The following is a 115,343-nucleotide window of genomic DNA, read 5'->3' on the forward strand; positions in this document are numbered from 1 at the left end:
GGATTTCCTCGGTGACGCATAATCGCGCCGCGGTGTGAATTTCGGGCATGCCGAAATTCGTCCCGGTGAGGAGCCGTGCGGTAGTGGTGTGCCGCTGAAGCGGCGGATGGCCGCCGCGGGGCCTGTCGGCTCCGTGGCAACCCGAACAACTTACATGACCCGGTGGGTGCGGCACGAATTGGGGTGCGGGTGTCGCTCACCTGGAGGGGTGCCTGACGGCCCTACGTACGCGGGAGCCCTGCCTGTCCTTGCCGGGTGGCAGGGCTCCCGTAGGTGTGAGCAGGGCTCCCGTAGGTAAGGAGGCGGTCGGGTGGCCGGTCAGGGGGTCAGATCCTGGTGGCGAGCGGAATGGAGATCTGCTTCAGCCAGCTGCCGGTCGCGAAGTCGCGCGCCTTGATGACGACGCGGTCGCGGTACACGTCCACCTGGAGTCCCTGGTTGAAGCGGCCGGGGACGGTGACCTCGCCGCCCTGGCCGTTGTCGGCGAAACCGGTCTGGACCGCACCGGTGTTGATCACCGAGAAGCCGTCGAGATTGGCGGTGCCCGGCACGACCCGGCGTACGTACCAGTCGGACAGGGTCAGGTCCCAGTGGGTGTGGCCGCTGAAGAGGAACACGTCGCGGTGGCGCCCGAGGAGGGCAAGGAGGCGGTCGGGCTGGAGGTAGTCGCTCATGTAGAGCTTGCTGCGGGTGCCGGAGACGGTGTTGGGCAGCGGGTGGTGGCTGATGACCATGACCGGCTTGCTCCGCCGGGACCAGTACCGAAGGCGGTCCTCCAGCCACTGGAACTGCGCCTCGCTGATCCACACCTCGTCCCACAGGGAGTTGTCGTGGTACTTCATGTAGCGCTCGGTGCCGAGGGTCAGGACCGGGATGCCGCCGAATGTCGTCTCCGCGAACGTCTTGGACCGCTTGGCGAAGCGGTAGAAGCTGCGGAAGAGGGAGTCCTCGGTGGTGCCGTTGGGCCAGGTGTCCTGGGCGAGGGTGTCCGGGTCGGCCCATTTGGGGACGTAGAACTCGTGGTTGCCGATGGCCCAGGCGATCTCACGCGGCTTCGGGCCCTGGTCGAGCGCCTTCTGCACCTCGGCGTATTCGAAGTCGTAGCCGCGCGGGGTGATGTCCCCGGCGACGGCCATGCCCGAGGAGTGCGGGTTGACGGCCTTGATGTCCTTGAGCGCCTGGGTGAAATCCGCGAGGTCGCCCTGGATGTCGCTGATGACGTTGAACGTGGTGACAAGCCGGCCGCCGCTGCCGCCGGTGGCCGGTGCGGCCGCGGCGGGTGCCTGGGCGAGGCCTCCGAGGGCCAGGGCTCCGGCGGTCGCACTGAGCAGGGATCTGCGTTCCACGGTCATTCCTTCCGGATGTCGCGCGGGAAGGGGAGGGGAGGGGACGGCCGCCCGCGCGTTGGACTAGACCCGTTACCAATAAGCGATCAAGCGGGCAGGCAGATGAACGCGCCTCGACATTTCGGCCGTGGGCCGATCACCGCTCCGGTCGGCGGTCCGGTCGGCGGTCCGGTCGGCGGTCCTTGCCCGGTGGCTGCGGTGAAGGGCCGTGTCTGCCCGGCGAGTTGGGTCGTGCGGGCGGGTGCCGGCCGAGAGGAGATCAGCCGGAGCGCTCGACCGCGCGCAGGAACGCCTCGGTGAAGAGTTCGCAGCTCTCGTCCACGGTGGGGAGGTCGGGGCCCAGCGCGGGTTCGAGGACGGGGCGCAGGAGGATGCGGGTGATGATCGGGCCGAGCAGCAGCTGGACCAGGGTCGGGAGGGGCAGCCGGCGCACCCGGCCCGCCTCCACGTGCGGCAGCAGCAGCCGGGAGAGGCTGTCGAGCAGGCGCGGCACATAGGCCCGCATCGCCCGTGCGGCAGGTCCGTCGGGGCGGCTGAAGAGGTCGGCGAAGATCGCCGGGAGCACCTGCGGTTCGCGGTGGAACGCGGTGACCACGGTCCGGTAGAGCGCCCGTACGGTGTCCTCCAGGCGCTCCGGCGGATCGGCGGCGAGCGCCTCCAGGTCGGGCAGCGGGCCGTGGAGTTCGTAGACGGCGCCGAGCAGGCCGTCCCGGCCGTCGAAGACCGTGTGCAGGCTGGGCAGCGAGCAGTCGGCGCGCTCCGCGACGGCGTCCAGGGTCACCGCGCCGAGGCCGCGCTCGGCGACGAGCCGCGCCGCCGCCTCGATGGCGCGCTCGCGGACCGGCGGCCGGCCTCCGGGGTCGACGCCGGCGCGCCGGACCGCCTCGTCCAGCGCGCCCCGGGAGCCGCCCAGTCGGCGCAGCAGCGTACTGCGGGAGACGCCGGCTCCCGCCGCGATCGCCGTCAGCGGGACATCCGCGACGTCCCGCCCCCGCTCCCTGGCCGCCGCCAGGGCCACCGCCACCAGATCCGACAGCGGTTCCTGCCGCCGTTCCGCGTCCTGTACGTCCTGCACATCCCGTTCCCGCATGTGAAACATGATACTACTTGACATCTGGGACCGTTCCAAAGACTCTGTATGGGAGAGTTCCATCCGGGGCGAGGGGAGAGCGTCATGAGCGTCGTCATCTCCGGGGGCGGACCGGCCGGCATGATGCTGGGCCTGCTGCTGGCGCGGGCCGGCATCGAGGTGAGCGTGCTGGAGAAGCACGGCGACTTCCTGCGCGACTTCCGCGGCGACACCGTCCACGCCTCCACCGTGCGGCTCATGGACGAGCTGGGCCTGGGCCGCAAGCTCGCCGCGCTGCCGCAGAGCAAGCTGGGCAACATGGAGCTGCCCGCGCCGGACGGCGGCCGGGTGCGGCTGACCGACTTCGGGAGCCTGCCCGCGCCGTACAACTACATCGCGATGATCCCGCAGTGGGACCTGCTCAACCTGCTCGCCCAGGAGGCCTTGCGGGAGCCGACGTTCAGACTGCGGATGCACACCGAGGCGACCGGGACGATCCGGGAGGGCGGCAAGGTCGTCGGCGTCCGCTACCGCACGCGGGACGGCGAGGAGGGCGAGATCCGCGCCGACCTCACCGTTGCGGCCGACGGCCGCAACTCCGTGCTGCGCCGGCAGGCCGGTCTGGAGCCGCGGGAGTTCCCGGTTCCGTTCGACACCTGGTGGCTCCGGCTGCCCCGGCACGTCGAGGAGCAGACCCAGGAACCACGGCTGGTCCCGGCGTTCCGGGCCGGCGAGTTCGCGCTGAGCCTCACCAGGAACGACTACTTCCAGATCGCCTACTTCGCCGCGAAGGGCTCCGACGCCCGGCTGCGGGAGGAAGGCATCGAACGGTTCCGGGCGCGGATCGCCGGTCTGCTGCCGCAGTACGCGGACCGGGTCGACCGGCTGCCGAGCATGGACGACGTCCATCTGCTCGACGTCCGGCTGAACCGGCTTCCGCGCTGGTACACCGACGGCCTGCTGTTCATCGGTGACGCCGCCCATGCGATGTCCCCGGCGGGCGGGGTGGGGATCAATCTCGCCGTCCAGGACGCGGTCGCGGCGGCCACGCTGCTCGCCGAGCCGCTGCGCGGGGGCCGGCTGACCACCGCCGATCTGGCGAAGGTCCAGCGGCGGCGGTGGCGCCCCACGGTGATCATGCAGCGGGTGCAGCTGATGTTGCACAACGGCTTCTTCGCCCCGGTGCTCGCCGGTAGCCGGGTCGGCCCGCCCGCCTCGGTGGTCCTGGCCGCCCGGCATCTCCCCTGGTCCCGCCGGCTCCCGTCCCGGCTGGTCGCCTGGGGCCCGCGGCCGGAGCACGCCCCGGCGTTCGCGCGGCGGTGAGCCGCGGGCGCGCCTCACGCCTGGTGGGACACCGTTTCCCGCGGCACACGGTGGCGCTCGCGCAGGGTGAAGTCGGCGCTCACGATCTCGCCGGAGCGGAGCACCTTCCGGTGGACGACGGGCTGCCGGCCCGGGGAGGTCGCGACGATGCTGACGCAGTCCTCCGGCAGGCCGGTGACGGCGAACTCGCCGCGTGCGTTCGTCGTCGTGGACACCAGGTGGCGGCCGCTGGGATCCAGGACGGTCAGCACCGCGTGGCGCAGGGGCCGCTGCTCGGCGTCGCGGACGGTGCCCACCAGATCGGGCACGGGGTCACCGAAGTGGTGGCGGTGGACCGGCAGCGCGACGGGGGTCGGCGTTTCCAGGGAGGGGTCCGTAACGGGCGGTTCCTCGACGTCCTCGATGCCCTCGACGTCCTCGACGTTCTCGGCGTCCTCCCCGTCCGCTCCGTCCTCCTTCGCCGCCGCCCGCAGAGCGGATGCCCGGCGGCGGTGCAGCCGGGCATCCAGCGCCAGTAGTGCGGCACCGGCCCCGATCCATGCGCACAGCACGAGCAGGGGCCTCAGGGCGCCGGCGCCGTCGAAGTACAGCAGGGAGCGCAGGGCGTCGACGGCGTTGCCGAGCGGCATCACGGCGTGGACGTACTGGAAGAACGCCGGCAGCAGGGGTGCGGGCGCCGGGCCGCCGCTGGTGGGGATGGACAGGACGATGAAGAGCGTCATGCCCACGGCGGGGAAGAACTGCCGGGTGAAGGGCGCCAGCCCGGACGAGAAGGTGGCCACCGCCGTGGTGAGCAGGAAGGCCACGAGCAGCGCCGCGGCGTCGAAGGGGAGGTAGCCCAGGCCCGCGCCGGCGAGGAAGCCGACGGCGCCGAACAGCGCGGAGACGACCAGGATGGCGAGGAACTTCTTGCGCCGGTCGAAGGCCGTCGCCCGCAGCAGCGTGGTGGCGAGGATGTAGCCGGGCACGCTCCAGGCGATGCCGAAGTAGACCAGGGTGCTGCCCGTCAGGTCCTGGTGCACGGTGGGCGCCACGTCCCGCACCGTGAGCGGATGGCCGCCGTGCTCCTCGGCGACCGGGGTGAACGCCTTGGTCAGCGCCTGCTTGAGGGAGGCGCCGTTGGCCCCGGCCACGTAGAGCACGGGACGGGAGCCGCCGGCGTAACCGGCGACGGCGTCCCGGTCGAGCACCGCGCGGCGCGCCTGCTCGGCGCCGGGGACGGCGGAGACGTCGAACCCGGCCGGGTACCGCCGCTCCAGGCCCGTCCCCACCGCGTGCGCCACGACGGGGTCGGCCACCGCGACGTGCGCATGGTGCGGCACCGGTGCGTGCAGCGCCGGGGCGAAGCAGAGCAGGAAGCCGAGAAAGAGGGCGGCGGGAAACCATGCGGCTTCCGCGAGCGTCCTGGCCGCTCGGAGCCGGGCGGGACGCCCTGTCCGGTGGCTCTCCTGCTGCCCGCCGCTGTTGTCCACGCCCTCGTTCCCGATCTTCTCGCTCCCGATGTGCTGTTCCCGGTCTTTCGCTGCGGTTCCCGATGGATGGCGGGCGGCGGACGGAAACAATTTACCTGCACAGTACATGTATGGTGCGGGGCTCTCGCCCGTCGGACGGACCGCTCCGGGCGTCCGGTCGCGAGCACGGTGTCGGCGATCGCTCCCGTGGCCGCCCGCCAGGCCGCGCCGACCGGGTCCGGCAGGGCGGAGAAGCGACGAGCGACCCCCGCGCCGCGGCCGGCCGGGCGTCATTGCCGCGCCAAGGCCTCACCCGCCGCCGTCGGCTCCCGGGACGGCGGGGCCGTTGCGAAGGTCCGGGCCGCCCACACGCCTCCCAGGGCGAACACGGTCATGACGGCCGCGAGGGTGGCGAAGCCCCGGTGCAGAGAAGCGTCGGCGGCACCGCCGACCACGGGCATCAGCCCCGCGGTACCGAGCCCGATGGCGAGCAGCCGCAGCGAGGCCATCTTGGCCTTGTCTCCCTCCTCCGCCCGCTGCTGGAGCGAGGTCAGCAGCCAGGTGAGGCTGTTGAGGTTGGCGAAGCCGGCCAGGAAGAAGGCGGCGAAAGCCACCGCGACGGGTCCGTTCCGGGTCAGCGAGACCGCGGCCACGGCCTGGCAGATCAGCCACACCGGCAGGAGCCGCTGCGAGGCCAGCCGGCCGGAGAACAGCGAGGCGCCGATCATCCCGATCGCGAAGGTGCCCTCCAGCGCGGCGAGGTACCAGCCGTGACCACCCGGCATCCGGTCGACCAGCGGAACGACCAGCGTGCTGAGCCCCTGGGCGAAGACGAAGTCCCCGGCACACAGCGCGATCATGAGGAAGACCACCTTGTCCTGCCGGTGTCCGCTCAGCGCGCGCCGCCATGCGCCCACCGTGCCGGCCACCGCGGTTGCCACCACGCGAGCGGAGAGCGGCGGGTTGTTCTCGTTCCCGGGAAGCTTGATCCTGCCGACCGCGAGGGCGCACGCCAGGGCCATCGCGACATCGACGAGCAGCGCCTGCTCGGGGCTCCCCCAGGTCAAGAAGGCGCCCAGCAGTGCCATACCGCTGAGCACCCCGGCCTGGAACGCGACACCGATCAAGCTGTTGAAGCGGGTGGCATGCGCCTCGGCGACATGGTGGGCGGTGAACTTGAACAGCGCCGACCGCTCGGCGTTGTCGAAAACCGCGAGCACCGCGGCCGCCCCCACCATCCAGGACACGGCGCCGGCGCCGGGCACGGCCGCCAGGCCCACGATCAGCAGCACGGTCACGGCGCGGCCCAGCTCGCACAGGACGTACACCGTTCTGGAGCTGACGGCGTCGACCAGCGGGCCGCACACCGGAAGCACGCAGAAGGCCACGAGCCCCTGGAGCGTGAGGATGAGCGCGAAGGCGGACGGGCTGCCGGTGCGGCTGTAGAGCAGCTGGCCCATCGCGAGGGTGTGGACGCCCACACCGATGCTGGAGAGTGAGATCGCACCGAGCATGGTGCGCGCCGCGGGGTCTTGTCGCAGCATCAGAGGGCCGCCTCCAGCCTGCGGTCGAGCACGGACTTGATCTTTCCGCTGACGGCGTTGCGCGGCAGCGCGCCCTCGGCGAGGCATTCCACCCGGAGTTCGTAGAGTTCGAGGGCCGCGTCGAAGTCCTGTACCTCGCCGAGGACGGGGAACTTCGCGGTCAGCAGCGCGCGCACCTGCCGGGTGTCCGGTGGCCGGGGCGCCTCGGTGCGGACCGTCAGCACCTCCTTGCCGTTCTCCGCGTGCACCTCGATCTGGAGCTGGGACACCTGGAAGGGGGCCAGGGCGTCGGACACCTCGCTGTGCAGGACGGTCTCCCCCTTGAAGCGGACGAGCCCGTCGGACCGTCCCAGGTACTCCAGGAGTTTCCCCGGTGCCCCGCAGGAGCAGCCGCGGTCGAGGAGCCGTCCCCTGTCTCCGATCCGGTAGCGCACCAGGGGGCCCTCGAACTTCTGCAGACAGGTGACGAGCAGTTCGCCGACGGCGCCGTCGGCGACCGGGGCGCCGCTCTCGTCCACGACCTCGATGAGGTTGTAGTCCTCGTTGATGTGGTGCAGCGAGCCGCCGAGGGCCGTGCACTGGTGGCCCAGCTGGGCGCCGTCGTTCGCGGCGAGGATGCTGGAGACCACGCGTGCGCCGAGCTCCTGGCGCAGCCAGTTCTTGTCGGTCTCGGTCATCGGCGTGCCGCCGTAGATCACCTTCTCGATGCGCAGGCCGGGCCGGCGCCGCTTGGCGTCGCGCAGCAGGGGGAGGATCAGGGCCGGCATGCCGAGGATCACGTTGGCGTGGAATTTGTCCGCCAGCATCAGCAGGTCGTCGACGGTGACGAACTGGCCCGTCGTGCAGCATTCCACGGGCATCCGCGAGAACTCGCTGAAGGACGTGGTCAGGCCGCCGTACATGCCGCCGCCGAAGAGGGTGTTGACGATGCGGTCGCCCGGCTCGACGCCGAGTCCGTACCAGACGGGGACGGCCTCGCGGACCATGTTCTCCCAGTCGGTGCGCGCGTACACGATGTAGCGGGGCGCACCGCCGCTCGCGCCGGAGCGCAGCACCTCGCCCGTGGCAGGTGCCCCGCTGCTGAGATTGCGGCTCGCGGGCAGGGAGTTCGCTTCGAGATCGGCCTTCTCCAGTACGGGAAGCCGGGCGAGGTCGGCCGGTTCGTTCACCGTGGGCAGCGCCGCGTAGTACGGGGTGCGCCGGGCCCGGGCGATGAGGTAGCGCAGCCTTGCCGCGAGGCGGCCCGGGTGTGCGGCCGCGTCCCGGCCACGCGCCCGGGCGAGTGACACGCCGGCCAGGTGGCGGCGGTCGAGCAGCTGATGGACCCAGGGTGCCTGGCAGTCAAGGGCCAGGGCGGAGTCGGCGGGCAGTTCGGGGATGCGCACCGGCACGCCGGGCACCTGCGCGCCGGGGCCCGTGGTCCGGCCGCCGGGAAGGGGCACATCCGCCTGACGCAGGGCGGCCATGAGCGAGTCCCACAGGGGGCTCCGTGTGGTGCGGACGACCACCTCGTTGCCGAGCGCCCAGGCGAGCAGCAGTCCCCGCAATGTCGCCTCGGCCGGGCCGTCGTCCACGACGACGGTGCCGACAGGGCGGGTCTCGACGACGTCGTCGCTGTCGGTGAGCGGCCGCCACGGGTGCTGGGGGACGCCCTCCAGCAGGCGGTCCAGGCCCTCGTAGAGCTGTGCGCTGTCGAAGTGGCGCAACGGGTCGGTGACGCCTGCGCGGTGCAAGTCCGTCCGGAGGCCGTCGAGCCGGCCGTCGCGGAAGGATCGTTCGACGTGTTCGACGGCGAGGAGCAGGTCGGTGGGGTAATACCGCATGAGTGTCCTTGGGGTGAAGGGGCCTGCTGACGGGGCCGCCGGGCTCGGAGCTGACGACACCCCCTAGGGGGTGTCTTTTCGGTCTTCGTGGGTCAGGTCGTGGCGTCTGGTGCCGTGCATCGCAAGGCGGAGCCCTGCCCGCGGACCGGGTGTCCGTGGGCGGGGCGACAACGCCGCGAGGTGCGGTGCCAGGCGTCACGGCCCCGCGAAGACCGGGAAGACACCCCCTAGGGCGCCGCGTTCGCGAGCAAGCCGGCCGCATAGGCGTACAAGGCCTGGTGGGGCAGGCTGTGCAGGAGGTTGACGCGCGTGCGGTGTGCGCCGCCCGAACCGGTGAGGACCGAGGTGGCGTACCACCGTGGTGCATAGGCCTCAAGGGCGCGGGGGCGGAAGGCACCGGGCGCGTCCGCGGCGAGCCGGGCCCACTCCCGGTGCCCCTGCCCGAGGGCCGCGTGGGACAGGTCGAGCAGGTCGGGGGCGCACAGCCCGGGGCGGAGGGCCAGGAACCGGATGCCGTCGGCGGAGGTGGCGAGATCCACACAGGCCGGTCCGTCACCGGAGCCGTGCCCCTCCAGCCCCTCAAGCGTCGTCTCGACGGCCCAGTCCTGCTCCGCTCCGGCACGGGGCAGCAGCAGAGCGACGGGAAAATCGCAGGGGTGCCGGGGTCCGGCGGGGCCGCTCACGCGCCAGATGGCGCAGACGCGGTGTGCGCTGCCGAGCGAGACGACGCTGAGGTGGATTCCGGCATGGCGGGGGGACATGGATCTGCATCCTTCGCCGGGTGGTGTCGTTCCGCTCAGCCGTGCGCGCCCAGGCGCACGACGGACTTTCCGGTGTTGCGACCGCTCAGCATCCCGATGAACGCCTCGACGATCCGGTCGAACCCGTCCGTCACGCTGAGGCGCTCTTGGACCGTCCCGGCACGCAGGTGCGGCACGAGGAAATCCTCCAACTCAGCCTGTACGGAGCGGTGGTTGGCGACGAGGAAGCCTTCGATGCGGATGCTCTTGGCGACCAGGTCGAACAGGTTGCGCGGCGCCGCGGGGAGTGCGTCCGTGTTGTACTGCGCGATGGCCCCGCACCAGGCGATGCGTCCGAACTCCCGCATCGAGCCGATGGCCGCCTCCAGGTGCTCGCCGCCGACGTTGTCGAGGAAGACGTCGATACCGTCGGGCGCCGCCTTCTCCAGCTGGGCGGCGACCGAAGGACCCGCCCGGTGGTCGAAGGCGGCGTCGAAGCCGAGTTCCCCGGTGAGGGCCCGGACCTTGTCCGGCGAGCCGGCGCTGCCCACCACCCACCCGGCGCCGAGCAGGCGCGCGAGCTGACCCGCCGCGGTGCCCACGCCGCCCGCTGCGGCCGAGATGAACACGGTCTCGCCCCCGCGCAGCGGAGCGATCCGGGTGAGCGCCACGTATGCGGCGAGGCCGGTGCCGCCGAGCAGGCCCAGGAAGGACTCGGGCGCGACACCTTCGTACGCGGGAAGCACCCGGGCCTGTGCGGCGGAGAGCACCGTGTGGGTGCGCCAGCCGTCCCGGTGGAACACGAGGGAACCGACCGGGAGTTGCGCGCTCCGGGATTCCAGGACCCGGCCGATCGACCGCCCCTCCAGCGGAGCGCCGAGTTCCCACTCCTCGTCCATGCACTCGCGCATGTACGGATCGACGGCGAGCCACAGGTTCTCGACCAGAGCCCCGCCTTCCGGTACGGGCGGCAGGGGCAGCTCGACCTCCGCGAAGTCCTCGGGTACGGGCATGCCCTGCGGGCGCCGCCGCTGCTGCACGGCACGGGCCGTCCTGACGTTCACGCCGTCTCCTTCGCCGCCGGGGCCTGCCCGGACCGTGTCGTGACGCGGATCGCGTGCGCGCATTCCGTCAGGAAGCGGCGCAGCTCCGCCGGGTCGGTATGGGATGCCTCGATGAACACGGGTACCTCCCACTCCTGGTAGGTGATGTGCCGGGGCGTCGTCTGCTCCGGCGCGAGGATGTGCAGGTGGTCGACGTACGGGTGGGTGCGCAGCCACTCCGGCAGGTGGATGTCCCGTGTCTTCGCGGGCGCCAGGTGGTGGCCGGGGAAGGCGAGCCAGCCGTGGTAGCGGCCGGTGGGCGGCTGCGGCCGGGGCCGTTCCAGACCGAGGCGGACGGCGATCTCGTGCGTGGGCAGGTGCACGCCGGTGTGCCGCTCGTGGGTGGGGACGACCGCGGCTCCCCCGACCCGGTTGGCGACCTCCAGGAAGACGAGTTCGCCCTCAGGGGTCTCGAAGAACTCCAGGTGGAGGCAGCCCTCCTCGATGCCGAGCGCCTTCACCACCTGTTCGGCGAAGTGCCGCTGACCGGGCGAGCAGGCCTCCTGGTGGGAGCCGAGCGGCAGGCCGTCCGCGTACACGACGGGCTTGTTGACGTATCGGCTGACGGCGAGGTCCGTGATCCGGCCGCCGTCGACGAGGCCGTCGGCGTGCAGGATCTCCCCGTCGATGTGCTCCTCCAGCTGGAACTGCCCGGGGTCCGCCAGCTTGTGGTAGACGCTGAGCGCAGCGCGCGCCGTCTCGTGGACCGTGACGTCCTCGCTGGAGGCGCCCTGCCGGGGCTTGAGGACCGTGCGGCCGTCCCAGGGCAGGGGCCGGCAGGGGGCGGGGTCGGCCACGAACCGCGGGATGCGCAGTCCCGATCCGGCCAGCGCCTCCTTCATCCGCACCTTGTCCCGGACCTGCTCCAGGCGGTCGAGCGCCGGGCCGTCGAGGCCGAGATGGCGGCGCACGTGCCAGGCCTCGGTGATCCCGAACTCGGAGAGGGCGAGCACCTTCTCGTAGCCGTCGGCCGGTGAGGTCCGGGCGCGGATGCCGTCGACCAGATCCTCGTCGGCGTCCAGGGTGATGCGCTCGCAGGGCAGCGCGTCGGGCAGGTCGGCCATGCGGTGGGGGTGGCCGATGTACGTCACCTCGTGCCGCTCGTGGTCGATGCCCCGGTGGTAGTCGATCTTCCGGTAGGGCACCTGGTGAATGATGAGGATCTTCATCCTTGGTACTCCAATGTCGTGATGCCCCAGCTGAAACCCATGGCGCTGGTGGCGAGCATGATCAGCTCTCCGGGACGCAGCCGGCCCGCCGCATCGAGGGCACCGAGAGCGATGAGGGTGTCCGCCCCGCCCATGTGGGCCAGGCGGTCGTAGAGGAAGACGCTGCGGTCCCCGGGGACACCTATGGCGTCGAGGAGCCGCAGGTGCATGTCCCGGTCACCGTGGTTGATCAGAAAGTGCGCGATGTCGTCCCGGGACCGGTCGAGGACGTCGAGCGTCTCGTCGACGAGGGCGGTGAACTGCCGTACGTAGGCGTCCGCCAGACCCTTGCGGTGGGCGGCACGGCGGATGACGACCCGGTTGTCCGCCGGCTCACCCGCGTAGTAGTCGGCCCAGCTGCCGTCGGTGCGCATCGCGGAGTGCAGGACACGGAAACGGCCCGCACCGCCTTCCAGCAGCACCGCCGCAGCCGCATCACCGAAGTTGAACAGAGCCTTGGAATCCGGGTCACTGTAGTCGACCATCCTGCTCAGCCGGTCCGAGACGAGGACCAGCGCGTACTCGCCCTCACGCAGCGCTCCCGCCGTCGACAGCAGGCGGATCGCGGTCATTCCGCCGTTGCAGAAGTTCGTCACCTCGAAGCTGTGGGCGTGGTCGGCGCCGAGCGCGTGAGCCACCTTGGCGGCGGGCGACCAGAACGGGCGGTCCCACTCACCGGAGCCGGCGCAGACCACCTGGGCGATGCGGGATGGGTCGATGCCGGTCCGGTGCAGAACCGTTCGGGCCGCGGTGAGCGCCAGTTCCCATGCCTGCTCGCCGTCGGCGAGCACGGGGAAGCTCTCGCAGTGCGTGATGCTCGCCAGCTCCGCGAGGGCGACACCCGAGGCCGTGTGCATGGCCCGGATGTCGGCCCTCGCGGACGGGAAGCACACGTCGAAGTCGACTATGCCGCCCACGATCCGTCCCTGCCGATGCTCACCCGGTGCACCGTGCGGTCCACGCCGGGCTCGACCTCGGTCGCCGCGTGGTACGTCGTCGCCGTCTTCCACACCACCAGGTCGTTCGTCGTCCAGCGGTGGGTGTAGACGTGCTCCGGGTCCTGGATGAGCCGGTCGAGCAGTGCGAAGAACTCGGCGTTCTCGTTGGCGTCGAAACCGGTCACCGAGTCCAGGTACTCCGGGGCGCCGTAGAGGAAGGGACGGCCCGTGTACGGGTCCTCCTGGACCAGGGCGTGCTCGGTGGGCGGGTGTTCCTCGGCGACCAGGGCCTTGAACTCGGCGATGGACAGGCCGACGTGTTCCGCCGAAATACGCTGCCGCTTGGTCACCGTGTGCAGGGCCGTCCGGCCGGCGATCTTGTCCTTCCACTCCTGGGGCAACCGCTCGTACACATCGATCGCACTGGCGTACAGGGTGTGGCCGCTGGTGCTCGGTACCTGGACGCCATGGAGCATCGTGAAGGGCGCCGGGTCCTTCATGTACGAGGAGTCCTGGTGCCAGAAGTTGCCGACTCTGGCCACGCCGACGGGCCGGTTCGCCTTCCTCGCGTTGGAGGAGATCATGATCTCCGGCTGCTCGGGGTGGCGGTACTTGGCCATCAGGAACGGCACCGGTCTGCCGATCCTGGACGCCAGCTCCACCTGCTGCCCCGGTGTGATGTCCAGGCCGCGGACCACGGCCAGCTCGCGCCGGTGCACGAGGTCGAGCAGCTGCTCGACCACCTCGGGACGCCGGAAGTCCTCGTAGCCGACTCCGGTCATCTCGGAACCGATGAACGGGGTGATTTCCTTTATCTGCATGAACTGTCTCCCTTTGGAGCGGAAGTTTCTGCCGCGTGGCGCGGGATATCAGGCGCCGTCGAGGCAGGCGCGCAGGGAATCGGCGAATTCCCCGATCTCATCCAGGGTGCGGAAGGGGGCGATGGTCACCCGGAAGCGCTCGCCGCCCTTGGGCACGGACGGGTAGTTGATGGGCTGGACATAGATCCCGAACTCGTCGAGCAGCCGCCGTGAGATGTTCTTGACGCGCTGACCTCCGGGGATCAGCACCGGCACCAGGTGGCTCTCGGCGTTGATGAAGTCGATCCCCGCGCTCCTGAGCGCGGCACGCATCGCCCTCGCGTTCTCCCGCAACTGGCAACGGAGTTGGGCTCCCCGTTCACTCCGGATCACCTCAAGGCTCCGCCGCGTGGCGTCCAGAGCGGACCGGGGGATGGTGGTCGTGAAGATGAATCCGGGCGCTTTCGACCGCACGTAGTCGAGGGCGTCGTCAGGCCCCGCGACATAGCCGCCCGTGGTTCCCACGGCCTTTCCGAAGACGCCCTGCACAAAGGTCGCCCGACGCTCGCCGATCTCTTCGCAGATACCGGCTCCGGTGGGGCCGTTCACGCCAATGGCGTGCGTCTCGTCCAGATAGGTGAGGGCGTTGTAGCGCTCCGCCAGGTCGCAGATCTCCCGGATCGGTGCGATGTCTCCGTCCATCGAATAGACGGACTCGAAGACAATCAGCTTGGGCCGCTCGACGTCGTATCGGGAGAGGAGTTCTTCCAGCGCCGCGACATCGCTGTGCGGGAAGACATGCCTGCGGTTCTTCGAGGCGCGTATTCCTTCGATCAGCGAGCGATGATTGAGGGAATCGGAGAAGACCACCATGTCCGGTACGGCCGCAAGCAGCGTGGTCAGCGTCTCGAAGTTCGCGACATATCCGCTCGTGAAGACGAGGGCGCGGGGCTTGCGGTGCCATTCGGCGAGGTCCCGCTCCAGTTCCACATGCGCCTCGCTGGTGCCGGCGATATTGCGGGAGCCCCCGTTACCGGTGCCATGCCGCCGGATCGAGGCCATCTGCGCCTCCATGACCTGCGGGTTCTGGCTCATCCCCAGATAGTCGTTGGTGCACCAGACCTGGATGCGGCGCGCCTGGTGGATCGCGTACCCGGGTTCATCGGCCAGATAGGAACACGGCGTGAAATCCCGGTACAGACCTGATTCCTTCAGATCGGCGAGGCTCGCCCGCAACCCTTCGAAGACGGCGTCGGGTCTCAATTCAAACGGCAGGACGGACACGTTTCCCCTCCCATGGGAATTCTCTTCGGAAGACGCTGACCGGGGTGCGGTCACCCCCATTGCGAGTCGCCCAGTTCGAGGGGTGCGGCAGCAGAAGTGAGCAGCTCGGCCTTTACGTCCGCCCCGCCCCCCGCCGCCACACCGAGGGCCGCACCGACCACCAGCGCAAGTGCGGCGACGATTTTTCGTAAAGAATTCATCCTGAACATGTCCAGGCCCCCGTGTAGTTGGTCCGGCCGATCTGTTCGGCCGGTGACAAGAATCATGGGGTGCGGATCTCGCCTTCGGCAGAGGAATCCCTGAGCATGATCATGTAATTCCAGAACCTGAAGGACGAACAGATGTGCACCAATCCGGGCATTCCTGGCGCGTCGACGCCGGTAGGAATCTGCGAGGAGGGCTTGGCCTTCTACGCAGGCGTACTACAGGAGCGCCCGCCAAGCGGTGAATGTCCCGAATGCCTTGTGGCGCTGGGGCTGATTCAGCAGACCCGGGAGCAGTTGGTGGCCATCCCGCCCAGCCTGGCCGGTGAGGTCCTGACGCGCCCCATGGAGCAGGCCATCGACCGCGAGCGGAGCACGCTCGCCGCGGTGCGCGCGGCCATGCAGCGCGCGGAGGAGGTCTACCGCGACAGCCGGCGGGCCGACGGCGAGCAGGCGGTGCGGGTCATCAGCGACGCGGACGTCATCAGCACGACGCTCTCCGCGGCCGTGGGCTCCTGCCGGCAGGAACTCCTCACCGCCCAGCCCGGCGGCGGGCGCCCCCCGGAGCTTCTCGGCAAGGCGCTCACCAGCGATCTGGCCGCTCTCCGGCGCGGCGTACAGCAGCGCACGATCTACCAGCACACCATCCGCAGCCACGGCCCCACACTCGCCTACACGGGGCGGGTCTCGGCGGCCGGTGCCGAAGTGCGCACCCTGGACGAGGTGTTCGACCGGCTCATCGTGTGCGACCGGAAGATCGCCTTCGTCCCCGACCCCGCCGAGGAGCGGCAGCAGGTCGCCCTGGCCATCGAGCACCCCGGGCTGATCCGCTATCTCGTCGGCATCTTCGAGCACGCCTGGGAGCGCGCCACGCCGCTGCCGCACTCACCCGGTGAGCAACGGCCTCCCCTGCTCACCGACGACACACGCCGGGCCGTCCTGCACCTCATGGTGAACGGCTACACCGACGAGACCATCGCCGGCCGCCTCGGCATGAGCACCAGAAGCGTCGCCACCCACGTCCGTAAGACGGCAGAGGCCTTCGGCAGCCGCAGCCGTGCCCAACTCTCCTACCTCATCGCCAAGGCAGGGATCCTCGACGAGGATCCCCCGCCGCCCCCCTCACCGCTCCGCGTACCCACCCGCGCCGAGAGGGACGAGGGAGATTCCACGGCGCGCAGACCGTGACCCCGGGGGCCGGGGGCCAACGGCGTCGGCCCCCGGGGCAGGCTCGTTTCTCGGCCCGCTCCAGGATCGCCACGCACTCCTCATGGTGCGTCATCGGGAAGATCTCGACCTGAACGGGCCGGGAAAGGCGCCAGGTCAGAAGCGGTATTCCGGCCCATCCCCCGTCATGAAGGCGCCACGAGCGCCAGTGAAGGGCACGACCGGTGGTGGGAGGCCCGCGTCGTCTAGCCGCACGCCCTGCGGGGAGACGGGTCGGGCCTGGAGGGAACGAGTCGCTGAACCGGTCATCGAGCCGGTTGCGTACCGCCGCACGGCCCGCGCCCTCGCACGGCGGCCTCGCACAACCCTTGCAACCATCGGAAGCCCGTCGGTGTTTGGTGAGTGATGGACAAAACAGCCGAGCCACTCTGCGAACGCCTGGCGACGGATCTGGACGACGGTTTCACGGAACTGGTCCGGGTCCACGCCTCAGCGGTCCATGCCTTCTTGCTCCGGGTGACGGGAAACGCCGCGGAAGCAGACGACCTGGGCCAGGAGGCATTCCTGCGCGCCTACACGGCGCTGCAGGGGTACTCCGCGGAACGGCGCCGTGCGCTGCGTCCCCGTGCGTGGCTGATGACGATCGCCGCGAACGTGTGGCGCAACCATGTGCGCACTTGCGTCCGCAGGCCCGTCGCCGGCGCCCGCGTGGAGGATTCCTGCGAGAGCTGGCCGGCCGCCGGGCCGGGGCCGCAGGAGCGGGCGGACACGGCCGCCGACCGGGCCGTGCTGGTCGCGGCGCTCGCTCGATTACCCGAGCGGGCCAGAGTGGCGGTGGTCCTGCGCCATGTGGTCGGAATGAGCTACGCCGAGGTGGCCACGGTGCAGGGCTGCTCGGTCGGTACGGTCAAGGCTCAGGTGTCGAGAGGGCTCGGCACCCTGCGTGAACTGCTGGAACCAGAAGTCGCGTTGCTGAGGGAGGTGACGATGTGAACCGAGGTGGGGAATGGACCTCGCAGCCGGAGGGCCGGGTGGAGACCGCACTGGCGGGACTTGCGGGCCCCGCTCCCGGGGACTTCGCGGCCCGGGTGCTGCAGCGGGTGGGAGTCCCGAGGGACCGTTACGACACGTATCTGCACCTCGACGCGCCCGCCGGCGGGCTGTATGTCGCGTACGGGGTGGAGTCCGTGACGGGATCCGCGTTGGGGGGAACGCTGCCCGGCCCCCGGGCGTTCGAAGAGGCGCACCTCGCCCGCACGGGGCGGAGCGCGATTCCCACGACACGGCCCCTGCCGGGTCTGCGGACCGCGTTGCGCACCGGTCGGACCAAGAATTTACGGATCGATCTTCCGGAGCTCACCGAGGCGGAGCGGGCCGCGCTCGATGCGGTGCGCACCATTCCACGCGGGCAGCTGCGGCCGCTCGCCTGGGTCGCGCGGGAGGCCGGGCTCGCCGGCTCCGCCGCTGTCACCGAGGCACTGGTGGTCAATCCGGTGCCGCTACTGATCCCCTGCCACCGGGTCACGTTCGACGACGGCGGTCCCTGCGATCTGCGGTACGGGCCCATCGTGGGCGCGGCCCTGCGGGACGCCGAAGGGATCGACGATGATCTGGTGGGACTGGCCCGGTCGGGGACGGTGTTCCTCGGCAGCGACACCACACGGATCTACTGCCATCCCACCTGCGCCCATGCGCGCCGGATCGCCCGGTCCCATCAGGTGCCGTTCCGCTCGGCACGGGCCGCCCACGAAGCGGGCTACCGCGCCTGCAAGAGCTGCCGTCCGATAGCGGCGTAAGGCCCACGGCGGAGTGGGGTCCGCCGTGAAGTGAGGCCGGTCCCGGCGTGCGGTCCCGCGCGCCGGGCGGAGAACAGCCGCGTGCCGAACGCCGCGGGGTACGGGACCGCCATTCAAGTCACCCAGCGGGGAGGAAGACGTCATGCATGCCAGGAGCCGCAGCGCGGCGAGCGAGGTGGTGGGCTCCGTGGTCCTCGGGGAACACCTGACACCGATCGGCCGCCTGGCGCTGGCCGCCACCGATGAGGCCCTGCTCTACTGCGGTTTCTATCCGGTGGACGCCGTACGTCAGCGCCTTTCGACGGGTGTCCGGGAGTGCGGGGACGAGGCGGAAGCCGGTGCCGGGCAGCTGGCTGTGTTGCGGGAGACCCGTGAGCAGCTGGACGACTTCCTCGCGGGCAAGCGGCGCACGTTCTCCGTGCCGTTGGATCCGAGTCTGGCGACGCCGTTCAGCAAGGAGGTCGTACTGGCGGTGGCCGAGCAGGTGCCGTACGGCGGAACGGCGACCTATGGGGAGCTGGCCGCCTCGGTGCACCGGCCCGGCTCCGCGCGGGCGGTGGGCAAGGCACTGGGGGCGAACCCGTTGTGTGTGGTGCTGCCCTGCCACCGGATCGTCGGTGCCTCGGGCCGGCCGACGGGGTACGCGGGCGGCGTCCGGGCCAAGCGCTTTCTGCTCGACCTGGAATCCCGGGGCTGAGCCGGCGATGCGGCCGTTCACCCACCGACCCCCAGTCGTACGGCGAACCCGATGAACACCGCTCCCACCAGTGCCTCGACCACCCGGGCGGCACCGGCGTCCGCGTCCGGTCGGCGCGCCGTCGCCCGGCGGCGCAGCAGGAACACACCGCCGCTCAGCACGGCCGGCCAGAGTGCCGCCAGCGACAGATGGACGGCCGCCGGCACCGCCATCGTGCGCGCCGGGGGCTCCCCGGGCGTCACGAACTGCGGCAGAAACGCCAGCAGAGACAGTCCGACCTCGAGGTTGGCGCCGGTGCACAGCAGTCCCCGCAGCCAGCAACGGCGCAGGGACGGCGGCGGGCGGTCGGCTTCGGAGCCCGGCCGGCCCGGCGCGGGCGGTCGGCGAAACGCGGACGCAGGGCCCGTTGACCCCACAGCAGCATGGCGGCGGCCGGTGGGGCCAGGGATCGGGGTCCGTCAGGGCCGGCCGCGGCCGGGGTCGCGAAGGCCCCGGCCGCACCGCACGGTCAGCCCGCCAGGTCCGCCGACAGCGGCCGGTGTCCGAGGCCGACCTCGGTCTCGGGCAGGCCGGGGAAGACCGCGGTGACGGTGGTGCCACTGCGTACGGCGGGGATCTCCTGCCGCAGCCGGGTCAGCGACGTCTTGCGCTCGTGCCACGGGCACACCAGCCGGTTGCCCTCGGGTGCCAGGCCGGCCAGATGCAGCGGGCCGCCGCGATGCGGGCAGCGGGCCCGCATCACGAAGGAGCCCTCGTCGGTCCGCGCATACACATACGGTTCGCCGGCCACCACGGCGCAGTTGTCCCGGCCGGCCACGGAGAAGGTCACTACATGCACTTCTTGTAGTCCCCCACCGAGTGGATCTGGTAGACGCACTCCTCGGACTCGATGATCGCGCCGTGCAGCCGGTTGCGCTGGATGACGGTGCCCTCGCCCGCTTCGAGGATCTGGTGCGAGTCGAAGCCGGAGACGAACTTCATCGTCCCGGAGACGATGTGGCACAGCTCGTCACCGTCGTGACAGTGGGTGTTGGACAGCTCCCCGTACGGTTCGACGATGTCGGCGACGGGAGCGGTGACGCGGCCGCTGGAGAGGGCGTCCCACACCGGTGCGTGGAGCTTCTTGAACTCGGGGCCCTTGTCCATCCAGGCGATCTGGGTGGCGAAGTCCTCGTCGGCGATCTCCTGGATGCGGCGGTACTCCTCGATGCCGCGGACGATCTCCGGGATGATCTGCTCGCCGTGCTGGGCGACCAGCGGACGGATCAGCTTCTCCAGCGCCATCCGGCCGTGGTGCTGGTCGATATGCACGTGCTCGGTGAAGTACTGGGTGTCGGCGCGGTCACCGAAGACGTCCTTGAGCAGTGCCGTGGCCCGCCGGCAGAAGTCCACCAGGGTGGCCTCGGTGTAGTAGAGCGCGCCGACGTAGCGGAAGAACAGTTCGTGGTTCTTGCCCAGGTAGTGGAAGTAGTTGTTCATCAGCAGGCTGCTGTTGAGGTAGTACTGCCAGTACCGGTGGACGTCGGTCTCGAGTCCGACCGACTCCAGGGTGCGCTCGAAGAGCCGGCTGTGCTTGGTGTCGTGGACGCCGTAGCCGTACTCATCGATGACGATCTTGAACCACTCGGACTGGGCGGCGCCGTAGTAGCCGAGCACATTGCGGATCATCGGTGAGGCCTCGGAGAGGAAGTCCGGGGCGAACTGGATGAGCCACATGCGGGCCGCGCGCTCGCGGTCGGTGGAGTCGGCGATGGCCTTCTCGGAGAGGGAAGGGCCGGCCGGTTCGTGGGCGTTGAGAGACTCGAGGTAGGCCTCCAGGCTCTCGGCGGTCCACTTCCCGGACGTCTCGACCTCCTTGTCGAGGAAGCCGAAGGCGTACCGCTCCAGGGCGGGCCGGATCATCTCGCCGAGCACCCGGTTGGACGAGCTGTAGAAGCTCTTGAAGTCCTCCCACTTGCCCTCGCCGCCCAGACCGCCCTTGGGCAGGAAGACCAGGTCGGCCTCGTAGATGCTGGTGAGCAGGCGCTGCACGGCCAGGCTGCTGTAGTCGAGTATTTCGTCGCGGTCCGGGATCCGGTCGAGGTCCAGGTGCCGGAGCACCTGTGGTCGCAGCTGGCGCCGGTAGGGGTTGTCGCTGTTCTGCCACTCCTCGTTGTCGAGGTAGATGGGGTTGCTGGCATAACGGACGACCGCGTCGCGCAGTTCCTCGCCGTGCAGCTCGAACGGCTCGTAGGGGAACGGAGTGTGGCTCATCGGTTCAGGTCGGCCTTCCTGTGAGGTGGGTCCGGATGCTCAGGTCGCGGAGAGGCTGTGGTCCGTCCAGTGCAGTTCCACGTCCAGCAGGTCTCCGGCGCTGACCGGGGCCGGCTTCTCGAACGGGATCAGCGCCTGCATCCAGTGGGACCCGACGTTGTCGGGCGAGTTGCGCAGTACGACGCCGGAGCCGAGGTCGAGTTCGAACCAGGCGACCATCGCGGTGGCGTCCCCGGCGGCGGTGGCGGGTACCCGGACGACCCGGCTGCCGGCCTCCAGCGGATCGGTGAGCAGATCGAAATCGAGCAGCTCGACGGGGTCGGAGAGAATCTCGTGCGGCCAGGTGTGCAGCCGTACGGGGAAGTGCCCCCGGGTCGACGCCGCGTTCATCAGTGACACGTCGAAGCCGCCGGCGTTGCCGACGCGGTTGAGGCCGTTCGCCACCTCGCTGTGGATGAGCTGCCCGTACACCCGCGCGGCACCCGGGATCAGGACGCCGCCGGGGGCGAGGAGTTGGGTCCGGGCGTGGCGCATCGTGGGCAGCAGCCCTTCGCCGATCAGTCCGCAGTCGACGATCTCGGAGATGAGGACGTCGACCGGGCGCTCCAGATCGCTGCCCATGTCCAGATGGGTGGAGCGCTTGTTGACGACGGTGATGACGTCGGACATCCCGTGCTGGGCGATGATCTGCCGCGCGATCTCGGCGAGCAGCGGGTTCTCCTCGCAGGTGACAACCCGGCCGGCACCCGCCCGGGCGGCGGCCATGGCCAACAGGCCGGTGCCGGTGCCGATGTCCAGGACGTGGGAGCCGGCCGGGATGCGGCGCTCCAGCGCCACGATGAGGGCGTCGTTGCGTTCGGTGTCGTTGAGCATCGCGAAATGCCAGCGCGGGACCGTCCGGGCGGCGATCTCGGCGAAGGCCGCGGACTGCGGGGACAGGCTCTCGCGAGGCCGGGCCATGGCGTCGACGGTGGCGGTCGCCAGCCGGTTCAGCTCCTGCGCCTGGGTCTGCAACGAGGCGAGCGCGAGACGCAGTCCGGGGGATGCGTCGAGGTCGAGCGCAGTGAATTCCTCGTCCCGGAATTCTGCATTCCCGTTGGCCGGGGATTTGGCGGAAATACTCATGACAGTGTGTGCACGCTCCTCCGGAATGAATTTCCGAATTGACGGCCGCTGGGGATGAATTGCCCATGGGGGCGAAGCGGGTCGTTCTCATCCTCAGGACACCATCCGCTCCGGGGGCCGGGCAAGGAACCCATTCGGAGTGCGGTCCTACTGCGGTACTTGAAGATTTCATGAAGGATGGCGACCGATTTCTCGCGGAACTGCCCGCAGGCCCGTACGCACCCCTGGCAGTTCCTCGCCTGCTCACGGGCGATCCAGGCGCCGGGTACCACAAAGGAATTGCGGGCGTTTGCGGCACTCGGGCAGGCGTCATTCCGGTTCGGCGTCACGGGGCGCCGAACCGGGTTGACGGGCAGGGGAATTCGCCGGTGCGCGGCGGGGCCGGCCGGCCTCGTTCAGGCGGCCCGGCCCAGGGCCACGGTGTGGGCGGCCATCGCCAGCAGGGAGAGCGTGATGTGCCGGTACCAGGCCGTCCAGGTGCGGATCTCGTGCCGGTCGAGGCCGGTGTGCAGGCGTGCGGCCTCCAGGCAACGCCGCGCCTGGCAGCGGGCGACGGCCGCGGCCACCATGGCATGACCGCTGGTGCCACGGGGCGCGTGCACCAGATAGCACTCGGTCCGGGGCACCTCCGGCCGGCGGTGCAGCAGCAGCGAGCGGGTGAAGCCGTCACGGAGCGGCGCCGCGGAGCTCCCACGCAAGACGTCCGGCACCGCCAACCGGGCCCATCTGCCGGGTACGGTGCCGGGCTCTTCCCCGGCGGGGGACGGCCACCAGCGCTGCGGGGGAACGGCCGCGGCGGACGGGACGGCGCCGAGCCGTCTGGCCGGCGCGGCGAAGACATAGCCGATGCCGTTCTCCTCCAGCCAGCCGCGGAGCGCGTCGTCCTGGCCGTAGTCCTGCCCCCCGCACACCCATTGGAAGGGTACGGACGAGTCGATGGCGCGCTGGATCATCGTCCGCGCCAGCTCGGGTTTGGTCCGGTACGCGAGGCGTCCCTCGGGGACACCGGCCTTGACGCAGCGCTTCGGGTCGTCGGTCCAGGACTCCGGCAACAGCAGCTCGCGGTCCATCAGGGCGTGTCCGTGCGGGGAGATGTAGGCGGTCATGATCGCGGTCTGGCAGTTCTCGACGCGGCCGGTGAGCTCGGTGTACTGGCGTGCCGCGGCGACGGTCTTGGCGCCCTTCTTCAGGGCGTCGGTCTGGCCGAGGACCAGCATCGCCCCCGGATGGCCGAGATTTTCCGAGAGGTAGCCGCGGACGGTGCCCTGGACCGCGTCGGCATCCCAGCGGGCGCGGGTGAGCAGGCGCTGCATCCGCCAGGGCGACGAGTCCCCCACCCGCTGCGCAAGCTGCCAGGTGTTGCTGCGCCGGCCGTCGGCGAGCAGACCCAGGGCGTACTGCATCGCCTGTGCCCGCGGTTCGGGCCGGGCGAAGAGCGGTCCGATGCGCGCCCCCAGATCGGCGAGGACCGCGTTCAGCCGGCTGTCGTCCCCCCGGGGAGCCTGCTGCCCGGCGGCGGACGTCTCGCGGTCGGGGCCAGGGGTCAACGGGTGCGGCGCCGGCACCGGATCGGGCGCAGGCGAGTGGGCGGGCGCGGGCGCCGGGTCGGGTGCGGGCGCCGCGGCCGCCTGGGCGGTCATGGCTATTCGGACGGATTCCGGGGTCGGCAGGACGGTCGGTAACGCTGCATCCGCCGGTCTGGTGGCGCACTCGGTAACAGTCACTGGAGCTCCTCCGTCGGGCGCACGGCCACGGGGCCGCACGCCTGCTCTGGCGCGGTACGTGCTGATTCCAGGTGGGGTGAATAACGCTGTGATTGCAGCGAGAAAACGGACAGATGCCTTCCGGTATTCGCGGGCACGCACATGCAGCCACGCGAAGTCTGGCCGCTCAGGCCCGGTCCGTTGTGAACCCCCCGCTACGCCGAACGGCCCGGCCGCCGACGTGAACAAACTAAACGTCAGTTTGCTTCTTGATCGCCCGAACGATGCCCCCCGCATCCGTTTCGGACCTGCTCCAGCGAACCTCACGCCTCGAAGTCCCGACAACTAAAAGGTAGGCAAATAGAAATTCAAGCGTAGGTCACGACAGAAGACCTCCGAGGGGCTGGCGAAGGAACATACTTGCTGGTAGGGCGTGGTTTCGGCGCCCCGGCGGGCCGAGATCCACCGGCAGTGGAGAAAGATCGCGTAAGTCGGCTTGCCCCGAGTGCCGTTCCTGAGGCGCTCCCTCCGCAACCTTCTGGGGCGTCACGGTGTTCCCAAGGTGTAGGGCGGAGAATTGACAGCAAAGACCGACGGGGCGACACACCGGATCCCACCTCAGAAAACACCCCGGAATTCTCATTCCGCGAGAGAGCGGCAGCCCTCGGCGGCACACGATGATTCCAGCCATACTCCGCCGGGAAGGCCACGGCCCGACCGCGCGACAGATGAAGACGGCCCCCTGGAGGCCGAGGGCCTTCCAGGGGGCCGGAGTTCACACCGGGAGTCCGCACCGCGGTGAAGCACCCGGAGCGCGCGGACGAAGGATCGGGCGAGGGACGGGCCCGGGATTCAGGCCGGCCGATGGCTCGCCAGGGCGCTCTCGACGTCGTGGCCGTGGAGCCAGTCCTGACGCTCCGGTGCGGGGACGCTCATCGCCGCGTCACGCTCCCGCTGGGCCTCGCCGTCCGGCAGGTGGAACGCCGTGCTGTTGCCCCGGGAGCTCTCCTGCACCAGCGTCGTCCGTGGCCGGCGTAGCGATTCGTACCGCTGCAGGGCGGCGGGCAGCTCACCCGGGACGGCCTCCCGCAGACAGGCCGCGAGCGCCACGGCGTCCTCGATGGCCTGGTTGGCGCCCTGACCCAGAAACGGCAGCATGGGATGGGCCGAGTCGCCCAGCAGCGTGACCCGACCGGTGCTCCACCGCTCGATCGGATCCCTGTCGTGCAGTGCCCACAGGCTCACGTCGTCCGCCGCGCCGATGAGCGAGGTGACATCCGCGCACCATCCCTCGTACGCCGCGGCCACGTCCTCGACCCGGCCCCGGCGCGACCACGACTCGTCACCGGACCCGCTGGTGGGCACCGTCGCAACGAAGTTCACCAACCGCCCACCGGACACCGGGTAGCAGACGAAGTGCCGCCCCGGTCCCAGCCACAGCTGCACCCGGGGTTCCGCCACCAGGCCGGGTATCCGCCGGCTGTCGACCAGGCCGCGGTACACGGACTGGCCGGAGAACCGCGGCCGGTCGGCCACCAGGGCCCGCCGCAGCACGGAGTGGATGCCGTCGGCGCCGACCACGGCATGCGCCTCGGCGTGCGAGCCGTCCGCGAACCGCAGCACCGCGCCGTCCGGCCGCTCCTCGACCGCGGTGCACCGCGCGTCCAGCCGCACCACGCCCGGCGGTAGCGCCTCGACCAGCACGCGGTGCAGGTCGGCGCGGTGCAAGGCGTAGTACGGCGCGCCGTACCGCTCCTCACTGTGCTTCCCCAGCAGCCCGCGGCTGATCACCGAACCGTCCGCCCAGCGCCGGAACTCCATGGCCTCGGGCACCACGGCCACCGCCCGCAACGCGGGCTCCAGGCCGAGCCGGTGCAGCAGCCGGGTGGCGCTCGGGGAGAGCTGCACCCCCGCGCCCACCTCCGCCAGGCGGGGCGCCTGCTCGTACACCCGGCACCCCAGCCCTGCGCGGTGCAGTGCAAGTGCGAGCGTCAAGCCCGCCAGTCCTCCTCCGACCACGGCGATGCGCGGCGGTGCGTCCTTCTTCATCGGCCCCTCCTCCACAGGCGTGTGTCCCTTCGGACACGGTCACCCGCAGAACACCGCAGAGCCCAACTCAGTTGCGTTCTCGGGGAAATTCGCCTCCCCCGGACGGCGAAGTACCGCTGTAGCCGCCGACTTCTTCTCCATTCGGCGCCGAAGCCCCGAGGATGTTGCCCAAGCCGCCGCCGGGCCATAAGAATCTGGGTCCGGCGGGAACGTACACGGGCCGGGTCCGGAGCGCCTCATAAGTTCGCTCCGACGTACGCCGGCCCGATTCCGAAGAGTTCACCGTTCTCCGGGTATTCCTCAATCCGCAGTTGCGACTGACGGTTCCCGTATCACCCGTGCTTACGGAGGGTGCTGTGCCCCTACTACCTCTCAGCGGAAAATCGTTGCGCCTTGCCCGACTTTCAAGGCCCGGCGACGGAAAATTTCTGATCGTGCCCATGGACCATTCCGTGGCCGACGGCCCCATAGCCGACGCCGCCGGATTCAGCCGGATCGTCGGTGACGTGGTGACGGCCGGCGCCGACGCCCTCGTCGTACACAAGGGGCGCGCCCGCGCCATCGAACCGAGCCAGCTCAACGGCGCCGCCCTGATCGTCCATCTCAGCGCCAGCACACCGCACGCACCCGACGGCGACGCCAAGGTTCTCGTCGGCGGCGTCGAGGAAGCGGTGCGCGCCGGGGCGGATGCCGTCAGCGTGCACATCAACATCGGCTCGGACACCGAAAAACGTCAGCTCGCCGACCTCGGCGCGGTCGCGGCGGGTTGCGAACGCTGGGGCATGCCGCTGCTGGCGATGATGTACGCACGAGGTCCGCGCATCCAGGACCCCTGCGATCCCGCACTTCTCGCCCATGTGGTGAGCATCGCCGTCGACCTCGGCGCCGACCTGGTGAAGACCGTCGCGGCGGGCACGGCGGAGGACATGGCCGGCATCGTCGCCAAGACCCCGGTGCCCGTCGTGGTGGCCGGCGGCGCGGCCGACAGCCGCGACCTCACCGACTTCGCGCACTTCGCGATGGACGCCGGCTGCCGCGGACTCGCCGTCGGCCGGCGGGTGTTCCACAGCCCCGACCCGGCGGCAGCGGTCCGCGCTCTGGCCGCCGCCGTCCACGCACCACGATCGCAAGCCGCCCCGAATTCAACCTCCCTACCCGAATTGGCAGGTGCGATGTGAAGTTCGCCTGGATTGACATTCGTTCCGTTTCCGCCGATCAGCGCGAGGCGCTCGTCGAGGCGGCCGTGCACGCCCGTATCGACGGCATCGTCGACGACGGACCGGAGATCCTGGCCACCCTCCCCCCGACCGTCCGCAAGGTGCTGGTCGCCAAGGGCCCCGGCGACGGGGCCGCGGCGGACCGGGACGGCTACGACGTACTGCTCACCGATGTCACGGACACCGACGGGCTCGCGGTGCTGCAGGGCCGGGCCCTGGAGGGCCAGGACTCCGTGGCGGCCCATGTGCCGGTCCACGACGACGCCTCGCTCACCCTGGCGTGCTCGGCCGCACGGGCCCTGCCGTACACCGCGGTCACCTTCAAGGACCCCACCAAGATCCCGCTGGAGATCGTGATCGCCGCGGCCGACAAGGCCCCGGGGCAGCTGATCTGCCGGGCGGAGTCCCTGGAGGAAGCGAAGATCATCCTCGATGTGCTGGAGAAGGGGTCGGAGGGCCTCCTCCTCGCCCCGAAGACCGTCGCCGAGGTCCTGGAGCTCGCCGAGCTCCTCCGGACCGACACCCCGCCGCTGCAGCTCACCGAGCTGACCGTGGAGTCCATCGAGCACAGCGGGCTCGGCGACCGGGTGTGCGTCGACACCTGCAGCTACCTGCACAAGGACGAGGGCATCCTGGTCGGCTCGTACTCCCACGGGTTCATCCTGTGCTCCAGCGAGACCCACCCGCTGCCCTACATGCCGACCAGGCCGTTCCGTGTCAACGCCGGCGCCCTGCAGTCGTACGTCCTGGGCACCGACAACCGCACCAACTACCTGAGTGAGCTGGGCGCCGGCGACACCGTCCTGGCCGTCAGCACCACCGGGCGCACCCGCCGCGTCGTGGTCGGCCGCGTCAAGCTCGAATCGCGTCCGCTGCTGACCATCAAGACCCGCGCCGAGGACGGCACCCTGGTGAGCCTCGCCGTCCAGGACGACTGGCACGTGCGGGTCCTCGGCCCCGGGGACGCGGTGCGCAACGTCACCGAGCTCAAGAAGGGCGAGAAGCTCATGGGCTACCTGGCCACCGACCAGCGCCACGTGGGCTGGCCGGTCGGCGAGTTCTGCGTCGAGAAGTAGACCAGCGCGCCGGCCCGGGCGCCTCGGTACGGATCCGTCTGCGAGGGACCCGTACGGGGCGCCCGGGCCGGCAGTGCGCGAAGTGGAGGGAATTCGCACCATGGATGAACTCGCCTATCAGCCGGCCGCCCGCCTCGCCGGGATGATCCGCCGCCGTGAGCTGTCCCCGGTCGAGCTGGTCCGGTCCTGCCTCGACCGCATCGAGCGCCGGAACCCGGCCGTCAACGCCTTCGTCACCGTCTGCGCCGACGAGGCCCTGGACGCCGCCCGGCGCGCGGAGCGGGAAGTGCTCAGCGGCAACCCGCTGCCACCGCTGCACGGCCTGCCCGTGGGCATCAAAGACCTCGATCCGGTGGCCGGAATCCGCACCACCCAGGCGTCGTTCGCCTTCGAGCACGAGGTGCCCAAGGCGAACGGCGTCAGCGCCGAACGGCTCCAGAGGGCCGGCGCCATCGTCATCGGCAAGACCAACACCCCGGAGTTCGGCCACAAGGCCATCACCGACAACTTCCTGTTCGGTCCCACCAGCACGCCCTTCGACCTGAGCGCCAACGCGGGCGGGTCCTCGGGCGGCGCCGCCGCGGCCGTCGCCGAGGGGCTGGTGCCCATCGCCCAGGGGTCCGACGCCGGCGGCTCGCTGCGCGTTCCCGGGTCCCTGTGCGGGGTGTTCGCCCTGATGGGCACCTTCGGCCGGGTGCCCACCGTGGTGCGCCCCAACGCGTTCGGGCTGCTCAACCCGATGGTGTGCTACGGCCCCGTCACCCGCACCGTCGAGGACGGGGCGCTGATGTTCGAGGTGATGGCCGGCCCGCACGCCCGCGACCCGTACTCGCTGCCCGCCGCGCCCGAGCGCCTCTTTGAGGCACTGCACCGCCCGCTCACCGGGCTGCGCGTGGCCTACTCCCCCGATCTGGGAGGTTTCCCGGTCGAGGCCGATGTGGCGGCGGTGGTGCGGGAGTCGCTCGGGGCGCTCATCGACGACGGCGCCGAGGTCGTCGAGATCGACATCAAACTGCCGCGCCCGCACCAGGAGTTCACGGCGCTGTGGCGGCGCATGCAGGCTGTCCGCCAGGTGGAGTTCCTCACCCGGATGCGGCGGGCCGGGGTGGACGTCCTCGCCCACCGCGACCGCATGGCGCCCACCTACCTGGAACTCCTGGAGATGGGCGCGCAGCCCTCGGCCGTCGACTACCGGCTCGAGGACATCCTGCGCAGCGAGCTCCTCGACTGCCTGGAGGACGTCTTCGACGAGTACGACCTCATCGTCAGCCCGGTGACCTCGGTGGCGCGGATACCCAACGCCACCGACCGCACCACGGTGGGTCCCTCAAAGGTCGCGGGCCAGAGCGTCAACCCGCTGGTCGGCTGGTGCCTCACCGGCCTCTACAACTTCATCGGCAGCCCCGCCGCCACCGTGCCCGCCGGCTTCACACCGGCCGGGCTGCCGGTCGGCCTGCAGGTCGCCGCCCGGCGCTTCGACGAGCCGCGGGTCGTCTCCGCATGCGCCGCCGTCGAGCGCCGCCGCCCCTGGCACGAGGGCTACGAGCGCCTGGAGCTGCGGCGCGAGCGGGAAGGCTGAGACACGGTGTCCCTCACTTCCCGTCGGGAAACCGGCTGGTGGGGCGCCGGGCTGCTGGACCGCCGGCCGTCCGACGCCCCGTGGGCGATCGCCCGCAGCACCGTCACCTACGGTCAGCTGCGCGCCCAGGTGGACGCGTTGCGTCACACGCTCAGGTCGTACGGCATCGGGGCGGGCCACACCGTCGCTCTTCAGGGCGCCCGCAGCTTCACCCAGATGTGGGCGCTGCTCGCGCTGTGGTCGTGCGGCGCCCAGGTGATGCTGATGGGTCCCGCACTGCGCGGCCGCGAGCTGGACACCCTCCTGGACCGCTGCCGGCCCCAGTACCACCTCTCGTTCGACGCCCCCGGGTGGGCCGCCGGGACCTTCCACGACGAGTGCGAGGTCCTCGTGCGCCGCCTGATCGGCGGCCGCCCGGCCGAAACCCCGCACTGCCTGATCCAGTTCACCTCCGGCAGCACCCGGATCGCCAAGGCCATCGGCCGCACGTCCGAGTCCCTCACCACGGAACTCGGGCGCTTCCGTGCGATCGGCGGGATGCCGCGGGGCGGGGAGAAAGCGCTGCTGCTGGCGCCGCCGGAACACTCCTTCGGCCTCATCGGGGGCGTGCTGCACGCGATGAACGCCGGCGCGGTCCCGGTCTTCGCGCCGGACTCCGGCCCCCGTGCTGTGCTCGACGCCTGCCGGGCCCACGACGTCGCCGCCGTCCTCGGGGCGCCCAGCCACTTCGCGGCTCTGGCGGACCACGACGAGGCACCGCCGCCGCCCCGGCTGCGGGTGGCGATATCCGCCGGCGACGTCCTGGACCGGCAGGTGGCCACCCGCTTCGCCGAGCGCTTCGGGGTGCGGATCGGCCAGGCGTACGGCACGACCGAGACCGGCGTCATCGCGGTCGACGCCGTCGGCTCCCACGGGCCGGGGACGGTCGGCGTGCCGGTGCCCGGTGTCCGGGTCCGGCTGGTCTCCGGGGAGCTGCAGGTACGGCTTTCCGGGTCGCCGTACCTCGCGCCGGAGGAGCCGCCGGCGCGGTTCCTCGCGGACGGCGGACGCGATCCGGGCGGCTGGCTGTGCACCCGTGACCTCGTCGAGGTCGACCCGAGGGACGGGGCGCTGCGGCTGCTGGGGCGGCTCGATCCGCTGGCCGACCGGCGCGGCCTGACCGCCGGCGCGACCCGGCGCCAGGTCGCCGACCGTGCCGTCGTCAGGTTTCTCGGCCGCGACGGCACCCTCGCCCTCTGACCCCGAAAACGCGTCCCGGGCCGTCTGCCGGCCCGGGATGCAACCGTTCCTGAACCGGCGGTGTTTCCCCTGTGCGTGTCACTGAACCGGACGCTTCGCGTCGTACAGATCCCTGTCCCGTACCCACTCGAGCTGGAGGCCCCATGACCGAGGAAGTGCTGTCCGAAGCCAAGAAGGACGACGACGCAGAGCGCCTCCACCGCGTGCTCCACGTCCCTGCCGGGGACGGGCCGACGGTCTGGGTCGACGGAAACACGTACACCATCAAGGCGAGCCATGAGAACACCGGCGGCCGGCTGGCCTTCGTCGAGGCATCCGTGCCGCCCGGCTGCGGCCCCGACGCGCATATCCACCGCGGCGAGGACGAGGCGTACTACGTGCTCTCCGGTGAGCTCGAGGTGCTCGACGGGGAGCGGACGTTCACCATCCGGCAGGGGGACTTCGTCTTCATACCGCGCGGGGTGACCCACCGTTTCAAGAACCGCGGGCTGCACGCGGCCAAGATGGTGTTCCTGTTCACCCCCGCCGGCTTCGACAGGTTCTTCCTGGAGGCCGGCGACCCGGCCCGGCCCGGCGTACAGCCCCAGCCGTGGTCCGAGGAGCACTTCGTGCACATCGCGGAGATAGGTGCTCGCCACCGCTGGGAGCCGGGCGAAGAGCCCGCGAACTGACCCCACCGCGGCCCGCCGGAGCCGGCAGCCCCTCCGGCCGGCGACCGCACCCCGAACCCCACAGCCGCCGGTCCTCGCCCCCGCGAGCACCGCGCGGTACGGACGCAAAGACAGCACGGAAGGTATCGATGGAAGAGACCACGGCGGCAGTCCCGCCGGAAGTCGACAACGCCCCGCGCGCCGAGGCGCCCCCCGAGGGAGGCGAGCAGGGCGAGAAGCGCCTGCTGCCCATCGGCTCGACGCTGTCCCTGGGCGCGGTCATCGCCCTGCTCAGCACCACGATCGTGTCGGTCGGTATGGGCCGCCTCGCCGAGGTGTTCTCGGTGCCCCTGTCCACCGTGCAGTGGGTGAGCACCGCCTATCTGCTGGCGATCGCCGTCGCCATCCCGATCGCGGGCTGGGCGATGGACCGCTTCGGGGAGAAGGCACTCTGGCAGGCGGCCCTCGTCGTCTACCTCGTCGGCTGTGTACTGGCAGCCGTGGCCTCGACCGTCGGCACCCTGATCGGCGCACGTGTCGTCCAGGGCATCGGCGGGGCGATGTTCGAGCCGATCATGCTCACGATGCTGGCCCGCGCGGCCGGTCCGAAGCGCGCCACCACCGTGATGAGCATGGTCCAGATCCCGATCACGCTCGCCCCCGTCTTCGGCCCGATGGTCGGCGGCGTACTGATGGACAACCTGGACTGGCGCTGGCTGTTCTGGTTCAACGTCCCGCTCGGCCTGCTGTGTGCGCTGCTCGCCCAGCGCATCCTGCCCACCGACCCGCCCCGGGAGGAGCGCGGTGCCTCCCGGCTCGATGTGAAGGGCCTGGCCCTGCTGCCCCCCGCCCTGGCCGGACTGCTGCTCGGCTTCTCCCAGATGGCCGCCGGCGGTGGCATCGGCGCCCCGGTCGTCCTGATCTCCGTGGGCGTCGGCGCCGTGCTGCTGATCGCCTACGTGGTGCACGCGCTCCGGATGCGGGGCGTCCCCCTCATCGATGTGCGGCTGTTCGCCACCGGCCGGTTCACCGCCGCCGCCCTGGGCTCGTTCCTGTTCGGTGCCTCGGTCTACGGCGTGATGTTCCTGCTGCCGCTGTTCTTCCAGCAGGGCGGTGGCTTCGACGCCTGGACCTCCGGTCTGCTGCTCGCCCCGCAGGGTGTCGGCACGGTCTTGATCCTGCCCGCCGTGGGCCGCCTCGTCGCCCGGTTCGGCCCCCGCACCGTCGTGTTCTCCGGCATGGCCCTCGCGGCCGTCAGCACCCTCGCCTACACCCAGTTCGATCCGGCCGACGACACCGGGCTGCTGGTCTTCGCGCTGCTGATCCGTGGCGTCGGCCTGGGCACCACCCTCGCCCCTGCGCTGTCCACGGGCTTCACCAGCATCGCCCCGGAGAACACCGGCCGGGCCAGCAGCGCCCTGATCGCCTCCATCCAGCTCGGCGGCTCCGTCGGCACGGCCCTGCTCGCCGTCGTCGTGCAGCAGCAGCTGACCGGCCGTCTGGGCCCGTCCGGTTCCGCCGCCTCGGTCGTCACCTCGCCGCATCTGGCGGGGCCGATCACTGAGGCGTTCGGCGCGGCCTTCTGGTGGACGCTGGGCATCTGCGTGGCGGGCGCGATCGTCGCCCTGTTCCTGCCGGGTGCCGAGCGCGAAAGCGCACCGGCGGACGCCTGACCGGATCGCCCGGTCGCCGCCCGCCCCCTCAATCCATCACCCAAGAAATCACGCCACCTGCAAATCGCACCACCTGTGAGAGGACGCACCACGTGAAAGACATACTCAACGGCAAAGCAGCCCTGGTCACCGGGGCATCCCGGGGGATCGGGGCGGCGATCGCGCAGCGCCTGGCGGCCGACGGCGCCGCTGTGGCACTCACCTACTCGCACTCCAAGGACCGTGCCGAGAAGGTCGTCGCCGACATCCGCTCCGCGGGCGGGCGCGCCCATGCCATTCAGGCCGACAGCGCCAAGGACGAGGACATCGCCGCGGCCGTCGACGAGACCGTTCGGGTCCTGGGCGGCCTGGACATCCTCGTGAACAACGCCGGCGGCGGCGTCTTCGGTCCGGTGCAGGAACTCCCCCTGGACGCCATCGACACCATGATCGATGTGAACATCCGCGGCGTGGTCGTCGGGATCCGGGAGGCGCTGCGGCACCTCCCGGACGGGGGCCGCATCATCACGATCGGCAGTATCAACGCCGACCGCATCCCCTTCCCCGGCGGTTCCGTCTACGGCATGACCAAGTCGGCCGTGGCCGGTCTGACCCGCGGTCTCGCCCGTGAGCTGGGCCCGCGGAACATCACGGTCAACAACGTCCAGCCCGGACCGACCGACACGGACGCCAACCCGGCCGACGGACCCATGTCCGGCAACATGCTCGGCTGGATGGCACTGGACCGGTTCGGCCGGTCCGAGGAGATCGCGGCGATGGTCTCCTACCTCGCCGGCCCCGAGTCCGCGTTTGTCACCGGTGCGAGCCTGGACATCGACGGCGGCTTCGGCGCCTGAGCCACCGCACCGCGGGGCGGATGCCGTTCCGCCCGGGGCCAAGCGGCTCCGGGCGGAACGGCGTCACCCGCTCATCGTCACGGTGCGGACGAGTTGCCTACGGCAGGCGCACGGACTGCCCGTGGTTGAAGACGTTGCGCGGGTCCCATTTCGCCTTGACCTGCTGCATGCGGGGGTAGTTGGCACCGAAATACAGGGTGTGCCACGGCACTCCGGAGGTATTGCGCTGCGGATCGTTCAGGTCGATGTCGGCGTAGTTGATGTAACAGCCGTCGGTGGTGTCGTCGAGGACCGGCACCCCACCGGTTTTGCGGTACACGTCCTCGTAGAAGTTCCGCAGCCACGCGATGTTCGCATCGTCGTCGGCCGGGTCGTTCCAGTAGGTCTGGTAGAGCAGCTTGAATCGTGAATCGCGGTGCACGCTCGCGGTGTCTCCCGGCTTCACGCTGTTCACCGCGCCGCCGAAGGAACTGAACTGCACCATGGCCCGGGGGTTTCCGAGGTCCGTATGAGCCAGATGCTCATACATCGCGTCGATCTGGTCGTCGGTCACGTCCCCCTTGTTGTAGGCCGATTTGTAGTCCGCGCGCAGCGTCGGATCGACCAGCATGGTGGTGGTGGTACCGAAGTACCGGGTGGCCTGCAGCCAGGGCAGCCGCTGCGGCTGGTGGTACTCGGGCATCGGCTTGTGCTCGCCCATGGAATTCATGACCGGGCCGTGTTCGATATCGACGCCCTCGGTCACCGTGGTGACATAGGCCTCGAGCAGCTTCTCCGCATTCGGTGTGGTGGCATCGAACTGCGAGACCAGGCCGATCTGGCCGTTGGCCTTGTGGTTGAGCAGCAGCGAACTCATCAGTCCGCCGTAGGCGTTGCCCGGCGCGGAGTTCTCGTCCGCCACATGCCAGGCGGTGTAATTCCGTACGAGCCGGGTGAACGACTCCTTGGTCATGTCCTCCCAGGGCCAGGCGAGGGCGCTGACCAGCACCTCGTCGGGCGGCTTGATGAGCGCCTGCTCCGGCTGACTTCCCTTGGCCTGGGGGGAGCGGAACCAATAGCGGGTGACGACACCGAAGTTGCCGCCGCCCGCGCCGGTGTGGGCCCACCACAGGTCCCGGTTGGGATCGGTCTCCTCGCGGGTGGCGACCACCGTGCGGGCCTTGCCGTGGGCGTCGACCACGACGACCTCGACCGCATAGAGATGGTCGATGACCAGGCCGTCCCGGCGGGCGAGCATGCCCCATCCGCCGCCGCTGACATGGCCGCCCACACCCACGGAATAGCACATGCCACCGGGGATGGTGACGCCCCACACCTTGTACAGCCGCTCATAGACATCGAGCAGCGTCGCACCGGCTTCCACCGCGAAGGCGGAGAACCGGTCGTCGTAGGTGACCGAGGTCATCTCCGACATATCGATCACTATCCGGGTCTCGGCGTTGAAGACGAAGTTTTCGTAGCAGTGCCCACCGCCGCGGACCGTCAGCTTCTTGCCGTCCCGTACCGCCTCCTCCACGATGGACTGAATCTGCTGGGCGGAGTCCACCATCCGCACCGATTCCGGCCGTCCGACCCAGCGCTGGTTCATGCCGCGAACCAAGTCTCCGTAACGCGGATCGGCTGCCTTGACCGTCGTCGCGGAAAACTCCGGCGCAGGAGAATTCGCGGGCGTACGCCCCTTGGGTCCCCCACCCTGTGCCTGACCCTCGTGTTCGTTCGTCATGAGTGTTGCCGAGCCCTTCCTGAATGAATTACTCCGGACCTCATCGATCCCCGTACGGCGGGAATCGTGTGCCGCGTGCAAAACAGCAGCGGACGACGGGCGCATGCGCCCCCAGGACCGAAGGTTCGACCGTCGCGATCACGTGGCGCGTCGCCGACAGATAATGCGCATGGAGCGCCAATGAGCAGATCTCCCCCGGATCCCGGACTCCCTCCCCCACACCGGGCACGGGAACTCAATGCACCGGCCCCAAAAGGGAGTCACCGCGATAATGAGACGCGAGCCACGGGATTTCAAGGCAATCGGAGATTTTCGCACACAGTGTTTGCCAACCGGCAAGAGGCCGTGACACAACTGGCGCAAAGCGATGCCCGTTCCGACGGAATCGGAATTTCGCCCTCCGGCTCGCGCTCCTGGTGACGGCGGTTCGACCGGGCGAGTACGCCGGAATGTGCGTCCGACAGCGGGGCGCGGAACTGCGGAAGTCCGTGCCCAGTGGTCCCGAACTCCATGGGTGGATCGTGATCTTCATGCTGTGTGCGCGTTGCTCGCCCGCTTACCGGTCGGCGCGGGCGGGGACTTGGTGGTGCCGTCCGCTGCGGGGCTTCCTCCGCGGTGATGCCTGATGCCTGATGCCGTGCGGGCGATGCCCCTGTGGGACCTCGGCAACGGTGAGCACCAGCGGCGGCGGCCCCCCGCCCGTGCGTCGCCCGCACCCCGCCACGTGCCGCCCGCCTCACAGTGCCCCGCAGTGCCCCGAGCGGAACACGCGGGCCCTGCCGGGCGGGCGGGGCACGGGCCTCGGACGCGTTCGGTCAGCGGGTGCCGTGCTCGCCGGACGAGCCGCGCCGGTGGCATCCGACCAGGTGGGTGTCGACCATCCCGATGGCCTCCATGAGTGCGTAGCTCGTGGTCGGGCCGACGAACCGGAAGCCGTACGAGCGCAGTTCGGCGGCGAGGGCCTTCGACCCGGGGGTCTGGGTGGGCACCTCGGACACCGTGCGGGGCACCGGGGTGCTGCCGGGCTTGTGGGACCAGATCAGCCGGTCGAGCCCACCGTGCTCGCGCAGCCCCAGGACGGCCCGGGCGTTGGTGCGGGCCGCCTCGATCTTCCTGCGGTTGCGGACGATCCCGGCGTCGCCCATGAGCCGTTGGACGTCCTCGTCGGTGAACGCCGCGACGGCCTCCGGGGCGAAGCCGGCGAACGCCGTGCGGAAGGCCGGCCGCTTGGCGAGAATCGTCAGCCAGCTCAGCCCGGACTGGAATGCCTCAAGCGTGATCCGCTCGAACAGCGCCTGCTCACCGCGGACCGGAAGCCCCCATTCGGTGTCGTGGTACTCCCTGTTGAGGGGGTGCGTCACGGCCCACGGGCACCGTCCGAGCCCGTCCTCCCCCACGACGGCTTCCCGCTCCGCCGGATCCGTGGACGTCTCGCTGCCGGTTGTGCTGGTGGTCACGCGCTCACTCTCTTCCCTGGGGCACCCCGACCGGGCGCCCTCACGACGCGCCGTCCCCGGCCTTCCACCGCGCGTACTGCCGGGGCAGGCACACCGCGCACGGCCGGTACCCCGCGGCGACGGCGGTGGCTTCGTCGGCGAAGAAGACCCGGTGGCGTGCGTAGTGCCCGCGGGCGAGGGCACGCAACGCGGAGGGGCAGTCGAGCCGCCCGTACAGCTTTCCCGGCCGGTGGCCGCCCAGGGTGCCGGGTGTGGCGCTCACGTAGGGGCGGCCGTCACGCCCGATGAGCGTGTAGGCCGCGTCCCCCGTGAATCCGTCCATGACGAAGCCGAGTGTGCACCCCCGCGAGCCGATGGTCCGGCGGTATTCGGACATGGCGCACGACTCATTCCCCGAAACGGTCCGCCGGCTCGCCCGGTCGGGCGCCGAGATCGTCCTCCGGTCCGCCCTCACCCCACCCGCGACCGGGGACTGGAACTCGTCTGCGCCCGCGCCGACGCCTGGACCAACCAGGTCGACGTCGTCGACGTCAACGCCGCCGCCCCGGCCGGGGTCGGCCGGAGCACCGTCGTCGACCCCGAGGGCATCGTGCGCCAACAGGTCGGCCCCGGCGAGGAGATCCTCCCGATGGACGGCGGCAGTGGACGCCACACGCCGGACCGGCTCAAGGACGAGACCCCTGACAACTCCCCTGCGGGACCAGGCCAAGGCCGGTGAGGGCGGCCGCGAAGACGTGACCCGCCATCAATGAGCGTCAGGAGAGCGTCGAGTGCGTCGCGCTCCGCCACCACGGTGGGCACGGGTCCGTGCCCACCGGCTCCGCAGCTCTTGGAGAAGCCCAGGCCAGGGCCTTTCGAGCGCTGTGCGGTGAGCTACACGTCATCCGCCGGGGAAAACAGGTCGAGCAAACTCACCGGAACCGCGAACCCGCAGCTCACAGCCCCTTCCCGGCCTTCTCCAAAATCGCCACGCACTCCACATGGTGCGTCATCGGGAACAGGTCGAACGCCTGCAGCCGGCGCGGTACGTAGCCCGCCTCGCGGAAGTAGGCCAGGTCGCGGGCGAGGGCGGCGGGGTCGCAGGCGACGTAGGCGATGCGGCGGGGGGTGAGGGAGGCGAGGTGGGTGACGGTCTTGCGGCCGGCGCCGGCACGGGGCGGGTCGAGGACGATGAGGTCGGCGGAGGTGATGCCGGTGCGGGGCAGGATCTGCTCGACCTTGCCGTGCTCGATGCGGACGCGGTCGAGGTCGGCGAGGTTGTGGCGGGCGTCCTCGGCGGCGCGCTTGCCGGATTCGATGCCGAGGACCGCGCCCTTCTCGCCGACGCGTTCGGCGAGCGCGCCGGCGAAGAGGCCGACGCCGCAGTAGAGGTCGAGGGCGGTGTCGCCCTTCTTCGGCATCAGGCCCCGCATGACGGCCTCGACGAGGACGTCGGCGGCCATGGGGTGGACCTGCCAGAAGCCGCCGTTGCCAACGCGCCAGGTGCGGTCGGCGGCGCGCTCGCGGACGAAGGGGCGGCCGTGGACGCGGTGGACGCCGCCGTCCTTCTCGTTGACGCGCAGCACCGAGACCGGCTTGTCCAGCTCGACGATGGGCAGCCGGCCGCCGGGGCGCGGGGTGAGGACGACCTGGCGGTCGTTCGAGCCGGTGGCGGCGATGGCCTCGACGGTGGCGATCTGCGGCCAGTCGCGCTTCTCGATGCCGAGCTCGGTGACGCCGGGGGCGGCGATCAGGCAGCGGTCGACGGGCTGGACCTCGTGGGAGCGGTGCTTGCGCAGACCGGCGTGGCCGTCGGCGTCGATCGCGTACTGGACGCGGGTGCGCCACGCCGGGACCTCGCCCTTGGCGACCTTGTCACCGGGGGCCGGGGCGACGGTGCCGTCCCAGCGGGCCTCCTCGGGGGTGAGGCCGGCCAGCCGCTCCAGCTGTTCGGTGATGACGGCGCCCTTGAGGCGGCGCTGCGCGCCGGGGGCTGCGTGCTGCCAGTCGCAGCCGCCGCACTTGCCGGGGCCGGAGAACGGGCAGGGCGCCTCGACGCGGTCCTTGGAGGGGGTGTGGATCTGCACGGCGTCGGCGCGCAGGAAGCGGGCCCCCTCGGCGCCCTCCGTGACGCGGGCGGTGACGCGCTCGCCGGGCAGCGCGTGGCGCACGAAGAGGACCTGGCCCTCGTCGGTGCGGGCGATGCAGTGGCCGCCGTGGGCGACGGGGCCGACCTCGACCTCGTACTCCTCGCCGACCAGCGACTTCTCGGGTTCTGTCTGCATGGCGGGCGAAGCTCCAAAGGGTGGGACCGGCGCGGCGGGGCCGCGGCCGGGTACGGCGGACGACAGCCTTCGAGTCTACGTGGCGCCGCGCCGTGCCCGTGCCGGGCGCATCGCACGCGCCCGGCACGGCCCCGGTCACTTGCGAGGTGCGGCCTTGTCCTTCTTCGGCGGGCTGACCGGGCCGCGGCGGACGGCGCCCGGCGCGTTCCACTCGGCGCGGCGGCGGGCCCGCTTCTTGGCCGCCTCGGAGGAGTCCAGCTGCCAGGGGACGGAGGTGACCATGACGCCGGGGGTGAACAGCAGCCGGCCCTTGAGGCGCAGCGCGGACTGGTTGTGGAGCAGGTGCTCGTACCAGTGGCCGACGACGTACTCCGGGATGTAGACGGAGACGACGTCGCGCGGCGATTCGCGGCGCAGCGACTTGACGTGGTCGACGACGGGGCGGGTGATCTCGCGGTAGGGCGAGGCGAGGACCTTGAGGGGGACCTCGATGCCGCGGCGTTCCCACTCGGCGCGCAGCGCCTTCGTATCGGCCTGGTCGACGTCGACGCTGACCGCCTCCAGGGTGTCGGAGCGCATCAGCTTGGCGTAGTTCAGCGCCCGCAGGGTCGGCTTGTGGACCTTGGAGACGAGGACGAGGGAGTGCACCCGGGAGGGGCGGACGATGTCGTCGTCCGGGGTGTCCTCGGCGGCGATCTCCTCGGAGACCCGGTCGTAGTGGCGGCGGATCGCGGTCATCGTGACGAAGAAGATGACCATGCCGAGGAGGGCCACCCACGCGCCGTGGGTGAACTTCGTCAGCAGCACGACGACGAGGACCAGACCGGTGAGGCTGGCACCGAAGGCGTTGATCGCCCGGGAGCGGTGCATGCGGTTGCGGGCCAGCGGGGACTTCTCGGTGCGCAGATGGCGGTTCCAGTGCCGGACCATGCCGATCTGGCTGAGCGTGAAGGAGACGAAGACGCCGACGATGTACAGCTGGATCAGCCGGGTGGAGTCCGCGCCGTAGATGTAGACGAGGACGGCTGCGGCGCCGGCGAGCAGCACGATGCCGTTGGAGAACGCGAGGCGGTCACCGCGGGTGTGCAGCTGGCGGGGGAGGTAGCGGTCCTGGGCGAGGATCGAGCCGAGCAGCGGGAAGCCGTTGTAGGCGGTGTTCGCGGCCAGGAAGAGGACCAGTGCGGTGGCGGCCGCGAGGATCACGAAGAGGAACGATCCCTTGCCGAAGACCGCCTCGGCGACCTGCGAGATGACCGGGTTCTGGGTGTATCCGGAACCGACCGGGTGGCCGTGGTTCAGCAGGTCGGTGGCGGGCTTCTCCGCCATCTTGACGCCGGTGGTCATGGCCAGCGCGATGATGCCGCAGAACATGGTGACGGCCAGGCCGCCCATGAGGGCGAGGGTGGCGGCGGCGTTCTTCGACTTGGGCTTGCGGAACGCCGGGACGCCGTTGGAGATCGCCTCGACGCCGGTGAGCGCGGCGCAGCCGGAGGAGAAGGCGCGCAGCAGCAGGAAGATCAGCGCGAAGCCGGCCAGTCCGCCGTTCTCGGTGTGGATGGTGTAGTCGGCGGTGGGTGCCTTCATGTCGTGGCCGAGGATCAGGCCGCGGAAGGCACCCCAGAGGATCATGAGGAAGACGCCGGCGACGAAGACGTACGTCGGGATGGCGAAGAGCTTGCCGGATTCCTTGACGCCGCGCAGGTTCATCAAGGTCAGCAGGACGATGATGCCGATCGCGCAGAGCGTCTTGTGCTCCACGACGAAGGGGATCGCCGAGCCGAGGTTCTCGACGCCGGAGGAGATGGAGACGGCGACGGTCAGGACGTAGTCGACCAGCAGGGCGCTGGCGACGGTCAGGCCCGCCTTGGGGCCGAGGTTGGTGGTGGCGACCTCGTAGTCGCCGCCGCCGCTCGGGTAGGCGTGCACGTTCTGCCGGTACGACGCGACGACGGTGAACATCAGCACCACGACGGCGAGCGCGATCCACGGGCTGAAGTGGTAGGCGGACACGCCTGCCACGGACAGCACCAGCAGCACCTCGCCCGGGGCGTAGGCCACGGACGAGAGCGGGTCGGAGGCGAAGACGGGGAGGGCGATGCGCTTGGGGAGAAGGGTCTCACCGAGCTTGTCGCTGCGCAGTGCGCGCCCGATCAGGATGCGTTTGGGCACGTCGGTCAGTTTGGACACGCAGAGGATGCTAAGCCTTCATCCTGGGCGCGGCCCACCCGCCACCCGCCACGTGGGAGCGGCGGCGCGGCGCCCTTTCCGTGCCCTTCACCGGACGCGCACACCGCCCCCACGGGGTCCGCGGGGGCTCAGCCGGTGCGCCAGGTCCGCTTGATCTCGGCCCAACGGCGGGTCTGCTCAGGGGTGAGGCGGCCGCGCAGCTCGGCGAGCTTGAGGAGGTTGGCCTCCGCGCCGCCGGTGAGCGTCTGGGCCTCGGCGCGGTAGTGGTCGTCGAGCAGCGCCTCGGTCTCCGTGTCGTTCATCACGGGCACCAGCCGGGCGGCAATCTTGTTGGTGTTGCGGTACGAGCCCTGGAGCAGGAACGGCGGCTCGGTGCGGGTGGCGTCGGCCTGTGCGGCGGAGTCGATGTAGGCGCGGTTGACGGCGAGGACGGTCTCCGTCACGCGCAGCAGGGTGCGCAGCACGGCGAGGATCTGCTCCAGCTCGGCGGGGGCGTAGGGGTGGACGAGGCGGTCGGCGTGGGCGGTGGGGTCGCGGCGGGCGAGGCGGATCAGCAGTTCGGTGTCGGCGCGGTCGCGGGTGGCGAGCGGGGCGAGGTGCGGGTTGGCGGTGAGCGCGTTCTCGATGTGGGAGAGGGCGAACAGCTCCTCCTTCCCGGCGAGGACGTCACCCAGATTCCGTACGTCGGCGCGGTTGGCGAGCATGTCGGGCAGCCGGAAGCGGCGGCCGGACTCGGTGTACGGGTTGCCGGCCATGCAGACGGCGAACCGCTTGCCGCGCAGGTCGTAGCTGCGGGCCCGGCCGTTCCAGACGCCCTCCATGCGGCGCTGGGCGTCGCAGAGCGGGATGAACTTCTGGAGGAGTTCGGGCGAGGTGTGCTGGATGTCGTCGAGGTGGAGCAGGACGTTGCTGCCCATCTCCAGGGCGAAGGAGATCTTCTCCACCTCGCGGCGGGCGGCGGCGTCGGGGGCGGCGGCCGGGTCGAGGGAGGTGGTGTGCTGCCCGAGGGCGGGGCCGTCGACCTTGACGAGGACGAGTCCGAGGCGGGCGGCGACGTACTCCAGCAGGGTGGTCTTGCCGTAGCCGGGCGGGGAGAGCAGGAGCAGCAGGCCCTGGCTGTCGGTGCGGCGGTCGTCCCCCGCGGTGCCGAGCTGGGTGGCGAGGTTGTCGCCGATGAGCGGCAGGTAGACCTCGTCGATCAGGCGGTTGCGGACGAAGGCGGGCATGACCTGGGGGCGGTAGGAGTCCAGGCGCAGGCGGCGGCGTTCGGCGTCGAGGAGCGCGGTGCGGTGGCGGGTGTAGGCGCGGTGCGCGGGGACGCGGTGGGTGCGGAAGGTGCGGGTGCGGTCGAGGAGTTCGTCGAGGCGGAGCGGGAGGGCGCCGTCGGTGAGCGCCGGGTGGCTGCCGAGGAGGCCGTCGACGGTGCAGGTGACCGGGGCGTCGACGGGGCGGCGGGGCAGGTCGGGGCCGCACAGTTCGATGGCGGCGGCCTCGGGGAGGTCGGTGCGCGGGGCGCCGCGGTCGTCGGCGTAGCCGCCGAGCCAGGCGGTGACGAGCTGGTGGCGGGCGGCGAGGTCGTCGCCGAGGGCGGTGAGGTCCTCGGCGAACTCCTTGACGGCGGTGGAGCCGGGGCCGCCGAGGGCCTGGTGGAAGCCGGTGAGCAGGTCGCGGGCGGCGGCGCCGGTGGCGAAGCGGGGGCTGCCGCCGGCCAGCTCCTCGAAGAGGTAGGCGCCGAGGGGCGCCGCGTCGTCGGACGCGTCCGCGTCGGCGGAACCGCTCGGGCCGGGCACGCTCAGGCCGGACGCGGTCAGGAACGCGGTGGCGGCGCCGGTCAGCTCGGCGGCGAGGTCGGCGGGGCCGGTGGGGCCGGTGGCGCGGCCGAAGCGGGCGCGGGCCCGGGCCAGCGAATGGGCGCGGGTGGCCCAGGCGGTGCGGGCCGCGGGGTCGGTGCCGTGGTGCCAGAAGAGCTGGGCGGCGGCGCGCACGTGCGGGGTGAAGCGGAGCAGTCCGGCGTCGGCTCGCAGCCGCAGCAGGGCGTCGAGGACGGCGGTGGCGTCCAGGTCGTGGACGCCGCGGTCGTACCCCTCGTCGTACCGCGCCTGGGCGGCGGCGCGTACCAGGTCGGGCAGGGTGCCGTCGGCCCGCGCCGCGTACAGCGCGTCCAGGGTCAGGCCGTCGTGGCCGCGCTCGGCGTGGTCGAGGAGGAGGGCGGCGAGGTGTTCGGCGCGGTAGACGGCCGGGGACTCGGAGGCGAGCGGCTGGTCGCGGAACTCCCGGAAGGCGTCGGCGGCGAGGCGGGCGTCGTCGGCCGGGGCGCGGTAGTCGGTGCCGGTGACGGCGAAGGCGAGGCCGTCGCCGTGCGGGACGAGTGTGAGGTCGAGCGGCTGGGTGTTGACGGCGAAGCGGTGGCGGCCCAGCCGCAGGGTGCCCTCGGGGTCGTAGAGGTCGGCGCGGTCGCGGAGCGCGCGGACGGCCTCCTGGCGGGCGGCGGCGAGGCGGCCCTCCAGCTCTCCGGCGCGGACCGGGTCGGCGAGGGTGCGCAGTTCGGCGGCGGTGGCGCGGACCTTCGCGACCAGCGGGTCGGTGGCGAAGTAGGCGTGGATGTCGTCGGCGGCGGGCAGCGCGCGGGCGCGGCGGGTGACGGTGGAAAGGACGCGGGCGGCGGAGTCGGCGAGCCGGTCGGTGTGGCGGGCGCGGGCGTCGAGCTGGGCCTGCTTGCGGGCGGCGAACGCCTCGTGGATCTCGTCGCGCCGCTCGGCGATCCGGGCGAGGCGGGCGTCCTGGACGTCGTCGGCGCCGCCGTCGGGTCCGCCGAAGCGGGCTTCGAGGTCCTCGACCTGGAGGAGCAGCGCGGCGAGCTGGGTGTCGCACTCCTCGGGCGTGGCCGCGTCGGCGAGGGCGCCGGCGACGGACTGGCCGAGGAGGGCGAGGCGGGCGGCGAACTCCTCCTTGCCCTCGGCCTCGGCGAGGGTGCGGCGGCGGGCGTCGAGGGTGGCGCGGGCGCGGTTGACGGCGCCGAGGGCGTCGCCGATGCGGCCGAGGACGGCGGTGCGGACGGTGGTGTCGTCGAGGTCGAGGGTGGCGACGATGTCGGTGACGGTGCGCAGGCCCTCGGCGACCTCGTCGATCCGGGCGGTGAGGGCGGCGGCGTCGGCGACGGTGGCGAGCGCGGACGCCTCGTCGGTGAGCGCGGCGACGGCGGCGTGGGTGGTGGCGAAGGCGTCGTCGGCGGCGAGGAAGGCGACGGCGCGGCGGGCGGTGGCGGCGAGGTCGTCGGTGAGGCCGGCGGAGAGCGCGTCCAGCGCGGTGCGGTCGACGTAGCGGACCTCGCGCAGGGACTCCAGGCGGCCCTGGGCGCGGCGCAGCGCGGTGAGGTGGCCGACCCAGGCGGCGGCCTCGTCGGGCTGTTCCCCGCGGACCCGGCGGACCAGTGCGGTGGTCTCGGTGGTGGCGCGCGCCAGCTGATCCGCGGCGCTGTCGCGGAGCGCGGTGACCCGGGCGAACTCCTCGACGACCTGGCCGGCGGCCGCGCCGACGGCGGCGAGGGGTTCGGCGGGCGCGCCGAGGTCGGGGTCGGTGAGCCAGTGGTGGGTGTCGGCGGCGCGGGTGGCGGCCGCCGCGAGGGCGTCGTAGACGGCGGCGGACGGCTCGGTGGCGGTGGCCATCCGGGCGACGCCGAGCAGATCGGCGATGCCGGAGACCAGTTCGGCGTTGCCGATGCGGGCGAGCGGTCCGTCGCCCTGCGGGCGGGCGGCGGCGTGCGCGTCGGAGGTGAAGGGGGTGTGCCAGATCTGCAGCGGGTGGACGCGGGCCGCCTCGGTGCCGGTCTCCCGCAGCACGGCGAGGGTGCCGTCGTCGAAGAGGGCGTGGCCGCGGCCGGTGAGCGGGGCGGCGGCCTCCTCGCGGATGACGTTGTACGGCAGCAGCAGCGTGTGGCCGTCGGCGGGGCGCCGGAAGACGTAGAGGATGTCCTCGCCGTTGGGGGAGCGCACCGCGCGGGCGAACTCCAGGCCGCCGGCGGCGGTGCCGAAGAGTTTGGTGGCGCCGGTGGCGAGGTGGTAGCCGCCGGGGAAGACGAGGCCCTGTCCGTCGGGCAGGGTGCGGCAGGCCCGGCCCACGGCGTCGATGCGCCGGGCGGTGCGGGTGCGGGTGTTGTACACGAGGCAGCGGACGGTCTCCTCGTTGTACGGGCGGATGCGCAGCAGGATCAGCGGGCCGGTGCGGGCGTGCTCGACCTCGGCGTCGGCGAGCGACTGGAGCGGTTCGTCGACGGGCTCGCTGTGGATGCCGTCCGGCGTGGTGGTGTCGTTCTCGGCCTTGAGGGTGAGATGGCCGCCGGAGAGGGAGACGTAGACGGCGCCTTGGACGTCGATGTGCGGGTGGCGTCCGGCGACGTGGTCCTCGCGGGTGGCGGCGGTCCAGGTGACGTCGTGGGCGGGCGGGTCGGTGAGGTCGCGTTCGCCCTGGTCGTCGAGGTAGGCGGGGGTGCCGTCGGCGGCCAGGCGCCAGCGCAGCACGCGCAGGTCGCCGGGGCGTTCGCCGGTGCGGAAGACGGCGAGCAGCAGCGCGTCGGTGCGGCGCAGTTCCTGCAGCCGGGCCTGACGGTAGTAGCGGTGCAGCTCGGAGAGGTCGCGGCGGAAGCGCGGGTCCTCCAGGAGGCCGGGGAGCGCGCCGGGGGCGGCCGGGGCGAGCGTGTCGCCGTCGCGGCGGTACAGCGCGAAGACGTCGTCGGGTCCGGGCTCGGCGGTGGTGGCCGGCGGGTGGTGGCCGAAGAGCAGATGGCCGCCGACCTCGACGACGTCGCCGGGCAGGCAGGGCGCGGCGCTCTCCAGCCGCCCGGTGGCCCGCAGTTCCAGGCCCGCGCCGCCGAACTCCTCGGTGCGGCGGTCGTTGAGGGCGCGGGCCCGCTCGGACAGCTCCCCCGCGGCGGCCAGCAGCCGGTCGCGCAGCACCTCGTACGTGCCGTCGCCGGGCGAGGCGTCCGGCGTACGGCCGGCCGGGGCGTCCGGCGCGGTCGCCGCGTCCGGTGTGTGCTGCGCGCTGTCGGTGTTCACGTTCTGGCTCTCCCGGTTCTCTCCCGGTGGCCCGGCCGCTGCCGGGCCACCGGGCTGCTGACGTCGTACGGGGCGGACGGGGCGGCGCGCCCCGTCCCCCTGCTGCGTACGGGCTACGCGACCGGTGCCGCGGAGCCGTTGACGGCGGCGGGGCCGTCCGGGGCGGCGGCCGGTGCGGCGAGGCCGCCGAGGTCGCCGAGGTCGCCGAGGCGCAGACCGTCCAGGCCGTTGGCGCGGACCGCGTCCAGCAGGCCCTGGAGCGGCGCGGCCTGCGGGCCACCGCCCGCGATCAGCCGGCCGAGCGCCGCGGCGAGGGTGAGGTCGCGCAGCCCGGAGGCGCCGAGTCCGCCGAGCATCGCGCCGAGGTCGCCGGTGAACGTCGAGTGCTCCTTGTCGAGCCAGGGCGCCGCTACGGTGCGGACCGTCTCGGAACGGTCGACGAGGGCATCGAGGCCCTTGGCGGTGCCGATGGAGCCGACGACCTTGTCGAAGAAGGCGCTCTCGCCGCCGACGATGTCGATCCGGGCGTTCTCCAGTCCGGTGGCGAGCACCGTCGCCTGCGCCTCGGCGACCTGCCGCCGGACGTCGAGGTCGGCCATCCGGATCTCCTTCTCGGCGGCGAGCCGCAGCCGGTACTCCTCGTGCTCGCGGCTGGCGGCGTCCAGCGCGGCCATCGCCGCCGCCTTCTCGGTGAGGCCTGCGGCCTCCGCCTTCAGCTTCTCGCCGATGGCGACCGCGTCGGCGTGCGCCTGCGCGGTGGTGCCCTCGGCCTCGGCCAGCGCCTTGGCGCGGGCGCCGTCCGCCTCGGCCCGCAGCAGCGCCGCGGCGGCCTCGGCCTCGGCCCGCCCGGACCGCTCGATGACCTCGGCGTTCCGCTCGCGGACCTGGACCTCGGCGAGGCCGGCGGCCGCCGCCTCCGCCTGCACGCCCTCGGCCAGCCGGATCTTGGCCTGGGCGTCCAGCTCGGCGGTCTTGTGCCGGGTCTCGGCGAGGGTGATCTCCTCGGCGGCGCGGTGGGTGGCCGCGGCCTCCGCCGCCTCGGCCGCCTTGATGTCCTTGACCAGCCGCTCCTGCGCCTCGGCCTCGGCCCGGATGATCAGCGACTGCCGCTCGCGCTCCGCCTCCTCGACGGTGCGCAGCTTCTTGATCTCCTCCTCCTGCGCGGCGACGGTCTTCTCGACGGCGATGCGCTCGCGGATGACGTCGGCGATCTCCCGCTTCTCCGCCTCGACCTCCTTGTCGGCGGCGATGCGGGTCAGCTGCGTCTCCCGCTCCCGGGCGATGACCTCCAACAGGCGGTCCTTCTCGATGCGCTCGTTCTCGATGGCGACGATCCGCTCGCGGTTCTTGACCGCCACCACGATCTCCCGCTCGCGGTTCTCGTTCTGGATGCCGAGCGCCTCCTCGGTCTTGAGGTGCGCGGACTGCGCCCGCAGCCGCTCCTCGGCCTGCACCCGCGCCGTCTCGGCCTCCTCCCGCGCCCGGACGATCTCGATCTCCCGCTGCTGCTTGATCTCCGCGTCGGCCTGGCGCCGCTGGAGTTCGAGGACGGCCTCGCGGGCGTCGACGTTCTGCCGGGTGATCTCCTTCTCCTCGTTGCGCTGGAACTCGTTGGTGCGCACGTGCTCGATCGCGGTGAGTTCGGTGATCTTGCGGATGCCCTGCGCGTCGAGGATGTTGGCGGAGTCCAGCTGCGCCAGCGGCGTCTGCTCCAGGTAGTCGATGGCCGCGTCCTCCAGGCTGTAGCCGTTGAGGTCGGTGCCGATGACCGCGATGATCCGGTCCCGGAACTCGTCCCGCATCGTGTACAGGTCCTGGAAGTCCAGCTGCTTGCCGACGGTCTTGAGCGCCTCGGAGAACTTCGCGGCGAACAGCGCCTGGAGGGTGCTGTCGTGGCTGGCGCGCTCGGTGCCGATGGCCTGGGCGACCTTGACGACGTCCTCCTTCGTCTTGTTGACGCGGACGAAGAAGGCGATCCGGATGTCGGCGCGGATGTTGTCCTTGCAGATCAGGCCTTCGTGTCCGGTGCGGCCGATCTCGATGGTCTTCACCGAGATGTCCATCACCTCGGCCTTGTGCAGCACCGGCAGCACCACCGCGCCGGTGAACGTCACCTCCACCTTGCGGTACTTGGAGACGATCAGTGCCTGGCCCTGGTGGACCTTGCGGTAGAGGCGGGTCACGGCGAAGACCGCGACCAGCACGATGAGGACGGCTACGGCGACTGCTACGCCGATTCCTATGGTGAGGGCATCCATCGATTAATCCCTGTGTCGATTCGGGAGGGTGACGACGCACGGGGCCCGGCGCGCGGCATGCGGCGGCGCACCCAAGGGCGGGCGGGGAGCGGGTACGGCCGTGCGGCCGCGGCTCAGACGGCGGGTTTGTGCGGGTCCAGCGCGCCGTCGAAGGGCGCGACCCGGAAGAACTCGCCGTCGGCGTCGTAGGCGTAGATGAGGGCGGTGCTGCCGGCCACGAGGCCGCTCTCGTCGGTGCGGACCTGGACGACGGCGGTGGAGCCGTCGTCGGCGCGGACCTCCGCCTGACCGAAGTCGGCGGCGACCCGGCCGGTGCGTACGGTGCAGACGCGGCCGATGAAGTCGTCGCGGGAGGCCACCTTTTCGGGCGGCAGCAGACGGCGGGCGAGGCGCCCGGCGAGGCGGACCCCGGCCCAGGCCACCACGAGGGCGGCGGCCAGGGTGGCGGCGCGCACGGGCCCCTCGGGCGTCAGCGCCGCACCGGCCAGGCACACCAGCCAGGCCAGGATCAGTCCGAGCGACAGCGATACCGTCACGGGCAGTCCGGCGCCGGTCGGGTCGTCGGTGCCGGCGTGGCCACCCTCACCCCCGTCGAGGATGTGCACGCCGACGCCGCCGAGCAGGACCAGCAGCCAGTACACGGCGACCACCATCAGGGCGAAACTGAAGAGCGCCGCCGGAAAGGCCAGCGCGGCTCTCAGAAAATCGGCCATGATCGTGCCCCCGTTGTGCTGCCGATGGCGGTACCGCTGTCGATGTCCGCATCGTGGCAGCAGAAGGCCGCCGGGCACATTGCCGGTTTCCGGCAATCTTTATGCGTTCTTGATGGCCTGTTAACGCCATGCGACGTGCCGGGCGCGCCACGCGGCCCGGCACACCGTCACAGCGGGGCCCCGGGCCAGCCCAGCGCGCGGGCGCCCAGTGCCGCGGTCTCCAGGGTGAAGCGCTGCAGCCCGTCGGCGGGGTCGTAGCCGGTGAGGAACTTGATGCGCTCCAGGCGGTAGGAGAGGGTGCGCACGCTCACCGACAGCCGGCGGGCCGCCTCGGCGTTGACGTACCCGGACGCGGCGCACGCCGACAACGTCTCCAGCAGCGGTTCGGCGCCGCCGCGCGCCTCGGTCAGCGGGCCCAGGACGCTGCGGACGAGGTCGGCCATGGCGGCCCGGTCGCGCAGCAGCACCGGGAAGACCAGCAGGTCGGCGGCGCGCAACACCGGTGCGGACAGCTCCAGTTGCTCCCCCAGCTCCAGGGTGCCGAGCGCCTCCTCGTAGGAGCGCACCACGCCCTGGGCGCCGGAGTGCGGGCGGCCGATCGCGACCCGCCGGGCGCCCTCGCGTCCGGCCACCTCGCTGCGGGCGGTGACGGCGAAGGCTTCCAGCAGGGCCGGTTCGGCGCTCGCCGCGATGCAGATCAGCCGCCCGCCCTTGGTGGTGATCAGCGCGTCCCGGTCGCCGAAGCGGCCGATCAGCTCGCGCTCCACGCGCCCGGCGACGGGGTGGACGTCGTCGTACGGTCCGCTGCCCTCGGCGACGGCGACGGCGTGCGCGCGGGCCAGCCGCAGACCGAACCGCTCCGCGCGTTCGGCCAGCCGCCCCAGATCGCTGCGGCCGTAGAGCAGATCGTCGATGAACTCCCGGCGGGCGGCCTCCTCCTCCCGCACCGCCAGCCGCGTCGCCCGCTCGTGGCCCTCGCCGAGCGCGGAGACGGCCGCCTCCACGGCGCCGAGCAACGCATCGCCGGTACGGGCGCGTTCGGCGACCCCGGCCGCGCGGGCGACACCGGGCAGGGTGCTCCAGAGCCTGCGGGTCTCACCGAGATAGAGACCGACCAGCTCCCGCAGGCCGTACCCGGCCTCGGCGGCCCGCTCCCCCAGCTCGCGCAGGGCCTCCCGCTCGGGGCGGCCGAGCGCCCGGCCGGTGGCCGAGACCTCGCCGAGCAGCACGGCGTAGCCGTCGAGGAAGGAGTCGGGTATCGCGGCGGGCGTACGGCGGCTCACCGGGCGCCGCCGCGCCGCGCGCCGATGGCGCCGCCGCCCCGTCCGTACCGGCCCGCCGGCCGCTCTCCCCCGTACCGCTCCGTCACGTCGCGCACTCCCCGCACCTTCCTTGCCGGATCCCGGACATCTGAGTGCCCTCAATCCTGCCGGATCCCGGAAGCGGCCGGACGCCGGCCCAGCAGATCGCCGAGCCCCTCGCGGGTGGCGGCGAGGAGCACCCGGTCCTGCGGGCGCAGTCGGTAGGTGTCGCCGAGTTCGTGGACGAGGCGGGCGGGCTCCCGCTCCGTGCCGTCCGGTTCGGCCGGGGCGGCGTCCGGCGCGGCGTCGTCGGGCGCGGAGGTGTCCACCGCCAGCACCCGCAGCCGGCCGGGGCGCAGCACCTCGGCGACGGTGCGGCCGGAAAGCTCCGGATGGCCGCGCGCCTCGACCCGGGCCACCAGCAGGACCCGGCGCTCGACGGGGATGGCGCCGAGGATCTGACGGCCCATGAGCGCACCGGCGAAGGCGGGCGCCGCGAGGAAGGTGACGCTGCGGCTGCGGGTCAGCGCCCGCGGATGCGCGGCGCGCAGCGTGCGGTAGACCGCGGTGGCGAACCGGTCGTCGAACAGCCGCAGCGTCACCCGCAGCCGCGGGGTGAGCGAGCGGGCGTAGAGCGCCGCCTCCAGATTGGTGGAGTCCACGCTGGTCAGGGCCAGCAGCGTGCGGGCCCGTTCGATCTTGGCGGCCTCCAGGACGCCCTCGTCGGTGACGTCGCCCAGCACGACCGGCACCCGCAGCCGGCGGGCGAGCGGGATGCCGCGCGCCTCCGGGTCGGCCTCGACGCACACCACCGGGATGCCCAGTTCGTGCAGCCGGGCCAGGACGCGGGTGCCGACCTTGCCCAGGCCCAGCAGCACGACATGGCCGGAGAGGCCGCGCGGCGGGCGGCGCAGCGCGGCGGCGCTGCGGAACGTGCCGAGCGCCTCCAGCACCGCGGCGATCAGCACCGGCAGCAGCAGCAACCCGGTGAGTCCGGACAGCAGTTGGAGGATCTTGCGGGCGAGCGGTTCTTCGACGGCCGGGTCGTTGATGGCGAACAGGTCCAGGAGCGAGAGGTAGGCGGCGCGCAACGGCGGCTCGCCGGTGGTGAGCGTGGCAGCGACGGCCAGCGCCAGCACCGCGCCGACGATCCCCGCGATCGACCAGCGCAGCCGCGCCGAGAACAGCGAGCCGAGCGGGGCGCCGCGGCCCCGCAGCGCCCGGGGCCGCACCTGGCGGCCCCCGTAGGTGACGGTCTCCAGGACGACGCGGCTGCCGCCCGCCTCCCGCGCCACGGCGACGGCCCCCTCACCGGGCAGCATCACCGGCCCGTCGTCACCGCGGGAGGCGCCCCGGTGATGGCTCTCGGGGTGGCCGTCGCCCGGCTCGTCGGCGGAGGGGGACAGCAGGGCGAGGGTGCACAACTGGGCGCCGGTGACCCGGCCCGGCGCGTCCGGGCCGCGCTCCACGGCGCGCAGCAGCAGCCCGTCCGCCTCGATGACCTTGCTGGTACCGGCGACGGCGGTGGCCGCGAGGGCGGGCGCGACGGTGTCGGCGTCGGAGAGCACGGTGGTCGACGCGTCGATCCACTCCGCGTCCGCCGGATCGGTCTCCGCGGCGACCGCCGCCGCCTGGTCGAGCAGCGCCTCGACGTGCTGGCCGAGCTTGCGGTTGTAGAGCCGGATGACCAGCCGCAGCCGGGGGTTGAGGCGGCGGGCGCGCAGCGCGGCGTGGATGTTGGTCTCGTCGTCGTCATAGACGAGCGCCAGCGCCTCCGCGCCCGGAACGCCCGCCTCGATCAACGTCGCGTCGTCCGCCTCGGCCGACTCCAGGATCCGTACGGTCTCCTCGGGCGGCACGCCGTCGCCGGCGCCCGGTGCGTCGGACGGCAGCAGGGAGGTGCGGGCCACCGCGGCGGTGACCCGGCCCAGGAGCGCGGAGGCGCGGCCGAGACCGCGCAGCGACGGCGGGATACGGGGCCGGTGCGGCTCCCGGGCGGACGGCATGACGAGGGTGACGCGTTCGCGGTAGACGTCGCGGAGTTCGGCGGCGATGCGGTGCGCGAGGGCGTCGTCGCCGCAGACCACCATGGCGGGTGACGCCGGGGGTGGCGGGAACGCCGGTGCGGACGGGCTCTGGTGAGGCAGCTGGGGCACCCGCGTAGCGTGCCTCATGATCGCCGAACGGCGCACCCGGTCGCACGGGCTCCGGATCGGCCCCGTGCGGCGCGCCGTGGACGGCACGGGGCGCGCCGCACGGGGCGGAGCACCGGGCCGCACGGGCCGCCGGAGCGCCGGAGCGTCCGCGGCGGGCACCCCGGCCCGCACGGGGCGGGCGGCGGGCCGTAAGGTGCCGCACCGGCGTCCGTTCGCGATCGCCGCCGGGCTGCCGGAATCTTGTATCCCGCTTCGCTCGGTGGCCGTCGCCTCACCGACCGCGCACACCACTCTTCCGGGGCGCCGCGAGGCCCCGGGGATGCGGGCGGCACCGGCGTTGACGCTTAAGCTCGTCCCCGGGCGGCGCCGTACGCGGTGCGGCCCCTTGTTGCCCGGAAAGCGGAGAGAGAAGAGTGAGCAGGGTGTTCGTGCGGGTCGGCGGAGTGACCAGGACTGCGGGGTAGATGGACGTGCACATCGTCATCATGGGATGCGGGCGGGTCGGTTCCGCGCTCGCCCAGACCCTGGAGAGCCAGGGCCACACCATCGCCGTCGTCGACCAGGACCCGACCGCGTTCCGCCGTCTCGGCTCGTCGTTCGGCGGCCGCCGGGTGACCGGCGTCGGCTTCGACCAGGACACGCTGCGCGAGGCGGGCATCGAGGAGGCGGGCGCGTTCGCCGCGGTCTCCAGCGGCGACAACTCCAACATCATCGCCGCCCGGGTGGCCCGCGAGATGTTCGGCGTCGAGAACGTCGCGGCCCGGATCTACGACCCGCGCCGCGCCGAGGTCTACCAGCGCCTGGGCATCCCCACCGTCGCCACGGTCCGCTGGACCGCCGACCAGATGCTGCGGCGTCTGCTGCCGTCGGGCGCCGAGCCGCTGTGGCGCGATCCGAGCGGCGGGGTGCAGCTCGCCGAGGTGCACACCTCCCCGTCCTGGGTCGGCCACAAGATCAGCAAGCTCCAGGAGGAGACCGGCGTCCGCGTCGCCTTCCTCACCCGGCTGGGCGAGGCGATGCTGCCGACCTCCCAGACCGTGCTGCAGGAAGGCGATCTGGTGCACGTCATGATGCGCACCGACGACGTCGAAACCGTCGAGGCGGCATTCGCCGAAGGTCCCGAGGAGGCCCACGCATGAGGGTCGCGATTGCCGGAGCCGGCGCGGTGGGCCGTTCCATCGCGGGTGAGCTGCTGGAGAACGGTCACGAGATCCTGCTCATCGACAAGGCGCCTACCGCCATCTCCGTCGAGCGGGTGCCGCTCGCCGAATGGCTGCTGGCCGACGCCTGCGAGATCACCTCGCTCGACGAGGCGGCGCTGCAGCGCTGCAACGTCGTCATCGCGGCGACCGGCGACGACAAGGTCAACCTCGTCGTGTCGCTGCTCGCCAAGACGGAGTACGGCGTGCCGCGCGTCGTCGCCCGGGTCAACAACCCGAAGAACGAGTGGCTCTTCAACGAGGCATGGGGCGTGGACGTCGCCGTCTCCACGCCGCGCCTGATGTCCGCCCTGGTCGAGGAGGCGGTGAGCGTCGGCGACCTCGTACGGCTGCTGCGCTTCAGCCACGGCGACGCCAACCTCGTCGAGCTGACGCTGCCCCCGGAGGCGGCGCTGGCCGGCACCCGGGTCGGGGACGTCGAGTGGCCCGAGGACACCTCGCTGGTCACCATCATCCGCGGCACCCGCGTCCTGACGCCCAACAAGGAGGACGCGCTGGAGGCCGGTGACGAGCTGCTCTTCGTCGCGGCGCAGTCGCGTGAGGAGCAGCTGGAGGACCTGCTGTCGGTCCGCCGCAAGAACGCCTGACGAAGGCGTCCGCGCCGACGCCGAAGGGCCCGGGAACCGTGGTGGTTCCCGGGCCCTTCGGCATGACGGGGCGGCCGGTCGTGCGGCGCGCCCCTCGTCTCAGCGGCGGTGGCGGCCGCCGTCCGACGGCGCCCGCCGCCCGGTGGCCGCGCGCTCGGCCCGCTCCGCCTTCTCGGCCTCCTCGGCCGCCTCCATCTCCGCGAACACATCGATGGGCGGCGGCGCCTTCGCCAGGAAGACCCAGGTCAGATAGACCGCCAGCAGGAACGGCGGGATCTTCAGCGCGATCAGCACCCAGCCCAGCTGCGTGGTGTCCGCCCACCAGTACAGGGGGAAGAGGATCGCGCACTTGGCGAAGAGGATCAGCCCCCACGCCCAGCTGGCCTTGGCGTACGCGGCCTTGCGGCCGGGGTTACGGGTGCGCCAGGAGAGGTTCTCCTTGAACACCGGGCCCAGGATCAGCCCGATCAGCGGCACCCCCGCCACCGTCGTGACCATGTACGCCAGCGCCAGGCCGAGGGTGTAGACCATGCCCGGCAGGTAGAAGTCCTTGGCGTTGCCGGTCATCATCGCGAAGACGACGCCGAACGCGACGCCGAAGACGCCGCTGAGCGCGTGCTTGAGGGTGTCCTTGCGCGCCAGCCGCACCACGGCCAGCACCAGCGACACCGCCAGCGCCGCGAGCGCCGAAGACTTCAGGTCCTTGTTGACCGTGAAGATCGCGACGAACAGCAGGCCCGGCAGCACGGTCTCCACCATGCCCCGCACCCCGCCGAACGCCTCGAACAGCGCCGCCTCGGTGACGGCCCTGCTGTCCCCGTCCTGGCTCGCCTGCGCGCCGGGCGCCGGGCCGTCGGACGGCTCGGCGGTGCGCACCGCGGGCGGGTCGTTCGGGGATGCGTCAGTGGTCGGTCGGTCGGTCGACGTCACCGGCTACTCCTGTCCGAGCGGTCGGAGTTCGTACTTCGGATTGAAGAGCACCCGGCGCCCGTGACTCATCGAGACACGGCCCGAGGCGATGAGCTTGCGGCCCGGCTCTATGCCGACGATGGAGCGGCGGCCCAGCCACACCACGTCGAGGGCGGCCGAGCCGTCGAACAGCTCCGCCTCCAGCGCGGGCACCCCGGCGCGCGGCCGCAGCGTCACATGGCGCAACGTGCCGGTGACCTTCACGATCTGCCGGTCGTCGCAGTCGGATATCCGGGTGCAGCCCGTCGCCTGCGTGTCCTCCCGCAGCTCGGCGGAGTGCAGCTCCTCCTCGGAGGACGACAGTCTGTCGAGCATCCGGCGGAACCGGCCGGCCGGCTTCTCGGATCGGGTCCCAGCACTCATGAACCCAGCGTACCGGTGCCCACCGACACCGCTCACGGCGCGCACACGGCCGCTCCCCCGCCGGTGCGCCCGGACCGCACCGCCCGCACGGGGCGGCGGGCACGGGGCGCACGGCGATCCCGGCCTACGGCTCGAAGCGGTATCCCATGCCCGGCTCCGTGACGAAGTGCCGCGGATGCGACGGGTCCGCCTCCAGCTTGCGGCGCAGCTGCGCCATGTAGACCCGCAGGTAGTTGGTCTCCTTGCCGTACGACGGCCCCCAGACCTCCTGCAGCAGCTGCTTCTGGCTCACCAGCCGGCCCGCGTTGCGCACCAGCACCTCCAGCAGATGCCACTCCGTGGGCGTCAGCCGGATGTCCCGGCCCCCGCGGTTGACCTTCTTCGCCGCGAGATCGACGGTGAAGCCCGGCGTCTCGACGATCACGTCCGCCTCCGCGGGCCCCGTCGGCTCCGCCCGGCGCACCGCGGCCCGCAGCCGCGCCAGCAGCTCGTCCATCCCGAACGGCTTGGTGACGTAGTCGTCGGCGCCCGCGTCCAGCGCCTCGACCTTCTCGTCCGACGTCTGGCGGGCGGACAGCACCAGGATCGGCACCCGCGTCCAGCCCCGCAGGCCCTTGATCACCTCGACGCCGTCCATGTCCGGCAGGCCCAGGTCCAGCACCACGACATCGGGATGGCGGGCCGCGGCCAGCTTGAGGGCCGTGGCCCCGTCGGGGGCCGCGTCGACCTCGTACTTGCGCGCCTTCAGGTTGATCACGAGGGCCCGCACGATCTGCGGCTCGTCATCCACCACGAGCACCCGGTTCACTGACGTTCTCCTCGCGATGTCGGGACCCCGGGCGACCGGCCCGGGGAACGGAAGGGGACTGGGGCGCGGCACGCGCCGTACGGGACGGGGCCGGCGCCCGCGGCGCCGGGGCCCGCGGGCAGCTCGCCCGGCCCGCTCATGTGAAGGCCCCGGCCGTCGACGACCGGGGCCCGGCCGAGGGCGGTCGGTCCTCCGCCGCCCGCAGGGTGAGCACCATCGTCATCCCGCCGCCCGGGGTGTCCTCCGCCGCGAGCGTGCCGCCCATCGCCTCGGTGAAACCGCGCGCCACGGCCAGCCCCAGGCCCACGCCCGCACCGCGCGGCGCGTCGCCGTACCGCTGGAACGGCTCGAAGATCCGGCCCTTCGCCTCGTCCGGCACGCCCGGCCCCCGGTCGACGATGCGCAGCTCCACCCGGTCGCCCAGCGCGCTCGCCGCCACCAGCGCCTGCGAGCCCTCGGGGCTGTACTTCACGGCGTTCTCCACCAGATTGGCGACCGCCCGCTCCAGCAGCCCCGGATCGACCGCCACGATCGGCAGCGCCTCCGGGATGTCCAGCGTCACGCTGCCGTCCGGCACCCCGCCCAGCGCCATCGGCACCACCTCGTCCAGGTCGATCTCCCGGATCAGCGGGGTGACGGTGCCGGTCTGCAGCCGCGACATGTCCAGCAGATTGCCCACCAGGTGATCCAGCCGGTCGGCGCCCGCCTCGATGCCCGCCAGCAGCTCCGCCTCGTCCTCCGGCGACCACGCCACGTCGTCGGAGCGCAGCGACGTCACCGACGCCTTGATCCCGGCCAGCGGGGTGCGCAGATCGTGGCTGACCGCGGCCAGCAGCGCCGTCCGGATGCGGTTGCCCTCCGCCAGCTCCCGGGCGCGCGCCGCCTCCCCCACCAGCCGCTGCCGGTCCAGCACGACGGCCGCCTGCGCGGCGAACGCCGCCAGCACCCGGCGGTCCTCGGCCGGCAGCACCCGGCCGCTCAGCGCCAGCGCCATGTGGTCACCGACCGGCATGTCGACATCCGCGTCCTCCGGGCGGCGCAGCGGCGCGCCCTTCGCCGGCTCGCCCACGCGCCCGGCGCACGTCCACGGATCGACGTCGCTGTGCCGCTCCAGCAGCGCCACCGCATCCATCCCGAACGTCTCCCGCACCCGTTCCAGCAGCGCGTCCAGACTGGTCTCGCCGCGCAACACGCTGCCGGCCAGGAACGAGAGGATCTCCGACTCCGCCCGCAGCCGCGCCGCCTGCTGGGTACGGCGCGCCGCCAGGTCCACCACCGACGCCACCGACACGGCCACCGCGAAGAAGATCACGATGGCGACGATGTTCTGCGGATCGCTGACCGTCAGCGTGTGCGTCGGCGGCGTGAAGTAGAAGTTCAGCAGCAGCGATCCGACCGCCGCCGACGCCAGCGCCGGCAGCCGCCCGCCCAGCAGCGCGGCCATCACCGTCAGGAAGAGGAACAGCAGCACGTCGTTGGCGAGCCCCGGCCCGTCGTGGGTGACGCCCGGCCCGTTGTCGACGCGGTACAGCAGCAGCGACAGCAGCATCGGCGCCACCACCCCGACCAGCCACCCGGCCACGATCCGCGCCCGCCCCAGCCGCGCACCACGCGCCACCGGCAGCCCGCGCCCCTTGGCGACCTCGTCGTGCGTGACGATGTGGACGTCGAGGTCCGGACCCGACTCCCGGGCGACCGTCGCCCCCACACCGGGCCCGAACACGTACTGCCAGCTCTTGCGGCGGCTGGAGCCCAACACGATCTGCGTGGCGTTCACCCCCCGCGCGAACTCCAGCAGCGCCGCCGGGATGTCGTCCCCGATGACGTGGTGGAACGTCCCCCCGAGGTCCTCCACCAGCGTGCGCTGCACGGCCAGTTCCTTCGGCGACGCGGACGTCAGGCCGTCACTGCGCGCGATGTAGACGGCGAGCACCTCGCTGCCCGACCCCTTGGCCGCCATCCGGGCGGCGCGGCGGATCAGCGTACGGCCCTCGGGGCCACCGGTGAGACCGACGACGATCCGCTCCCGCGCCTGCCACGTACTCCGGATGGAGTGCTCGGCGCGGTACTGCTGCAGATACTCGTCCACCCGGTCGGCGACCCACAGCAGCGCCAGCTCGCGCAGCGCCGTCAGGTTGCCGGGGCGGAAGTAGTTCGACAGCGCGGCATCGACCTTGTCCGGCTGGTAGATGTTGCCGTGCGCCATGCGGCGACGCAGCGCCTGTGGCGACATGTCGACAAGCTCCAGCTGTCCGGCGCGGCGCACCACCTCGTCCGGGACGGTCTCCTGCTGCCGGACGCCGGTTATCGACTCGACGACATCCCCGAGTGACTCCAGATGCTGGATGTTGACGGTCGAGATCACCTCGATGCCCGCCTCCAGCAACTCCTCGATGTCCTGCCAGCGCTTCTCGTTGCGCGAACCGGGCACGTTGGTGTGGGCCATCTCGTCGACCAGCGCGACCGCCGGACGCCGCGCCAGCACCGCGTCGACGTCCATCTCGGTGAAGGTCGCGCCGCGGTACTCCATCTCGCGCCGCGCCACCTGCTCCAGACCGTGCAGCATCACCTCGGTGCGCGGCCGGCCGTGCGCCTCGACGAACGCCACGACGACATCCGTACCGCGCTCCACACGCCGGTGTGCCTCGGACAACATGGCGTAGGTCTTGCCGACGCCCGGCGCCGCACCGAGATATATCCGTAGCTTGCCGCGTGCCATGGCCTCATTGTCTTACGTCAAGCCCGCCCCCACCGGGCTGGGCCTGCTCCCGACAGTACCCACCGCTGCCCCTCCCACGACCCCTGGGAACGGGCCCGGGCGCCGGTTTTGACGCGACCCTGATGGGTGAAGCAGGCGTGTCGCGGACGACGAGACCCCAGCACGGCGCACCGTCCGACCGGGCGAGAGAGCTGGGCGCGGGGCCCGACTCCGGAGCAGACCTCGGTGCGCGGCTGATACCCCGGGCCGGTCGGAAAATGCGATCTACCGAAGCCGGTACGTCCTGTAGGAAAGGGGGACCGGGTACGACGACGGGGCCGAGGCGACACGCCGATCGCGGCGGCACACGGAGCGGCAGCTGCCACGGAGCCGTAGGGCCGGGGCAGCAACGCCGTGCGAATAGCGACGGATGACGGATGACTGATGGCTGATGGCTGATGGCTGATGGCTGATGGCTGATGGCTGATGGGGAGGGTGGCATGAACGGAGCGACGGGCGGGACGGTTCGGGACGGCGGGAACCCGGTGCGGGGGCACGAGCCCGGTCAGGCACAGGGACGGGAGTCCGGTCGGGCCGGAGGCCCTGCGCCCTCCACCGCCATGGGGGACGGAGCGGTACCGGTGCCCGGGGACGGCGCCGCCCGGTTTGACGAACGGACGTCGGAGACCGGCTCCGTCCAGCCCGACGAACCGACGCCGCAGGCCGACGCCGCCCCGGACCGCCCCGCCGCCTCCCCCGGCGCTCCGGACACCGGACGAACCCGGCCCCCGAGCGACACCCACGGAACGGAGCACCCACCGGTGACCATCACCTCCGATAACGTTCCCACCATCCCCACCAGGAACGCCACCTTGTCCCTCGCTCACACCTCGGCCCTCTCCCCGGCCACCCGCCTCGCTGCCCGCGCACTCCTGGACGACGTCTTCGACGGCCTGGACGACACGGACTGGGACCACGCACTCGGCGGCGTCCACGCCCTCCTCCACGACGGCGACGAGCTGATCGGCCACGCCGCCGTCATCCCCCGCCGCCTCCTCCACGGCGGCCGGGCCCTGCGCTGCGGCTACGTGGAAGGCGTGGGCGTCCGCGCCGACCGACGCGGCCAGGGCCATGGCGCCACCCTGATGACAGCTCTGGAACACGTGGTCCGTCAGGCCTACGAACTGGGCGCCCTCTCCGCCTCCGACACCGCCACCGGCTTCTACGCCGCCCGCGACTGGCACCTGTGGCGCGGCCCCTCCTCGGCCCTCACCCCCGCCGGCATCCGCCCCACCCCGGACGAGGACGGCAGCCTCTACGTCCTGCCGGTATCCGCGTCGCTCGACCCAGACGCCCCGTTGACCTGCGACTGGCGCGACGGCGACGTGTGGTGACGAGACGCGTGGCGACAGGGGGCCTGGGCAGCGACGGCATGCAGCACGTAGTAGGCGAACAGTCCGGAGGCCGACGCGAGAGCGGGGCAACGTCCCGGCTCCCGCCCCGGCCTGCTCGCCCGCTCGCCGCCATGTTCACGCCGGAGCAAGCCTGGGGACGGCCGGACGTCCGACGCCCAGCCCCTGGCGAGCGATTCGAGGCGGTAACGACGCCTCACCGGCCGCACGGCAACACCCTCCTCCGCTATGCCCGGGAGCAAGGAAGCAATACGGCGCTCAGCGCAGCCAAAGCCCGGAGGCAGCCAACGCCCGAGGTCAGCCAACGCCCGAGAGGGACCAATGCCCAGGACGCACCAACGCCGACGGAATCCTGGTCGCGGCATCCCCCTTCGCCGCATTGAGCTGCGCCTGCGTGAGGAACAGACAGTCGGTGAGGTCCGCGCCACACACATCGGTGTCCCGGAAGTCCGCCCCGATCACATCCGCACTCCGCAGATCGGCGCCCGAAAGATCGGCGCCGATGAGATACGCCCCTCTGAGACTGGCCCCACGCAACCGCGCCCCGTGCATCCGTGCACCGATCAGGTCGGCACCACGATGATTCTTCTTCCGCCCGGGTATGTCGGCACGCACCAGCTCGCTGGTCCGCAGCAACAGGCCGTTGACCTGCTGCCGAATCACCGCCACATCGGCCCCGGTGATCTCCTCCGCGCTGCCCCGCGTGAGCCCGTCGAGATCGTCGTACGCCCGGCGCAACTCGCCCCGTATCGCGCGGGCCTGCGGCCACGCCAACGCCTCGGCCAGATATCGCAGCAGTTCATGGAGCTGTCGCATGGCAGGGAACACCTCGAACATCCGACGAGCCACCCCAGGGCTCTCCCGCCAGTGCCGCCCACCGAACGTCACTTGCGAGACCTTCTGCCCCGCACCGAAGCAGTCGAAGACCGTGCAGCCGGAAAAGCCACGCTCACGAAGCCGATGGTGAATGCCGCAGCGGAAGTCGTCCCGCAGATTGGTACAGGGCGTGCCCGCTGCCTTGCCGACCGCGAAGTCGGACGAGGCCTCGAACGGCAACGCGACGCAGCACAGCCCGAAACACTTTGAGCAATCCGACTCCAGGTCCGCGGCATCGGCTCCCAGCACGGGCAGTTCACGCTTCTCGGACACGGTCCGCCATCTCCCACCACAAGAAGGCGCCACCCATTGCCACGCCGAGGAGCGACCCATTGTTTCCGAAGTGACGGGCGACATGCTCGTTCTTTTCTTTGGGGCCCTCCCCCTCCCCCTCCCCACCCACCGCCACCGCCACCGCCACCGCCACCGCCACCGCCACCGCCACCGAGACAGTGCAAGCACAGCTCGCAGCATCAAGCGCGAAAGGTCACGGGCACCGCCCACGAGTCACAGCCCGCCCATAACCAATGCAGGCATCGCCGCCCCCGGCCCACCGCCTCACGCCCCACACCACGCGCACACCTCAACTCACGCCCGCTACAGCCCGCTCCCCCGTCCCCATCCCCCGACACCCCGTCGACGCACCCAACCCGGCTCCTCCCCCAGGCCCCCCTGGTCAGGCGCCACCTACCGCTCTCCCCCTCACTTGCCCGCCGTGATCGCCCCGTCGCTCAGCTCAAGGACACGATCCGCCAGGCCAACGAGGTGCGGGTCATGCGTGGCGACCAGCGCCGTGACACCTTCGCTGCGAACCACGGCCCGCAGCAGTTCCATCACCTCTCTTCCGGTCTCGGCGTCCAACTGACCGGTGGGTTCGTCCGCGATGAGGAGAGACGGCCTGTTGGCGAGCGCCCGGGCGATGGCGACGCGCTGCTGCTGTCCACCGGAGAGTTCACCGGGGCGCTGCTTCATGTGGTCGGCGAGCCCGACGAGGGACAACAGCAACGCCACCCGCTCCTCCCGCTCCCGCGACGGCATGCGGCGCAGTCGCAGCGGAACCCCGACGTTCTCGGCCGCGCTGAGGATCGGTATCAGCCCGAACGTCTGGAAGACGAAGCCGATTCGGTCGCGCCGCATCTCCAGCAGCCCGCTCTCGTCGAGGTCGGCCAGGGTCGTCCCGTCCACGGTGACCTGCCCCACATCGGGGGTGTCGAGCCCGCCGATGAGGTTGAGGAGCGTGGTCTTCCCCGAACCCGATCGGCCACGCAGGGCAACGAGTTCGCCTCTCGGTACTTCGCAGGACACCCCGCGCAGCGCATGCACCGCTCCCGCGCCCCGCCCATAACTCCGGTGCAGGTCCCGCACCACGACCATGGGCCGGTCCGACCCCTCGATCGCGCTTCCCACTCCGCCGGCCACCACCGTCCCGCCACCGGGCCCCGAACCACCTCGTCGCGCAAGGCCCTTGCGAACCTTCCCGCTACCGCTCTGCTCCCCGCTACCGCTCCCGACCGCCATGCCCACTCCCCCGTTCCCGCCGCGCGCTCCCCGCACGTGCGCCACTCGGTCCGTGCACCGCCGGGGCATCATCCCCATCAGGCTCCCGGCACCCGAACCCTCACCGCTGCAGACCGACCGACGACTCACGTCGCACGGCGTCGGCCCACCGACGGCGTCAGTATGCGTAGCGCCCGACGGACCGGGCAACGCCTGTGGATAACTCACACATCGGCCCGGCTCGTGCACCGCGCCGCAGGCTGCCCCATCCGCTCCTCAACAAGCAGAGCAGCTCCCGGAGACCACCCTGCCCCACCTGCCTTGAGATCTCGCTCGGCCCAGGTCACCACCCCGCGTCCTCTTAGCCTTGACCCTCACACCGTGTGAGGTCATGGACTGAGGAACGTCATGTTCACCATCGGAGACTTCGCCCGGCACGGCCGCGTGTCCGTCCGCATGTTGCGCCATTACGACGCACTCGGGCTGCTGCGCCCTGCTCATGTCGACCCCGTCAACGGCTACCGCTTCTACGAGGCGGCCCAACTCGCCCGCCTCAACCGCGTCCTCGCCCTGAAAGACCTCGGCTTCACGCTCCAGCAGGTCCAGGAAATCCTCGACGAGACAGTGGAGCCCGAGCAGTTGCGCGGGATGTTGCGGCTGCGGCAGGCAGAACTGGAGGCAGCCATGGCGGCGGCAGCGGCACAGCTGGTACGCGTCGAGACGAGGCTCCGGTCGATCGAAAGCGAAGGACATATGAGCCCCGACGAAGTAGTGGTCAAGCGCACTCCGCCGGTACGCGTAGCCGAACTCGGCGCCACCGCTGACAGCTTCGCGCCGGAAGCCATCGGTCCGGTCGTAGGCCCGCTCTTCGACGAGCTGTGCCGCAGGCTCGACCACGCAGCCGTGGCACCGGCCGGCCCGCCACTCGCGTACTACGAAGCGGCCCCCGGCTCCGGCGAGGCGGTACGCGTACACGCCGCGATCCCTGTCACGGCTGCACCCGGCGGTCCGCACGGGTTGACCGTCGTAGACCTGCCCGCGATCGAGAACGCAGCCACCATCGTGCACCGCGGCTCCATGGACGCCGTCCTCCCCACGGCCCAGACACTGGCCCGCTGGATCGACGCCAACGGCTACCGCTCCACCGGGTACGCCCGGGAGCTCTATCTCGCCTGCGACGACGACCCCGCGCACTGGGTCACCGAACTCCAGGAACCCATCACCCGCCGCTGACGGTGACAGTCACCTCACCGCCAACCGACACCAGAGCACCACCCACCGACAGCGACAGCGACGTGACGCAGTGACGCAGTGACGCAGTGACGCAGTGACGCAGTGACGCAGTGACGCAGTGACGCAGTGACGCCAAAGCAACAAATCGACTCTGCGCCCCGCAAGCCGCACTCACCCCGAACGCACGACGCACAGCACGGATGCCCGTGGCCACACCCTCCCGGGTACAGCCACGGGCATCCGTAACTCAACGCTCGACCGAACCCACCGCACCGCCGACGGCGCACGGCCGGCGAGCCGCGCGGCGCAGCCGCACGGTCAGCGGATCTCGGTGATCTCCGGTCCGCGCTCCAGGCGCTCCACGCCGCCGCCGAAGCGGGAGCCTTCGGCCGGCTCCTGCTGGACGCCGTCGGGCACCATCTGGGCATCGTCCGGAAGCTTCAGGACGATGGGGTCACGGGGCGCCATGGGAGCGTCACCGCGAATGACGACGGTGTCCCGGAAGATGTGCTCCAGCACGCTGGCGGCCTCCGGCTGGACCGCGCCCTGGCCGGAGATGACACCGCGCAGGAACCACCGCGGACCGTCGACCCCGACGAAGCGCACGACCTGCACACCGTTGGTGCCGTCGGGCAGCTGCACCGGCACCTGGGCGCGCAGTTCCCAGCCGAGGGGACCCTCGACCTCGTCGATGACGCCGCCCTGCTGCGTGATGCCGGAGGCGATCTCCTCGCGGACCTCGCCCCAGATGCCTTCGTTGCGGGGTGCGGCGAACGCCTGCACCTGCACGGCGCTGTCCTGGAGGACGACGGTCGCGGCGACGATCGCGTCACCCGCGACCTCCACCCGCAGCTCCATGCCGTCGACGCCGGGGACGAAGAGTCCTCCCAGGTCGACACGGCCCTCGCCGGGGTTCGTGACCTCGGAGACGTCCCAGGGGCCGTCGGGACGGGGCGCGGGCGGCAGGGCGACTCGCTCCTCCTCCACGTCCGCGTCGGTTGCGCTCACCGCGGTCTCGTCGGCGAGTTCCGTGTCCTCCGCCGGCTCGTGCGCGCTCTCGTTCTTCTTGCGACGTCCGAACACGTCACTGTCCTTCCCGGTCGGCACCGACCGATGCGTATTCATTCCCGCCCGTGGAGCCGCCCACCGCCGCGTGACCGCCGGTGGACCCGAATCCCCCCTCGGCCCGCGCCGAGCCGGGAAGTTCCGCCACCTCGTGGAAGCGCACCTTCTCGACCTGCTGGACGACCAATTGGGCGATCCGGTCGAACCTCTCGAACCGCACGCTCTCGCGCGGATCCAGATTGACCACGATCACCTTGATCTCTCCACGGTACCCGGCATCGACCGTCCCAGGGGCATTCACCAGCGCCAGTCCGCACCGGGCGGCGAGACCGGACCGCGGGTGCACGAAGGCGGCGTACCCGTCGGGCAGGGCGAGGGAGATCCCGGTGGGCAGCACGGCGCGCTCGCCCGGGGCGAGGTCGGCGGCCTCGGTGGTCACCAGGTCGAGACCCGCGTCGCCGGGATGCCCGTACGAGGGGACGGGCACCTCGGGGTCGAGACGGCGCAGCAGCACGTCGACCGGGTTGCGTCGTTCGCTCACGGGTTCACCTCGAAGGCGCGGGCGCGCCTGATCTGGTCCGGGTCCTCCATGGCGGCCCGGATCTCCTCGCTGCGGCCGTTGTCGATGAAGTGGTCGACCTTGACCTCGATGAAAACGGCGTCGGCGCGGACGGCGACGGGGCCGTCGGGGCCGCCTATCCGGCCGACGGCGGTGGAGTAGATCTTGCGGCCGTGGACGGCGGTGACGCGGGCGTCCAGGTGCAGGACGGTGCCCAGCGGGACGGGGCGCAGGAAGTCGGTCTCCAGGCGGCCGGTCACCGCGATCACGCGCAGCAGCCAGTTCAGCGAGCCCAGGGTCTCGTCGAGTGCGGTGGCCAGTACGCCGCCGTGGGCCAGGCCGGGAGCGCCCTGGTGGGCCTCCTTGACGGTGAATTCGGCGCGGACGCTCACGCCGTCGCCGGCGCGGGCCTCCAGGTGGAGGCCGTGCTGCTGCCCTTCGCCGCAGCCGAAGCAGCGGTCGTAATGGGCGCCGAGGAGTTCGCCGGGTGCCGGGGCGTCGGGGTGCCGGACCGGGGCGACGGCGCCTTCGGGGGGCGTCAGCCGCGTCCTGGGTTCGTCAGTTCCACTCACGAGGGGAGACCCTACCCGCGCGCGCCGAGGGCCTGCGCCGCCGTGCCAAGCTTGGGGCATGCAGTCGTACGAAGAACGTCTCACCGCGCCCCGTTCCTGGTGGCTTGTCGCCGCGCTGATCGGTGTGGCCTGCGCCCTGATGCTGCTCCCCGTGGGGACGCTGCCGATGCTCGGCGGGCTGATCGGCGGGGGCGCGCTGTCGGCCGTGGTGGTGAGCGCGTACGGGTCGGCGCGGATCCGGGTGGTAGGTGACGCGCTGATCGCGGGGGACGCGAAGATCCCGGTGGCGGCGCTGGGTGAGGCGCGGGCGCTGGACGCCGAGGAGACGGTGGCCTGGCGGACGTACAAGGCCGATGCGCGGGCGTTCATGATGCTGCGCAGCTACATCCGGACCGCGGTGCGGGTGGAGATCGTCGACCCGTCGGATCCGACGCCGTACGCGTATCTGTCGACGCGGGACCCGGAGCGCCTGGTGGCGGCGCTGGCGGCGGCGCGCGCCTGACGGGCGGCCGGGGTCAGGCGGTGTCCTGCGGCCCGGGGAGCGGGCCGGGGGACGCGGCACCGGGGAGGGCGTCCCAGGGGACCTGGTGGGCGCGGAGGTCCTTGCGGAGGGCGTCGGCGAGCTTGCCCGTCTCGCGGCGGTTGAGGAACGCACCGACTGCGGCGCCGACCATGAACGGCGTGAGGTTCGGCAGATTGCGCAGGGTGCGCTTCATGATCTGCTGGCGTAGTTCGCGCCTGGTCTGGCCGCCGAGCGCGAGAGTGAGCGTGGCGGGCCGGGCGACGTCGATGCCGCGCTCCTCGGTCCAGGAGGTCAGGTAGGCGAAGCCGCGCTGCCGGGTGGTGCCCTGGGGGCGCCGGCCGTAGACCTCGTGGAGTTCGGCGATGAGTTTGATCTCGATCGAGGCCACGCCGACGACTTCGGCGGCCAGCTGGGTCGGCATCGCCGGTGGTACGGGCAGCATGGCGGCTGCCCCGACACCGGCGCCGACGGCCGCGGTGGACCTGATGGCACCCGCGACGAGTTTGTCGGCGAGTTCCTCGGGGGTCAGGCCGGGGAACTGGGTGCGCAGGGTCGCGAGGTCGCGGACGGGGATCCGCGGGGCGATGGCGATGAGCCGGTCGGCGAGTGCGGCGAGCTGGGCCCGCGCGCTGCCGCCGCCGCGTACGGCGCCTTTGCCGATCGTGGCGGCGAGCGAGGCCACGCGGCCTCGCTCCTGCGGTGAGCCGGCCGTCCGCTCCGTGGGGAGGGCGGTGGGGTCGGCGGGCACGGGCGCGTTTTCTCCGCGTGATCGTGCGCCGGCCGCCGGGCCTTTCCCGCCCTTGATGCCCTTACGGAACGGGTTCACGCCTGCCACGGCGCCGACCGGTCTCAGGCCGCGCAGTCGCGGCAGATCGGGTTGCCGTTCTTGTCCTCCGCCGCGAGCTGGCTGCGGTGGTGGACCAGGAAGCAGCTCATGCACGTGAACTCGTCCTGCTGCTTGGGCAGGACCCGTACGGCGAGCTCCTCGTTGGACAGGTCGGCGCCGGGGAGTTCCAGGCCTTCGGCCTGCTCGAACTCGTCGACGTCGACAGCCGAGGCGGACTTGTCGTTCCGCCGCGACTTCAGTTCCTCGATGCTGTCCTCGTTGAGGTCGTCATCGGTCTTGCGTGGGGTGTCGTAATCCGTAGCCATGTCGCTCTCCCCCTCTGGGTGTCTGCGGTGTCTCAGCGCTCGTAACGCGTGAGAGGCCGGACTTGTGCCCGACCTGAGGCGGAGATTTTGCCTCACATCAAGGTCTGTTACTCAATCGACACCCAACCGCACCCGGAAGGGGTGATCGGTTTGGATGGCGAACTGGACCGTACACGGTCCGAATGCCGCATCGCGCGGATGCCAACCCGTGTACTTCCCGTGATCAGGGCTCCGGGAAACCCGGATTTTCCCGGCTTTTTGCCCGGCATTTCGATCACGGAGGGTGGAGGGGCGGAATGTGACCGCTGTGAGCGATCACACACGGAAAGGGCGGCGCGAAGGCCGTCCGAATTCCGCGCAAAGCGAACTCGGCGAAGGATGACCGCCGGGCCCCCGTTCCGTCAAACCGCGCATCGCCCTTATGGCGCTGTACGGCCGCCCAGCGGGCTTTCGTACACGCATACGCCCGATGACGTACGAAAGCCGCTGCCGGCGCTCCAGCGGGCCGCACAGGCCGCTCGCCGCCCCGCCGGGCGGCGAGCGCCTCACAGCGGGAGCACCACCCGCATCGTGAGGCCACCGCCTTCGCGCGGCTCCGCCGTGATGGTGCCGTCGTGAGCGCGGGCCACCGAGCGGACGATGGACAGCCCCAGGCCGACGCCCTTGTCACTGCCGGTCCGTTCGGTGCGCAGCCGCCGGAACGGCTCGAAGAGGTTCTCCACCTCGTAGGCGGGGACCACCGGGCCCGTGTTGGAGACGATCAGCACCGCGCAGCCCGGTTGCGGTTCGGTGGTGACCTCCACCCAGCCGCCCTCGGGAACGTTGTAGCGCACGGCGTTCTGCACGAGGTTGAGCGCGATCCGCTCCAGAAGGACGCCGTTGCCCTGGACGAACACCTGATGGCGCGCGCCCCGGAACTCGATGCCCTTCTCCTGCGCCTCGCTGCGGGCCTGGTCGACGGCCTGGGAGGCGACCTCGGCGAGGTCGACGGGCCTTTTGTCGACAATCTTGTTCTCGCTGCGGGCGAGCAGCAGCAGTCCCTCCACGAGCTGCTCACTGCGCTCGTTGGTGGCCAGCAGCGTCTTGCCGAGCTGTGTCAGCTCCGGTGACGCATCCGGGTCGGCGAGCTGCACCTCCAGAAGGGTGCGGTTGATCGCCAGCGGGGTGCGCAGCTCGTGCGAGGCATTGGCGACAAAGCGCCTTTGCGACTCGAAGGCCCGGTCGAGGCGGTCCAGCATCTCGTCGAAGGTGTCCGACAGCTCCTTCAGCTCGTCGTCGGGCCCGCCCAGCTCGATCCGGCGGTGCAGATCGGAACCGGCCACCCGCTGCGCGGTGCGGGTGATCCGCCCCAGGGGCGACAGGACCCGCCCGGCCATGGCGTATCCGAAGGCAAACGCGACGACCGTCAGGCCGAGCAGCGCCAGCAGCGAACGGTTGAGGAGGGTGTTGAGTGCGAAGGTGCGCTGCTGCTGGATGCAGTGGTCGACCGCGCGGTTGAGCTGCTCGACGTCGGCGACCGACGACAGGCCGCTGCAGGTGCTGCTGGAGATCCGCAGGCTCTGCGCGTCGATGATCTTGAACGGCAGTTGGTTCCCGGCGCCCAGGGCGTCGGCCGCGAGGATGTAGATGATCGTCAGCAGCACGACCCCGGCCATCAGGAACATGCCGCCGTACAGCAGCGTGAGCCGTATCCGGATCGTCGGGCGCAGCCAGGGGAAGGGCCGGACGTTGACCGGTTTCGGATCCCAGGTCGGCTTGGGCGGGGTGGGAGGAGGCGTGGGGGTCGCCTTGGAGAAGGGAGGCATCAGCTCAGATCCGGTATCCCGAACCGGGGACGGTGACGATCACGGCCGGCTCACCCAGCTTGCGGCGCAGCGTCATGACCGTGACACGGACGACGTTGGTGAACGGGTCGGTGTTCTCGTCCCACGCCTTCTCCAGCAGCTGCTCGGCCGAGACCACCGTGCCCTCGCTGCGCATCAGCACCTCCAGGACCGCGAACTCCTTGGGCGCGAGCTGCACCTCCCGGCCGTCCCGGAAGACCTCGCGGCGATTGGGGTCGAGCTTGATGCCGGCCCGCTCCAGGACGGGCGGCAGGGCGACGGTGGTACGGCGCCCCAGGGCGCGCACCCGGGCGGTCAGCTCGGTGAAGGCGAACGGCTTGGGGAGGTAGTCGTCGGCGCCGATCTCCAGGCCCTCCACCCGGTCGCTGACGTCCCCGGAGGCGGTGAGCATCAGGACGCGGGTGGCGATGCCCAGCTCCACGACGCGGCGGCAGACGTCGTCGCCGTGCACGAGCGGCAGGTCACGGTCGAGGACCACGACGTCGTAGTCGTTCAGCTCGATCCGCTCCAGCGCCGCTGCGCCGTCGTAGACCACGTCGACGGCCATGGCCTCCCGGCGCAGTCCGGTGGCCACCGCATCGGCGAGCAGTTGCTCGTCCTCGACGACGAGAACACGCACGTCGCAATTCCTTCCGCAGAGCCCCGCCAGGCAGGGCACATCAATGTCTCAGAGCCCTTCCATCCTGCCCCGAAGAGCCATAAACCGGCGGTAAGAGGGGCTCGCGGGGCGCGCGGACCCCGATTCGCCGGATTCGCGGGCGGGTTGAGGTTTCCGTGAGGTGACGCGGGGGGAGGACGACTGCACACCCTCGATCACGCCCCGCCGGGCGTCCCTTGACGACCCTCCGCAGGGATCATGCCGTGATCGACCCACCCGTCGGCACACCAGTGCCAACCCGGACCCACGACGAGGGGGCGCACCATGGACGCGTTCACCGCAGGCATTCTGCAGCGCATACGGAACACCGAAGCCGTTCTGGACCGGGCTCGTGCGTCGGGCGACGACTACCTCGTGGACGTCGAGCAGGCGGAGCTCGAGGACCTGCAGCGCCTGGCCAGCGAGTACGGAGTGGAGGTCGGCGCGGTCCGCGCCTGACGTCCACCGCACACCACCGCGCCCCGGTCACCACACAGGTACCGGGGCGCAGTCGTGCGCAGCGCCGTCAGTCGTGCCAGGCGCCCAGGTCCTCCAGCAGCGGCTGCAGCACGCCGAACACCTCGGGCGACGCGGCGACGGTCAGCTCCTGGGAGGCGGGTTCACCGGGGCGGCCACCGGTGAGCGCCCCGGCCTCGCGGGCGATGAGCACCCCGGCCGCCAGGTCCCACGGGTTCAGGCCGCGCTCGTAGTAGGCGTCGAGGCGGCCGCACGCCACATCGCACAGGTCGATGGCGGCCGATCCCCCGCGCCGGATGTCGCGGACCTGCGGCACCAGAGCGCGCACCACCTCGGCTTGTCCTATCCGGCGCTCGGTGAGATAGCCGAAGCCCGTGCCGACCAGGGCCTGGGAGAGCGGGGGCGCGGGCCGGTGGCGCACGCGCTCCCCGTTGTTGAACGCACCACCCCCCAGCACCGCGTGGTAGGTCTCTCCGCGCATCGGGGCGGCCACCACGCCGACGACGGTCTCGCCGTCCTTCTCCGCGGCGATGGACACGGCCCAGGAGGGCAGCCCGTAGAGGTAGTTGACGGTGCCGTCGACGGGGTCGATCACCCAGCGCACCCCGCTGGTGCCGGTGACGCTGGCGCCCTCCTCGCCGAGGAATCCGTCGTGCGGCCGGTGCTCGGTGAGGAAGCCGGTGATCAGCTTCTCGGAGGCGATGTCCATCTCGGTGACGACATCGATGGGGCTGGTCTTCGTGGCGGCCACGCCGAGGTCGGCGGGGCGGCCGTCGCGAAGCAGCCGGCCGGCCCGGTCGGCGGCCTCAAAGGCCAGCTGGAGAAGTTCGTCGTACAGCGGATCGGACACGGGGCTCCTTGCTCGGTCGAGCGGCGGGCGGGAGGGCGGATGACGGCGTGGGGCGCGCTCCTGCGAGGCGCCCCACGCCGTACGGAGAGGTGGCCCGGGGGCGTGGACTTTGCGGACCTGCCCTAGGGGGTAGCGGGGCCGGTCCAGTCGGCGCCGGCGGCCGCGGGGCGGGGGGCCCGGGCCGGGCAGCAGCCGACGGGGCACAGGTCGTGGGAGGCGCCCAGCGCGCCCAGGGCACAGCGCCGGGGGTCCAGACCGCGTTCGGCCGCGGCGCGCTCCAGGACGAGGTCGCGGACGGCGGCGGCGAAGCGGGGGTCGGCCCCGACCGTCGCCGACCGGGCGACGGGCAGGCCCAGCTCCGCGGCTTTGGCGGCGGCCTCGGTGTCGAGGTCGTATTTGACCTCCATGTGGTCGGAGACGAACCCGATGGGGGCCATCACGATGGCCGGAACGCCCTGCCGGTGCTGTTCCTCCAGGTGGTCGCAGATGTCGGGTTCCAGCCACGGGATGTGGGGAGCGCCGCTGCGCGACTGGTAGACGAGGCTCCAGGGGCGGTCGACGCCGGTCTCCTCACGCACCGCGTCGGCGATCACCCGGGCCACGTCCAGGTGCTGCGCGACGTACGCGCCGCCCGCCCCGTCGGTGGTGTGGTCGGCCGGGGTGCCCGAGGTGTCGGCGGCGGCGGTGGGGATGGAGTGGGTGGTGAACGCGAGGTGCGCGCCGTCGCGGACCTCCTCGGGCAGCGCCGCGAGGGAGGCGAGCACGCCGTCGATCATCGGGCGGACGAATCCGGGGTGGTTGAAGTAGTGCCGGAGCTTGTCGACCTGCGGGACGGCCAGCCCCTCGGCCTTCAGGGTGGCCAGTGCGTCGGCGAGGTTCTCGCGGTACTGGCGGCAGCCCGAGTACGAGGCGTACGCGCTGGTGGCGAGGACCGCGATACGGCGGTGGCCGTCGCGCACCATCGCGCGCAGGGTGTCGGTCAGATAAGGCGCCCAGTTGCGGTTGCCCCAGTAGACGGGCAGGTCCAGGCCGTGATCGGCGAAGTCCTTGCGCAGTGCGTCCAGCAGGCCGCGGTTCTGGGCGTTGATGGGACTGACGCCGTCGAACAGGAAGTAGTGCCGGCCCACCTCCTTGAGACGCTCGCGGGGGATGCCGCGGCCGCGGGTGACGTTTTCCAGGAACGGGACGACGTCGTCGGGGCCCTCGGGACCACCGAAGGAGAGCAGCAGCAGGGCGTCGTAAGGACGGGGATCGCACTGTTCGGGCATGTCCCGATCCTCCCACCCTTCGCCGCGATGCGACGGGCAGGTCCGGCGGCCGGTATGTGGCACGGGCCGCGTCGCCCCGTGGAGCGGGGCTGCGCCGGCGCGTGGCGCGTGGCTGTGTTGCCCCGTGCGGGACGCGTTGCGCTCTCCCTGTCGGGCGGACCGCCGCAGAGACGTGCCCGGGAGCGTCGCCCCAGGAATCGGCCCTCCTCTGGGCGGACGTAATCGGGGCCGCACCGGGCCGTGCCGATGGGGGGACGAAAGGGCCAGAAATTCGGCGGCGGTCGCGCTTCCGTCACCGTAAGCTGTATCGGCTACAGACGTCCCTTACCGATCTTTCGGTTCTCACCCGGCGGAGCACCCCCGTTGCCCAGTCCCTACCGCGCCATTTTCGGCCCGCCCGGCACCAAGTCCTTCTCCGCCGCCGGACTCCTGGGGCGGATGCCGCTGTCGATGCTGGGCATCGGCGTGGTGACCATGATCTCGCAGCTGACCGGCCGCTACGGCCTCGCCGGAGCGCTGTCGGCGACGCTCGCCCTGTCCGCGGCGCTCCTGGGGCCACAGATCTCCCGGCTGGTGGACCGCCACGGGCAACGCCGGGTGCTGCGCCCGGCGACGCTGGTGTCGGTGACCGCCGTCGCCGGTCTCCTGCTCAGCGCGCAGCAGCGCTGGGCCGACTGGACGCTGTTCGTCTTCGCGGCGTGCGCGGGGTGCGTGCCGAGCGTCGGCTCGATGGTGCGGGCACGGTGGGCGGCGCTCTACCGCGGTTCACCGCGCGAGCTGCACACCGCGTACTCGTGGGAGTCGATAGTCGACGAGTGCTGCTTCATCTTCGGTCCGATCCTGTCGATCGGACTGTGCACGACATGGTTCCCGGAGTCGGGGCCGCTGCTGGCAGCCGTCTTCCTGGTGGCCGGGGTGTTCTGGCTGACGGCACAACGCGCCACGGAGCCGGCGCCGCATCCGCGCGTCGCCCATACCGCGGGGTCGGCGCTGCGGTCACCGGGGTTGCGGGTGCTGGTGGTGACGTTCGTGGCGACGGGTGCGATCTTCGGCTCGGTCGACGTGGTGACCGTCGCCTTCGCCGAGGCGGACGGCCACAAGGGAGCGGCCAGCCTCGTCCTCGCCGTCTACGCGCTGGGCTCCTGCCTGGCGGGCGCCGTGTTCGGACTGCTGCACCTGAAGGGCCACGCATCCCGCCGGTGGGTGGTGGGCGTATGCGTCATGGCACTGAGCATGGTGCCGCTGCAACTGGCGGGAACGCTGCCGCTGCTGGGCGTCGCACTGTTCGTCGCGGGGCTGTCGGTCGCGCCCACGATGGTGACGACGATGGCACTGGTCGAGGAGCACGTCCCCCGGGAGAAGCTGACCGAAGGCATGACGTGGACGAGCACCGGCCTCGCGGTGGGCGTCGCGCTCGGCTCGTCCGCCGCCGGCTCGGTGGTGGACGCCATGGGCGCGCAGCGCGGCTACCTCGTACCGTGCGCCGCGGGACTCCTCGGCGCCGTGGTGGCCCTGCTCGGATACCGCCGCCTCCGCCCTGCGGCCCCGAAGGCCGCGCCTTCCGGGGTGGTACAGCAGGGCGGCCCAGCCGGCAACGCGGAGGAGTCCGATGGGGAGCGGGTGTCGTAGGCGGGGTGGGTGCTCGGGGTGGGGGGCTCACTTGGAGGTGTTGTGGGGGTGGCTGGGCGGACGGGGTGACCGTCGTTCGGTGACTGTGACTGCCACTTTCCCTTAAGTCGCTTTGTCGACAGTGCCGCGCAGCGACTTGAGCAGCGCACGGGGCAACGCCACGCCCCCACCGAGGCGCAGCGATGACAGCGACAGCGACAGCGACAGCGACAGCGACAGCGACAGCGACAGCGACAGCGACAGCGACAGCGACAGCGACAGCGACAGCGACAGCGACAAAAGGCAACGCCCATCAGGTGACGCCGGCAACCTTCTGACAATCGGACCGAAGGCGACAGTCACACCCCCCTGAAGGCGACCGGCAACGCCCCGTGCCGACGCACAGACGCACCCCACACGCCACCCAGCGACACACAAGTCGACGCAACATGTCCGGGAGGAGACACCTTCCCCCGCTTCCGCCTCATGTGATTCCCGTCACCTCCCGCGAACTGGCCAGTAACGGCTGGCATCATGCGCTCAACTCAGACCGACGGCAGCCCCGTCGAGGGGCCGCCCGCGCAGGGAGGGGACGTCACCATGGCAGTCAGCAACGCCGTCGGCAGCTCGGGAGGACAGGGCAGCGGAACGTCATGGCGGAACTGGGCGGGGAACGTCGCCACCCGGCCCGCCCGCACCGTGACCCCGGCGAGTACCCAGGAAGTCGCGGCCGCCGTCCGGTCCGCGGCCGAGGACGGATTGGCGGTCAAGGCCGTCGGCACCGGTCACTCCTTCACCTCGGTCGCCGCCACCGATGGGCTGCTGATATGCCCGGAACGCCTGTGCGGGGTGCGCGACATCGACCGGGAAGCCGGCACGGTCACCGTGGCGGCCGGTACGCCGCTGCACCATCTGAACCGCACGCTGGCCGCGCACGGGCTGTCGCTGACCAACATGGGCGACATCATGGAGCAGACCGTCTCCGGGGCGACCGCCACCGGTACGCACGGCACCGGCCGCGAGTCCGCCTCCCTCGCCGCGCAGGTCACCGCTCTGGAGCTGGTCACCGCCGACGGGTCGGCGCTGCGTTGCTCGGCCGGACGGAACCCGGACGTCTTCGCCGCGGCCCGGCTCGGTCTGGGGGCGCTCGGCGTCGTCACCGAGCTGACCTTCGCCGTGGAGCCGGAGTTCCTGCTGACCGCCCGCGAGGAACCCATGCCGTTCGACGAGGTGACCGACCGGTTCGAGGAGCTGGCCAACGAGAACGAGCACTTCGAGTTCTACTGGTTCCCGCACACCGGCAACTGCAACACGAAGCGCAACAACCGCAGCCAGGGACCGGCCGCACCGCCCGGGAAGGTCAGCGGCTGGATCGAGGACGAGTTGCTGTCCAACGGCGTCTTCCAGGCCGCATGCACCCTGGGCCGCGCCGCGCCGGCCACCATCCCTGCCGTCGCCAAGCTCGCCAGCCGCGCCCTGTCGGCGCGGACGTACACCGACATCCCCTACAAGGTGTTCACCTCACCGCGCCGGGTGCGGTTCGTGGAGATGGAGTACGCGCTGCCCCGTGCGGCTGCCATCGATGCGCTGCGTGAGCTCAAGGCTCTCGTGGACCGGTCGGACTTCAAGGTGTCGTTCCCGGTGGAGGTGCGGTGCGCACCGGGCGACGACATCGCTTTGTCGACTGCGTCCGGACGCGACACCGTGTACATCGCGGTGCACATGTACCGGGGCACCTCGCACGGCGCGTACTTCGCGGCCACCGAGCGGATCATGACGGCACACGGCGGTCGTCCGCACTGGGGCAAGCTGCACACCCGGGACGCGGCATATCTGTCCGGCGTCTATCCGCGGTTCGGTGAGTTCACCGCGGTGCGTGACCGTCTCGACCCGGAGCGGCTGTTCGGCAACGCCTATCTGCGGCGGGTGCTGGGCGAGTGACGACGCGGCCGTGGCCGGCTCCCCGGGGAAGGGGAACCGGCCACGGCCGCGTCGGGTGGGTGCCGTCAGGAGGGGTTCGGGTCGGGCTCCTGGGCGGCGGTCTTCCCTCCGGTGTCCTGACCGCCGGCGCCCGTGTCGCCGGTGCCGGTCTTGTCCCCCGCCGATCCCGTGGGCTCGGGCGTGGTGGGCTCGGACGAGGGGATGGCGCCGTCGGACGGTGTGGGCGCGGGGGTGGTCGCGGACGTTCCGCCGTTCGCGTCGCCACCCGGGCTCGGCGTGCTGCCGTTGCCGGGGCCGGTGGAGGAGTCCGGCGCACCGGTGGGAGTGCCGCTGTCGCGCTCCGTACCGTGGGAGTGATCCGGACGAGGTGACGCCGGGGCGTTGTCGGGAGCGGTGTCCCGCTGGCTGTCACCGGTGTGGGTGAGGCGGCCCAGGGTGGTACCGGAGTTGCCGCTCGCGGTCTCCCCCACCATCACTTCGACGCCGGTGACCACACCCATGGCGAGCACGAAGATGCCGACCGCCCCGAGAACCGGCCGACGCCAGCCGCGCAGCCGGGACCCGTACGTGGCGGTGACGGTCTCGTCTCCGGGAAACTGCCCCGCCTCCGCACCGCCGGGTGAGGTCGTCGTCCTCAGCGCGACGGTGTGCTCGTCGAGACGCGGCACCAACTGCGTACGGTCCGTGTCGCCGGCCGGGTGCACCGTGCGCAGGGCGCGGGTCGCCTCGTCGGGCGGCGTCACCACTCCGGGGCGGAGCAGACGGGTCGCCGCCTCGTCCCCGCTGGAGGGTGGGACATCCACCCGGGGCAGCAGCTGGGTGCGGGTGCTGTCCATCGGGGCGGCCGGTTGCGTGGAGACAGCGGTGACCGCGTCCGGCGCCCCGTCCCGGTCGAACGTCGGCAGCACCGTGGTGGCCGCGGCATGCGGGCTGCCCTTCCGGGGGGAGCGGGTACCACGGGGCCGGGGGCGAGTGGTGATCGACGCCTCCTTGATCTGCTCCCCCGTACGCCGGAACAGATGCTGGAAGATCGAGCCGCCGGTCGTGGCCACGACACTGACCACACCGGCACCGATGATCGTTCCGTAAACGCCGAGCTGTCCCGCGAGGAATGCGGCGACGGCCGCCGCGAGAGCACTGCCCGCGACCTGAGGAACGCTCAGGTCGATCCGTTTCTCCTTACCCTTCGGGTCGGTTTTGGTTTCTTCGTCCATCTCCAGCCCTTGATCGGCATTTCGATCCACCTTGCACACCAAAGATACTTTTGTGCGAAGTGAATGGTTCCGGATATGGCGATTCTGTGAACCTTGCCACCTGCCGATGTGGTAGAGAGGTCGACAAGGCGACTCAACTCCGTTGTCGCACCGCAACTTCAACGGCGCGGCGGTGCACTTCAGTGGCCCGAATGGAGTACTGTGGCGAACCCTGGCCCCGGGATCCCGTCCGGCTGCCCGGACTCACGGGGAGAGGGGCCCAACAGGTGGCACCCGCCCTGGAGCGCCGCCGCTCGGCACGGGTGATCGGTCCCAGGGCAGGCGATACGGACACCGGCGTTGCGAACAGGTAACCGTCTCGCTTCGGCGTTTACGGACTCCGGTCCGATCCGCCGGGCAACTCGACAATGTTGTGGCAGGCTGCACCCCGGGCAGGCCACACTCGACAAGCGGAAGCAGCGACGCACGTGACGTCGGCAGGCACCACCCGGGAGGTCCCCATGCCCGAACTGCGTGTCGTGGCCGTCTCCAACGACGGCACACGGCTGGTGCTCAAGGCTGCGGACAGCACCGAGTACACACTGCCGATCGACGAGCGGCTGCGCGCCGCGGTCCGTAACGACCGCGCGCGCCTGGGCCAGATCGAGATCGAGGTCGAGAGCCACCTGCGGCCACGGGACATCCAGGCGCGGATAAGGGCAGGCGCATCCGCCGAGGAGGTCGCCCAGCTCGCCGGGATCCCCGTCGAACGCGTGCGCCGCTTCGAGGGGCCGGTTCTCGCCGAGCGCGCCTTCATGGCCGAACGGGCCCGCAAGACGCCCGTGCGACGCCCCGGGGAGAACGCCGGGCCGCAGCTCGGCGAGGCGGTGGCGGAGCGGCTGCTGATGCGCGGCGCCGACAAGGACAGCGTGCAGTGGGACTCCTGGCGCCGCGACGACGGCACCTGGGAGGTGCTGCTGGTCTACCGCGTCGCCGGTGAGCCGTTCTCCGCGGCGTGGACGTACGACCCGCCCCGGCGGCTCGTCCAGGCCGTCGGCGAGGACGCGCGGGCGCTGATCGGCGAGGCCGATGACACACCCGAGCCCAGTTTCCCCTTCGTTCCCCGGATCGCGCGTCTGCCGCGTGACCGGCCGCTGGACCGCGCCCTGGACCGGCAGGCGCCGGACCGTATGGAGCGCGCCGCCGCCGAGGAGGAGGCCGAACCGCAAGCCGCCGAGGAGACCATCGGTGAGCGGGAGCGGGATTCGCTGACCAGCCTGCTGGAAGCGGTGCCGAGTTTCCGTGGTGACATGGTCGTACCGGACAGCGTCACGGCGCCGGTCGACGAGCCGATGGACGACGAGGTCGAGGAGCCGGCCGCGCCCGCGGCCAGCGCGGGCGCCGGGTCCGCGTACGCCGATGTGCTGATGCCGCGCGCGGTCGCCGGGCACCGTGACCGGCTGACCGGGACCACCGACCGGCAGGCCGAGGCCGACGGCGTCCGTCCCGGGCGCCGGGCCGCCGTGCCGAGCTGGGACGAGATCGTCTTCGGCACCCGGCGCAAGAAGCAGGAGTAGCACCTCCACGCCCCGTGATCCGCCCGCCCCGTACCCGCACGGGGCGGGCGGATCGCTGTGCGGCGACTCAGCCGGGCTGCGCGCCGGTGGCGACGGGGCGGGACGGGTCGGCGGTCCAGCCGCTCCATGAACCGATGTACAGCGCCGCCGGGACGCCGGCGAGGGACAGGGCCAGCACTTCCTGGGCGCCGGAGACGCCGGAACCGCAGTAGACGCCGACCTCCGCGTCGCTCTTGGCGCCGAGCGCCGCGAACCGCTCGGCCAGCGCCGAGGCCGGGCGGAAGGTGTGGTCCTCGGTGACGTTCTCCGTTGTCGGGGCGGAGACGGCGCCGGGGATGTGGCCGCCGACACGGTCGACGGAGGCGGCCTCGCCCCGGTAACGCTCGGCGGACCGGGCGTCCAGCAGGACGCCGCGGCGGGCCAGGGCGGCCGCCTCGTCCGCCGTCAGCTGCGGCAGGCCGCCGGGTTCTGGCGTGAAGTCGCCTTCCTGCGGCTGCGGGATCTCCGTTGTCACCGCCCCGCCGGACGCCGTCCAGGCCGCGAGTCCGCCGTCCAGCACCCGCACGTCACGGTGTCCGGCCCAGCGCAGCAGCCACCAGGCGCGCGCCGCGGCCCAGCCGAGCCCGGCGTCGTAGGTGACGACGGGGCGGTCGTCCCGCACCCCGGCGCGGCGCATGGCGGCGGTGAAGACGGTGATGTCCGGCAGGGGGTGGCGGCCCTCGTCACCGGCCGGGCCGGCGAGGTCGGCGTCGAGGTCGATGAAGACGGCGCCGGGCAGATGGCCCGCCTCGTAGTCGGGGCGGCCGTGCGGTCCCTGGAGCTGCCAGCGGACGTCCAGGAGGACGGGCGGGTTGGCGCCCGCCGACTCGCTCGCAAGTTCGGTAGCGGTGATGATGTCATTCATGGCACTCATCCTTGCGTAGGGACGGCTACGTACGGAAGGCGGACGCACACCCTCCGTATGACGGAGGTGCTCCGCCCGCTCCCGCCACGGTATCGGGGTAACACCGCCGAAAACGGGCGTTCTTCAGGACGGAACCGCCGGTCACGGCGCGGCCGGAGGCTCCCCCCGGGGCGCCTGGTGCGAGCATCTGCCTCGGGTCCCGCGCCCGTCCCATGGCCGCCACCGCGATGGTCCGAGGAGTGAGTGACGATGACGACCGAGGCAGCGAGCCGGCGGTTGACCGGTGCACCCTGCTGGGTGAGCCTGCTGACGCACCGCCTGGCCGCGACGCAGGAGTTCTACGGTGCACTGTTCGGCTGGGAGTTCCGCCCGGGACCGCAGCACCTCGGACCGTACTGCCGCGCCGTCCTGGACGGGCGAGAAGTGGCCGGGCTCGGGGAGTCCGCGGCCGGGCACCGGCTGCCTGCCACCTGGACCACCTATCTGGCCAGCGACGACGTGGACGCGACCGCGGAGCGGATCCGGTACTGCGGCGGGACGGTGGGCGTGGGGCCGCTGGACGCCGACGACGCCGGGCGGATGGCGCTCGCCTGCGACCCGCAGGGCGCGGTCTTCGGCATCTGGCAGGGCCGCGCGATGGCCGGCACCGCGGCCGCCGGAGAACCGGGCACCCCGGTGTGGAACGAGCTGATCACCCGCGAGACCCACTCCGCCGGACCGTTCTACGAGCACGTCTTCGGCTACGAGCCGCAGGCGGTGGTCTCGGCCGACTTCGACTATCTGACGTTGCGCCTGAAGGGACGCCCCGTGGCCGGTCTGCACGGGGTGGGCAATGCGCTGCCGCGCGGGGCGGGCCCGCGGTGGATGACGTACTTCGCCGTGCCTGACACCGACGCCGCGGTCCGCCGGGTCGAAGCACTCGGCGGCCAGGTGGTCCGGCCGCCGCGCGACTCACCCCACGGCCGGCTGGCCACGGTGACCGATCCCGCGGGCGCCGCCTTCACCGTCATCCGCCCCGCACCCGAGGGCATCGGGGTGGACGCCGGCGAGTGAGGCGTTGCGCTCCGAGGCCACTCGCGCTGCCCCCGGAGCCTGTGCACCGTCCGCCGAAGAGATGTCAGTCAGCGGTCGGCGGGGACCGCTGTGGCCGCAACTCCCCCGGGCGACGTCGTGGTGGCGCGCTCCTGGGTGCGCCGCATGCGGCGGGACGGCCACCAGGTGGCGTTGCCCAGGAGTGCCAGGGCCGACGGCAGGATCATGATCCGGATGATGAAGGCGTCGAGCAGGACGGCGACAGCGAGGCTGAAGCCGATCTGCTTCATCTCCGCGAGGTGCAGCAGCATGAAGCTGGCGAACACCGTGACCATCACCACCGCGGCGCTGGTGACCACCTTTGCCGATTTGTCGACCCCGTCGAGTACCGCCTGCCGGGTCGGCACCCCGTTCAGTGCCGCCTCTTTGATGCGGCTGACGACGAAGACCTGGTAGTCCATCGACAGTCCGAAGAGGATCACGAAGAGGAACAGCGGCACCCGGGAGCCGATCGCATGGGTGGCGTCCTCCTCGAAGCCGAACACCGTGGAGGCCCAGCCCCATTGGAAGAAGACGACCACCAGGCCGAACGAGGCAGCAACGGACAGCAGGTTGAGCACCACGCCCATCAGGGCGATGGCCGCCGAGCGGAAGACCAGCAGCGTCATGACGAACGTCAGCAGCAACAGGAAGCCGATGACGAGCGGCAGCTTCTCGTTCTGGTGGGCGAGGTAGTCGGCATCCTGCGCGACGGGGCCGGTGACCGCGTACTCGGCGCCCGGCACCTTCCCGAGCGTGGCCGGTAGGTAGGTCTCGCGCAGGTCCTTCAGTGAGCCGGACGCCTGCGGTGAGTTGAGACTGAAGGGGACGGACAGCGTCATCATGCTGATCCGGCCGTCGGGTGTCGACGTCAGCTCGGGCGGCTGGTCGGAGAACTTCGGGTCGGTCGCGGCACGGTGGGCAAGGTCTTTCAGCTCGGCGCGCACCCGGCCGACCTCACCGGCATCGCTCTTGACGACGACCCAGTGGGAGGCGAGCAGGTCGGGGAAGGCGGCGTTGAGGCGGTCGTAGACCCTCATCTCGGGGATGGACCGGGAGTGGGTGGCGGTGTTCAGCACGCGCAGATGCATCCCGAGCGTGGGGGCGGCGAGGCCGGCCATGACGAGCAGGGACACCACGAGGGTGGCCGCCGGGTGGTTCCTGGCGGGTCGCAGCAGCGCGTTCCACACCCGGCCGGTCCGCTCAGTCCCGCGCCGCACGCGCTTGCCGCGTGCCGCCTTGCGGTCCAGGCGGCGGCCGATGAGGACGAGGAGCGCGGGCAGCACCGTCATCGAGCTGAGCACCGCGACGAGCACCACGACGATGGTGCCGACGGCCAGCGAGGAGAAGATGACGTCGGTGGCGAGGAAGAGCGTGGCGGTGGTCAGGGCCACGGCCAGGCCGGAGACCGCGATGGCCCGGCCCGAGGTCGCGGCGGCGATCCCCACCAGCGCCTCCGGGGTGAGCCGGCCGCCGGCCCGGTCCCGCTCCTCCCGTTCCCGTTTGAGGTAGAAGAGCGTGTAGTCGACGCCGACCGCCATGCCGATCAGCAGGATGAGGCTGCTTCCGACACCCGCGTCGGGCAGCAGATGCGAGACCACCTGGCTCAGGCCCATGGCGGCGGCGATCGAGGAGACCGCCAGCAGCAGCGGCACGCCGACCATGATCAGCGAGCCGAAGGCGATGAGCAGGGTGATCAGGGTGATCGGGAAGGTGATCTTCTCCGAGGTGGCGAGGTCGTCGGCGCGTGAGGTGTCCAGCCCCTTGCTGACCGACGCCTCGCCGGTCTCCTCGACGCGCAGGTCCGGGTGGGCGCGCTGCACCTCGGCGGTCTGCTTCAGCAGCGGGTCGAGGTGGCGCCGGGCCTCCAGCCGGGGCCCCTTGACGGTCACCTCGACCATCAGCATCCGGCGGTTCTCCGAGCGCACCGGGTCGGCGACGCGGAGGACCTGCGGTAACGGCTTCATCCGGGCGACGACGTCCTGTGCGGCGTCGTGGGCCGCGCCGCCGACCGGACCGCCGGACCTGTTGGTGATCATGATGCGCTCGGCCGCCTTGTGCTGGAGGCCGCCCTCCGTCGCGATGGCCTCGGCGCGGCCGGCCTCCCCCACCCAGTAGTCGCGGTCGCCCGCCTGACGCGTACCGACCGCGCTGCCGAGCGCGAGGCACAGGGCGACGAACACGCACCAGCCGATGACGGCGCGCGCCGGATGCGCGGCGCTCCAGCTCGCCACTCTCACGGTCAGTGGCTGTTTTTTCACCGAACCCAGCTCCTTCACGGCACTGTCCCCCAGTTCGACGGACAACGCTCACTCATACCCGTCAGATGTCAGCGAGAACTTACACATGACGGCATGGGTGGTCAATCCGGAATGCGCGACGGCATCCGGGCGCGGGCGGAAGGGGAGTGTGGCGCCGTGCGCCCGTCGGCGACGGCCCCGTGGAGGCCACGAACCGGCAGGCTCCGGCGGGAGAGTCAGGCGGGGTCGACCGGCAGGACGTCCGGGGAGAGGGCGTCCGCGTGGGCGGAAGCGCTGGTCACCCGGCGCTGATGGTGGCGTCGGCACAGCACCTCGTAGCCGATGTCGCCCGCGTGCTGGTTCACGTCGCCGACGACGACCTGCTCGCCCTCGACGACCATCTCGCCGCCCACCGTGCGGGCGTTGTGGGTGGCGCGCGCGCCGCACCAGCACATCGCCTCGACCTGGAGCGCCTCGATCCGGTCGGCCAGCTCGATCAGGCGCTGGGAGCCAGGGAAGAGCCGGGTGCGGAAGTCGGTGGTGATGCCGAACGCGAAGACGTCCAGCCCCAGGTCGTCGACGACGCGGGCGAGCTGATCGATCTGCTCGGGGTGGAGGAACTGCGCCTCGTCGACGATCACGTAATCGACCTTGCCGCCCTTGGACATCTCACCGACGAGATGGGCGTAGAGATCCATGTCCGGGCCGGCCTCGACGGCGTCGGTCACCAGGCCGAGCCGTGAGGAGAGCTTGCCCGCGCCGGCCCGGTCGTCGCGGGTGAAGATCACGCCCTGCAGGCCGCGCGCCGAGCGGTTGTGGCCCATCTGGAGCGCCAGGGTGCTCTTCCCGCAATCCATGGTGCCGGAGAAGAAGACCAGTTCGGACATGGGGAGAGGGGGACCTTTCGAACGGACGGGGTGCGGTGGGCTCCATGCCGGACCAAGTCGCCGTGCCGGTCCGCCCGGAGCCCCGGGAGGGACACCGGCCCGGGCACGCCGATGCGGGCCTTTCGGCCCCATGGCGGCAGGACGGCACGGCGGAACAGTGCGGGTCGGGCAGGGCTTCGCAGGTCAGGTGCGGACTTCCAGCAGCGGAACGAGCTGCTCCACGGGGGTCATCGACCCGTGCATACCGACCATCTTCGACTCACCGGGCTCACGCTCGCTCGCGATGATCACCATGTCGGCATGGGCGGCGGCGACGACATCGCCGATCCGGCCGCGCACCCGGTCGTCGACGTGCGGCCCGAACCAGCCCGCCGCGATGGCCTCGTCGCGGCTCGCCACCCACATCTGCTCACCGACGACCTCCCGCCACACGGCGAGGACGTCGTCCGCCGCGCCCGGGTGGGCGTAGACATGGCGGGCGCGGCCCTCGCCGCCCAGCAGGCGGACGCCGGCGCGCAGTTCCCAGTCCTCGTCGAAGTCGATGCGCGACTCCGGGTCGAAGGGAATGTCGATCATGCCGTGGTCGGCGGTGACGTACAGGGCGCTGCGCGGCGGGAGTTGTTCGGCCAGGCGCTGCGCGAGCCGGTCGACGTACATCAGCTGGCCGCGCCAGGCGTCGGAGTCCACGCCGTAGCGGTGACCGTTGCCGTCGACCTCGGCGTAGTACGTGTAGACCAGCGAGCGGTCACCGGCGGCGAGTTGGGCGGCGGCGAGGTCCGTGCGTTCCTCGCCGCTGAGGCGGCCGTGGAAGGTGCCGCCGCTCAGCGCGATCTTGGTGAGCGGGGTCTGCGCGAAGTGCGGCGCGGAGACCTGGCAGGTGTGCACGCCCGCGGCGTCGGCCAGCTGGAACACCGTCGGATACGGCTGCCAGGCGTACGGGTCGGTCCACGGCTGCCAGCGCAGCTGGTTCATCAGCGCACCGGAGGAGGGGTCCTCGCAGGTGTAGCCGGGCAGGCCGTGGGCGCCCGGGGGCAGGCCGGTGCCGACGGAGGCGAGGGAGGTCGCGGTGGTGGAGGGGAAACCTGCGGTGAGCGGGCGGCCGGTGCCGTTGCAGGAGGTGTCCAGGAGGGACGTCAGGAACGGCGCCTCGTCGGGGTGGGCCCGCAGCAGCTCCCAGCCGAGGCCGTCGACGAGGAAGACACAGGCCCGGTCGGCGGGGGCCAGCTCCATCGTCGTAGGCGGGCCGGACACGCCCTGACCTGCGACGACGGCGGGCAGCAGATCGGCGAGCGAGCCGGTGCCGTAGCGGGGCAGCGGGGCGGTCAGCGGGTCGAGCGGCTCGGGCTCGGGCCAGGCGGGGGCGGTGTACCCCATCAGCGGGCGCTCGTGGTGGCCGCGGTGGCCTCGGAGAGCGCCTGGGCGAAGGTCAGCGTCTCGCGGACGGAGTCGGGGCCGTCACCGGCCTCGCTGACCCGCAGCGAGAGGTCGTCGGCGGTGGACGAGCCGGTGTAGCCGTGATCCGCCTCGCAGTTGGGGTCGCCGCAGGTGGCGGGCTCCAGGTCGAGGCGGGCGACGGCGCCCCAGCCGATGGTGAGCACGACCTCGCGGGGCAGCTGGCCCGGGGTGTACGACTCCGGGTTGGCGACCACGCGGCTGAGCACCACCGAGGAGATCCGCCCCAGCTTCACGGACTCGGTGGAGGTCGTGGCGTACGGGGACGGGGAGGTGGCGTCGGCGGCCTGCTCGTCGGTGTGGCTGACGATGAAGCGGGTGTCGGTGAGGACGAGGACGGTCACATGGCGGCGGACCTCGTTGGCGTCGAAGGTCGTCTCCTGGTGCACCAGGTACGCCGCGACCGGCTCACCGCCGACGGCGGCCTGCACCGCCTCGGCCACGAGGGCCGGGTAGTAGCCGCTGCGCTCGATCGCCGCGCGCAGCCCCTGGGTCGTCGTACCGGTCTTAGCCATGTCCTCCATCTTACGGGCCACCGAGGGGGTGGCAGGACGCCCTTGACGAGCCGGACCGTAGGTGCCAGGTGCGGCGGGGCACGGGGCGGGGCCCGGCTCCCGCCGCCCCGTGCGGGCGGTCAGTAGACGGGCAGGCGGCGGGGGCCGAGGTCGGTGGTGGCGGGCGGACGGGCGAGGCGGACGGACGCCCCGAGGACGGACAGTCCGTGCGGGGCGACGACGACCGGCTCCAGATCGACGCCCACCACCTCGGGGTGGTCGTCGACGAGCCGGGAGACCCGTAGCAGCACATCGGCGAGCGCGGCGGTGTCGACCGGCTGGGAGCCGCGCCAGCCGAAGAGGAGCGGGGCGGCGCGGATCGACCGGATCTGGGCGTCGACGTCGCGGTCGGTCGCGGGGATGAGGCGGTGCGCGATGTCGCCCAGCAGCTGGGAGGGGGCGCCCGCCAGGCCGAACGACAGGACGGCACCGGCCGCCGGGTCGATGGCGGCGCGGACCACGGTGTCGACACCGCGCGGCACCATCTTCTGCACGACGGGCGCCAGCTCCTCCGGGGTGCCGAGGGCGGCGGTCAGCTCGCCGTAGGTGCGGCGCAGGTCCTCCTCGTCGGCGATGTCCAGGCGGATGCCGCCCAGATCGCTGCGGTGACGCAGGTGGGGGGCGGTGGTCTTGAGGGCGACGGGGTAGCCGAGCCGGGCGGCGGCGCGGACGGCGGCGTCCGGGCCGGGGGCGGGCAGCGAGGGCTCGGTGGGGATGCCGTAGCGGGCGAGCAGAGCGGCGGCGTCCGCGGCGGGCAGCGGGACGGAACGGCCGGCGGGCGGGTCGAGGTGGTCGAGCAGCCGCGCGATGTCGGCGCCGGCCGCGGCCTCCTGGATGTCGTCGTACGCGGGCACCCGGCCCGGCTCGGCGGCCTCCCGGCGCCAGGCGGCGTACCGCACGGCCTCGGCGAGGGCCCGGACGGCGCGCTCGGCGGCGGGGTAGGCGGGGAGCGGGACGCGGGCGGGCGGGTACGGGGCGGCGGGCGCGGGTGCCGGGGCCGCGGGGTTGGCGGACGGTACGCCGGAGCCGGTGTCCTGGGCGGTGGAGCCCGGGGTGCCCGGGGCGGCGTCATCGGCCGTCCCCGGAACGGCGGGGGCGGCGAGGGCCGTCGCCAGCGCGTCCATCGCCAGGTGGGCGACGGCCACCGGCTTGGCGGGGCCCGCGGCGGCGGCCGAGCGCAGCGCCGCGGCCAGCTCCTCGCCCTCCCCCGGGGCGGTCGCGTCGCCCTCGCCCACCCAGGGGATGGCGGTGACCACGACGGCGTCGCAGCCCTCGCGCGCCAGCTCCTCGGCGAGGGCGGTGTGGAAGTCGTGCGGCGTCGCGGCGGAGGGCAGCACGCGGGGGCGCCGCGGGCGCAGGCCCTCGGTCAGGCACGCGTCGTAGGCGAGGAGGGAGAGCGCCTCGGAGTTGCCGAGGACGGCGACGCGGGCGCCCGCGGGGAGGGGTTGGGAGGCGAGGAGCAGTCCGGCGTCGAGGAGTTCGGTGACGGTGTCGACGCGGATGACCCCGGCCTGCCGCATCAGGGCGGCGACGGTGCTGTCCGGGATGCGGACGGTGGGCACCGTGTGGCCCAGGGGCGCGGTGCCGTGGTGGCGGGCGCCCTTGGCGACGACAACCGGTTTGACGGCGGCGGTGCGGCGGGCGAGGCGGGTGAACTTGCGGGGGTTGCCGATGGATTCGAGGTAGAGGATCGCGACGTCGGTGTCCGGATCGTCGTACCAGAACTGGAGCAGGTCGTTGCCGGAGGCGTCGGCGCGGTTGCCCGCGGAGACGAAGGTGGAGACGCCGGCGGGCGAGCCGTCCCCGGGGCCGCGCTCGTGCAACCCGCTGAGCAGGGCGATGCCGATCGCCCCGGACTGGGTGAAGAGCCCGATGCGGCCCCTGGCGGGCATCGCCGGTGCGAAGGAGGCGTTCAGCCGGACGTCGGGGGCGGTGTTGATCAGGCCGAAGGCGTTCGGGCCGATCAGCCGCATGCCGTACGAGCGGGTGCGGCGCAGCAGGGCGCGCTGGCGTTCGCGCCCCTCGGTGCCGGCCTCGGCGTATCCGGAGGAGAGGACCAGGACGCCCTGGACGCCGTGTTCCCCGCAGTCGTCGATCACCTCGGGGACGCGGTCGGCGGGGACGGCGATGACCGCGAGGTCGACCGGGCCGTCGATCTCCCGCAGGGAGCGGACGGCGGGCACGCCCTCGGGGTCGAGGCGGTCGGTCCCCTCGGGGAAGGCGTGGTTGACGGCGTGGACGCGGCCGGTGAAGCCGGAGTCGAGGAGATGGCGCAGGGCGGTGCGGCCGACGCCGCCGGGGGTGCGGCCGGTGCCGATGACGGCGACCGAGCCGGGGGCGAGGAGCCGCTGCATGGAGCGGGCCTCGGCGCGCTGCTCGCGGCCGCGCATCACGGCCATGGACTGCTCGGTCGGTTCGAGGTCGAATTCCAGCCGGACGACGCCGTCCTCGAAGGTGCGCTGCTGGGTGTACCCGGCGTCCGTGAACACCTTGATCATCTTGGTGTTGGCGGGCAGGACCTCGGCGGCGAACCGGCGGATGCCGCGCTCCCGGGCGACCGCGGCGATGTGCTCCAGCAGCGCGGAGGCGACGCCGCGGCCCTGGTGGGCGTCCTGCACCAGGAAGGCGACCTCCGCCTGGTCGTCCCCCGGATTCCTGGCCGGCAGGCCCCGGTCGTCGATCCGGTCGTAGCGGACGGTGGCGATGAACTCGCCGCCCACGGTGGCGGCGAGGCCGACCCGGTCGACGTAGTCGTGGTGGGTGAAGCGGTGCACGTCGCGGTCGGAGAGGCGGGGGTAGGGCGCGAAGAAGCGGTAGTACTTCGATTCGTCCGAGACCTGTTCGTAGAAGGAGACCAGGCGCTCGGCGTCGTCCGGGGTGATCGGTCGGATCCGGGCGGTGCCGCCGTCGCGCAGCACCACATCGGCTTCCCAGTGGCTCGGGTACGCATGATCCGGCTGCTGCTGCATGCGGACAGCGTACGACCGGGCACCGACAACCGGCTCGGTGTGCGCGGGACCGGGCGACGGCCGGTCGCCGGCGCCCCGGAGGGGGTGGCCGGGCGGTGTGTCCGGGCCGCCCGGACGTGGTGCGGAACACCGGCGGTGGGGCTTCCGGAGCACCGGGGACCGCGTGAGAGACTGGTCTAGACAACTGTGACGACTCGAAGGGCAACACCATGGCTGAGCGCCGCGTCAATGTCGGTTGGGCCGAGGGCCTGCACGCCCGTCCCGCCTCGATCTTCGTCCGTGCGGCCACCGCCGCGGGCGTTCCGGTGACGATCGCCAAGGCCGACGGCACCCCCGTGAACGCGGCCTCGATGCTCGCGGTGCTGGGCCTGGGCGCCCAGGGCGGCGAGGAGATCGTGCTCGCCTCGGACGCCGAGGGCGCGGAGGCCGCGCTGGAGCGCCTGGCGAAGCTCGTCGCCGAGGGGCTCGACGAGCTGCCGGAGACCGTCTGAGCCGGAACTTCGCCGCCTCCCCGCAGCCGGGGAAAGGCCCCGCCGCCACGACCGGAACCGGTCACCGCGGCGGGGCCTTTCGCGTTCCCCGCGGCGGAACGTCGCACACCGCGCTCCCGGAGCGGCACCACTCCCCCGCCCGCAATTCCCCACCCTCACGGGCGCCACACACCCGAATAAGTGAATACCCGGCCACGTGGTGCGGCAATTCCAGGATGGCGCGTTTTATCGGAACCCGATTCCGCAATTTCCCGTACGGGGCCGTAAGGATCCCGCCACGCGGCGGCCGCCCCGTATACCGCGTCCTCTAGGCAGAACGCGCGCGCCCGCTTCCGACGGGGCGCGGCGCCGTGCGTGCCGCGGCCGCCGAACGGTGCCGCGGGCGGTAGGCCGGGAGCGACCGCGCCACATGCGAGGCCATCAGGGCGCGCGCCGCCTCCGCGTCGCCCCGGGCCACCGCGTCCAGCACCGCGCCGTGGTCGTCCCAGGTCTCCGCGTACCGCGCCGGGCGCTCGACGACATACATCCACTCGATCTTCCGCCGCACCTGGGTCAGCAGCGCGGTCAGCCCCGGATTGCCCGCCGCCCGGGCCAGCGTCTCGTGGAACCAGCCGTCGAGCCGGGGCAGCTCACCCGGGCAGCCGCGGCGGGCGCGCTCCCGGCCGAGCCGCACCACGCCCCGTAAGACCTTCAGCTGCGCATCGGTGCGGCGGGCCGCCGCGCGGGCGGCGCCCATCGGCTCCAGGAGCGCGCGCAGATCCAGGAGATCGGCCGCCTCCTGCGCGGTGGGGGCGGCGACGCAGGCGCCCGCATGGCGCCGCGCGGTGACGAACCCCTCCGACTGCAGGGTCCGCAACGCCTCACGGACCGGCACCCGGGAGACGCCGTAGCGGGTGGCCAGAATGTCCTCGACGAGCCGGCTGCCGGGGATCAGCGTGCCGGAAACGATGTCGTCGCGAATCGCCGTGGAGATGCGCTGCACGGAAATCTCGCCTTGCGTCATCGCGGGCACCTCCACCGTCCTCCCCGGAAAACGCCGGTGCACGGCGCCTTTTCCGCGACCTTATTCGAACGGCGGTGGCGCCTTTACCGCCTTCACACATTCATGGAAATCTTTTGGTGAGCGCATTCCCGGCCGTCGGGAAATCCGGCCATCCGCCGTACGGCACCGGACACGCCGGAGCCCCGGGCCCCCTGTCGGGGCGGTCCGGGGCTCCGGGAAGCTGCAGGGTCAGACGTTGACGCCGTGCGCGCGCAGATAGGCGATCGGGTCGATGTCCGAGCCGTAGTCCGCGCCGGTGCGGGCCTCGAAGTGCAGGTGCGGGCCGGTGACGTTGCCGGTCGCGCCGGACAGCGCGATCTGCTGACCGGGCATCACCTGCTGGCCGACCGAGACACCGATCTGCGACAGGTGGCCGTACTGGGTGTACGTGCCGTCGTTCATCTTGATGACGATGTTGTTGCCGTACGCGCCGCCCCAGCCGGCCTCGACGACGGTGCCCGCACCGACGGCGTGCACGGTGGTGCCGGTGGCGGCGTGGAAGTCGATGCCGGTGTGGGTGCCGGAGGACCACAGGCCACTGGACGCCTGGTAGGCGGTCGAGACGTACGAGCCGGAGATCGGGGCGACGAAGGCGTTCAGGCGCCGGCGCTCCTCCTCGCGGGCGGCGCGGACCTCGGCCTCATGGCGCTTGTCGGCCACCGCCTTGGCGGCCTCGGCCTGCTTCACCGCGTCGGCCTCGGCCTTCGCCTTGGCCTCGGCCGTCTCGGCGACGGCCTGCTGCGCATCGGCCTGGGCCTGGACGCGCTCGGCGAGTTCGTCACCGAGGACGACGGCCCGCTGCAGACCCGTGTCGTGCGAGGCGCCGGAGGTGGCGGCCATCGCGGGAGAGGACACGGAGGCAACGACGCCGCTGGCGGCGAGACCGGCTATGCCGGCGATGTTGCGGGTCGTCCGGGCGCTGCGGCTCGGACGGCGGTGCTTCCCGGTGGCACGGGTGAACGCCATGTGCTGGCTCAGTCCTTTCCTTCCTTCTCGCCTACCGGGTTAGCTGACGGGTTCGGAGCAGGAAGGTCTCCTACGGGTTCCTCCGGAGAGGTACCCGATTCACCCCAGGGGACATGTGGGTCCCCGGCTCCCCTGGCTCGCGCCGTACGGGGACTCGGCGATGACTGTCCGGTGCCGCGGTTGCGGCGTGCTGCTGACGGACAGCGCGCATGACGCTAATCGCGGCAACTTTCAATCGGCAAACAGAAACGCGTTTTTGTGCGTTACGCCACACGTGGGCGACGGAACCGGAACCCTATAATCCGGGCACGAAAAGGGGACCCCGAGGGCCTTTTCCCCCTCGGGATCCCCTTTGTCCTACCGCATCCGTCCGCGGGACGGCCCGGCCGGGGCCATCGCCCCTACGGTCCGTCAGCCGCTGACGACCGTCACCTCGCCGATGCCCAGCGCCCGGACCGGCTCGGCGATCTGCGCCGCGTCACCGACCAGCACCGTCACCAGCCGGTCGGCCGGGAACGCGCTGACCACGGCGGCGGTCGCCTCGACCGTGCCGGTCTCGGCCAACCGCGCGTACAGCTGCGCCTGGTAGTCGTCCGGCAGATGCTGCTCCACCTGGTCGGCGAGGGTGCCCGCGACCGCTGCCGCCGTCTCGTACTTCAGCGGCGCGACACCGACGAGGTTCTGCACCGCGACGTCCCGCTCGGCGTCCGTCAGCCCCTCCGCCGCGAGGGTGCGCAGCACCTTCCACAGGTCATCGAGGGCCGGGCCGGTGGACTCGGTGTCGACCGAACCGCTGATCGCCAGCATGGCGGCGCCGGTGGGCCCTCCGGGCGCGTCCGGCGCCGACGAGCGCAGCACCTGACCGAAGGCCCGCACGCCGTAGGTGTAGCCCTTCTCCTCGCGCAGCACCCGGTCCAGACGGGACGTCAGGGTGCCGCCCAGGCAGTACGTGCCGAGGACCTGCGCCGGCCACTGGCGGTCGTGGCGGTCGGCGCCGATCCGCCCGATGAGCAACTGCGTCTGCACCGCGCCGGGGCGGTCGACGATCACGACGCGGCCGGTGTCGTCCGCGGTGATCGGCGTGACGGCGACCGGCTCGGCGGCCGACCCCTGCCAGGCGCCCAGCGTGTCGGCGAGCGCCGCGTCCACGTCGATGCCGATGAAGTCACCGACGATCACGACGGTGGCCGCCGCGGGCCGCACATGCGCCGCGTAGAACGCCCGGACGGCCGCCGCGTCGATCCGCCCGACGGTCTCCTCGGTGCCCTGGCGGGGCCGCGAGATCCGCGCCGACGCGGGGAACAGCTCCTTGTACAGCGCCATCGCGGCGCGGCGCCCCGGGTTGGCCAGCTCGTGCGGGATCTCGTCGAGACGGTTGCGCACCAGACGCTCCACCTCGCCCTCGGGGAAGGCGGGGGCGCGCAGCGCGTCGGCGAGCAGCCCCAGGGCGCGCGACAGCCGGGAGGCCGGAACCTCCAGAGAGACGCGCACCCCGGAGTGGTCGGCGTGCGCGTCCAACGTGGCGCCGCAGCGCTCCAGTTCGGCGGCGAACTCCTCGGCGTCGTGCCGGTCGGTGCCCTCCGACAGCGCCCGCGCCATGATCGTGGCGACGCCGTCCAGGCCCTCCGGCTCGGACTCCAGCGGCGCGACGATGTCGACCTCGACGGCGACGACCTGCTGGCCGGGGCGGTGGCTGCGCAGCACCGTCAGGCCGTTGGGCAGCGCACCGCGCTCGGGCGCCGGGAAGGCCCACGGCCTGGGCGCCCCGCCGCGGGGCTGCGGGTGGAAGGTCATCTCGCTCATGGCCAGGTCCTCGCGGGTGGTGGCGTCGCTCACCGGTCCGCCTCCTCGTCGTTGTCGGCGCTGTCGTCGGCGGCGGTCGGCTCGTACACCAGCACCGCGCGGTTGTCGGGGCGCAGCCGGGCCTGGGCGACGGCCTGCACCTCCTCGGGCGTGATGTCCAGAACACGCCCCACGGCGGACAGCGCCAGCTGCGGGTCGCCGAACAGGACGGCGTAGCGGCACAGTTCGTCGGCGCGGCCGCTGACCGTCGCGAGGCGGTCCAGCCACTCGCGCTCCAGCTGGGCCTGCGCCCGCTCCATCTCCTCCGGGGTCGGCCCCTCGGCGGCGAACCGGGCCAGCTCCTCGTCGACGGCGCTCTCGATGTCCGCGACCTCCACGCCGCCGGACGTCTTGACGTCCAGCCAGCCCAGGGACGGCGCACCGGCCAGCCGGAGCAGGCCGAACCCGGCGGCGACGGCGCTGCGGTCGCGGCGCACCAGGCGGTTGTAGAGGCGCGAGGACTCGCCGCCGCCCAGGACGGTCAGCGCGAGATCGGCGGCGTCCGCCTCCCGGGTGCCGTCGTGCGGCAGGCGGTAGGCGGCCATCAGGGCACGCGAGGGCACGTCCTCCGCGACGACCTCCCGCAGCTGGCCGCCCATGGTGTCGGGCAGCTCACCGCTGCGCGGCGGCTGCTTGCCGTCGTGCGAGGGGATCGACCCGAAGTACTTCTCGACCCAGGCGAGGGTCTGCTCGGGGTCGATGTCGCCGACCACCGACAGGACGGCGTTGTTGGGCGCGTAATAGGTGCGGAAGAACGCCCGCGCGTCCTCCAGGGACGCCGCGTCCAGGTCGGCCATCGACCCGATGGGCGTGTGGTGGTACGGGTGGCCCTCCGGGTACGCCATGGCCGTCAGCTTCTCGAAGGCCGTGCCGTAGGGGACGTTGTCGTACCGCTGGCGGCGTTCGTTCTTGACGACGTCGCGCTGGTTCTCCAGCGACTCGTCGTCGAGCGCCGTCAGGAGGGAGCCCATGCGGTCCGCCTCCAGCCAGAGCGCCAGCTCCAGCTCGTGGGCGGGCATGGTCTCGAAGTAGTTGGTGCGCTCGAAGCTCGTGGTGCCGTTCAGCGAGCCGCCGGCGCCCTGCACCAGCTCGAAGTGGCCGTTCCCCTTGACCTGCGCGGACCCCTGGAACATCAGGTGCTCGAAGAGGTGGGCCAGACCCGTGCGGCCCTTGACCTCGTGGCGGGAGCCGACGTCGTACCAGAGGCAGACCGCCGCCACCGGTGTCAGAGGGTCTACCGAGAGCACCACGCGCAGGCCGTTGGCCAGCCGGTGCTCGGTCGCTGTCAGGCCGCCGGAGCCGGCTTTTTCTGTGGCCGTGTGACCCATGGGCATGTACGTCCCTTCGATCCGCTTGCGAAGAAGTTCTGTCACTGTATGCAACCGCGTCGGCATCTGGCGAAGTTCCCGCCCGACCGCCCCCGTATGAGCGTCGGGAGACGCGCCACGGCCCCGTGGAGGGGAGTCGCGTCCGGCGTTGTCGGTGGGGCGGTCCACAATGGTCCGCGTCGGAGTCAGCAGACTCACCGGTCGATCCCCCGCCGGTCGGACCGGCAGCTGTTCACCAACGGCTGGTCGACCCACACATCGGCAGTAGACGCAGCAGAAGGAGCCGCAGCCGCGATGGCCCGCCGCAGCACGAAGACCCCGCCGCCGGACGACTTCGAGGAGAGGATCCTCGACATCGACGTCGTCGACGAGATGCAGGGTTCCTTCCTCGAGTACGCGTATTCGGTCATCTACTCCCGCGCCCTGCCGGACGCCCGGGACGGCATGAAGCCCGTGCAGCGCCGCATCCTCTACCAGATGAACGAGATGGGCCTGCGCCCCGACCGCGGCTACGTCAAGTGCGCCCGCGTCGTCGGCGAGGTCATGGGCAAGCTCCACCCCCACGGCGACGCCTCGATCTACGACGCCCTGGTACGCATGGCGCAGCCCTTCTCGATGCGGCTGCCCCTGGTGGACGGCCACGGCAACTTCGGCTCGCTCGGCAATGACGACCCGCCCGCCGCGATGCGGTACACCGAGTGCCGGATGGCGTCCCCGTCGTCCCTGATGACGGAGTCGATCGACGAGGACACCGTCGACTTCACGCCGAACTACGACGGCCAGGAGCAGGAGCCGGTCACCCTCCCCGCCGCATACCCGAACCTGCTGGTCAACGGCGCTTCCGGGATCGCTGTCGGTATGGCGACGAACATGCCGCCGCACAACCTCGGCGAGGTCATCGCCGCCGCGCGCCACCTCATCAAGCACCCCAACGCCGACCTCGAGACGCTGATGCGGTTCGTGCCGGGTCCCGATCTGCCCACCGGTGGCCGGATCGTGGGGCTGGGCGGCGTGCGCGACGCGTACGAGAAGGGCCGCGGCACCTTCAAGATCCGCGCCACGGTCACGGTCGAGAACGTCACCGCGCGCCGCAAGGGCCTCGTCGTCACCGAACTGCCCTTCAGCGTCGGCCCCGAGAAGGTCATCTCGAAGATCAAGGACCTGGTCGGCTCCAAGAAGCTGCAGGGCATCGCCGACGTCAAGGACCTCACCGACCGCGAACACGGTCTGCGCCTGGTCATCGAGGTCAAGAACGGCTTCAACCCGGAAGCCGTCCTGGAGCAGCTCTACAAGCTGACGCCGATGGAGGAGTCCTTCGGCATCAACAACGTCGCCCTCGTCGACGGCCAGCCGCTCACCCTGGGCCTCAAGGAGCTGCTGGAGGTCTACGTCGACCACCGCTTCGAGGTCGTCCGGCGGCGCAGCGAGTTCCGCCGTGGCAAGCGCCGCGACCGGCTCCACCTGGTGGAGGGCCTGCTCACCGCGCTTGTCGACATCGACGAGGTCATCCGCCTGATCCGCTCCAGCGAGAACAGCGCGCAGGCCAAGGAGCGGCTGATCGAGCGCTTCTCCCTGAGCGACGTCCAGACGCAGTACATCCTGGACACGCCGCTGCGCCGGCTCACCAAGTTCGACCGCATCGAGCTGGAGTCGGAGCGCGACACGCTGCGCTCCGAGATCGAGCGGCTGACCCGCATCCTGGAGTCGGACGCCGAGCTGCGCAAGCTGGTCTCCGGCGAACTCGCCGCCGTCGCCAAGAAGTACGGCACCGAGCGCCGCACCGTGCTGCTGGAGTCCGCCGGTGCCTCGGTTGCCGCGGTGCCGCTGGAGGTCTCCGACGACCCATGCCGGGTGCTGCTCTCGTCGACGGGGCTGCTGGCCCGGACCGCCGGCGGGGACACCCCGTTCGACGCCGACGCCAAGCGGGTCAAGCACGACGTCATCGTCTCCGCCGTGCCCGCGACCGCCCGCGGCGAGGTCGGCGCCGTGACCTCGACGGGACGGCTGCTGCGCCTGCCGGTGATCGACCTGCCGCAGCTCCCCGAGACGGCGGCGGCGCCCAGCCTCGCCGGCGGCGCGCAGCTGTCGGAGTTCCTGACCCTGCAGGACGGCGAGACGCTGATCTGCCTGACCACGCTCGACGAGTCCTCACCGGGCCTCGCACTCGGCACGGAACAGGGCATCGTGAAACGCGTGGTGCCCGACTATCCGGCGCACAAGGACGAGTTGGAGGTCATCACCCTCAAGGAGGGCGACCGCATCGTCGGCGCCGCGGAACTGCGCACCGGCGAGGAGGACCTGGTCTTCATCACCGACGAGGCGCAACTGCTGCGGTACCCGGCCTCACAGGTCCGGCCGCAGGGCCGCCCGGCGGGCGGCATGGCGGGCGTCAAGCTCGGCACAGGCGCCAAGGTGCTCTCCTTCGCCGCCGTCGACCCGGCGGCCGACGCGGTGGTCTTCACCGTCGCCGGTTCACACGGCATGCTCGACGACTCGGTGGCGACGGCCAAGCTCACCCCGTTCGACCAGTACCCGCGCAAGGGCCGCGCCACCGGCGGCGTCCGCTGCCAGCGCTTCCTGAAGGGCGAGGACTGCCTCACCCTCGCCTGGGCGGGCGCGGCCCCCGCCCGCGCCGCCGACGCCAAGGGCGCCCCGGTCCCCCTCCCGGAACCGGACCCCCGACGCGACGGTTCCGGCGTACCGCTGACGAAGCCCGTGACAGCCTTGGCGGGACCGGCGTAGCTGCACGACCTACCGTCGGCTGCCGACAGCTGCGTTGACCGACTGCCACGTGGAAGGGGCGCCCCGCACCGGGTGAGGTGGGGGCGCCCCTTGTGGTGTACGGGGTGTGGCGGTGCTGCGGGAAGCGGGCGGGCCGTCGCTGTTGTCCGGTGACTGCTGCTGCTTGGCGGCTTCGTTATGCCTCTTGGCTGTCCTGGTCGTCGCGATCGGCGACGTAGCGGAGGACACCCCACATGGCGCGCTCGAGGAGGTCGTCGTCGTGTGAGGGGGTGGGGTGGGGTGTTGTCGCGTCTTGGGGTGACGCTGCGCTTTGGGGCGGTTGGTTGTGCGGGGGCGTGATGGTGAGGGGCGGCGCGGTGACAGTCACTGCTTCCGTCATCCTGCATGCGCTCAACTGAGCCTGCAGTGACTCCGCGTCGATACCACTACCGATGAGCACGAGCTGCGTACAGCGTTCCTCACCGCGCCCCCAGGACGTCGGGTAGAAGCGGAGAAAGTCACCCACCGCGTGCACGCCAAACTTCTGCCTGCTCCCCGGGACGTCGAAATGCACGAACCCCTTGATGCGGTACAGACCTGCCGGGCGGCTGTCGAGGAAGTCCATCAGCCGACGCGGGTGCATGGCGACAGGTGAGGTGAACTCCACGCTCTGGTAGCCGCTGTGCAGGTGCTGTCCGTGACAGTCACCCGAACATGGTTCACCGTCGACGTGACCATGCCTCTCATGGGAGTGCGACTGTCGCTGGCCCGCGGGCGACGCGTCATACGCACACTCACTGCCGTCTCCCGGAGCCACTGGGGCACGAAGTGCTTCAGAGCCGTGGCTGTCACAAGGCTCGGCGCCCGGCTGACAGTCACTCTCCGAACCCACACGAAATGTCACCGCTTCCTCGTCACCGCGGTGACGCGCCGCATGGTAGTCGGCCGTTTCACGCAGCAAGTCCTCGAACGACAGCTGCTTCATCGCGGGGTCGCAGTCGTCTTCCGACCCGCGGTCGAAGAACATCTCCGGGTCGATACGTCCGTATGCCGCGCAGATCACAGGTCGTCCCGGCGCCAGCTCGCTCAAGTTGGTGGTGAGCCGTCGGCGCTGTTCGTCACCGATGCGGTCGGCCTTGTTGAGTACGACGAGGTCGGCGATGGCCACATGCCGGTCCAGCTCGGGATGGCGACTGCGCGTTGCATCGAACTCAGCGGCATCGACGACCTCAACCAGGCCGCCATAGACGATCCGGGTGTTCTCGCTGGCGAGGATCATGCGGATGAGTTCCTGGGGCTCGGCCAATCCGCTGGCCTCGATGACGATGACGTCGATACGGGCTGCGGGCCGTGCCAGACGTTCCAGGTACTCATCCAGCTCGCTGGTATCAACCGCGCAGCACAGGCACCCATTGCCGAGCGACACCATCGAGTCCACCTGGCCGGCGACAGTCATCGCGTCGATCTCGATGCTCCCGAAATCGTTGACGATGGCGCCGATGCGTGTGCCGTCCCCTGCCGCCAGGAGGTGGTTGAGCAACGTGGTCTTGCCCGAGCCCAGAAAGCCGGCGAGTACGACAACCGGGATCTGCTGCGTGGCCAAGGCGGTGCCTCCATGGTTCGGAGGCCGGACCGCGGCGCGGTGGCGGACCGAGCGGACCGGCGGAAATCAGGCTGCCGATCGTAACGGACCCATGAGCTGAACCCAGATGGCGTAGCCCGACCGCCCATGCGAGATGGCGGCTTCCTCCGCATTCAGCTGGGCATCGGCCGACCATGCTCTCCCCTGGCCAGCACCAAGGCGAACGGGCCGATACGTCCAGCCCTCGACGACCTCCAAGACCGGAGGTAAAGCCAGGCCACAGCTTCCGTGGCCTGGCCGTCTACTCGCTGAAGCTGCGGTGCTCCCGGCCTGAGGAGCACCCGCCCCAGCTACCGCTGGTGGAAGGAGTGGCGCTCACCGCCCTCGTCCTCAGGGCTGCCACTGAGTCCCCAGATCGCTCCAGGGGTCACGCCCTCAGGGCACGCGAGCCCGCCCGCCCCTACCTCCGCCCCGTCCTCCGAGACCGCCCAGCACCTTGCCGCCCCGGCCCACCTGCAGGCCGCGCAGCCCCGCGCGGCCTCGTCGTGGCAGCGGACTTCCTGCGACGCCTTTGGCCATCACCCGTCACCCCGTGAGAACGGTGGCCGGTCTGGTGCCCGCCGCGCGGCTCACCGCTTTCGTCTCCCTCCCCCTCATCCGCTGCCCGTTCCCCCGCCAGAGCGTTATCCGGATCACCCTCGACCTCGGGCAGGTTAGGCTTACCTTCGTGAGCACCTGCACTCTTGCTTCCCGCGAAGGCGCCGAGCCCCTCGCCGGAACCGCGGCCACTGCCCGAACCTGGCTGCTCATCGAGCAGCCGGGCCCGTGGGGAGCTGAGGCGCTGACGAACAGCCACCTCGACCCGGACCTCGGACGAGCTCTGAAGGCCGCTACCGACGGGACCGGTGTTCGTGTTGCCCTGATCCGCCGCCCCGGTCCTTACCGCACCAGAGGAGCCATGCTCCGGCGCAGGGTGTTCCTCGCCCACACCGCGCCGGGCCGCTCCTGGATCCGCACCACCACCCTCACCGATCCGAAGAGCCTGCTCCGACTGAACTTCACCGCCGCGGGCGCCGGTCACCACGGTGAACTCTGGGACGCCTACATCGGTACCCCTCTCGTTCTGGTCTGCACGAACGGCAAACGGGACCGGTGCTGCGCCGTCCTGGGACGCCCCCTCGCCGCCGAGCTCGCGAACACCGGCACCGAGGCCTGGGAGGTCACCCACATCGGCGGCCACCGCTTCGCACCGACCCTTGTCGTGCTGCCCTACGGGTACGCCTACGGTCGCGCCTCGGCCGAGCTGGTCCGGCATGCCGTCGAGGCGGCCGGCAACGGCAGGACCCTCCTCGACCACTGCCGTGGACGCTCCACCTGGGGCCGCCCCGCCCAGGCTGCTGACCTCGCCCTCCGGGACATGCTGGGTGAGCACCGCGCGGACGCACTCGACGTCGTACGGACCGACCCGGTGCGGCCCGAAGCGGCGGGGACCTGCCATCCTGCCTCCTCGCGAGCCGGCGCTGCGGAGCCCCTTCCCACGTGGTGCATCACCCTCGCCCATTGCGACGGACCTATGTGGCAGGTGCTGGTCGAACAGCGGACCGATGGTGCTCCTGCGCCCGCGAGCTGTGGCTCGCTGCTCGGTCCACCTGCGCGTATGACCGTTACGGCGATCACACGTCTTGGTAGCGACGCGCCCACGAGTCCGGCGAGCGGTCGCCTCGTCACGGTGTCCTGACGAGCTCGCGGCAGCAGGACAACGAACCTTTCGACGGGCCGCCTCCTTCACGTCGCGGGCCGGAACGGCCTCCTGTTGCTTCCCCTTGACGGAACGTCCCGTCCGGACGGCCAAGGCCACCGCAACGGCGATGCCGACTCCGAAGGCCGACCACACCAGGTGAGCCCCTCGCCCACCACACGAATCTTGCGGTGCCCCCCGCATAGCACAGCCTCGCGATACTGCATTCACCCTTTGTCTCCCCCCGGTCGCTGTGTCGCGCGCCATGACATCAGACCTTCACGACCTTCTCCGTCCAGGCCGAGCGATTCCGGTGTCACCCGTCCTCTCTTCGCGAGGTTAGAACCGCACAATCCGCAGCCGAAAGCCCTGTGGATAACTCTGCCGACGCAGCTCCTGGCCACTCGGTACTCCGCTCTGTTGTCGCACGAGCACCAGCGGTACATAGGCACATGCCGTGCCGTGAGGGATTACCGAGGCGGCAGCGACCACCCTTAATGTTCGTCCAAATGGGTGACCCGGAAAGACCAGAGTTGCCGAGCCCGAGCGCTGAAGAGCCCTCGGGTTCCACCGTCCTGCCCAGGGAACCTGGCGCCAAAGATCACTCCTCCACACCACCGCGCAGGTCCGGTACACGTCACCGGCCGACGGTGCGCCGAAGACGAACCACCGCTGACACCCAAGCCACCCGCCACTGGCGGGAACGGCCACGCCTGCACTGGCCGCGCCGCGTCTTCGCTCAAGTCCTGATGATGCAGTTGGCCATCGCCACCGGCGTGACAGCACTCGCCACCGGCCTCTTCCTTGCCCCTCTCAGCGTGGAACTCGACAACCAGGCGATGCACCGCGCCCTCTCCATCGCCCAGACCACCGCTGCCGAGCCCCGGCTGGACAACGCGCTGGAGAGTTCACGCCCCACGCGCCACGGCCCCGTCCAACGGGCGGCCGAACGCATCCGCAACGCCACTGGCGCCGAATACGTAGTGATCATGAACAGGCAGGGCGTGCGTTGGTCTCACACCGACCCTGACGAGATCGGACGGCGCGTCTCGACCGATCCCAGCCGGGCCCTCTCCGGCCACGAGGTCATGGAGATCGACGACGGCACCCTCGGCCGATCGGCCCGTGGCAAGGTACCGCTGCGCAACGACAGCAGGGAGATCATCGGCGCCGTCTCCGTGGGCATCGCCTACGAGAGCGTGCACGAACGGCTACTTTCCACCGTTCCGCAACTGCTCGCCTACGCGGGCGGCGCCCTGGCGGTAGGAGCACTTGCCGCATATCTGGTGGCCCGCCGCTTGCAACGTCGCACGCATGACCTGGCATTCTCAGATATTTCCGCTCTGCTCAGCGAGCGAGAAGCGATGCTGCACGGCATCCGAGAGGGTTTCCTCGCACTCGACAACAACGGACGGATCCGCTTGTTGAACGACGAGGCGCAACGTCTGCTGGACCTACCGCCCGAGGTCGCCGGGGAGATGGCGGATGCCGCGCTCCCTCCTGGTCGCACAGCGGATGTGCTGGCCGGTCGAGTGTCGGGAACGGATCTGCTGACCGTCAGTGGGCCACGCGTCCTTGTGGTCAACCGGATGCCCACGGACGACGGCGGGGCGGTGGTCACGCTGCGGGACCGCACAGAACTCGAGCGACTGGGTCGCGAACTGGACAGCACCCGCGGACTTATCGACGCGCTGCGCGCCCAGGACCACGAACATGCCAACCAACTCCACACGCTCCTCGGTCTACTGGAGCTAGGACTTCACGAGGAGGCCGGCTCCTTCATCACCCACGCAGTCGGTGCTCATCGAGCAACCGCCGAGCAAGTCACGGAGCGCATCCACGATCCGCTCGTGGCATCCCTTCTTGTCGGTAAAGCGACTATGGCGACTGAACGTGGGGCCTCACTCACGATCTCTTCCAGCACTCACCTCCCCGACCGCCTCATCGACCCACACAGCTTGGTCACCGTTCTCGGCAATCTGGTGGACAACGCCCTGGACGCCACAGTCGCCGTTCCCGACGCGCAACTGGAGGTGCAGCTCCACGCGGACGGGCGGACAGCTGTCGCCCGCGTCAGCGACAACGGCCCCGGTGTCCCCACGGCGCATCGCGCCTCGGTCTTCACCGAGGGGTGGACGACAAAGGAACCACCTCCCCATGGGCAACGAGGCATCGGCTTGGCGCTGGTACGGAGGCTGGCCGAACGCTACGGCGGAATCACGATGGTCGGCGACCGCCCGGGAGGCGGAGCTGTCTTCACGGTCACGCTCCCTGATGCGCTGTCCGACGAGTTGCCCGAGGGACGCCCAGCGGCCGCGAGCAGGGCAGCCGCAACCGACGGGCCCCGGGACAACGACAACGTCGCCAACGCGTTCCCCGATGAGGCAACAGGAGCCAACCAGTGATCAATGTCGTGGTGGTGGACGATGACGTCCACGTAGCGAAGATCAACGCCGCCTACGTCGGCAAAGTGCCAGGGTTTCAGGTCAGCTGCCTCGCCCATACGACGGCCCAGGCTCACGAAGCGCTGCGCACCCACGCCGTCGACCTGATCCTCCTGGACCACTACCTCCCCGACGGCACAGGCCTGCAGCTGGTGGGCAGCCTACGGAGCCGCGGCATACCGACAGACGTGATCATGGTGACCGCGGCCCGTGACATCGCAACGGTTCAGGCGGCCATGCGATACGGCGCTCTGCAGTACCTCGTCAAACCGTTCACGTTCGCCGGTCTGCGTTCCAAATTGGAGGGATACGCCGCCTTGCGCCGCACCTTCGAGGACGGCGGGCAGGCTGAGCAGTCAGAGGTGGACCGGATCTTCGGAGCGCTGGGATCAGCCGGCGCAGGTGCAACCGAGCTCCCCAAAGGCCACTCTGCCGCCACCGCAGACCGCGTACGCTCCGTGCTCCGTGCCGCCGATGCGCCCTTGTCCGCTCAGGACGTCGCTGTACGGGCTGAAATCAGCCGACAGACAGCTCAACGCTATCTGAAACTTCTGGAGCGTGCGGGACACGTCCGGCTCACCCTCCGATACGGCGAAACCGGACGCCCCGAGCATCGCTATGCATGGGCATGAGCGAGTGGGCGAGGGCGCATTGTCGATTCCTCGACAGTCCGGGGGGCGTGGCTGTGAACACTCTCTCCAGGCGCTGTCGCTCCGCCCCCGCCCGTACCGTCCTGTCCAGAGTCGGTCGCCCTGCTCCAGGCAGTAGTGACGGGGTCGCGTCCATGCGGTGCGGCCGTGCCGCTGTGCTGCTCGTCCACCGAACGCCCCTTGATGTACCGACCTGTTGACCGGTTTTGTCAAGGACGGGCAGGCAGGGCGATACCCAGCTCCGCCTTCCGGTGCGTTCACTTCATCAGGTGAGGTTCTCGCCAGGTGGCTGCGCCAGGCCGTGTCGGTACGCGTAGTGGATCGCCTGCGCCCGGTCGCGCAGCCCCGCCTTACCGAAGAGATTGTTGATATGTGTCTTTACCGTCGCAGTGGAGATGTGCAGCGTGCGCGCGATCTCCGGGTTGGACAGCCCTTCAGCGACGAGCCGCACCACCTCGACCTCGCGGGCGGTCAGCCCGTCCGGCGGTTCCACCGGGGCCTTGCGCGGCGACGGCGTGGGCGCGGCGACACGTTCCAGCAACCGCCGCTGGATCCTGGGTGACAGTCCGGCTTCCCCGGAGAGGACGTCGTCGATGGCGCGGGCGATCTCGTCGCCGTCCGCGTCCTTGGTCAGGTAGCCGCGAGCGCCGGCCTGGAGGGCCGGAAAGAGCGAGTCGTCATCGACGTAGGTGGTGAGAACCACCACCTGGGTGCCCGGATGATCGGTGCGGATGCGCCGTGTGGCCTCGACTCCGTCGCAGCGCGGCATGCGCAGGTCCATCAGGACGATGTCCGGGGCGAGTTCGGCGACGAGCTGGACGGCTTCCTCACCGTCCGACGCGGAGCCGACAACCTCGATACCGGGCAGGAGGCCCAGCAGCATCACGATGCCTTCGCGCACCACGGTCTGGTCGTCGGCGACGACCACACGCCGCGCGGCTCCGCCCGTCATGCCGGCACCTGCAACCGCACCACGAAACTCTGCCCTTCCGGTCCTGACTCCAGCGTGCCGCCGAGGAGTTCGGCGCGCTCGCGCATGCCCACCAGACCGTATCCGGAGCCGCTGGAGGCGAGCGCTCCGGGCTCGGCGGGCCCCAGCGTGTTGCGCACCTCCAGGCCGATCGCACCCTCCGTATAGGTGAGGCGGACGTCGGTACGGGCTCCGGGTGCGTGTTTGCGGACGTTGGTCAGCGCCTCCTGTGCGGCGCGACGTACGGCCAGCGCAGCCTCCGGGACGAGCCCGCGCCGCTCCCCCATGACCTCCAGGCGGGCGCCTTCGGCAGCCGTCAACTCCCGCAGGTACTCCTCGACGGGACGCATCTCGCCACGGAGGGCCGACAGCGCCTCGCGGGTGCCGTCGAGCCCTTCGCGCGCCATGCCGCGACAGGCCGTCACCCGTTCGAGGAGCTGAGCACGATCGGCCTCGAGGTCGGCGCTGCGCTGGATGAGCAGCCGGGCCGCTTCCAGGTGGACGAGTTGGGCGCTCAGGCTGTGGGCGAGGATGTCGTGGATCTCGCGGGCGATGCGGCCCCGTTCCGCCAGCGCGGCACTCTCCGCCTCGGCGTTGCGTGCGGCGCGTTCCTGGGCGAGCAGCCGCTGCGTGGTGCCGCGCGCCTCCGCGTCGAGGCGCATCACGTAGCCGGCGAGAGCGAGTCCCCCTGTGGTCGTCGCCGTCGTCAGCCAGCCGTCGTCGTTCACGAGAATGAAAGCGGTGAACGCGGCGGTTGCGCAGGGCAACGCGGCAGCGAGCGGCAGGCGTTCCATCGCGACGACGGCGCAGCCGCACCAGAGCACAACCGCGGGAAGCGACGCACCGGCCGCATGGAACGCGAACGCGCCACCTTCCATGGCCAGAAACAGTCCGAGGGACGGCCACAGCCGCTGCTGCAACGTGGTCCGGAAGAAGCCGTGGAAGGCCGCCCCCGTGAGGAGTACCGCGACGGCTCCGGCCGCTGCCCACCAGCCATGGAACGGTGGCCGTGTGAGCGTGGCCCACATCAGCAGCCCCATGAGGAGGGCACGGACGGCTCTGCCGATCCACCGCCGGGTCTCGTTCATACCCTCGCGGGCGAGCGCTTCCCGCAGGGGCCAGCGCGTCCAGACGTTCTGCGGCACTCGGTGTCCTTCCCTGGGCGGCGGCGCTTCTCAGCCACCCACGGGGACACGGTACGCGGGCAGTTCGGACCGGACCCTCCAGAGAGTGACGCCGCTGCGCGACAGCAACATCGCGGCGACCGAGAGCATCATGGCGCCCGTCCCCTGGTGGACTCCCCACCCGTAACCTGCTGCCCCGAGCCCGAGGCGCAGGACCATGCCGCACAGCCACACCGCTGCGGTCCGTCGGCCGCCCTTGGTCCAGACGGTGCCGTCGGCGTCCGTCCACATCCTGGTGGTCCAGGCCCAACCGGCTCCGCTCACGAGTCCGAGCAGCACTCCGGCGGCCAGCAGTACAGCCGACGCGACCGGATGGGAGGCATCCAGGAAGTGCGGTTCGCGGAGCGCCATCACGCCAAGAATCACCGGAACCAGCCACACATTGCGGCCGTTCGGCCTCAGCGGCCGCGCGCTGAACTGTCGGATGAACACGTACGCGACCACTACGACGATCACAGCGGTGTTGAGCAGGCCGCTCATGGACCCTGGCCTCCGGATGACGGGAACGCTGACGTCTTCGACGCTACGGAGCGCTCGCCGCCGGCGGATCGGCCCGCGGGTGGGGCCCGGGTGGAAAGCCGAGGGGGTGTCCTCCACCCCTGGGTGGAGGACACCCCCTCGGTGCGCCCGGCGGGGCTCAGGTGTCGATGCGCGAACGGTCCAGCGTGGAGGCGGAGTTGGTGATGAACTCCTTGCGCGGGGCGACCTCGTTGCCCATGAGGAGGTCGAAGGCGCGCTCCGCCGCTTCGAGATCGCTGATGTTGATCCGGCGCAGGGTGCGGTGGCGCGGATCCATGGTGGTCTCGGCGAGCTGGTCGGCGTCCATCTCACCGAGGCCCTTGTAGCGCTGGATGCTGTCCTTGTAACGGACCTTCTTCCGCTCCAACTCGAGCAGGGTCTGCCGCAGTTCGTTGTCGGAGTAGGTGTAGAGGTACTTCTCCTGGCCCTTCTTGGGGTTGATCAGCTCGATGCGGTGCAGGGGCGGCACGGCGGAGAAGACCCGGCCCTGCTCGACCATGGGCCGCATGTAGCGCTGGAAGAGCGTCAGCAGCAGGCACCGGATGTGCGCGCCGTCGACATCGGCATCGGCGAGGAAGATGACCTTGCCGTACCGGGCGGTGTCGATGTCGAAGGTGCGGCCGGAGCCTGCTCCTATGACCTGGATGATGGCGCCGCACTCGGCGTTCTTGAGCATGTCCGAGACGGACGACTTCTGCACGTTGAGGATCTTGCCGCGGATCGGCAGCAGCGCCTGGAACTCGGAGTTCCGGGCGAGCTTGGCGGTGCCGAGCGCCGAGTCCCCCTCGACGATGAAGAGTTCGCTGCGCTCGACGTCGTCGCTGCGGCAGTCGGCGAGCTTGGCCGGCAGCGAGGAGGACTCCAGGGCCGTCTTCCGGCGCTGCGCCTCCTTGTGCTGACGTGCGGCGATACGGGTACGGGCCGCGGCGACGACCTTCTCCAGAACGGCGCGGGCCTGCTGCTTCGCGTCGCGCTTGGTGGACGTCAGGAACGCCTTGAGCTCCCGGCCGACCACCTGGGCGACGATGCGGGAGGCGGCGGAGGTGCCGAGCACCTCCTTGGTCTGCCCCTCGAACTGGGGCTCCGCGAGCCGCACGGTGACGACGGCGGTGAGCCCCTCCATGGCGTCGTCCTTGACGACGTCGTCCTCGGCGACGCGGAGGAGCTTGCTCGACCGCAGGACCTCGTTGACGGTCTTGGCGACCGACCGCTCGAACCCGGCGACGTGGGTGCCGCCCTTGGGAGTCGCGATGATGTTGACGAAGGACCTGACCGTCGAGTCGTACCCGGTGCCCCAGCGGAGGGCGATGTCGACGCCCAGCTCGCGGGTGACCTCGGTGGGGGTCATGTGACCGCGGTCGTCCAGGACGGGGACGGTCTCCTTGAAGGTGCCCTGTCCACTCAGGCGCAGGACGTCACAGACCGCCTTGTCCTGGGCGAGGTACTCGCAGAATTCGCTGATCCCGCCGTCGTAGTGGAAGGTCTCCTCCGTGCTGGCGGCGCCGTCGGTGCCGCGTTCGTCACGGACGACGAGGGTGAGCCCGGGGACCAGGAAGGCGGTCTGGCGGGCCCGGGCGTACAGCGTCTCCAGGGAGAGCCGGGCGTCCTTGAGGAAGATCTGGCGGTCGGCCCAGTACCGGACCCGGGTGCCGGTCTTCGTCTTGGCGACGCGCTTGCCCTTGACCAGGCCGTTGCCCGGCTCGAAGGAGGCGTCCGGGCCGGAAGCGGTGAAGGCCCCGGGGACGCCGCGGCGGAAGCTGATCGAGTGCGTCTTGCTGTTGCGGTCGACCTCGACGTCGAGGCGGGCGGAGAGGGCGTTGACGACGGAGGCGCCGACGCCGTGCAGACCGCCGGAGGCCGCGTAGGAGCCGCCGCCGAACTTTCCGCCGGCGTGCAGCTTGGTCATGACGACCTCGACGCCGCTGAGACCCGTCTTGGGCTCGACGTCGACGGGGATGCCGCGGCCGTTGTCACGGACCTCGACGGAGCCGTCGGCGTGGAGGAGCACCTCGATGCGGTCGCAGTAGCCGCCGAGCGCCTCGTCGACGGAGTTGTCGATGATCTCCCACAGGCAGTGCATCAGGCCGCGGCTGTCCGTGGAGCCGATGTACATACCGGGGCGTTTACGGACAGCCTCCAGCCCCTCCAGGACGAGCAGGTGCCGCGCGGTGTAGTTGGAACCGTCCCGGTCAGCCCCGGTCAGCACTGCGGTGGACGGCACGGACATCTCGGCGGTCACGCGGTTCGCTCCTCGCTGAATTTCTGGCAGTCCGCATTCCGCGGACTCGGTTGTGGCGGTAACGCCGGTCAAGAGCGTACCGAGGCCAGGTAGAGCCGATGTGACGCCACCCGTCAGCAAGCTCATGGTAGTAGAATTTCGATCGCCAGTTCGATCCCTCGATGGAGTGAGGCGGACGTGACGCGAACATCACGTTCCTTTCGAGGCATGAACCATTTAGGCTCCGGGCACGTCCTCATCAACGACCGGCAAGCCAGCCGGGAGGACACACCCAGTAACCGTGAATCGAACCACCAAGCAATACGGCTCATTCGCCGCCACCCGGCAGCACCCGGCCAACCTCTCGAAGATTTTTTTCGAGGAAAAGGCACGAGCGGGAACGTTTTCGGCCTGGTTGGATGTTGACCCTGGTACGACAGCTCGTCGAGCTAGAGAAGAGGCGACGTGACTACTGTTCTGACACCCGCGAGCCCGCTGACGGCCGCTGACCGCTGCGACCGCTGCGGCGCCCAGGCATACCTGCGCGTCGTCCTGATGTCCGGCGGAGAACTGCTCTTCTGCGCCCACCACGGTCGCAAGTTCGAGCCAGAACTCAAGAAGATCGCCGCGGAAATACAGGACGAGACGGAGCGGCTGACCGCCTCTCCGGCGTCTGCGCCCGATGAGGAACGCTGACACATCGCATCCACGACGACGAGCGAGTAGCGGCCCAGGCCGTGCGGCGGGCGGTCACCCCGGGTACCACCGGGGAGACCGCCCGCACTCGTGTTTTCCCGTCCCTGCCGTCCCAGGAAGCCGGCGCTCAGCCCCCGCCGTGCAGCGCGACGGCCGGGATCAGGGCGGACGCCCGCGTGTAGACCCCGGGGCTTCCGGGCTCCCCGCAGCCGGCTCCCCACGACACCAGCCCCACGAGACGTCCCTCGACGACCAGCGGGCCGCCGGAGTCCCCCTGGCAGGCGTCCCGTCCCCCCTGCGGTTCACCCGCACAGAGCATGTTGGCGGGCTGGTACGCCCCGTCGGCGCTGCCCGGGTACGCGCGGGCGCACGCGGCGTCGGAAAGGATCTTCACCTCCGCCGACCGCAGGCGCGTCGCGTAGGCGCCCCGGCCCGTGGTGTCGCCCCAGCCGTACACGGCCGCGGAGGTGCCCTCGCTGTAGGCCCTGGAGCCTTCCGGGGCGATCGGGATGGACCGGTTGGTGACGGGCGCCGGCAGGGTGAGGACCGCCATGTCCCCCGCGTTCGTCCGGCTGTCGTAGCGCGGATTGACCCATACTCTGGCCGGTTTCAGCGCCTGCCCCCCGGTACCGGCGAGATCCTCGCGCCCCACGAGCACGCGCAGATCGCGGACCTGCTGCCAGGGCACCCCCAGCACCTCGGTGCTCAGGCAGTGCGCGGCGGTCACCACCGTTCTGCGGCCGACCAGGACGCCGCCGCAGAACTGACCGGACCGTTGCCTGCCGAAGCGGTTCTGGGAGGCGAGAGCCACCACCCAGGGACTCTCCACGACCTGTACGGGCTGTCCCCCGACCACCGATGCGTCAGCCACGGCCAAGGACGGTGCGGCGAGGACCATGGCGAGGGCTCCGGGTACGGCGCGGAAGATCGGGCGCATACGGACTCCTGACTCCGAGGCAGTGATCGCCCACCCAGCGTGACCCAAACGGCTGCGTCCCGCACCCGGACGGCCGCGGGCCCGGCCCCTCGAAGGGGGCCGGGCCCGCAGAAACCGTGTTGCCGTGTCCGCTAGTCGAGGTAGTCGCGCAGCACCTGGGAGCGCGACGGGTGACGCAGCTTCGACATGGTCTTGGACTCGATCTGGCGGATCCGCTCACGCGTGACGCCGTAGACCTTGCCGATCTCGTCCAGCGTCTTCGGCTGGCCGTCGGTGAGACCGAAGCGCATCGAGACGACACCGGCCTCGCGCTCGGAGAGGGTGTCCAGCACCGAGTGCAGCTGCTCCTGCAGGAGCGTGAAGCTGACCGCGTCGGCCGGGACGACCGCCTCGGAGTCCTCGATCAGGTCACCGAACTCGCTGTCGCCGTCCTCGCCCAGCGGGGTGTGCAGCGAGATCGGCTCGCGGCCGTACTTCTGGACCTCGATGACCTTCTCGGGGGTCATGTCGAGTTCCTTGGCCAGCTCCTCCGGGGTGGGCTCACGGCCCAGGTCCTGGAGCATCTGACGCTGGACGCGCGCGAGCTTGTTGATGACCTCGACCATGTGGACGGGGATACGGATCGTCCGGGCCTGGTCGGCCATGGCGCGGGTGATGGCCTGGCGGATCCACCACGTCGCGTAGGTCGAGAACTTGTAGCCCTTGGTGTAGTCGAACTTCTCGACCGCACGGATCAGACCGAGGTTGCCTTCCTGGATGAGGTCCAGGAAGAGCATTCCGCGGCCGGTGTACCGCTTGGCGAGGGAGACCACCAGACGGAGGTTGGCCTCCAGCAGGTGGTTCTTGGCGCGGCGGCCGTCCTGGGCGATGATCTCCAGCTCGCGCTTGAGCTTGGGAGCGATCTTCTCCTCGGTGGCCAGCTTGTCCTCGGCGAACAGGCCGGCCTCGATGCGCTTGGCGAGCTCGACCTCCTGCTCGGCGTTGAGCAGCGGGACCTTGCCGATCTGCTTGAGGTAGTCCTTGACGGGGTCGGCGGTGGCACCGGCCGCGGCGACCTGCTGCGCGGGCGCGTCGTCCTCGTCGTCGTCGGACAGGACGAAACCGGCGGCCTCGGCACCTTCAGCGGCCTCGGGCGCGTCGCCCTTGCCGGGCGCCGGGGTCTCCTCGGTCACCTCGTCGTCGAGCAGCTCGTCGACGTCCTTCTTGGCCGCCGTCTTCTTGGCGGTCGTCTTCTTGGCCGTGGCCTTCTTGGCGACCGTCTTCTTGGCCGTGGTCTTCTTGGCCGCGGCCTTCTTGGCAGGCGCGGACTCCGCCTCGGCGGACGAGGCGTCACCCAGGGAGGCGCCCGCCGCGGTGGTCTTCTTCACCGCTGCGGTCTTGGCCGCGACGGTCTTGGTGGCGGTGCGCTTCGCCGGACTCTTCGCTGCGACGCTCTTGCGGGTGCGCTTGGGCGCCTCTGCGGCACTGACCATCAGCGTCACACCCTCCTCGTCGAGGATCTGGTTGAGGCTGCGCAGAACGTTCTTCCACTGGGTTGGCGGAATCTGGTCAGCCTCGAAGGCCCGACGCACGTCATCGCCGGCGATCTGCCCATCAGCCTTTCCCCGCTCGATGAGCGCCATCACAGACTCGGACTCGGCGATCTCCGGCGGGAGCGTACGGGATGTGCTGGCCGACACGAACAACCTCTCGGAACGATGGAAACGGCTTCCGACCCCGTCCTGTGTGGATCGGAGCCGACGACCGCCGGAGGGGATGGCCGGCGGCGCAGGGGTAACCGGGGAGTGGAACAGCGTCGTCGACGCCGCTCGTATTCCCTCCTCGGCTATCACCTCTTAAGTCATCGCGCTCCCCCGACGAGCGTTACGCCCAATCCGCGTGGCCCGAGTCACACCTCATAACGACACATTCCCCGTCATATGACATGCAACCCTGCCGAAGCCCGCCGCCGGATCCGGATGACGCCCGGATCCGGCGGGCTGCGGTCGCGCTGCCGTGCGGCGCCCCGGCCTTCGGGGTGCGCGCCGCCGGACCGACCGCCTCTGGGTCCGTGGCGGGTGCGCGGAGGGTGGTGCCGTCAGTGCTCGCGGGGGGCGGGCACCACGTGGTCCGCGGATGCCCCGGGGGCCTGCCCGCCACTCTCGCCATGGGCGGCGAGGAGCTGACGCATGGCGCCCTCGGCGGCCGCTGCGTCCCCGGCGACGATGGCGTCGACGATCCGCATGTGCTGGCCTACGGACGTCTCGGCCGGCCGCTCACAGCCGCCCGACGTGCCGCCGGAGACGTGGAGGGCGGAGGAGACGATGCCGGAGAGGTGGTCGAGCATGCGGTTGCCGGCGAGCTGGAGCAGCAGGGCGTGGAATTCGGTGTCGGCGCGGGCGAAGTTCATGGTGTCGCCCTGGGCCGCGGCGTGCCCCATGACGTCGACCATGTCGGCGAGCCGCTGCTGGACGTCCTCGCGCCCCTGCCCTGCGGCGAGGCGGGCGGCGAGCGGTTCGATGGTCCAGCGCAGCTCGCACAGCTCACGGCGCTGGGCGTCGCGCTGCGGCCCGTAGGCGCGCCATTCGATGATGTCGGGGTCGAGGAGGTTCCAGTCGCTCACGGGGCGCACCCGGGTGCCCACGTTGGGTCGTGCGCTGACGAGGCCCTTGGCCTCCAGCACCCGCAGCGACTCGCGGACGACGGTGCGGGAGACCTCGAATCGCTGGCCGATCTCCTCGGGGACAAGTGGCCGGTCGGCGCCGAGGTCGCCGGAAACGATCATCTGGCCGAGCTGCTGGACGAGTTGGCCGTGCAGGCCGCGGCCACGGCTGCTGGCGGTGCGCCGGCCGGCGCGGGCGATGTCGGCCTCGGCGCCGTCCCACGCCGGTGCGACGCGGTCCGGGGTGCTGTTGACGGCGGTGCCGTAGGGGTAGCGGTCGAGCTCGCCCGGGCCTGCGTGGCCGGCGTCGGCAGGGCGAGCCGCGGTCATCATGGTGTGCGCAAGGGTACTCACGCATCCTTTGTCGGCGGCGTCCCGAACACCCTTGAGGTCTTTGGTGAAAAGCACACGAAAGGGTGATCGCCCGGTACCTCATAATTGACGCTTTATCGGAAGGAAACGCGCGCTCCAGGGCGAGTTGTGGACAGCGAGTGCCCCAAGGGCACTCACCACATCCGTACGCGACGGTCAGCGCACCCGGCTTCGGAGGACCGTCAGGCCGTAAGCGCAGACCAGCGCGGCGACGGACAACGCCAGTGCTCCGCCTACGGGTTGGGTCACCCAGCGCACGACAACGGAGGCGCCGTGATCGATTCCGGACGGCCAGCGAACGGGAGCTGACGCCCGCAGCCTCGCGGTGAGCCCCGCCAGGGAGCGCCCCGCCTGCTCGGCCAGTACGCACCGCAGGGCCGGCACGACGAGTACCGGGACGGCGAGTACCGCCGCCAATCCCATTGCCGTGGAACGGAACAGCCCGGCGGCCAGCACTCCCGCCCAGGCGCAGCCGACCAGCAGACCTGCCCAACCGACTACGAATACGGGGGTGTCGGGTAGCCCGTCCAGCGCATCGACCCCGAACACCAGCTGTACGGCAGCCTCATCGGCGAGGAGAACGGCAGCGCCGAGCACCAGCGCGCAGACTCCGCTGACCGCCAGCTTCGCTACCAGCAGCCCCAGCCGGCGGGGAACGGCGCCGCTTTCGTGAGCCAGCGCGGGGAACCGGAACTCCTGCCCGAACGCCAGCGAACCGACCATCCCCGCGCCGAGTGCGGCGGGCGGGAAGGGGAGTTGGCGTGGCCAGCCGCTCAGGACTCGCGACAAGGGAGCAGCACCGTGGCGCGCCAGCAGGAGCGCCGGAACCAGCGATACCAGGAGCGAGACGACGGCGACGAGGGCGACGGTGCGGTCGCTCACCGTGCGGCGCGCTTCGTAGCGCAACGGCCATGCGGGGCCGGCAGCCGGAAGGCGCGGGATGCGCAGGTGCGGGGCAGCCCCAGGGGGGCGTGCGGGGCGGGGGACGGGT

Annotated in this window: 92 protein-coding genes and 1 riboswitch (1 of these 93 running past the window's edge); of the genes, 28 read left to right on the forward strand and 64 right to left on the reverse strand. The window is 71.4% G+C overall.

Translation table 11 applies throughout. The features are described 5' to 3' along the window. Positions 1–326: 326 nt before the first annotated feature. Complete coding sequence (locus tag ABT345_RS28680) at positions 327–1,346, reverse strand: metallophosphoesterase family protein (RefSeq protein WP_345086719.1); 1,020 nt, start codon at positions 1,344–1,346, stop codon at positions 327–329. A gap of 259 nt (positions 1,347–1,605) precedes the next feature. Continuing rightward, positions 1,606–2,436 (reverse strand): TetR/AcrR family transcriptional regulator, encoded by an 831-nt coding sequence (locus tag ABT345_RS28685; RefSeq protein WP_345086721.1) that lies wholly within the window; start codon positions 2,434–2,436, stop codon positions 1,606–1,608. Positions 2,437–2,520: 84 nt separating this feature from the next. On the opposite strand from ABT345_RS28685, the gene ABT345_RS28690 reads away from it, so the two are divergent. Then, positions 2,521–3,738 carry an FAD-dependent oxidoreductase gene (locus tag ABT345_RS28690; protein ID WP_345086723.1) on the forward strand — a complete coding sequence of 406 codons (1,218 nt, stop codon included), beginning with the start codon at positions 2,521–2,523 and terminating at the stop codon, positions 3,736–3,738. 14 nt (positions 3,739–3,752) lie between these two features. Here the strand turns inward: ABT345_RS28690 and ABT345_RS28695 are convergent, their stop codons facing one another. From ABT345_RS28695 to ABT345_RS28740, 10 genes are all read right to left on the reverse strand, one after another. Next, the gene (locus ABT345_RS28695) at positions 3,753–5,210 is read right to left on the reverse strand and encodes a carboxypeptidase regulatory-like domain-containing protein (RefSeq protein WP_345086725.1); all 1,458 of its coding nucleotides are present in this window, start codon (positions 5,208–5,210) and stop codon (positions 3,753–3,755) included. A 269-nt stretch (positions 5,211–5,479) separates the two neighbouring features. Then, complete coding sequence (locus tag ABT345_RS28700) at positions 5,480–6,733, reverse strand: MFS transporter (RefSeq protein ID WP_345086727.1); 1,254 nt, start codon at positions 6,731–6,733, stop codon at positions 5,480–5,482. Next, complete coding sequence (locus tag ABT345_RS28705; RefSeq protein ID WP_345086729.1) at positions 6,733–8,556, reverse strand: phenylacetate--CoA ligase family protein; 1,824 nt, start codon at positions 8,554–8,556, stop codon at positions 6,733–6,735. The genes ABT345_RS28700 and ABT345_RS28705 overlap by 1 nt, the downstream gene beginning before the upstream one ends. A gap of 227 nt (positions 8,557–8,783) precedes the next feature. Beyond that, a complete protein-coding gene (locus ABT345_RS28710) occupies positions 8,784–9,317 on the reverse strand; it encodes a hypothetical protein (protein ID WP_345086731.1) in 534 nt (177 codons plus the stop codon). Between the two features lie 35 nt (positions 9,318–9,352). Next, positions 9,353–10,360, reverse strand: coding sequence for a zinc-binding dehydrogenase (locus ABT345_RS28715; protein ID WP_345086733.1), 1,008 nt, complete (start codon positions 10,358–10,360; stop codon positions 9,353–9,355). Continuing rightward, positions 10,357–11,568, reverse strand: a complete 1,212-nt coding sequence (locus ABT345_RS28720) for an ATP-grasp domain-containing protein (RefSeq protein WP_345086735.1) — start codon at positions 11,566–11,568, stop codon at positions 10,357–10,359. The genes ABT345_RS28715 and ABT345_RS28720 overlap by 4 nt, the downstream gene beginning before the upstream one ends. Continuing rightward, complete coding sequence (locus ABT345_RS28725) at positions 11,565–12,524, reverse strand: 3-oxoacyl-ACP synthase III family protein (RefSeq protein ID WP_345086737.1); 960 nt, start codon at positions 12,522–12,524, stop codon at positions 11,565–11,567. The genes ABT345_RS28720 and ABT345_RS28725 overlap by 4 nt, the downstream gene beginning before the upstream one ends. Then, positions 12,512–13,366, reverse strand: coding sequence for a TauD/TfdA dioxygenase family protein (locus ABT345_RS28730; RefSeq protein WP_345086739.1), 855 nt, complete (start codon positions 13,364–13,366; stop codon positions 12,512–12,514). Before ABT345_RS28730 ends, ABT345_RS28725 begins: the two co-directional genes overlap by 13 nt. 48 nt (positions 13,367–13,414) lie before the next feature. Next, positions 13,415–14,629 carry a 5-aminolevulinate synthase gene (gene hemA, locus ABT345_RS28735; protein ID WP_345086741.1) on the reverse strand — a complete coding sequence of 405 codons (1,215 nt, stop codon included), beginning with the start codon at positions 14,627–14,629 and terminating at the stop codon, positions 13,415–13,417. Between the two features lie 50 nt (positions 14,630–14,679). Beyond that, a complete protein-coding gene (locus ABT345_RS28740; protein ID WP_345086743.1) occupies positions 14,680–14,895 on the reverse strand; it encodes a hypothetical protein in 216 nt (71 codons plus the stop codon). Positions 14,896–15,030: 135 nt separating this feature from the next. Between ABT345_RS28740 and ABT345_RS28745 the strand changes: the two genes are divergently transcribed. The 4 genes from ABT345_RS28745 to ABT345_RS28760 all read left to right on the forward strand — a co-directional run bounded on the left by ABT345_RS28745 (position 15,031) and on the right by ABT345_RS28760 (position 18,492). Then, entirely contained in the window at positions 15,031–16,020 is a 990-nt protein-coding gene (locus ABT345_RS28745; protein ID WP_345086745.1) for a LuxR C-terminal-related transcriptional regulator, read from the forward strand. 384 nt (positions 16,021–16,404) lie between these two features. Beyond that, entirely contained in the window at positions 16,405–16,992 is a 588-nt protein-coding gene (locus tag ABT345_RS28750) for an RNA polymerase sigma factor (RefSeq protein WP_345086747.1), read from the forward strand. Further along, entirely contained in the window at positions 16,989–17,795 is an 807-nt protein-coding gene (locus ABT345_RS28755) for an MGMT family protein (RefSeq protein ID WP_345086749.1), read from the forward strand. Before ABT345_RS28750 ends, ABT345_RS28755 begins: the two co-directional genes overlap by 4 nt. 142 nt (positions 17,796–17,937) lie before the next feature. Further along, positions 17,938–18,492 carry a methylated-DNA--[protein]-cysteine S-methyltransferase gene (locus ABT345_RS28760; protein WP_345086751.1) on the forward strand — a complete coding sequence of 185 codons (555 nt, stop codon included), beginning with the start codon at positions 17,938–17,940 and terminating at the stop codon, positions 18,490–18,492. A gap of 17 nt (positions 18,493–18,509) precedes the next feature. Here ABT345_RS28760 and ABT345_RS28765 read toward each other — a convergent pair whose 3' ends face one another. The 6 genes from ABT345_RS28765 to ABT345_RS28790 all read right to left on the reverse strand — a co-directional run bounded on the left by ABT345_RS28765 (position 18,510) and on the right by ABT345_RS28790 (position 25,622). Further along, complete coding sequence (locus tag ABT345_RS28765; RefSeq protein WP_345086753.1) at positions 18,510–18,908, reverse strand: LysE family transporter; 399 nt, start codon at positions 18,906–18,908, stop codon at positions 18,510–18,512. A 92-nt stretch (positions 18,909–19,000) separates the two neighbouring features. Further along, on the reverse strand, positions 19,001–19,321 hold the full coding sequence (locus ABT345_RS28770; RefSeq protein WP_345086755.1) for a Rieske 2Fe-2S domain-containing protein: 321 nt from the start codon (positions 19,319–19,321) through the stop codon (positions 19,001–19,003). Continuing rightward, complete coding sequence (locus ABT345_RS28775) at positions 19,321–20,745, reverse strand: iron-containing redox enzyme family protein (protein WP_345086757.1); 1,425 nt, start codon at positions 20,743–20,745, stop codon at positions 19,321–19,323. Before ABT345_RS28775 ends, ABT345_RS28770 begins: the two co-directional genes overlap by 1 nt. A gap of 39 nt (positions 20,746–20,784) precedes the next feature. Then, positions 20,785–21,870, reverse strand: a complete 1,086-nt coding sequence (locus ABT345_RS28780; protein ID WP_345086760.1) for a 50S ribosomal protein L11 methyltransferase — start codon at positions 21,868–21,870, stop codon at positions 20,785–20,787. Positions 21,871–22,265: 395 nt separating this feature from the next. Beyond that, positions 22,266–23,327, reverse strand: a complete 1,062-nt coding sequence (locus tag ABT345_RS28785; protein WP_425584431.1) for an IS701 family transposase — start codon at positions 23,325–23,327, stop codon at positions 22,266–22,268. Positions 23,328–24,425: 1,098 nt separating this feature from the next. Continuing rightward, positions 24,426–25,622, reverse strand: a complete 1,197-nt coding sequence (locus tag ABT345_RS28790; RefSeq protein WP_345086764.1) for an FAD-dependent monooxygenase — start codon at positions 25,620–25,622, stop codon at positions 24,426–24,428. 356 nt (positions 25,623–25,978) lie between these two features. On the opposite strand from ABT345_RS28790, the gene ABT345_RS28795 reads away from it, so the two are divergent. From ABT345_RS28795 to ABT345_RS28825, 7 genes are all read left to right on the forward strand, one after another. Continuing rightward, the gene (locus ABT345_RS28795; RefSeq protein WP_345086766.1) at positions 25,979–26,800 is read left to right on the forward strand and encodes a 2-amino-3,7-dideoxy-D-threo-hept-6-ulosonate synthase; all 822 of its coding nucleotides are present in this window, start codon (positions 25,979–25,981) and stop codon (positions 26,798–26,800) included. Continuing rightward, a complete protein-coding gene (locus ABT345_RS28800) occupies positions 26,797–27,915 on the forward strand; it encodes a 3-dehydroquinate synthase II family protein (RefSeq protein WP_345086768.1) in 1,119 nt (372 codons plus the stop codon). The genes ABT345_RS28795 and ABT345_RS28800 overlap by 4 nt, the downstream gene beginning before the upstream one ends. A gap of 100 nt (positions 27,916–28,015) precedes the next feature. Next, positions 28,016–29,494, forward strand: a complete 1,479-nt coding sequence (locus tag ABT345_RS28805; RefSeq protein ID WP_345086770.1) for an amidase — start codon at positions 28,016–28,018, stop codon at positions 29,492–29,494. A 6-nt stretch (positions 29,495–29,500) separates the two neighbouring features. Continuing rightward, positions 29,501–30,733, forward strand: a complete 1,233-nt coding sequence (locus ABT345_RS28810; RefSeq protein WP_345086772.1) for a class I adenylate-forming enzyme family protein — start codon at positions 29,501–29,503, stop codon at positions 30,731–30,733. Between the two features lie 143 nt (positions 30,734–30,876). Beyond that, positions 30,877–31,404, forward strand: a complete 528-nt coding sequence (locus ABT345_RS28815; protein WP_345086774.1) for a cupin domain-containing protein — start codon at positions 30,877–30,879, stop codon at positions 31,402–31,404. Positions 31,405–31,532: 128 nt separating this feature from the next. Beyond that, positions 31,533–33,056, forward strand: a complete 1,524-nt coding sequence (locus ABT345_RS28820) for an MDR family MFS transporter (RefSeq protein ID WP_345086776.1) — start codon at positions 31,533–31,535, stop codon at positions 33,054–33,056. A gap of 92 nt (positions 33,057–33,148) precedes the next feature. Continuing rightward, positions 33,149–33,892, forward strand: coding sequence for an SDR family oxidoreductase (locus ABT345_RS28825; RefSeq protein WP_345086778.1), 744 nt, complete (start codon positions 33,149–33,151; stop codon positions 33,890–33,892). 97 nt (positions 33,893–33,989) lie between these two features. On the opposite strand, the gene ABT345_RS28830 is transcribed toward ABT345_RS28825, so the two are convergent. The 10 genes from ABT345_RS28830 to ABT345_RS28875 all read right to left on the reverse strand — a co-directional run bounded on the left by ABT345_RS28830 (position 33,990) and on the right by ABT345_RS28875 (position 52,939). After that, positions 33,990–35,480 carry an FAD-binding oxidoreductase gene (locus ABT345_RS28830; RefSeq protein ID WP_345086781.1) on the reverse strand — a complete coding sequence of 497 codons (1,491 nt, stop codon included), beginning with the start codon at positions 35,478–35,480 and terminating at the stop codon, positions 33,990–33,992. A gap of 950 nt (positions 35,481–36,430) precedes the next feature. After that, complete coding sequence (locus ABT345_RS28835; protein WP_345086783.1) at positions 36,431–37,072, reverse strand: DNA-3-methyladenine glycosylase I; 642 nt, start codon at positions 37,070–37,072, stop codon at positions 36,431–36,433. Positions 37,073–37,112: 40 nt separating this feature from the next. Then, complete coding sequence (locus ABT345_RS28840) at positions 37,113–37,448, reverse strand: Ada metal-binding domain-containing protein (protein ID WP_345086785.1); 336 nt, start codon at positions 37,446–37,448, stop codon at positions 37,113–37,115. A 559-nt stretch (positions 37,449–38,007) separates the two neighbouring features. Then, positions 38,008–39,336, reverse strand: coding sequence for a class I SAM-dependent RNA methyltransferase (locus tag ABT345_RS28845; protein WP_345086788.1), 1,329 nt, complete (start codon positions 39,334–39,336; stop codon positions 38,008–38,010). A gap of 135 nt (positions 39,337–39,471) precedes the next feature. After that, complete coding sequence (locus ABT345_RS28850; protein ID WP_345086790.1) at positions 39,472–41,523, reverse strand: APC family permease; 2,052 nt, start codon at positions 41,521–41,523, stop codon at positions 39,472–39,474. A 128-nt stretch (positions 41,524–41,651) separates the two neighbouring features. Next, a complete protein-coding gene (locus ABT345_RS28855; RefSeq protein WP_386461364.1) occupies positions 41,652–46,577 on the reverse strand; it encodes a DNA repair ATPase in 4,926 nt (1,641 codons plus the stop codon). 113 nt (positions 46,578–46,690) lie between these two features. Further along, positions 46,691–48,835: a flotillin family protein gene (locus ABT345_RS28860; RefSeq protein WP_345086792.1), complete on the reverse strand. Its 2,145-nt coding sequence runs from the start codon at positions 48,833–48,835 to the stop codon at positions 46,691–46,693. Between the two features lie 113 nt (positions 48,836–48,948). Then, positions 48,949–49,548: a hypothetical protein gene (locus ABT345_RS28865; protein WP_345086796.1), complete on the reverse strand. Its 600-nt coding sequence runs from the start codon at positions 49,546–49,548 to the stop codon at positions 48,949–48,951. Between the two features lie 167 nt (positions 49,549–49,715). Continuing rightward, positions 49,716–50,831, reverse strand: coding sequence for a PucR family transcriptional regulator (locus ABT345_RS28870; protein WP_345086798.1), 1,116 nt, complete (start codon positions 50,829–50,831; stop codon positions 49,716–49,718). A 137-nt stretch (positions 50,832–50,968) separates the two neighbouring features. Then, the gene (locus ABT345_RS28875; protein ID WP_345087009.1) at positions 50,969–52,939 is read right to left on the reverse strand and encodes an NAD-binding protein; all 1,971 of its coding nucleotides are present in this window, start codon (positions 52,937–52,939) and stop codon (positions 50,969–50,971) included. Between the two features lie 536 nt (positions 52,940–53,475). On the opposite strand from ABT345_RS28875, the gene ABT345_RS28880 reads away from it, so the two are divergent. Continuing rightward, positions 53,476–54,144 carry a potassium channel family protein gene (locus ABT345_RS28880; RefSeq protein WP_345087011.1) on the forward strand — a complete coding sequence of 223 codons (669 nt, stop codon included), beginning with the start codon at positions 53,476–53,478 and terminating at the stop codon, positions 54,142–54,144. Beyond that, positions 54,141–54,812 carry a potassium channel family protein gene (locus ABT345_RS28885; protein WP_345086800.1) on the forward strand — a complete coding sequence of 224 codons (672 nt, stop codon included), beginning with the start codon at positions 54,141–54,143 and terminating at the stop codon, positions 54,810–54,812. Before ABT345_RS28880 ends, ABT345_RS28885 begins: the two co-directional genes overlap by 4 nt. Positions 54,813–54,911: 99 nt before the next feature. Here ABT345_RS28885 and ABT345_RS28890 read toward each other — a convergent pair whose 3' ends face one another. From ABT345_RS28890 to ABT345_RS28905, 4 genes are all read right to left on the reverse strand, one after another. Beyond that, positions 54,912–55,688 (reverse strand): DUF3159 domain-containing protein, encoded by a 777-nt coding sequence (locus ABT345_RS28890; RefSeq protein ID WP_345087013.1) that lies wholly within the window; start codon positions 55,686–55,688, stop codon positions 54,912–54,914. 57 nt (positions 55,689–55,745) lie between these two features. After that, positions 55,746–56,144, reverse strand: coding sequence for an OB-fold nucleic acid binding domain-containing protein (locus tag ABT345_RS28895; protein WP_345086802.1), 399 nt, complete (start codon positions 56,142–56,144; stop codon positions 55,746–55,748). 124 nt (positions 56,145–56,268) lie between these two features. Further along, positions 56,269–56,952 (reverse strand): response regulator, encoded by a 684-nt coding sequence (locus tag ABT345_RS28900; RefSeq protein WP_345086804.1) that lies wholly within the window; start codon positions 56,950–56,952, stop codon positions 56,269–56,271. A gap of 136 nt (positions 56,953–57,088) precedes the next feature. Further along, positions 57,089–59,671, reverse strand: coding sequence for a DUF4118 domain-containing protein (locus ABT345_RS28905; RefSeq protein WP_345086806.1), 2,583 nt, complete (start codon positions 59,669–59,671; stop codon positions 57,089–57,091). Positions 59,672–60,471: 800 nt separating this feature from the next. Here ABT345_RS28905 and ABT345_RS28910 point away from each other — a divergent pair. Continuing rightward, positions 60,472–61,044, forward strand: coding sequence for a GNAT family N-acetyltransferase (locus ABT345_RS28910; RefSeq protein WP_386461368.1), 573 nt, complete (start codon positions 60,472–60,474; stop codon positions 61,042–61,044). Between the two features lie 315 nt (positions 61,045–61,359). On the opposite strand, the gene ABT345_RS28915 is transcribed toward ABT345_RS28910, so the two are convergent. Both ABT345_RS28915 and ABT345_RS28920 read right to left on the reverse strand, forming a co-directional pair. Further along, a complete protein-coding gene (locus ABT345_RS28915; protein ID WP_345086811.1) occupies positions 61,360–62,211 on the reverse strand; it encodes a pentapeptide repeat-containing protein in 852 nt (283 codons plus the stop codon). A gap of 429 nt (positions 62,212–62,640) precedes the next feature. Beyond that, on the reverse strand, positions 62,641–63,312 hold the full coding sequence (locus ABT345_RS28920; RefSeq protein ID WP_345087015.1) for an ABC transporter ATP-binding protein: 672 nt from the start codon (positions 63,310–63,312) through the stop codon (positions 62,641–62,643). Positions 63,313–63,843: 531 nt separating this feature from the next. Between ABT345_RS28920 and ABT345_RS28925 the strand changes: the two genes are divergently transcribed. Continuing rightward, positions 63,844–64,668, forward strand: coding sequence for a MerR family transcriptional regulator (locus tag ABT345_RS28925; RefSeq protein WP_345086813.1), 825 nt, complete (start codon positions 63,844–63,846; stop codon positions 64,666–64,668). Between the two features lie 318 nt (positions 64,669–64,986). Here the strand turns inward: ABT345_RS28925 and ABT345_RS28930 are convergent, their stop codons facing one another. From ABT345_RS28930 to ABT345_RS28940, 3 genes are read right to left on the reverse strand one after another with little or no spacing between them, the layout of a single operon-like run. Next, the gene (locus tag ABT345_RS28930) at positions 64,987–65,751 is read right to left on the reverse strand and encodes a DUF3710 domain-containing protein (RefSeq protein ID WP_345086815.1); all 765 of its coding nucleotides are present in this window, start codon (positions 65,749–65,751) and stop codon (positions 64,987–64,989) included. Position 65,752: 1 nt separating this feature from the next. Continuing rightward, positions 65,753–66,274: a dUTP diphosphatase gene (dut, locus tag ABT345_RS28935; protein ID WP_143941510.1), complete on the reverse strand. Its 522-nt coding sequence runs from the start codon at positions 66,272–66,274 to the stop codon at positions 65,753–65,755. After that, complete coding sequence (locus tag ABT345_RS28940; protein WP_345086819.1) at positions 66,271–66,864, reverse strand: PaaI family thioesterase; 594 nt, start codon at positions 66,862–66,864, stop codon at positions 66,271–66,273. Before ABT345_RS28940 ends, dut begins: the two co-directional genes overlap by 4 nt. A gap of 58 nt (positions 66,865–66,922) precedes the next feature. Between ABT345_RS28940 and ABT345_RS28945 the strand changes: the two genes are divergently transcribed. Further along, positions 66,923–67,366 carry a DUF3093 domain-containing protein gene (locus ABT345_RS28945; RefSeq protein ID WP_345086821.1) on the forward strand — a complete coding sequence of 148 codons (444 nt, stop codon included), beginning with the start codon at positions 66,923–66,925 and terminating at the stop codon, positions 67,364–67,366. 13 nt (positions 67,367–67,379) lie between these two features. Here the strand turns inward: ABT345_RS28945 and ABT345_RS28950 are convergent, their stop codons facing one another. The 4 genes from ABT345_RS28950 to ABT345_RS28965 form a co-directional block, all read right to left on the reverse strand. Continuing rightward, positions 67,380–68,222, reverse strand: a complete 843-nt coding sequence (locus ABT345_RS28950; protein WP_386461372.1) for a hypothetical protein — start codon at positions 68,220–68,222, stop codon at positions 67,380–67,382. A 14-nt stretch (positions 68,223–68,236) separates the two neighbouring features. Beyond that, positions 68,237–68,539, reverse strand: a complete 303-nt coding sequence (locus ABT345_RS28955; protein WP_016575747.1) for a DUF4193 domain-containing protein — start codon at positions 68,537–68,539, stop codon at positions 68,237–68,239. A 545-nt stretch (positions 68,540–69,084) separates the two neighbouring features. Next, on the reverse strand, positions 69,085–70,344 hold the full coding sequence (locus tag ABT345_RS28960) for a sensor histidine kinase (RefSeq protein WP_345086826.1): 1,260 nt from the start codon (positions 70,342–70,344) through the stop codon (positions 69,085–69,087). A 4-nt stretch (positions 70,345–70,348) separates the two neighbouring features. Then, positions 70,349–71,002: a response regulator transcription factor gene (locus ABT345_RS28965; RefSeq protein ID WP_030285276.1), complete on the reverse strand. Its 654-nt coding sequence runs from the start codon at positions 71,000–71,002 to the stop codon at positions 70,349–70,351. Between the two features lie 303 nt (positions 71,003–71,305). Here ABT345_RS28965 and ABT345_RS28970 point away from each other — a divergent pair, with 303 nt between their 5' ends. After that, positions 71,306–71,479: a hypothetical protein gene (locus tag ABT345_RS28970; RefSeq protein WP_169750012.1), complete on the forward strand. Its 174-nt coding sequence runs from the start codon at positions 71,306–71,308 to the stop codon at positions 71,477–71,479. A 67-nt stretch (positions 71,480–71,546) separates the two neighbouring features. Here the strand turns inward: ABT345_RS28970 and ABT345_RS28975 are convergent, their stop codons facing one another. Beyond that, positions 71,547–72,347 (reverse strand): inositol monophosphatase family protein, encoded by an 801-nt coding sequence (locus ABT345_RS28975; protein ID WP_345086829.1) that lies wholly within the window; start codon positions 72,345–72,347, stop codon positions 71,547–71,549. Between the two features lie 122 nt (positions 72,348–72,469). Then, the gene (locus ABT345_RS28980; protein ID WP_345086831.1) at positions 72,470–73,615 is read right to left on the reverse strand and encodes a ferrochelatase; all 1,146 of its coding nucleotides are present in this window, start codon (positions 73,613–73,615) and stop codon (positions 72,470–72,472) included. A gap of 363 nt (positions 73,616–73,978) precedes the next feature. On the opposite strand from ABT345_RS28980, the gene ABT345_RS28985 reads away from it, so the two are divergent. Further along, complete coding sequence (locus ABT345_RS28985; protein ID WP_345086833.1) at positions 73,979–75,244, forward strand: MFS transporter; 1,266 nt, start codon at positions 73,979–73,981, stop codon at positions 75,242–75,244. 102 nt (positions 75,245–75,346) lie between these two features. Here the strand turns inward: ABT345_RS28985 and ABT345_RS28990 are convergent, their stop codons facing one another. Then, a complete protein-coding gene (locus ABT345_RS28990) occupies positions 75,347–75,586 on the reverse strand; it encodes a hypothetical protein (protein ID WP_345086835.1) in 240 nt (79 codons plus the stop codon). A gap of 237 nt (positions 75,587–75,823) precedes the next feature. Here ABT345_RS28990 and ABT345_RS28995 point away from each other — a divergent pair, with 237 nt between their 5' ends. Then, positions 75,824–77,164 carry a D-arabinono-1,4-lactone oxidase gene (locus ABT345_RS28995; RefSeq protein ID WP_345086837.1) on the forward strand — a complete coding sequence of 447 codons (1,341 nt, stop codon included), beginning with the start codon at positions 75,824–75,826 and terminating at the stop codon, positions 77,162–77,164. Positions 77,165–77,229: 65 nt separating this feature from the next. On the opposite strand, the gene ABT345_RS29000 is transcribed toward ABT345_RS28995, so the two are convergent. Then, the gene (locus ABT345_RS29000) at positions 77,230–78,378 is read right to left on the reverse strand and encodes a hypothetical protein (protein ID WP_345086839.1); all 1,149 of its coding nucleotides are present in this window, start codon (positions 78,376–78,378) and stop codon (positions 77,230–77,232) included. Between the two features lie 500 nt (positions 78,379–78,878). Here ABT345_RS29000 and sepH point away from each other — a divergent pair, with 500 nt between their 5' ends. Next, on the forward strand, positions 78,879–79,934 hold the full coding sequence (gene sepH / locus ABT345_RS29005) for a septation protein SepH (protein ID WP_345086841.1): 1,056 nt from the start codon (positions 78,879–78,881) through the stop codon (positions 79,932–79,934). Between the two features lie 67 nt (positions 79,935–80,001). On the opposite strand, the gene ABT345_RS29010 is transcribed toward sepH, so the two are convergent. Then, positions 80,002–80,838 (reverse strand): sulfurtransferase, encoded by an 837-nt coding sequence (locus ABT345_RS29010; protein WP_345086843.1) that lies wholly within the window; start codon positions 80,836–80,838, stop codon positions 80,002–80,004. A 249-nt stretch (positions 80,839–81,087) separates the two neighbouring features. Here ABT345_RS29010 and ABT345_RS29015 point away from each other — a divergent pair, with 249 nt between their 5' ends. Continuing rightward, positions 81,088–81,891: a VOC family protein gene (locus ABT345_RS29015; RefSeq protein WP_345086845.1), complete on the forward strand. Its 804-nt coding sequence runs from the start codon at positions 81,088–81,090 to the stop codon at positions 81,889–81,891. A gap of 68 nt (positions 81,892–81,959) precedes the next feature. On the opposite strand, the gene ABT345_RS29020 is transcribed toward ABT345_RS29015, so the two are convergent. From ABT345_RS29020 to ABT345_RS29040, 5 genes are all read right to left on the reverse strand, one after another. Continuing rightward, positions 81,960–84,170, reverse strand: coding sequence for an MMPL family transporter (locus ABT345_RS29020; RefSeq protein WP_345086847.1), 2,211 nt, complete (start codon positions 84,168–84,170; stop codon positions 81,960–81,962). Between the two features lie 215 nt (positions 84,171–84,385). After that, positions 84,386–85,036, reverse strand: a complete 651-nt coding sequence (locus ABT345_RS29025) for a thymidine kinase (protein ID WP_345086849.1) — start codon at positions 85,034–85,036, stop codon at positions 84,386–84,388. 183 nt (positions 85,037–85,219) lie between these two features. Next, complete coding sequence (locus ABT345_RS29030; protein ID WP_345086851.1) at positions 85,220–86,410, reverse strand: alkaline phosphatase family protein; 1,191 nt, start codon at positions 86,408–86,410, stop codon at positions 85,220–85,222. Beyond that, positions 86,410–87,003 carry a DUF5998 family protein gene (locus tag ABT345_RS29035; protein ID WP_030285252.1) on the reverse strand — a complete coding sequence of 198 codons (594 nt, stop codon included), beginning with the start codon at positions 87,001–87,003 and terminating at the stop codon, positions 86,410–86,412. The genes ABT345_RS29030 and ABT345_RS29035 overlap by 1 nt, the downstream gene beginning before the upstream one ends. A 119-nt stretch (positions 87,004–87,122) precedes the next feature. Continuing rightward, on the reverse strand, positions 87,123–90,011 hold the full coding sequence (locus tag ABT345_RS29040) for a bifunctional acetate--CoA ligase family protein/GNAT family N-acetyltransferase (protein WP_345086854.1): 2,889 nt from the start codon (positions 90,009–90,011) through the stop codon (positions 87,123–87,125). A 209-nt stretch (positions 90,012–90,220) separates the two neighbouring features. Between ABT345_RS29040 and ABT345_RS29045 the strand changes: the two genes are divergently transcribed. Beyond that, complete coding sequence (locus ABT345_RS29045; protein ID WP_345086856.1) at positions 90,221–90,502, forward strand: HPr family phosphocarrier protein; 282 nt, start codon at positions 90,221–90,223, stop codon at positions 90,500–90,502. A gap of 307 nt (positions 90,503–90,809) precedes the next feature. Here the strand turns inward: ABT345_RS29045 and ABT345_RS29050 are convergent, their stop codons facing one another. The 4 genes from ABT345_RS29050 to ABT345_RS29065 all read right to left on the reverse strand — a co-directional run bounded on the left by ABT345_RS29050 (position 90,810) and on the right by ABT345_RS29065 (position 95,680). Then, a complete protein-coding gene (locus tag ABT345_RS29050; protein ID WP_345086858.1) occupies positions 90,810–91,505 on the reverse strand; it encodes a GntR family transcriptional regulator in 696 nt (231 codons plus the stop codon). Positions 91,506–91,733: 228 nt separating this feature from the next. After that, positions 91,734–92,510, reverse strand: a complete 777-nt coding sequence (locus ABT345_RS29055) for a M23 family metallopeptidase (RefSeq protein ID WP_345086860.1) — start codon at positions 92,508–92,510, stop codon at positions 91,734–91,736. A 13-nt stretch (positions 92,511–92,523) separates the two neighbouring features. After that, positions 92,524–92,680: riboswitch (cyclic di-AMP (ydaO/yuaA leader) on the reverse strand. Between the two features lie 241 nt (positions 92,681–92,921). After that, on the reverse strand, positions 92,922–94,304 hold the full coding sequence (locus tag ABT345_RS29060; protein ID WP_345087017.1) for a M16 family metallopeptidase: 1,383 nt from the start codon (positions 94,302–94,304) through the stop codon (positions 92,922–92,924). Between the two features lie 38 nt (positions 94,305–94,342). Next, positions 94,343–95,680, reverse strand: coding sequence for a M16 family metallopeptidase (locus ABT345_RS29065; RefSeq protein ID WP_345087019.1), 1,338 nt, complete (start codon positions 95,678–95,680; stop codon positions 94,343–94,345). Positions 95,681–95,974: 294 nt separating this feature from the next. Between ABT345_RS29065 and ABT345_RS29070 the strand changes: the two genes are divergently transcribed. Continuing rightward, positions 95,975–98,422, forward strand: a complete 2,448-nt coding sequence (locus ABT345_RS29070; protein ID WP_345086862.1) for a DNA gyrase/topoisomerase IV subunit A — start codon at positions 95,975–95,977, stop codon at positions 98,420–98,422. Between the two features lie 175 nt (positions 98,423–98,597). On the opposite strand, the gene ABT345_RS29075 is transcribed toward ABT345_RS29070, so the two are convergent. Beyond that, complete coding sequence (locus ABT345_RS29075) at positions 98,598–100,004, reverse strand: CobW family GTP-binding protein (protein WP_345086864.1); 1,407 nt, start codon at positions 100,002–100,004, stop codon at positions 98,598–98,600. Between the two features lie 706 nt (positions 100,005–100,710). On the opposite strand from ABT345_RS29075, the gene ABT345_RS29080 reads away from it, so the two are divergent. The 3 genes from ABT345_RS29080 to ABT345_RS29090 all read left to right on the forward strand — a co-directional run bounded on the left by ABT345_RS29080 (position 100,711) and on the right by ABT345_RS29090 (position 104,797). Next, positions 100,711–101,721, forward strand: a complete 1,011-nt coding sequence (locus ABT345_RS29080) for a ferredoxin family protein (protein ID WP_345086866.1) — start codon at positions 100,711–100,713, stop codon at positions 101,719–101,721. A gap of 749 nt (positions 101,722–102,470) precedes the next feature. Continuing rightward, positions 102,471–104,126 carry an ATP-binding protein gene (locus ABT345_RS29085; protein ID WP_345086868.1) on the forward strand — a complete coding sequence of 552 codons (1,656 nt, stop codon included), beginning with the start codon at positions 102,471–102,473 and terminating at the stop codon, positions 104,124–104,126. After that, positions 104,123–104,797 (forward strand): DUF7342 family protein, encoded by a 675-nt coding sequence (locus ABT345_RS29090; protein ID WP_345086870.1) that lies wholly within the window; start codon positions 104,123–104,125, stop codon positions 104,795–104,797. The genes ABT345_RS29085 and ABT345_RS29090 overlap by 4 nt, the downstream gene beginning before the upstream one ends. Before the next feature lie 283 nt (positions 104,798–105,080). Here ABT345_RS29090 and ABT345_RS29095 read toward each other — a convergent pair whose 3' ends face one another. The 4 genes from ABT345_RS29095 to ABT345_RS29110 form a co-directional block, all read right to left on the reverse strand. Then, entirely contained in the window at positions 105,081–105,767 is a 687-nt protein-coding gene (locus ABT345_RS29095; protein ID WP_345086872.1) for a response regulator transcription factor, read from the reverse strand. Further along, positions 105,764–106,930 carry a sensor histidine kinase gene (locus tag ABT345_RS29100; protein ID WP_345086874.1) on the reverse strand — a complete coding sequence of 389 codons (1,167 nt, stop codon included), beginning with the start codon at positions 106,928–106,930 and terminating at the stop codon, positions 105,764–105,766. The genes ABT345_RS29095 and ABT345_RS29100 overlap by 4 nt, the downstream gene beginning before the upstream one ends. Positions 106,931–106,960: 30 nt before the next feature. Beyond that, entirely contained in the window at positions 106,961–107,449 is a 489-nt protein-coding gene (locus tag ABT345_RS29105) for a DUF1453 domain-containing protein (RefSeq protein ID WP_345086877.1), read from the reverse strand. Between the two features lie 157 nt (positions 107,450–107,606). Then, a complete protein-coding gene (locus ABT345_RS29110; protein ID WP_345086879.1) occupies positions 107,607–109,727 on the reverse strand; it encodes a DNA gyrase/topoisomerase IV subunit B in 2,121 nt (706 codons plus the stop codon). Positions 109,728–110,171: 444 nt separating this feature from the next. Here ABT345_RS29110 and ABT345_RS29115 point away from each other — a divergent pair, with 444 nt between their 5' ends. Beyond that, on the forward strand, positions 110,172–110,402 hold the full coding sequence (locus tag ABT345_RS29115) for a DUF7455 domain-containing protein (RefSeq protein ID WP_345086881.1): 231 nt from the start codon (positions 110,172–110,174) through the stop codon (positions 110,400–110,402). Between the two features lie 127 nt (positions 110,403–110,529). Here the strand turns inward: ABT345_RS29115 and ABT345_RS29120 are convergent, their stop codons facing one another. The 4 genes from ABT345_RS29120 to ABT345_RS29135 form a co-directional block, all read right to left on the reverse strand. Continuing rightward, a complete protein-coding gene (locus ABT345_RS29120; RefSeq protein WP_345086884.1) occupies positions 110,530–111,339 on the reverse strand; it encodes a serine protease in 810 nt (269 codons plus the stop codon). Positions 111,340–111,470: 131 nt separating this feature from the next. Continuing rightward, positions 111,471–113,024: an RNA polymerase sigma factor gene (locus ABT345_RS29125; protein WP_345086887.1), complete on the reverse strand. Its 1,554-nt coding sequence runs from the start codon at positions 113,022–113,024 to the stop codon at positions 111,471–111,473. 392 nt (positions 113,025–113,416) lie between these two features. Continuing rightward, positions 113,417–114,388, reverse strand: coding sequence for a FadR/GntR family transcriptional regulator (locus tag ABT345_RS29130; protein ID WP_345086889.1), 972 nt, complete (start codon positions 114,386–114,388; stop codon positions 113,417–113,419). A 120-nt stretch (positions 114,389–114,508) separates the two neighbouring features. Beyond that, positions 114,509–115,343, reverse strand: the 3' end of a protein-coding gene (locus tag ABT345_RS29135) for an ATP-binding cassette domain-containing protein (protein ID WP_345086891.1). 1,181 nt of this gene lie beyond the right edge of the window; the window shows 835 of its 2,016 coding nt (coding positions 1,182–2,016); the start codon falls outside the window, past its right edge; its stop codon occupies positions 114,509–114,511.

Source organism: Streptomyces sp. NPDC000404 (assembly GCF_040300365.1).
GTDB lineage: Bacteria > Actinomycetota > Actinomycetes > Streptomycetales > Streptomycetaceae > Streptomyces > Streptomyces ramulosus.

Bases quoted from the DNA above. Each gene is read 5' to 3' on its own strand.
- ABT345_RS29000 (WP_345086839.1), bottom strand. From the start codon at position 78,378: ATGGACGAAGAAACCAAAACCGACCCGAAGGGTAAGGAGAAACGGATC.
- ABT345_RS28730 (WP_345086739.1), bottom strand. From the start codon at position 13,366: ATGCAGATAAAGGAAATCACCCCGTTCATCGGTTCCGAGATGACCGGA.
- ABT345_RS29025 (WP_345086849.1), bottom strand. From the start codon at position 85,036: ATGTCCGAACTGGTCTTCTTCTCCGGCACCATGGATTGCGGGAAGAGC.
- ABT345_RS29065 (WP_345087019.1), bottom strand. From the start codon at position 95,680: ATGGGTCACACGGCCACAGAAAAAGCCGGCTCCGGCGGCCTGACAGCG.
- ABT345_RS28780 (WP_345086760.1), bottom strand. From the start codon at position 21,870: ATGAGTATTTCCGCCAAATCCCCGGCCAACGGGAATGCAGAATTCCGG.
- ABT345_RS28905 (WP_345086806.1), bottom strand. From the start codon at position 59,671: ATGGCACGCGGCAAGCTACGGATATATCTCGGTGCGGCGCCGGGCGTC.
- ABT345_RS28845 (WP_345086788.1), bottom strand. From the start codon at position 39,336: ATGCAGACAGAACCCGAGAAGTCGCTGGTCGGCGAGGAGTACGAGGTC.
- ABT345_RS28805 (WP_345086770.1), top strand. From the start codon at position 28,016: ATGGATGAACTCGCCTATCAGCCGGCCGCCCGCCTCGCCGGGATGATC.
- ABT345_RS29010 (WP_345086843.1), bottom strand. From the start codon at position 80,838: ATGAATGACATCATCACCGCTACCGAACTTGCGAGCGAGTCGGCGGGC.
- ABT345_RS28820 (WP_345086776.1), top strand. From the start codon at position 31,533: ATGGAAGAGACCACGGCGGCAGTCCCGCCGGAAGTCGACAACGCCCCG.
- ABT345_RS28740 (WP_345086743.1), bottom strand. From the start codon at position 14,895: ATGATTCTTGTCACCGGCCGAACAGATCGGCCGGACCAACTACACGGG.
- ABT345_RS28970 (WP_169750012.1), top strand. From the start codon at position 71,306: ATGGACGCGTTCACCGCAGGCATTCTGCAGCGCATACGGAACACCGAA.
- ABT345_RS28690 (WP_345086723.1), top strand. From the start codon at position 2,521: ATGAGCGTCGTCATCTCCGGGGGCGGACCGGCCGGCATGATGCTGGGC.
- ABT345_RS29120 (WP_345086884.1), bottom strand. From the start codon at position 111,339: ATGCGCCCGATCTTCCGCGCCGTACCCGGAGCCCTCGCCATGGTCCTC.
- ABT345_RS29105 (WP_345086877.1), bottom strand. From the start codon at position 107,449: ATGAGCGGCCTGCTCAACACCGCTGTGATCGTCGTAGTGGTCGCGTAC.
- ABT345_RS29030 (WP_345086851.1), bottom strand. From the start codon at position 86,410: ATGGGGTACACCGCCCCCGCCTGGCCCGAGCCCGAGCCGCTCGACCCG.
- ABT345_RS28895 (WP_345086802.1), bottom strand. From the start codon at position 56,144: ATGAGTGCTGGGACCCGATCCGAGAAGCCGGCCGGCCGGTTCCGCCGG.
- ABT345_RS28860 (WP_345086792.1), bottom strand. From the start codon at position 48,835: ATGGATGCCCTCACCATAGGAATCGGCGTAGCAGTCGCCGTAGCCGTC.
- ABT345_RS28925 (WP_345086813.1), top strand. From the start codon at position 63,844: ATGTTCACCATCGGAGACTTCGCCCGGCACGGCCGCGTGTCCGTCCGC.
- ABT345_RS29055 (WP_345086860.1), bottom strand. From the start codon at position 92,510: ATGGCGTTCACCCGTGCCACCGGGAAGCACCGCCGTCCGAGCCGCAGC.
- ABT345_RS29095 (WP_345086872.1), bottom strand. From the start codon at position 105,767: ATGACGGGCGGAGCCGCGCGGCGTGTGGTCGTCGCCGACGACCAGACC.
- ABT345_RS28775 (WP_345086757.1), bottom strand. From the start codon at position 20,745: ATGAGCCACACTCCGTTCCCCTACGAGCCGTTCGAGCTGCACGGCGAG.
- ABT345_RS28980 (WP_345086831.1), bottom strand. From the start codon at position 73,615: ATGCCCGAACAGTGCGATCCCCGTCCTTACGACGCCCTGCTGCTGCTC.
- ABT345_RS28790 (WP_345086764.1), bottom strand. From the start codon at position 25,622: ATGAAGAAGGACGCACCGCCGCGCATCGCCGTGGTCGGAGGAGGACTG.
- ABT345_RS28885 (WP_345086800.1), top strand. From the start codon at position 54,141: ATGAGGGTCGCGATTGCCGGAGCCGGCGCGGTGGGCCGTTCCATCGCG.
- ABT345_RS28830 (WP_345086781.1), bottom strand. From the start codon at position 35,480: ATGAACCAGCGCTGGGTCGGACGGCCGGAATCGGTGCGGATGGTGGAC.
- ABT345_RS28815 (WP_345086774.1), top strand. From the start codon at position 30,877: ATGACCGAGGAAGTGCTGTCCGAAGCCAAGAAGGACGACGACGCAGAG.
- ABT345_RS29045 (WP_345086856.1), top strand. From the start codon at position 90,221: ATGGCTGAGCGCCGCGTCAATGTCGGTTGGGCCGAGGGCCTGCACGCC.
- ABT345_RS28840 (WP_345086785.1), bottom strand. From the start codon at position 37,448: ATGTCCGAATACCGCCGGACCATCGGCTCGCGGGGGTGCACACTCGGC.
- ABT345_RS29060 (WP_345087017.1), bottom strand. From the start codon at position 94,304: ATGACCTTCCACCCGCAGCCCCGCGGCGGGGCGCCCAGGCCGTGGGCC.
- ABT345_RS28920 (WP_345087015.1), bottom strand. From the start codon at position 63,312: ATGGTCGTGGTGCGGGACCTGCACCGGAGTTATGGGCGGGGCGCGGGA.
- ABT345_RS28685 (WP_345086721.1), bottom strand. From the start codon at position 2,436: ATGCGGGAACGGGATGTGCAGGACGTACAGGACGCGGAACGGCGGCAG.
- ABT345_RS28720 (WP_345086735.1), bottom strand. From the start codon at position 11,568: ATGAAGATCCTCATCATTCACCAGGTGCCCTACCGGAAGATCGACTAC.
- ABT345_RS28945 (WP_345086821.1), top strand. From the start codon at position 66,923: ATGCAGTCGTACGAAGAACGTCTCACCGCGCCCCGTTCCTGGTGGCTT.
- ABT345_RS29015 (WP_345086845.1), top strand. From the start codon at position 81,088: ATGACGACCGAGGCAGCGAGCCGGCGGTTGACCGGTGCACCCTGCTGG.
- ABT345_RS29035 (WP_030285252.1), bottom strand. From the start codon at position 87,003: ATGGCTAAGACCGGTACGACGACCCAGGGGCTGCGCGCGGCGATCGAG.
- ABT345_RS28865 (WP_345086796.1), bottom strand. From the start codon at position 49,548: ATGGCCGATTTTCTGAGAGCCGCGCTGGCCTTTCCGGCGGCGCTCTTC.
- ABT345_RS28750 (WP_345086747.1), top strand. From the start codon at position 16,405: ATGGACAAAACAGCCGAGCCACTCTGCGAACGCCTGGCGACGGATCTG.
- ABT345_RS29040 (WP_345086854.1), bottom strand. From the start codon at position 90,011: ATGCAGCAGCAGCCGGATCATGCGTACCCGAGCCACTGGGAAGCCGAT.
- ABT345_RS28705 (WP_345086729.1), bottom strand. From the start codon at position 8,556: ATGCGGTATTACCCCACCGACCTGCTCCTCGCCGTCGAACACGTCGAA.
- ABT345_RS28875 (WP_345087009.1), bottom strand. From the start codon at position 52,939: ATGGTGGTCTGCGGCGACGACGCCCTCGCGCACCGCATCGCCGCCGAA.
- ABT345_RS28955 (WP_016575747.1), bottom strand. From the start codon at position 68,539: ATGGCTACGGATTACGACACCCCACGCAAGACCGATGACGACCTCAAC.
- ABT345_RS28995 (WP_345086837.1), top strand. From the start codon at position 75,824: ATGGCAGTCAGCAACGCCGTCGGCAGCTCGGGAGGACAGGGCAGCGGA.
- ABT345_RS28960 (WP_345086826.1), bottom strand. From the start codon at position 70,344: ATGCCTCCCTTCTCCAAGGCGACCCCCACGCCTCCTCCCACCCCGCCC.
- ABT345_RS28700 (WP_345086727.1), bottom strand. From the start codon at position 6,733: ATGCTGCGACAAGACCCCGCGGCGCGCACCATGCTCGGTGCGATCTCA.
- ABT345_RS28710 (WP_345086731.1), bottom strand. From the start codon at position 9,317: ATGTCCCCCCGCCATGCCGGAATCCACCTCAGCGTCGTCTCGCTCGGC.
- ABT345_RS28760 (WP_345086751.1), top strand. From the start codon at position 17,938: ATGCATGCCAGGAGCCGCAGCGCGGCGAGCGAGGTGGTGGGCTCCGTG.
- ABT345_RS29085 (WP_345086868.1), top strand. From the start codon at position 102,471: ATGATGCAGTTGGCCATCGCCACCGGCGTGACAGCACTCGCCACCGGC.
- ABT345_RS29050 (WP_345086858.1), bottom strand. From the start codon at position 91,505: ATGACGCAAGGCGAGATTTCCGTGCAGCGCATCTCCACGGCGATTCGC.
- ABT345_RS29070 (WP_345086862.1), top strand. From the start codon at position 95,975: ATGGCCCGCCGCAGCACGAAGACCCCGCCGCCGGACGACTTCGAGGAG.
- sepH (WP_345086841.1), top strand. From the start codon at position 78,879: ATGCCCGAACTGCGTGTCGTGGCCGTCTCCAACGACGGCACACGGCTG.